This is a genomic window from Acinetobacter sp. YH12041 (assembly GCF_013419975.1).
Classification (GTDB): domain Bacteria; phylum Pseudomonadota; class Gammaproteobacteria; order Pseudomonadales; family Moraxellaceae; genus Acinetobacter.
Map to the genome: position 1 here is coordinate 115344 of NZ_VOZC01000001.1, position 115343 is coordinate 230686.

Below are 115343 nucleotides of genomic sequence, written 5' to 3' on the forward strand. Positions count from 1 at the left end.
AATCATCCTGACCCGGTTATGCATCCAGCCAGTTGCCAGCATTTGCCGCATGCCAGCATCGACAATTGGAATTCCGGTCTGGCCTTGCTGCCAGGCAGCTAGATCTTCGGGGGCATTGCGCCACTGGATCTTATTGGTATTTTGCTTAAATGGTTGGTGTTTGGAGACACGTGGAAAATCAAACAGGGTCTGTAGATAGAATTCCCGCCACAAGAGTTCATCTAACCAGGTCTGCTGACCCACATCCTCAATCTGGAAATAGCCATCCTGAAAAAGAGCTTGCATACATTGGCGAACTGAAATAACACCGATATTCAGATAAGGGGAGAGGCGGCTGGTACCATCAACTGCTGGCAGATCACGGTCGGTTTTATAATGAGCCATTTTATCCTCGATAAAATCATCGAGCAGATCCAAGGCAGTTCGATCCTCCGCAGGCCAAAGTTGGGCAGCATGCTCTACCACATAATCCGCTGAGAATTTTTCAAGATCAACATTGGGGAGCTTAGTTGATAATTGGATTGGATCTTGAGCTTCAATCTCTGGATAGCAGGCGGGTACATCCAGAATTAGCCGCTCATAGCATTTTTTCTTAAAGGCACTATAGACCTGATAGGCTTGATTAGACTGATTCCGGATACTGCCAAGGGGAAACAGGATGCGATCATGATAGAACTCGACCCTGATTTGCTGCTGTTGCTGTAATTGCTGTACTTGAGCATCACGTTCCAGTTCATTGACGCCAACTTCAATATTGGTATGCAGATTTTCAATTTTCAGGGTTTGACACAGATTCAATATTTCTGGCGCTAAATTTTCCCACAAAGGAATATTCAATATGATCAGCGGGATATTCAGTTGCTGTAGCTGCTGTTTTAAATATTTGAGCCGGCGCAGATAAAAATCAATTTTGATCCGGGCATCCTGATGCAGTTGCCATTGTTCGGGAGAGAGGACTGCTAGCGCAATGCAAGGTCCTTGCTGAGTAGCATGCCAGAGTGCGGCATGGTCATGTATACGGAGGTCTTGGCGGAACCAGATCAACTGCATGGGAATAACGTTCTGAATCGGAATCAGATTATTTTATTCATTCCACCTGAAAATTCTGTATAGAAACGTAGATATGGGCAGAATGATCAGTTAAAAAACCGCCTATGGTATAAGCGGCTCTTTCATTTAACGCTGGTGAATATTTTCTAAGGTATCCACCAAGGTACGCGTGGTCTGGTCAATTTCATAATTGACTTCATCACCTACTTTGGCATTTTTCCAGGTGGTCAGACGCAAAGTTTCGGGAATCAGATCAATCGAAATTTCACTATTGGCGCGATCGACGCGATTGATGGTCAGGCTGCAGCCGTTCAGACCAATAAACCCTTTCAGGAAAAAGTATTTGATATTGCCATCCGGGATCTGAATATCGATATGGTAGGTTTCACCCCGATGTTCCAGATTTTTAATGATTGCTGTGCCTTCGATGTGCCCATACAGATTATGCCCGCCATTTTCTGCACCGACTTTGGCAGAGCGTTCGACATTCACTTCATCACCTACTTGAAGAGATTTTAAGGTGGTGAGGGCAAGGGTTACATCGGAGATATCGAAGTGAATCTGGTTTAGCTTCTGATCAATAGTCGTTACGGTGAGGCAGACGCCGTTGATCGCAACACTGGCGCCAATAAAGACATCCTGAAAAAACTGATTTTCGTTGCTCACGATAATGGTAATGAAGCCATTGCCCTGGCGAATATCCACGACTTTTTCCAAGCCTTGTACGATACCGGTATACATAATTTAAATTTCTATCTCATCGAGTTTGGCTTCATTCTAGTCAAGAATGAAGCAGGCGGCTATCTCTATGCCGAGAACACTGTGTTGCACAAAAAAAATCCCTCAAGCCGAGCCTTGAGGGAATGAATCGTTATGCTGAGCATTATTATAGTTTAAACGAGCTCAGCTTCTTGTTCTTCTTGTTGCTGTTCAGCTTGCTGCGTTTCCAGTTCACGCACGAGTGGCAAGACTTTTTCACCGAAGTATTCCACTTCTTCAATAAAGTGCAGGAAGCCTGAAAGAACCAGATCAACACCAACTTTTTTCAGTTCGATGATACGTTCCGCAATCTGCTGAGGTGTACCGATCAGGTTGGTACGGAAGCCATCGTTATATTGCACCAGATCTTCAAAAGTAGATTTGGCCCAGTTCCCTTCACCTTCCTTACTCGCTGCGCCCGCTTCACGCGTTGCCTCACCGAAAGATTTCACCGCCTGAACATTGGCCTTGGCCACGATTTCTCGCAGTACTGCTTGCGCTTCCTCTTCGGTATCACGTGCAATCACAAACGCATTCACACCAATTTTCACAGAGTGGTTGTTCGCTTTGGCTTTTTCACGAATATCATCGATCTGTTTTTTCAGCTCTTCAGGTGTATTGCCATTGGTGAAGTACCAGTCAGACACGCGAGATGCCATATCGCGTGCTGCCCGGGAACTTCCCCCCTGGAAGATTTCAATATGCGGTTTCTGTACCGGTTTTGGACTCAAGGTATAGTCTTTGAACTGGTAGTATTTACCATCAAAACTAAAATTGTTTTGAGTCCAGACCCCTTTCAGGCTGCGAATAAATTCTTCTGAACGTGCATAACGTTCGTCATGTTCCGGCCATTCTTCACCGATTGCATCAAACTCGCCACGGAACCAGCCACTTACGACATTAATCGCAATTCTGCCATTGGTCAGATGGTCAATGGTTGCCAGCTGCTTCGCTGCCAGCGCAGGCTTCCATGGGCCCGGCAAGATCGCGGCAATCACTTTTAAACGTTCAGTTTTTGCCAGGATGCCGTGACTGAAACTCACTGATTCATGCTGGTTTTCAGCGTTATAGCCCGCAGTAAAACGGATCTGGGTCAGGGCATAATCAAAACCTGCTTTCTCAGCAGTTTGCGCCAGACGGACATTATAGTCATAGCTCCAGTCCGTACGCTGTTCGATATCGCTGACCACCAGACCGCCACTGACATTTGGAACCCAGTAAGCAAATACAATATTTTTATCTTGTGACATTATTCTTACCCTCTGAATGAAGTGGCCATTAAGCCACTTGAGTCTTTGGCACTTTCTTGCTGTGCAAACGGGATTCTGCGGCATCCAGGCTTGGCACTGCAGCTGAAGGTAAAACTTCTTCCTGTTCGATTTGCTTGTTGATGCCTAGGCTCTGGTTGGCTTGCTGAGATTTTTCTTTAATGACCTCAGCACGCTGCCCCTTTGCTGGCGCCCATTCAAGGATCGGTAGGGCACGAGCCACTGCCAGGGTAATACGGGCACGAAGTAATTCACTGTGAATGGTGTATTCAGGCATAAAGTCACGATCTGTGGCATATACCCCGATTGGTAAGGTTTGTGCCTGGAAGAAGCTGAATAATGGGCGTAATTGGTGCTCAAGAACCAGCGCATGACGGTCACTACCACCAGAAGCTGCTAAAAGAACCGGTACATCTACCAGCGCCGTTTGTTCTACGAAGTCAAAGAAATGCTTGAACAGGCCCGTAAATGAAGCGCGGTAAACAGGCGTACCAACAATCAGGGCATCTGCTGCTTCAACGGCTGCCAGATCATCCTGCACACGTTGCGGTAACTGGTTACGGTAAATTGCGCCACCTAAAAGCTGGCCAATTTCGCTGAACTTGATGAAATGTACATTGATTGGCGTCGCCTCACCCAGCTCATCCAGAATGGCTTGAACCAGTGCTTCGGTTTTAGATGGGTGATTCAGGCCGCCAGAAACAGCCACGATGTTTAAAGGTTTTTGCTCGGAAAAATGGGACATGTGAAGTACCTAAAAATGGTTAAGCTCGGAATGACCCTATTAATCCCGATTGCCGCAGTAGGTGTAAAATAACGAAATGCTGAAAAGTTATCTGATTTTTCTATATAAGCGGAAAATTTGCTTCTGAAACATAGAGAGCTGGATAAATAACTGATAACTATATTTATATTGAATAAAGATAAGCTATGCAGAATAGGAATAAATCATATATAAAAAAGTGATGAGAATTAAAGAATTATTGAAATAAGCCAAAATTTAAAAAAATTAAAGAAAAACTCCACATTATTTAAAAAATTGGTGATCTTGCATATCCATAAACTGGCTTGTGTGGTTAGAATAGGAGCTACTGTGCACAAGATCTCTCTCACGTCCTATGAATATTTTAATCGTTGATGATCATCCACTGTTTCGTCATGCTCTGATCCAAGCTGTTCGTTATAGTCTGCCACAAGCGCAGATTCATGAAACTGCAGCAGTCAATGAATTTTATGAACGTCTAGAAAATGGTCCTGAGCCTGATCTTGTCCTTCTGGATTTAAACCTGCCAGGTGCATCGGGCTTTTCTGCTCTGGTCCACGTTCGCGCCCAATATCCTTCGATTCCAATTATTGTCGTTTCTGCTCACGAAGAAGCCAGCATTATCCAGCGTGCGATTGCACATGGTGCAATGGGCTATATTCCAAAATCTGCACATCCAAGCCATATTGGTGAAGCGATTCGTGAAGTCCTCGAAGGGGAAATCTGGTTACCACCCAATCTGCCAGCCAACATGAATTTCGATCCGCGTGCTGCAGACGAAACTGCATTGGCAGAACGGATTCAGTCGCTAACACCACAACAGTTCCGCGTCCTGATGATGGTAGCTGAAGGCCTGCTGAACAAACAGATTGCTTATGAACTGGATGTCTCTGAAGCTACGATTAAAGCGCACGTAACAGCAATCTTCCGTAAGCTGGGTGTACAAAACCGTACCCAGGCGGTGCTTGCTATCAATGCCTTGAATATTGAAGAAAAGAAAATGTAAGGGATTTAACTTACAAAATAAAAAAGACCTCATCTGAGGTCTTTTTTATTGCGAATATATTGCCAGATTAAGCAATATAATCCTGTTTTTGGGTGACATCGGTACAGAACATTGGATTCAGTGCGGATTGCAGTTCATCAATCTGTTCTTGAGTGACATAGCCTTTGGAGATGAGGTATTCTGCTACGCGATCATCACGCAGACTCAGGAAAGTCGCATCATACACACCTAAGTCTACAAACAGGGCAGCAGTTTCCAGACTGTTAAAACGGTCCAGATAAACTTCATCTTCATACATCAGGAATACATGCTCGTCTGTGCTATTCGGATCGACCTGTAGGTGCTCTGCCAGTTCATGCGGGCAGGTTTTGATAAAGAGCAAGTCAGAGAGTTCATCAAACTGGGTGGTATCCAGGCAATCTTCTTCATTTTTCACTTTGCCGAGCCACGCTTTAAAGACCAGTACGGCACCACCACGCAGCAACATACTCCAGATCTGATGACGGGTTTGTACAGGTAAATCTTCAGCTTCTGCTTCCAGAGATTCAATCAGCTTGTTTTCCTGTTCAGCCAAACGTTCAAATAAACCTAAACCTTGCGGTTTGTAGGCATAAGGTTCAAAGACATCAAAATGCAGTTCATCAAAAACTTGCAGGGCTAAAGGAACCGCATGCTGATACAGGGTTTCAAGTGCCTGAATCTGGGTATCGTCGAGTTTGCTGTATTTAAACATTTGCGTCCAGTCGATGCTGGGTAATAAGGCATTAGCACCATATTGGCGATGGAATTGCTGAGTCTGTGCGGGAAGCTGAGCAATTGATTCATCGAGTTTCATTTTTATAACTCCTATCTAGCAGTGCAAATAGACCAGCTGCCAAAAGGATTTAGGCATTGTCAGATGGAAACTGATCGTTTCTTATATTGTCTATTTTTAGAGCTAAGCCTGTTGTATTAAAAATACGACCAAAGTTCTATCTGCCATAAAATAGGATTAAAAATTAATTTAAAACAGCAACTTAAATAATTGTAACTAGGTGTACACATGTATATTAATAGAATTGGTGGCTTTTGCCATAGAGAATGCTGAAATGATAATTTTGAGCAATTTATCAGCAGGAATTATGTGAAATTTGGTGCTTCTGGCACATTGGCCTGATTTTTTTGCCAGTCAGGTAAAGAAAGGTATTTGTTTGGTATAAAAAATGCCCACTTTAAATCATTAAAATGGGCATTGAGATGAAAATAAAAAGTTCTAGCTGCCCGAGATTTTCAGACCGGATAACCAGGAACGGAGTGAAGCGGGTTTCAATGGTTTCTTCAGCAGGACAATATTTAAATCCTTCAGGCGCTGTGGCAGTTCCGGATCAGAATCTGCAGTAATCAATGCTACCGGAATATCACTGCTGCGATGTTCCAGAATAAAGTCCAGACCGATCTTGTCCTGGTTTAAATGCTGATCCACCAGCCAGACCTGAATATTTTCCTGCTGGATCATTTCGGCTGCCTGTTCTGGTTCAGTGGCTTTAAAGACCTGATAGCCCCATTTGGTCAATAAGGTCGACATGCCTTCCAGAATGGTTTCATCATTGTCCAGACATAGAATCTTAAAGGCCTTGGACTTCAATGGCACAGCCTGAACAGGGGCGGCAATGACTTTCGGCGCTGCGGTCAGTGGTACTTCAATCATGAAGCAGGAACCTTTGCCCAGCTCGGAAGAAACATGAACTGGATAATCCAGTAGTCCGGTCATACGCTGCACGATGGCGAGACCAAGCCCCAGACCCTGTTCACCCCAAGGCGAAGTATGGCCACATCGCTCGAATTCCTGGAACAGCTTGATCCGCTGTTCTTCAGCAATACCGGGACCGGTATCCCAAACCCCGATCCGGATATGATTTGGCCGGTTGCTAGAACGCAGTACACCGACCACGACCTTACCTTTGGCGGTATAACGTAGGGCATTGCTGACAAAGTTCTGGATAATCCGGCGAATCCATTGTGGATCGGTGTCAATCCAGAACTGGGCATCATGCACTCGCAGTTTGATGCCACGTTGTGCCGCAATGGATTTGAATTGCAGTTCCAGATCACTTAATAAATCATGCAGTGGATAAGCCTGGCGTTTCGGCTGAATCGTACCGCCCTCCAGTCGGGCAATATCCAGCAGAGCTGAGAGCATGCTTTCTGCCCCATGCAGGGCACGATCCAGTTGCTGCAGGGTCTTGCGATCTTCTTCGCTTTGTACACTTTGCTCCAGCGCCGTACTGAACAGACGTGCAGCATGCATTGGCTGTAACAGGTCATGACTGGCGGCAGCAATAAAGCGGCTCTTGGACATATTGGCTTTATCAGCCTGTTCACGCGCCAGTTGCTGTTCAGACAGGGCATCAGCGAGCTGCTGGGTACGATCCTGAACCCGGGCTTCCAGTAATGCTTCATTTTCACGGAAGGCAGTAATATCGGCAAAGGTCGTCACGAAACCACCGCCTTCAATTGGGTTACCCCGCATCTGAATCACGCGGCCATCTTTACGGATCCGTTCAAATTCATGCGCACTGCCGACCTGCATCCAGTGAATCCGTTTACGCACATGTTCTTCGACCGAGCCCGGACCACATTCACCGCGTTCAGCGTTATAACGGATCAGGTCAGCGATTGGACAGCCGACATAAACAATATCTTTTGGATAGTCGAACAGTTTCAGGTATTGGTTGTTCCAGGCGACCAGACACATATTTTCATCAACCACACTCACCCCTTGGGTCATATGGTCGATCATGGTCATGATCAGGTTCTGGTTAAAACGCTGCCATTGTGAGGCCTGATCCAGAATATTCGCCACCTGACCGAGGGCCAGGCCATTATTGACCATCGCGGTAGTCAGCAGGGTACGTGCCGAGGCTGCACCAATGGTACCGGCCAGATACTGCTCGGTAAAACGCCACCACATGCCATTGGCACTGCTATTTTCATTCAGTTCCACACTATTTTGAGCACAGAACTGCTGGAAGGCCTGCATGGTTGGACCTTCACCGGTAATGCGCTTGGCCAGCGTAATCAGGTCACCAACTTTTAAACGGGCCACATCCTGATGCGAGTAGCTGACATCAGTAGATGGACTTTGAGAAGGAAGCGGCTTGGTTTCATAGTAGAAGAAACTTTCCGCCTGAATCTGTTCAGCCACACTTGGACGGAACATCCGGGAAACCCAGATATATAGGAATGTGTTCAGACCTAGTGCCCAGACCACACCATGCGTTAAAGGATCAAAAGATTCGAAACCGATCAGGGCTTCAGGACGTAACCAGTTCCAGCCCAAAGGACCCTGTTCCAGAAAACTCTGGCTGAACTGCTGATAGGCTTCTGGCAGGCTGCGCAAAATCGTTGGTAATAGCAGGGTATACGACCACAGTGCAAAACCGGTCAACAGACCCGCATACACGCCTTGCTTACTCCCACCACGCCAATACAGACCACCAATCAGAGCAGGGGCGAACTGTGCCACGGCACTGAAGGCCAGCAGGCCAAAAACAGAAAGCTGGTCAATATCATTAAAGAAGTTGAAGAACAAAAAACCCATCAACATCACGGCCAGAATACAGATCCGGCGGGTAAATTTGAGTACCAGTGGTAAACGCTTGTCATGCCGTGAGATCAGGTTTAAACGCCAGAGCGCTGGCATGATCAGGTCATTACTCAGCATGATCGATAGGGCGACTGAAGATACCAGCAGCATGCCGGTGGAGGCCGAGAAGCCCCCTAGGAAGGCCAATAAAGTCAGCCAGTCCTGATTATAGCTAAGCGGTAAAGACAGCACTGCGACATCTGGAATCGCTAGGTATTGAGGTGCCGCATGCAGTGCCCAGCTGGCAATCGGGATAATTGCCAGCGTGGTCAGAATCAGATAAATGGCAAACCAGCGACGTGCACCACGGATATGTTTTTCATCCCGTAATTCAACCACAGCCACATGAAACTGACGCGGTAAGCAGATAATCGCCAGTGCAGCCAGCAAAGTCTGAACCCAGAAGCTTTCCGGTACGCCAAACAGCTGTACATCATGGAAGGTAGACTGAATATCGCTACTGATCTGAGGCAGATTTTCTGGTGCTTCAAAAATAAAGAAACAGGCTACGGCCAGCAAGGCAAATAACTTGACGAAAGACTCAAAGGCGACAGCCAGCATCAGACCGCCATGCTGTTCGGTGTTGGCAATCTGCCGAGTACCGAAAATCATCGCCAGAATCGCCAGGACGCCAGTCAGGAACAGCACGCTATTAGTCGTACTGGCAATCCCGGCTGAAGGTTCCAGAATGACCGCCGCACTCAAGGCAATTGCACGCAACTGTAAGGCCAGATAGGGAATGATGGCAATGACCGCCAGAATGGTGACCAGCGAAGCCAGAGGCCCACTCTTACCATAACGTGCAGCGACGAAGTCGGCGATAGAGGAAATGGCATGATGCTGGCGTACCCGTCCCAGACGGCGCCAGATATCGTAACCAATCGCGACAAAGAGCAGAGGACCAAGATAGATCGGCAGGAAAATAATCCCTTCACGAACCGCAGCACCGGTCGCGCCATAAAATGTCCAGGAAGAACAGTAGACGCCTAAAGTTAAACTAAACAATAGCATGCGGCCACGGGTACTCAGCCGACTGGCATGTTTTTCCCCATAGAAAGCGCAAGTAAAGAGTAGAGTGATATAGAGGGCGAGCACCCCTATGATGAGCCAACTGTTCATATAGCCTGATGTGTACTGTGCATGACGCTATGATACCGCATCATGCACTCAGCAGTTTAAATTGATCATTTTTTAACGACCAAAGTCTAAATTACAAGTCATTCTAAATGTTGTTATTTTGCAACAGTGATAATTCGAATTAAAAAATAGTAAGCCCATGGTGGGGCTACAGGAGTGTAACTATGGATGAGGCACAAGTAGAAAGAATTCTACAGAATCCCAAATTCAAAGAAATGGTACGTAGAAAAAGTACGCTGAGCTGGACCTTAACCGGCATCATGCTATTTGTCTATGTCGGTTTCATGTTGCTTGTTGGCTACAACAAAGAATTTCTATTGTCTTCAATTTCTGGCGGTGTAACGACCTGGGGTGTACCTCTAGGTATCGGTATCATTATTTTGTCTTTTATATTGTGCTGGGTGTATTCCTACATTGCCAATAACAAACTTGATCAGCTGAACAGAGAAGCAATTCAGGAAGTGGAAGCGATTACAAAAGAAAAGGGGCAACACTAAGATGAAAGGGATTTCATATCAAGCGCTTGCTGCTGCAGCGCTGACCTTGCTCAGCTCGGCAATGGCATTTGCTGGACCAGATCTGGGTGCTGCGGAGCAGCAAGCGACCAACTGGCACGCGATTATCATGTTTGTGATTTTCGTTGGAGCAACCTTATTTATTACCAAATGGGCTGCCAAACAAACCACAAATACCAATGATTTCTATACTGCCGGCGGCGGGATTTCTGGTTTCCAGAACGGTCTGGCCATTGCTGGTGACTTCATGTCCGCAGCATCTTTCCTCGGTATTTCCGCGATGGTGTTCCTGTCAGGTTTTGACGGGCTGCTGTACTCACTAGGCTTCATGGTGGGCTGGCCAATCGTTTTATTCCTGGTGGCAGAACGTTTGCGTAACCTGGGTAAATTTAACCTGTCTGATGTAGTGTCGTTCCGTCTGGAAGAAAAACCGGTGCGTACTCTGGCTGCATTAAGTTCACTGGTTGTAGTTGCGTTCTACCTGATCGCACAGATGGTGGGTGCAGGTCAGTTGATCAAGTTGCTCTTCGGTCTGAACTACAATATTGCTGTGGTGATTGTTGGCCTGCTGATGATGGCTTACGTAATGTTTGGTGGCATGCTGGCGACCACTTGGGTACAGATTATTAAAGCAGTAATGCTACTGTCTGGTGCGACGTTTATGGCTTTCATGGTCATGAAAGGCGTAGGTTTTAGTTTCACCAATATGTTTGAACAATCGATTCAGGTTTTCTCTAAAGTACATGACCTGAGCCTTGCAGATGCAACCAAGATTATGGGTCCAGGTAACCTGGCTTCGAATCCGGTCGATGCGATTTCTCTTGGTCTGGCGCTGATGTTTGGTACAGCAGGTCTGCCACATATCCTGATGCGTTTCTTCACGGTAAAAGATGCTAAAGAAGCACGTAAATCAGTGGTTGTTGCGACAGGCTTTATCGGTTATTTCTACCTATTAACCTTCATTATCGGTTTCGGCGCGATTCTATATGTAGCGAATAACCCACAGTTCCTGGACATTGCGAAAATGGCAATTACAGGCAAGCTAGAGCTGGTGGGTGGTAACAACATGGCTGCGGTTCACCTGGCAGATGCTGTTGGTGGTGACCTGTTCATGGGCTTCATTTCTGCAGTAGCATTCGCAACTATTCTTGCGGTAGTTGCAGGTTTGACCCTGTCAGGTGCTTCAGCAATTTCACATGACTTGTATGCAAACGTATTCAAGAAAGGCCGTACTACCCCTGAATCTGAACTGCGCATGTCTAAAATTGCGACTCTTGGTCTTGCGATCTTTGCAATGATCCTGGGAATCCTGTTCGAGAAGCAAAACGTTGCCTTCATGGTGGGTCTGGCATTCTCGGTAGCCGCATGTGCCAACTTCCCGGTACTGGTTCTGTCTATGTTCTGGAAAGGCCTGACTACACGTGGTGCTGTCATTGGTGGCGTGGTTGGTCTGGTGACTGCGGTAGTACTGATCGTACTGTCTAAAGCCGTTTGGGTAGATACTTTCGCAATTTCAGATACACCAGTCGTTCCATTTAATGGTCCTGCATTATTTGCAATGCCACTGTCTTTCTTCTGCTGCTGGTTCTTCTCCATCACAGACCGCTCAGTGAAAGCACAGGCAGAACGCAAAGCTTTCGATGCACAGTTTGTTCGCTCACAAACAGGTATTGGAATCTCGGGTGCATCTGATCACTAAGATCTGATGTCCTAAAAAAGCCTCCTGATGGGGGCTTTTTTTATAGCGATAGAATACTTGAGCTACCCAATGAAGAAGACGTTGGGATAGTTTATCTAAAGTTCAATACGCCCATTTTTAACTGAGATTTCAATGATTTTTATACAATCCTGTTTCTATCCATTAGCCAGATCATGCTATGTTAAGCCAGCGATAACAATAATGATGTGCGATAGGACATCAAGACAAATCTCATGAAGCACTCCTTGCTACGATTCTGGACCCATTTTAAGTATCTGCCTTCTGCCTGGCTGCTATGCCTGCAGTTACTGATTCTGATTCTGTCGATGCTGAGTTATGACAGCGTTTCTTATCGCGCGGGTACATGGATGCTGGGAGTGGTGGTCTTGCTGGTGATTGCCAAGGTAATTCGTCAGACTCCGATGTTTACCATTCTGGGACTCATCTTTGTCGCAGGGGCCATCTTCTTTTCGTCATTAATTGTGTTGGGGCTGCGCTATACCTGGATCATGATCGTCGCGCATCTGTTTGAAGCCAGTGCCTACTTCAGTGCAGCGTATGGCCTGTTACGTTATATGTTTCATGACCGTTATCTGACCAAAGACGAACTATTTGCAGCGGGAGCAGTTTTCACATTGCTGGCTTGGGGCTTTGCTTTTCTCTATAGCATTTGCCAGTTATGGGTACCTTACAGCTTTTCGGACCCAGATCTAAAAGCTTATCAGCCGTGGCTGGATCTGCTCTTTCTGAGTTTTAGTGTGCAGTCTGCTACAGGATTATCTGATGTGATGCCGGTCAGCCCGGTCGCACGGATGCTTGCCATTATCCAAATGTTTGTCGGGGTAATGTATCTGGCCTTGATTGTTTCCCGTCTGATTGCCTTACAGTATATTTCCCATCTTCCTAAACAGACTCATATACAACATAAGCATAGAAAGCCTGAGGAATAGAACGTACAGAGCTGCATAGCTTGGTTACAGTAACTTAACGGCTTTATTTTCCTGAATATTTTAAAATCTTAAGGTCCAAAACGTATCTTTGATCGTAATTCTCTCGATCAGAATGTTTTTACTTATCAATAATGATTCAAGCCTCCCGGCATCCAATCTATTAAAAAAATGGGGGATCTATGCCTTCCAAACCTTCATCCTGGTTTGCCAATATCAATCCGAATGTCTTTATTAGTACAGTGGTGATTATCGCCATTTTTTTGGGACTGGTAATACTGGCACCTGATTCATTCGACCTGTTGACCAAGCAAATGAATGCGTGGATTACCACTTCATTTAGCTGGTTTTATGTCCTCTCCGTGGCGATCTTCCTGATTGTCCTGATTTATATTGCCCTGTCTGATATGGGGAAAATCAAACTCGGGCCCGACCATAGTCAGCCAAAATACAGCCAGGCATCCTGGTTTGCCATGCTGTTTACCGCAGGTATGGGAATTGGCCTGATGTTTTTCGGTGTTGCCGAACCGGTTATGCACTATGTCACACCGCCTGCTGGTGAACCGGAAACTGTACTGGCCGCGCAGCAAGCTATTCGCGTGACTTTCTTCCACTGGGGCCTGCATGCCTGGGCGATTTACACCATTGTGGGTCTGTCATTGGCCTATTTTGCGTATCGACATAATCTGCCTTTAAAAGTTCGTTCTGCTTTATATCCACTGATCGGTAACCGGATTCATGGCCCGATCGGAGACGGGGTAGATACTTTTGCCACCTTAGGGACGGTGTTCGGCGTTGCGACAACTTTAGGTTTTGGGGTGACCCAGATTAACTCCGGACTAAATTATCTGTTTGGAGTTGAGCAGACACCCAGTACCCAGGTTATTTTGATTATCGCCGTCACTGTAATGGCATCAATGTCCGTATTTTTTGGTTTGGATAAGGGCATCAAACGTCTGGCTGAACTGAACCTGCTGCTTGCCTTACTGTTACTCATCTTTGTTTTTGTTACCGGGCCAAGCATCTATCTTCTGCAGACTACTATTCAGAATTCTGGACAGTATGTTGCAAACCTGTTCAGTATGACCTTTAATCTGTATGCCTATCAGCCTAGTGGCTGGATTGGTGGCTGGACCATTATGTATTGGGCTTGGTGGATTTCCTGGTCGCCATTTGTCGGGATGTTTATTGCCCGAGTATCCGAAGGCCGCAGTATCCGCGAGTTTATTGTTGGGGTTCTACTGATTCCTACCGGATTTACCTTAATCTGGATGGGCTTTATGGGCAATGCTGCATTATTCAGTATCATGCATGAAGCCAATACTAATCTGCTTGAAGCAGTACAACGTGACTCCTCTGTAGCGCTGTTCGAGTTTTTAGGCAATCTGCCATTTAATTCAGTCACCAGTATTATTGCTACGGTATTGGTTATCCTGTTCTTTGTCACTTCAGCAGATTCAGGATCATTAGTCACGGATTATCTTACTGCTAAAACCGAGAATTCACCGACCTGGCAGCGTCTGTTCTGGACTGTGTTAATGGCTTTATTGGCCATCATTCTGTTACTGGCGGGCGGGCTGGAAGCCCTGCAGTCGGCTACGATTATGAGTGCCTTACCGTTCACATTCATTATGCTGCTAATTTGCTGGGGACTGATTAAGGCCCTGCATCTGGATGTAACGAAAATGCATGCGCTACAAGCTGCACGTATTACCCCGCGGGCCATTCAGAACCCGCGTAGCTGGCAACAGCGACTCGGTTTAATTATGCATTATCCGCATACGCATGATGAAGTACGTGATTATATTGATACGATGGTCAGCAAAGCCTTTAACAGTTTTCAGGCTGAGCTAAAACGTCGTCACATCCAGGTGAAAATCTTTAAACTGGAAGACGGGATCGAGTTACGTGTCGATCATCAGAATGAAATGAACTTTATTTATCAGGTCATTGCTACCCAGACTTTAGCACCGAGCTTTATGCCGGATGCAGATTCTCCGCAGTCTTATCAGGCAGAAGTCTTTTTAAGGGAAGGGGGGCAAAATTATGATGTGATGGAATGGACTCAGGAAGATTTAATCCAGGACATCATTGATCAATATGAACGTCATCTGCACTTTTTAAGTCTGGTCCGTTCTCCAGAATAAATATTTGATCCAATAAAAAAGGACGCTGATGCGTCCTTTTTTTATTCAGTCACTAATTCAGAAATTAGAAACGGAATTTAGCATTTAAGCCTACAGTTTGTGTATCACGAACTACAGCATTTTGAGCAAGATTTGCTTCGTAGTTTGAGTTCACATAACTAGCACCTACAGCAACTGCTGGAGTGATGAAGTAGTTTACGTTTGCGCCCCAAGCTTTGTCTGGAGAGTTAGCGTAGCTAGATTCCATATAAGATGCACCAACGCTTAATTTAGGGTTGATGTACAAAGTAGTACCTAGGTTGTAAGCAGTATCTTCACCATAAACCAAGCCGCTTTCGAAGCCAAGTGACATGTTAGTGCCGTCAATTGCGCCTACATATTTAGTACGAGCAGTGATTGCATCTTGGTCTTCATCGATTGTGCGAGACTCAAGAGCAGCTTTAGCAACGCCGTTGTTGAACATATTGAAAGCGTCATAAGAAGTTTGGTCTGCAACGCTTGTGTAACCTACAGCTACCAGGAAGTTAGGAATAGGGAGTACACCTACTTCTAATGCATAACGGTCGCCATTGTCATCATTTTGGCCACCTTTACCATCAGTAATTGTATGGCTATAAGAAGCGCTTGCATAAGCAGGAACAACTTTAGTTGGGATGTAAGCTTCACCTTTTGCACCAAAAGTATGGTGTACAGTACGATCACCAAATTCTTGTCCGTTTTCGCCGTATGTATAAGCAGCAGAAACATTAGATGCCTGGTTGATGAAAGCAGCTTCAGCTAAAGGACCTTTAGAAGCGTCTACATCTTTGAAGTAGTAAGTACCTTGAACAGCGCCAGTGAAGTCTTTGTCATTCGCAGTGTTGTCGATGTACTCTGACTGACCTTGAACTTCAAATTGATATGCTTGAGCACCGGTCATGGCTAATAATAAAGCAGTGGCTAAACCGAGTTTTTTCATGATATTTACCATTTTGTTACAAAAGATGTACAACAGAAACGTATTGTATTGTAACAATTTATTAAGTCAATCTGATTTGAAATCGCTATTTTTTTGTGCAAAATCATTGTATTGATTTTGTTTAATAGTCTTCTAATTAGAAAATTTAGTTATTTTAGAAAAAAGCTTAAATAACAATGTTGTATACAAAATAAATTGTTAGATCTAATCAGGAAAATGAATTAATAAAGGATTTTTTGATTGTTTAATTAGTTTGAATAATGGATTTTAATTCAAAAAACCAATTTACTTATCATGAAAATAATCATGTTTACTACACTGAATTTAAGAAAAGCATAAAAACTGTAATATAAAACAAATTTATGAAAGAATTGGTCGGTTTAGCGACAAAATCAGGGTTATAATGTGATGTATTTCACTGTTTTGTCTATAAATTGTGATATGTCATAAATCCTAGTAAATTAATGTGCTTTACATTGTTACCAAATTGACTGATAATAAAAAAATCAGGTTAGAGTTCATGTTTTTACATGATAATTTGACTGATTCTCCACATATTTTTGTTTTTATCGGCCCAGCTTTCCCCAAGGTTGGGCTTTTTTTTTGCCTGAATTTTTTAGAAGCATCAGTCTACGAATTAGTTCATAAAAGAAGATTAGAAAAACTAGTATAGAAAGCCGTCAAAGATGATTCTTAAGTGCACCTTAATGGTGCATTATTTCAATTTAAAAATTGCTTCGTTCTATAAAGTTGCAAAAAAAAACCTCAATTTCTATATAAAATTGAGGTTTTTTCGCCAAAATTTGCGGGTAAATCAAAAAATCTGCTGAGGAATAATTTAACTCGCCCTAATGCAGTGCATTATGCACCTAATTGTTGCACGTGTAAATAGTTCAGAAAGCGAGTTTTTTAATTTTCTTATATTTTAAATTATGAAATTTTCATTCCTATTTATATTTTAGTGATAACAGATGAAAAATCCTGAAAATATAAAGAGTTAAAACCTTTAAGAACATAAGAAAAACCTTCTGAAAATCAAAGCAATTGGGAAGAAATATTGATGATGAGTAGGCGTTTATTTGTATAATCTATCTACTATTAAATGGGGAGTCCTTGATTCATGTGAAGGACTAAAAATCAAGATGAATACTTTGCGCTCTGAGAAAATCAGCAAACATCTGTACTGGTCGATGTCGATCATTATTTTATGTTTATTGTGTATTTGTATTCCCTTAATTATTGATAGTAGTCAACATTATTTAAAATCAAAACAAACCTATCAGCAGCTTGATGCCTTACAACAGGTCACCGATCTCTCCAATAAAATCTCCCGGGAACGGGCACCTGCCAACAAAGTAATGTCTAGCTCGGTTGAGGAATTTGCCAAACATCAGCAGGAGTTAAGCGATTACCGTCAGGAAGTCGATCAACAGATGCAAATTACGGCTCAGGCACTTGATCAGGTTGGTTTTAATCACCTAAGCCAGCAACTTTTATCTGAGTTAAAGCCTAGTCTGCAATATGGGCGTAAGCAGGTCGATCTCTATACTCAAATACCTCGCCCGGAACGTACTGCACAGGAAATGGATCAGGCCATTCTCGCCATGTTTAGTGCCTGGGATAGCAGTCGTAAAATTCTGAAAGGAGTAGTGATTGCCTCTGCTACGCCATCTGCCCGTTTGGATAATTACATGAGTGAAATCCTGTTTTTATCTGATCTCAGGGATCAATCGGGTCGGGTAGCGTCAAATGTCATGGCACATGTGACATTTGGAACCCAGATTCCAGAGCAAAACATTACCCGTTCCTTGCAGGTCCAGCATCAGGTACGCTACCTCTGGGATATTATTGATACGCTACAGCCTGTTCAGGACAAAACTGATGAATTTATTCGTTTACATCAGCGGGTCGGAACTGAATTTATCCAGCAAGGTTTACCGATTGTGGAGCGACTGATTGAAGATAGCCGCCAGCAGCGTCCTTATTATTTAACTGGAACCCAGCTGACTGAAGCCATTGTAGATAAATTTACAACAGTGATTGATTTGCAGAACTATTTACTGCAATACACCAAAGATGTGGCTATTAAGGAAATGCGCCATGGTCTGAATCATTTGATCTGGACAGTGGCCTTATCTGGAATTTCCCTGATTACGGCAATTTTGACCATGATTTTTGCGCGTAAACGCATCTTTATTCCTTTAATTCGCGCACGTAAAATTTTATTTGATTTGTCCACTGGGTCTGAACGGAAGCAAGCACAATCAAAACTAAAAACAGACCGGCCTACTGAATCCTTATTTACAGCAATTCAAAAACTGCAGCATACGCTGCAAGAGCGTGAAGCATTAGAATTTCGACTGAAAAATATTGCCCATTCCGATTCCCTGACTGGACTGGCTAACCGTTTTGCGCTCGATGAATATATCCGTTTTATGGAAGTGCATCCGACCCAATTTAAGCGAACCTGCCTGATGATTATCGACATTGATCACTTCAAACAGGTCAATGATCAGTATGGGCATATTATTGGTGATCAGGTCATTCAACTGGTTGCAGAGCGCTTAAAAGCCAATATTCGAGTTTCGGATCTACTGGTTCGCTATGGCGGAGACGAATTTCTGGTCCTGATTGAAAATATCGAGATGCAGCATGCTTTCATGCTAGCGAATAAAATCCGTACTGAAGTCGCTGAGCATTCTATTCTGACCTCAGCTGATGAAGATATTCATGTATCGGTGAGTATTGGGGTGGCGATTGGTGCAGAGTCATGGATTGCTTTACTGGAACAGGCTGATGACGCGCTATTTAAGGCTAAAGCGAAAGGACGTAATGTGGTGGCTGAGGTTTAAACCACTTAACTGAATTTTTTAAGCTAAACATTCTGAAGAGTCATAATTTTATAATTTATATTGTTAAAAAATAAAGTAAATTTCATTGAAGTTTTTAAAGAATATAAAAATTTAGGGGATCTTAAAATGAGTAAAAATTGTATTTTCTGTCAAATGGTAAAAGGGGAATTGCCATGTCATTTAATCGATGAAAATGATGATTTTATGGCATTTCTTACTATATTTCCCAATACATTGGGCGCAAGCGTGGTGATTCCAAAACAGCATTATTCCAGCTATGCCTTTGAACTGAGTGACCAGGTGCTGACAAATCTGGTTTTATATACCAAGCAGGTAGCTCTAAAATTGGATCGTTATTTTGATGACGTTGGCCGAACAGCAATGGTGTTTGAGGGATTTGGCGTCGATCATGTGCATGCCAAGCTATTTCCAATGCATCAGACTAAAAATACCCATGAAAACTGGCAGCCAATTAATTCTTCGATCGATAAGTATTTTGATGCTTATGAGGGATATATTTCATCACATGATGCTCGAAGGGCGGATGATCAAACGCTGGCACAATTGGCTGAAAATATTCGCTTAATTGCATAATGAAAAATAAAAGCCCCTCTTTTAAAAAGAGGGGCACTCCCTCCTTTGAAAAAGGAGGGTTGGGGAGGATTAAATTACTTCAACAATGGCTTTAAGAATTTCCCTGTATGTGAAACTTTGACCTTTACGACATCTTCAGGAGTGCCTTCCGCGATAATCATACCGCCACCAGCACCACCTTCAGGGCCAAGGTCTACCACCCAGTCTGCAGTCTTGATCACATCCAGGTTATGTTCAATCACAACAATGGTATTCCCTTTATTGCGTAGCTCATGCAGGATGTCCAGCAGCTTGGCAATATCATGGAAATGCAGACCAGTGGTTGGCTCATCCAGGACATACAGGGTTTTACCGGTATCCCGTTTGGCCAGCTCACGTGCCAGTTTTACCCGTTGTGCTTCACCACCAGAAAGGGTCGTCGCTGACTGACCTAAACGGATATAGCTCAGACCAACCTGATGCAAGGTTTCCAGACGACGATGAATCACTGGAATCGCATCAAAGAAATGCATGGCATCTTCAACGGTCATCTGTAATACATCGGAAATATTCTTGCCTTTGTAGTTCACTTCTAGCGTTTCACGGTTATAACGCTTGCCATGACAGGCGTCACACGGCACATACATATCAGGCAGGAAGTGCATCGCCACCTTGATCATGCCATCACCTTCACAGGCCTCACAGCGTCCGCCTTTCACGTTAAACGAGAAACGGCCGGCGGTATAACCCCGCGCTTTGGCTTCCGGAGTCTGTGAAAATAGTTCACGAATTGGAGTAAACAAGCCGGTATAAGTTGCTGGGTTTGAACGTGGCGTACGTCCAATCGGGCTCTGGTCAATATCAACAACTTTATCCAGAAATTGCAGACCATCAATTGAGTCAAACTTCTCAGCAGTCAGCGTGGTTGCACCATTCAGCTGAGTCGCTGCCAGTGGCAACAGAGTCCGGTTAATCAACGTAGATTTACCAGAACCTGAAACACCGGTGACACAGGTCATGATCCCTAAAGGAATGGTCAGATCGACTTTCTTCAGGTTATGCCCGGCAGCACCCATCAATTTGATCTGTTCTTCCGGTTTTGGTGGCTGAACCCGTTTTTTCGGCACTTCAATTTTCAGTTTGCCAGACAGATATTTACCGGTCAGGGAATCTTTATTTTTAGCGAGTTCCTGATAGGTACCTTCTGCAATCACATGGCCACCATGCACACCGGCACCCGGACCAATATCAATAATATGGTCTGCAGCACGAATTGCATCTTCATCATGTTCGACCACTAAAACGGTATTACCGAGATCACGCAGACGAATCAGGGTTTGTAACAGGCGATCATTATCACGCTGATGCAGACCAATCGAAGGTTCATCCAGCACATACATCACACCCATGAGGCCAGCACCAATTTGTGAAGCCAGACGGATACGCTGTGCTTCACCACCAGACAAGGTTTCGGCAGAACGGGACAGACTCAAATAGTTCAGACCGACAGATACTAGGAAATGCAGGCGTTCACGGATTTCCTTGAAAATCTTGTCCGCAATTTCACCACGCGCACCTTCCAGATTAATGCCCTGATAATAGCTCTCGGCATCGCCAATCGACATGCGAGTAACGTCGGCAATGGTCTTGTCCAGAATTTTCACATTACGCGAGATTTCATTCAGACGTGAACCATCACAAGCATCACAGGCAGCATTAGAGAGATACTGCGCCAGATCATCACGCACATAATTGCTTTCAGTTTCGCGGTAACGGCGTTCCAGATGCGGCAAGATACCTTCAAATGGCATCACCCGGTTATGACGACGACCACGTTCATCAATATAGCTCAGGTCAATTTTTTCTTTGCCGGTACCGTAAAGGAATTTCTTCTTGGTGTTGGCATCCAGTTCATTCCAAGGCGTTTCTAGAGAAAAACCAAAATGCTCAGCTACTTTTTGCAGCATGCCATAATAATATGGACGCTGACGGTCCCAGCCACGAATCGCACCCTGGCTAATGCTGACCTCCTGATTGGGAATCAGTTTGTCTGCACTGAAATGGCTGCGGGTACCCAGACCATCACAGACCGGGCAGGCACCGAAGGGATTGTTAAATGAAAACAGGCGTGGCTCCAGTTCTGCCACAGCGCGGTCACATTCCGGACAGGAGTGTTTGGCAGAAAACACGCGATCATCATTTTCGCCTTTCATCCAAGACAGGATCGCGATATCACCACCGAGACGCAGTGCAGTTTCAAAACTTTCTGCAATCCGGTTACCAAGATCATCACGTACCTTAAAGCGGTCAACTACGACTTCAATAGTATGTTTTTTCTTTTTGTCCAACTCAGGTGGCGGATCAATTTCCATGATCTCGCCATCGACACGTGCACGCACAAAGCCTTGGCTTTGCAGTTGCTCAAATAACGCTGTGTACTCACCCTTACGTTCACGCACGACAGGCGCTAACAATAACAGCGCAGTGCCTTCTTCCAGTTCTTTAACCGCATCGACCATTTCAGTTACGGTCTGTGCCACCATGGGCAGATCGTGTTCCGGACAGTAAGGTGTACCTACGCGTGCATAGAGCAGACGTAAATAGTCATAGATTTCGGTAATGGTACCTACAGTCGAACGCGGGTTATGACTAGTCGATTTCTGTTCGATAGCAATGGCTGGGCTTAAACCCTCAATCGAATCAACTTCCGGCTTTTCCATTTGCGAAAGGAATTGACGCGCGTAGGCAGACAGAGATTCTACATAACGGCGTTGACCTTCCGCATATAACGTATCGAATGCCAGTGAGGACTTACCTGAACCAGACAGTCCCGTAATCACCACAAACTTGTCGCGTGGAATATCAAGGTTCACATTTTTCAGGTTATGGGTACGTGCACCTCGAATACGGATGTGACTTTGGCTCATGCAATGATCCTAGAAAATTCATCAAAAACCTTTATATGATACCGAATGAAAAATGTTCAAGTGCAAATAAAAGTATTTTAAACGTCAAGTTGTGTCGGATATTGGTCAAAAGATCAGTACTAAAGCAACTGGGGGAAAATGTAGATTAGATTTGCTCTTTTCCAAACATCTAATGGATGAAATTTCATGATGCATAACTCCATCGAAATTAGCTTCACTTTCCATCATTTAGGGTTTGGCTTAAAAATAAAAAAGCCCTGTATTAAACAGGACTCAGTCAATAGAAACTAAAATTAATCATCCAGACCTAGCCATTGGCGTTGTTCATAAGCACTATCCCAGAACAGCCATTCCAGACGTGCTGCATGGGTATAGGCCTGATGCATTTTTTCCAGGGTATCGGCATCGACCCGCGCTGCCACCCGATCCACAGTAGCAATTACATTGCGTACCGCTGTATGAAAATCCTCACCGGCATAGGTATCAATCCAGGCCTGATACGGATTATTCGGCGCTGCCTTATCGACAATATCCTTACCCACTTCTGCATAGATCCAGAAACATGGCAAAAGGGCAGCTAGAACCACCGGATAACTTTCTGCCCAAGCCGTTGCCTGTAAATAAGAAGTGTAATGATGGCAGGCCAGAGTCAAAGGTGTATTTTCAAATTGGGTTTTGCTGATGCCAAAATCCTGCATAAAGCCATCATGCAGGCTGCGTTCGACTACAATGGCAGTTTTAGCGGCCTCACTAAACTGGATCACGTCATCTGCTTCAAAAGCTTTGGCTGCACAGACTGCCAGTGCACGACCATAGGCCAGTAAATAATGCGCATCCTGAATTACATAATGACTAAAAGCTTCACGGCTTAATGTTCCCTGCGCCAGTTGCTGGTTAAAAGGCAGCGCCAATGTCTTTTGATAAAGTCCGAGATTACGTTGCCATACGTCTTGAGAGAAACCCATACTGAAATCCTTAGCAGTTGAAGTCAAAACATCCAGCACTATAGCAAAGATGAATCTGTTTAAAAGATCAGCAAATCTGAAAAGCAGAAAATACTTAAAAATGGTTCAGGAAGTGCTTTGGTTTATGCGGCAAAAGTTTCATAATTGGGACAACTTTTAGTCTTAGTATTTCTCTACGTTTAAAGAAATGCATTTAATGAAATTTATCTAAGGTCGATATATATGTTGAAACACTTTGGTTTCTCAATCGTATTTTCGATCGTGTGCCTTGGTTTGTCTGCTTATTGGGGATTTACCCATGGTCCGGAAGCGGGCCTGCAAACCATGTTCACAGCACTGACCATTACCGCTATTCTGGCGATTATGGAAGTGTCGTTGTCATTTGATAACGCGGTTGTCAATGCATCCGTCCTGCGCGGTTGGGATCATTTCTGGAAAATGATTTTCCTGACGGTCGGGATTCTGGTTGCAGTTTTCGGGATGCGCCTGATTTTCCCGGTGGTCATTGTGGCCGTAACTGCGGATATGGGCTTTATGGAAGTGGTGCAGCTCGCCTTAAATGCACCCAAAGAATATTCGGCCAAACTGATGGCACATCATGCCGAAATTTCTGCCTTTGGTGGTGCCTTCCTGATGCTGGTATTCCTAAACTTCTTCCTGGATGAAGAAAAAGACACCCACTGGTTCCGCATGCTGGAACGCCGTCTGGCGCATCTGGCAAACGTTCCGGCGATGTCGGTCTTTATTACCCTGATTGCTTTATTAATCATGGATTTCCAGGTTGAAGAAGCAAAACGTCTGGATGTTATTCTGGCCGGGATCTGGGGGATCGTGATTTATATCGGCGTACAGGTCCTAAGCCATATGCTAGGCGGGGAACCGGAAGTAGACGAAGAGGGTAATGCCGTTCGTCACGATGCTGAAGGTGTACCGACTGGCGTGGTGAAAGCCGGTTTTGGTGGCTTTCTGTACTTAGAAGTGCTGGACGCCTCTTTCAGTTTTGACGGTGTGATCGGTGCCTTTGCGATTACGTCTGACGTGGTAATCATCATGTTAGGCCTGGCCATCGGTGCGATGTTCGTACGTTCCATGACTATTTATCTGGTCGATAAAGGCACGCTGGATGCTTATATCTATCTGGAACATGGCGCACACTATGCGATTGGTGCTCTGGCATTTATCATGCTGGCAAGCAGTACCGGTGTACATATCCCTGAAGTGGTAACTGGTCTAATCGGTGTGGCTTTCATTATCTGGGCAGTCATTGCTTCAATCCAATATACCAAGCGTCAGTTATTAAAAGCAGGCAAATAGTCCTGTGATCGCTGAACAGAAGCGTAGCTCCGGCTACGCTTTTTTATTTTTCAGATAGCCCTCATCTTTATTTCAAATAAAATTCATGCATTCCTTTGAGCAGAATGGCCTATAATCTGCGCATCAAGATTAACTAACTCGATCGCCAGACTTTATGATGAATGCCTTAGAACGTCGCTCGACCTTTGCCCTGAGCAGTATTTTCGCACTGCGCATGCTAGGGTTGTTTATGATCATCCCTGTATTCTCTGTAGCAGGGCAGTCATATGAATATGCTACGCCGGCACTGATTGGTCTGGCGGTGGGTATTTATGGCCTGACACAGGCCATTTTACAGATTCCGTTTAGCCTGATTGCGGACCGTTATAGCCGTAAGCCACTGGTGGTTTTAGGCTTGTTACTATTCGCTCTAGGTGGTGCGATTGCTGCAATGTCTGACACCATTTATGGCGTGATCATTGGTCGTGCGATTGCCGGTGGTGGGGCAGTTTCAGCAGTGGTAATGGCCTTATTGGCTGATGTGACCCGTGAAGAAAACCGCATGAAAGCCATGGCGGTGATGGGCATGAGTATCGGCCTGTCCTTTGTGGTGGCCTTTACCATGGGGCCGTGGGTGACAGGACTGGTCGGCATTTCTGGTCTGTTCTGGGTGACTACCGTAATGGGCTTGGCTGCGATTGCGATGCTGTTGATGGTTCCTAAAGTCACTCGTCATCATAAAAATTTTCAGCAAGGTTATGTAGAGCAGCTAAAACAGGTCCTGAAAATGGGAGACCTGAACCGTCTGCATATTTCAGTATTCACCCTGCATTTGCTACTTACAGCGATGTTTATTTATGTGCCATCGCAACTGATTGAAGTTGCTGAACTGCCATTATCGAGCCATGGCTGGGTCTATCTGCCGCTGCTGGTCGTGAGCTTGTTTTTTGCCTTCCCAAGCATTGTACTGGCAGAAAAATACCGCAAGATGCGCAGCATTTTCCTGACAGCGATTGGCAGTATTATCCTGGGTCTGCTGATCATGATTTTTGGTTTTGAGTCTAAATATGTGCTGATCGGTGGATTGGGATTATTCTTTATTGCTTTTAATGTCATGGAAGCCTTACTGCCCTCCTGGCTATCCAAAGCAGCCCCGATTCAATCTAAAGCTACTGCGATGGGCGTGAATGCCAGCAGTCAGTTCCTGGGCGCGTTTTTTGGCGGGATTATCGGTGGACAATTGTTGTTACTCAACAACACTTCGCTCGGTTGGAGTATTTTATCGGCTATTGCTATAATTTGGCTGCTCATGAGTTTTGGGTTGGCTCAACCACGCTATCTTTCATCGCTCGTGCTTCGTCTGCCAGAGAGTAAACAAACAGATGAATGGACTTCTCAACTTTTGGCGATTCGTGGTATTGAAGAGGTTGTGGTCATGTCTGAACAGCAAGTCGCCTTTGTCAAGGTCGATAAACAGCAGGTTGATGATGTTTCGCGACAACAATTAACGCACTTGTTAGGTAAAGAGGTAGCCATTTAAACATAACTCTTATAAAGTAAAATATAGAAATAAATAGGAAGTGTACGTCTGATGCGTGGTGTTAATAAGGTCATTTTAGTTGGTACTTTAGGTCGAGATCCTGAGACCAAAACTTTCCCAAATGGTGGTTCTCTCACTCAATTCTCTATCGCAACCAGCGATTCATGGACTGATAAAAATACGGGCGAACGTAAAGAGCAAACCGAATGGCACCGTATTGTGCTGCATAACCGTTTAGGTGAAATTGCACAGCAATATCTGCGCAAAGGTTCTAAAGTTTATATCGAAGGTTCATTACGTACCCGTCAATGGACAGATCAAAGCGGTCAAGAACGCTACACAACGGAAATCCGTGGTGAGCAAATGCAAATGCTGGATTCTGGTCGTCCACAAGGCGAGCAGGGCGATAACGGGTTTAACCAGCCACGTTTTAATAACAATAACCAGGCTGGCGGTTATGGCAATAATTCACAAGGCGGTTATGGCTCAGCGCCTCAGCAAGGCGGTTTTAACAATAATCAGGGCAGTGGTTATGGCAACAATAACCAAAATAACCAGGGTGGTTATGCGCCGAAGTCTGCACCTGCTCCAGTAGCAGCACCTGCAGCCGATCTGGATGATGATCTTCCTTTTTAACCCGATATCAGAAAGGCAAATCATCATGAAAACCCGCCATTTGGCGGGTTTTTCATATCTAGGTTCTTCTATTTTTTCACGGACACCCACATGGTGATCACTGCCCGAAATATGACTTCTTCTGCAGTATCTTTAATTTCTACATTGACCAGATAATCGCTGCCTTCGTTCCATATAAAGTTAGGCTCGGCGGGTGTCGCAATCGCGATCAGATCAGTAGTGGCTTTTTTGACATATTCGACCTGCATACCCTTGGGAATCCAGCGATGAGTTTTCGGAACGGTTGCATCGGTCATGGTGCCGCCTGCCAGTTCAGCCATGTTACACATGGCAATCGCGTGTACAGTGCCTAAATGATTCAGCACGGCACGATGTTTCTTAATGCTCACTGCGCAATATCCAGGCTTTAAATCTTCAAACAGTGGAGAAATACTGCCGAAATAGGGTGCTTTTAGACAAAGTAATTTAGAAAAAAGATATTTACCGGCTGGCTTATTTTCTAGGCTTTTCCAGATTTTTAGGGCTTGGCTCATTTATAACTTCCTGTATATTATTTTTTAATCAGAATAATATTCTCATACAGAATATTATTCTGTATTGGCGCATCTGACAAAAACCAGACATCAGGCTGCCAGCCTGCTTTTAAAAATAGAGAGGATTTAAATATTAAAGATGCAAAACATGGAATTGCTGGAAAGGATTTTTAAGGGAAGACGGGCTTTACTCAAACGTCAGATTCTGGAATGCTCATTGACAGAATTTCTGCGTACAGGCATTGCTGCGACTACGATTGAAATGATTCGTGATCAGGCCGATACCAGTATCGGGGCGATCTATCATCATTTTAAAAACAAGGAGGGGATCATTGCAGCACTGTATATTGCAGCGCTCACAGATCAGTCAAAGCAGCGTTTGCAGGCTCTGTCACAAGTTCAGGGTATTGAACAAGGCATACAGGCGGTGATTCAGAGTTATATCGATTGGGTCGTAGCGTATCCTGATTTTGCCCGCTTTCTTTATGCCGCGCATCATACAGTTCAAAGCAGTGATTTCAAAAAGGAGTTACAGCAGTCGAATCAGCAGCGCAATCAGGAATTAAAGCAATGGCTGGCTCAGCAGGCAGATATCGGGCAATTACAAGCTGTTCCCTTAGAACTGCTTATGTCACTGATCATTGGACCCACTGAAAGTTATTGCCGGAGCTGGTTATCTGGTCGAGTTCAAACCTGCCCTAAATACTATGCGGCAGCCTTAGCAAAATCGGCCTGGCAATCTATACAGCATTTTCAAGAAAGTGAAGCCGCCAAAATCGATTAAACAAATCAGAAAGATAAAAATAAAAGGAATTATAAATCTAAAAAACCGATAGTTTTTATGAAAAGTTACGGTTTTACCTGTTGGTGGTTTTTGCGTATTCTTAACTACATCAAATGAACACACACTTTCACGAATAGATAGGAATAAACTTATGAGTTTAATCAATACTGAAGTTAAGCCATTCAATGCAACTGCTTACCACAATGGCCAATTTATTGAAGTGTCTGAGCAGGACATGAAAGGCAAATGGTCTGTAGTATTCTTCTATCCTGCTGACTTCACATTTGTTTGTCCAACAGAATTAGGCGATCTTGCTGATCAGTATGCTGAATTCCAGAAACTGGGTGTAGAAATCTACTCAGTATCTACAGACACGCATTTTACGCATAAAGCTTGGCATGACACCTCTGACGTAATTGGTAAAATCCAGTATCCAATGATTGGTGATCCAACCTGGACATTGGCGAAAAACTTTGAAGTGCTGATTGAAGCTGATGGTTTGGCGGATCGTGGTACTTTCGTGATCGATCCAGACGGTAAAATCCAGATCGTTGAAATCAACGCGGGTGGTATCGGTCGTGATGCGCAAGAACTGCTTCGTAAAGTAAAAGCGGCTCAATATGTACACGCTCACCCAGGTGAAGTATGTCCGGCAAAATGGAAAGAAGGTGAAGCGACTCTTGCTCCTTCAATCGACCTGGTCGGTAAAATCTAATTCGATAACACGTTATCGAAGTTGAAAAAACTCAGCCCTCAGCGCTGGGTTTTTTATTGTCTACCGGAATTGAAATAACAAACTTAAATGGTATAACCTCTATGACCTTCTGCCGCAGCACGCAAGCCTTCAACCAAATGTTCAATCAGTTTTTCCATGACCAGACGCTGGCCTTTGCGTGAGACATAGACCAGTTGGACAGTACCCATATTGGAACACCATTCTGGCAGGATGTGAATCAGGCGACCTACTTTCAGATCTTCTTCCACGGTTAAATAAGGCAGATCGGCAATGCCCAAGCCATCCAGTGCAGAATAATACACACCAGCCAGATCATTACTTTTGATTCGCGGTTCCAGTGGAATATCCATTTGTTCCTTGTTATTCGTGTGATATAGATGCCACTGATAATGCTGTTTTTGAGTGCCGAGAACGATAGTAGGAAAATTATTGATTTCAGTTGGATATTGTAGCTGTTGACTCTTGAGCAGTTCCGGGCTGGCGACCAGACAATGCGTAGTTTTAATCACATCCCGAACCACGATGCTGGAATCTTCATTGGCCTCAAAGTTGGTGCGGATGGCAAGGTCAATATCATCATGCAGTACATCGACGCGGCGGCTGGTGATTTCCATTTCGACCTGTACTTGCGGATAGGCTTTTAAGAATTCATTCAGTAACTGGCGAATCTGGAAACGCATCATCACTGAAGGGCAGCTGAGCTTGACCAAACCTTGCGGTTCGCTTTTCTGCTTGAGTAGGACACTATGGGCACATTCCACCTGCTGAATCAGCTTTTCACATTCCTGATAAAATTCTTGACCAAGTGGTGTCACTTTAAAATGCCGGGTTGAACGCTGAATCAGGGTAACGTTAAAACGTGCTTCCAGTTCCAGAATACGACGACTGAGTTTGGACTTGGTGATGCCAGAGGCGTCACTGGCTGCACTAAAACCACCATGCTTTACCACTAGGTAGAAATAATAATAGTCATCAAAAGAATGCACGTTTCACCTCAATCGCCCTGTGTTTATGCCATATCCATCATAGGGGAAATCTGACTTGGGCTATATATTTTCTAGCAAAATCTCATTTGATTTTTATACTAAAAAGCGACCCATGGGCCGCTTTTTTAAGTTGTAGCAGATTATTTCTGTGTTGTGTTCTGGTTATAGCTATTGATCAGGTTACGGTAATCTGGGATATGGTTGCTGAATAAAGTACCCAGACCTTCAATATCATTACGCCAGTCACGGTGCAGTTCACAAGCCATGCCAAACCAGGTCATCAACTGCGCACCCGCCTGAGACATACGATTCCATGCCGAGTCACGGGTCAGATGATTAAAGGTACCTGAAGCGTCAGTCACCACGAATACGTCAAATTCTTCTTCCAGTGCAGACAGAGCAGGAAAAGCCACACAGACTTCAGTCACGACACCAGCAATAATCAGCTGTTTCTTACCTGTAGCTTTTACTGCTTTGACAAAGTCTTCATTATCCCAGGCATTGATCTGGCCAGGACGGGCAATGTACGGTGCATCCGGGAACATGTCTTTCAATTCAGGTACTAGGGGACCATTTGGACCCTGTTCAAAACTGGTCGTCAGAATCGTTGGCAGATTGAAATATTTTGCCGCTGCAGCCAGTGCCAGCACATTGTTCTTGAATTTGTCCGGGTCAATATCACGTACCAGCGATAGCAGGCCAGTTTGATGATCGACCAGCAATACAGCTGCATTGTCCTTGTCTAAACGCACATAGGGTTTTGCCATTTTTATTTTCCTCTAATGAAATCAGGTGAGCAGATCAGCCACTGATGGCGACATGCGGTGATTGCATGTTAGAGATAAAAATAGGACAAATTAAGTCTAAGTTCCGGGACAGTTAATCTCAAAAATAGAATAATGGGAAAATTAAAATAAAATTCAGTATTTATTGGTGACAATTTTCATGATTTAAACCTACTATTGTCTTATATTTGGGATACTGCATTTCAGTAGCCTAGTATCGAGTACTGCCTGTAAAGCATACAATGGCTGCATGTTCATCCTATTGTATATAGGAGTAAAAGATGAAAAAAGTCATTGGTGTCTACCGTAATCAAAACATGCACTGGGTCGGTGACGGCTTCCCGGTGAAAAACCTGTTTTCTTATGATCGTCTGGGGCAGGCCATTAGCCCATTTCTACTGCTGGACTATGCAGCGCCGTATCATTTTGCATCGACTACTGAGCAGCATGGTGTAGGTTCGCATCCGCATCGTGGTTTTGAAACTGTAACCTTGGCTTATCAGGGTGCAGTGACCCACCAGGACTCCAGTGGCGGTGGCGGTACGATTCAGACTGGTGATGTGCAGTGGATGACCGCAGGTGCCGGGGTGGTGCATGAAGAATTTCATTCCCCAGATTTTGCTCAAAAGGGCGGTCTGTTTGAAATGGTTCAACTCTGGGTCAACTTGCCAGCCAAAGACAAAATGACTGCACCACGTTATCAGGCCATTACTGCAGCCGAGATTCCACGGATTGAAATGAATGAAGGTGCAGGACATATTCGGGTGATTGCCGGAGAATTCGGAGGTCATTATGGCCCTGCGCATACCTTTAGTCCGGTAAATGTCTGGGACGGCGAGCTAAAAGCAGAGTATGAAACTACGTTACATGTACCTCTCGGACATAATGCTTTGCTGGTTGTACTGGCGGGTGAGCTGGTGGTAAATGGCAGTCAAAAAGTCCTGGATAGCTCTATTGTCATGTTTGCGCGCGATGATGATCCTGAAATTCAGCTACAGGCCTATCAGGACACTAAATTTCTGCTCTTGACCGGTGAGCCGCTGAATGAACCTATTCAAGGCTATGGCCCATTTGTGATGAATACCAAGGAAGAAATTATTCAGGCATTTCAAGATTTTAATCAGGGTAAATTTGGTGAAATCGCGGTACAGGCCGAATAATACAGTCAGTCTTAAAACAAAGAAGCCTCTGCACAAGCAGAGGCTTTTTTTCTAATGCGCTGGAATTTCTTGTCGTTTTTACGAGTTTCTGGGATAAATTCATTTTGTTTATCTCTATGAATTTATCTCTTTCTTATGCTGCATATTATAGGGTATTTCGCAGTCTTTGTAAACCGATGATTAAAAAATCGGTTAATTAAGCCATTTGTTTTTTAAAGATTTATTTTTAAATATTTAAATATGACGAGAGTTTAAGTCACTCTATATAAAGACGTTTTTTGCTATTCAAAAAATGTAATTTATTTGTAAAGTTGCGTTAACCTAGACTTACGAAAAAAAAGTATTCTGGAAGATTTTAATAACCTATTTGCTGAAAGCATGGTTCATAATTTCTTTTAGTTTTTCAATGACGGATGATCAGATTGGATATCGCAGTAATTGGTAGTGGCATGGCTGGACTGGCTACTGCCAGAATTCTTCAGGACGCAGGACATCGCATTACTATTTTTGAAGCGCTTCAAGGTCGCGGCATGGACAGTCATAGTCTCGAATTTGAAGGAGGCCTCATTGACGCACCTTTACGTGTGATGAATCCTTATCTGTGGAAAAATACCTTAAGTCTGGCGACTCATCTGGGCATTAAAACTTACCCGGTACGTACCTATATGGCCTGTAGCTGGCTGTTTGAAGACCGGGTAGAAACCTGGCTAACCACATCACGTAGCCGGATCGGTAATATTCCGATTATCAATAACCGCAAAGGCATCCAGCAATATGGCTGGCGTCTGGTTAAAGGTTTGCTGCAACTCAAAACAGCCTTGGCAAAATTCTTTAAATCCAAAAATCAGGACATCAGCCTGGCAGAATTTATCAATCGCAATGAGATTGAAGAAGTGTTCTGGCATGGTGCGGTGATGCCGGTGCTGTATACCATCTGTACCTGTAACCCGAAAACTATTGGTGAATGGCCAGCCAAACCGCTATTGATTTTCCTGCGTCAGCTAACGGATGGTGATGCCTTGTTACGTATGCAGGGCGGTACTCCGGCTTTGGTAGACAAACTGATTGAAGGCATTCACATTGAAAGTGGTGCACCAATTGTCTCAGTGAAAGAGCAGGGCGACAAAGTACTGGTAGAAAATGCAGCGGGTCTGTCGAAAACCTTCGATCGCGTCGTGGTGGCGACACCAACCAATCATATTGATGAATTCCTGGATCATGAACAGTTTGGTCGTGATATCGAGCTGTTAAAGAAATTCAAATTTGAACAGGGTGAATTGGTCATTCACCGCGATAGCAGCGTGATGCCACCAAAGCGTAAGGATTGGGCTGTACTCAGCTATATGATGGATCGCAAGTTTACCCGTCAGCAATTTACGGTTTGGCTGAATGCGGTTGAACCGAGTCTGGTGGGTAAATCACCGGTATTCCAGACCTGGCGCCCTGTGACTGAGATTGATCCGAAAAAAGTGATTTCATCAGTGACCTTGACCCGTGCGGTGGTGGATGCTAATACCATCGCCCTCAATAAAGAATTACAGCATCGTCATCTGGAAATGAACCGTAAAGTGTTCTACTGCGGCTCATGGTCATCGGACGGTTTACCAATCTTGGAATCTGCAGTGACTTCTGCCATGAAAATTGCTGCAATTATGGGGGCACCGTTGCCATTTGAAGGACTTAAACCTAAGATCGAGGTAGCACCCCAACTCGGTTATTGATTGATGCAATGGTTTCAGGCACTTCGTCAGCGTCTTCCTCAACATAAATATGCAATTGATGCTTCGTTGCTGGGAGACCAGTCGCAGTTGCCCTGGAGCAATCTGGGTTATTGGCGGGAAGGGCAGCAGGATTATGTAGCTGCCTGTCGAACTTTGGCCGACCATTTGGCAGAAATGGTCGGTTTAAATTCAAAGGATAAATTGCTGGATCTGGGCTGTGGCCAGGGTGCCAGCCTGTTGCACTGGCAGCAACACTATCAGGTGCAATATCTGGCCGGTGTAGAACTTCAGCCTGCTTGTGTGGCGAATATTCAGCAACATTTACCTGATCTCAATGCCATCTATCCGGCTTCTTTCCTGCGTTTAAAAGACATGCATTTTTCCCAGCGCTTTGATGTGGTGCTGTGTCTGGATGCTGCCTATCATAGTTCCGTTCCCGAACTTCTAGATCAGGTACGCAGTGTTTTGAACACCAATGCACGGATTGGCTTTCATCATCTGATCTTGTCTGAAAAATGGAACAGCTTGAATGCGCTGCAAAAGCGTAAATATCAGTTTCTGCTGACATCCGCCGATGTCAATTTAAAAAACCTGATGTTGAAAAATGAGCTTTATCATTGTCTGGAAAATTTTGAATTTAAGAATATTCAGATTGAAGATCTGTCCGAAGCGGTATTTTCAGGTTTTGCTGATTATGTAAATCAGAATTTAAATTCAAAGAAATTGAAACAAAAAGGCAAAAGACTGGATCAGTTTAAAATCCAGATGACGGCAAAGCTTTGTCAGAAGTTATATCAGGATGGGATTATAAGATATGTGCAGGTGACGGCACAGGCGATCTGAGTATTCAAGGCAAAAAACAGCTATATAAAAATGCCAAACCCAGAAACATCAAAGCCTCACTAAAAAGCGAGGCTAAGAAAATGGTGCCGGCACACGGATTCGAACTGTGGACCTACTGATTACAAGTCAGTTGCTCTACCAACTGAGCTATGCCGGCGTTGTGGAGTGCATTTTACAGATTTTTCCTAAGGGCGCAAGCCAAAAAATAACCGTTCAATCTTATAACCAATTTTTTATTGCTGATCATTGAATCATCTTCACTCAGGCATCTACATTTAAATCATAAAATTGCCCACATCAGTGATATGGGCAAGGCTAAAGGTCTGATATTTAAAATCTATTACGAATGAGTTAAAAGGGAATTATCTGCTTTTGAGTATCCGATCCAGGTCTTGTGCGCATTCCTCTAAAGTAAAGGCCATATCAAACTGCATTTGAGGTTTGAGTTCTTGAGCGAGACTTCTCCACTGTTCAATTAGTTTTAGGGCTTTTTGAATCTTATGTTTGTTGACGTCTTTGGCAATGGTCGGGGTATAACCACCGCGTTTGGCATTTTTTATCTGTTTCATGTAGTTTGCGCTGTTATTCATGTCCACTCTCCGAATAGCAGTGTTTCCACTTTTTTCTAACCCAAATAAGGAAGACTCAAGCAATAACGTTTTCTATCTTTTGGTTTTTATTCTCCTTTTATCCTGTTTTGATTCCACCATAACATAGCGATGATGACAATTAAATTAAGCTATTTTTATGCCAGTTTTTGTCTCCATCATATAAATAAACTAAAAGAAGAACATAAAGTTAAGAAATTAATAAAAATGGATATATCATGGTTTTATCCAGAGAATTTATTTCAATATATCTCAACCTATATCCTTACATCTTTAAATCTATCAAAAGAAAAGGCAAGCAATACTCATCTCAAAAATAACCAGTAAAACGAATTATCCTTTTTCAATTCATCTGTCCAAGATGCTCACTTTTAGGCTTTTAGACTATAAAAAAAGCCCAATATAAAATTGGGCTAGGGTTTAAGGCTCGACTTCTAGCGGATCACCATCTTCAGGACGAAGATGACGTGTGCCATCATCCGCAGGATCTACACTTGATCCATCCTTGGTGATCGGATTGTACATTTCATCCTCTTTTTTATCGTCAGTGAACTCCTCATCTTCGAAATCCAGAGGCTCATTATCATCATCAAAATTTAGGGGCTTTTCATCATCTTTCATAGCGATCCATCATTTTTTACCAAGATAAGATCATGCTCGAATATTCCTCAGTGTCATTCAACAGCCATCCGGCATCATTTATGTAACTTGTATTGTTATTCTTTTATTTTTAACGCATCACCTCATAATTTAGGCAACAAAAAAGGCTTAAACCCTTAAGATTTAAGCCTTTTGAGACATCATGTGGCGACATGATAATGATATTTGGCGGTGAGAGAGGAAGTCGTAAATATTATTTAAGTTATTGAATGTTATTAATATAAAAATTAATAATTTTAAATATACCGACAAATATACCGACAAGTGAAAAAAGGAAAAATATCAGATCACGTATCGTAAATTTGATTCCTTAACAATCGATACGTGAAATTTGATATATCAAATAAGGTTTATAGAAGAAAAAGATATAAGTAGCTTGCTGCTTCTCTTGATATGAATTTTAGATATCGAAGAGAGCAGCATCACTAAAGACTAATGTATTTGAATAAGATGGCATTAGGAGAAATTTTATGATTGATTACAATCAATTTAAGACTCAATATGGTACTTGATCAAGCAACGATCAAGCAAATAAATGGTTATTAAGCATTATAAATCATGAAGTTGTGATTAACATCTTAATAAAAGCCAACTCTTAATCAAGCAACGGTCAAGCAATTTTAATTAGGCCCAATGAGGTATATATCTCATTGCTCTCGTACCCGCCTCTGAATCATACGGTTTTATTAGATTAGCAGTTAAAGTATCCCTAATCACCCTACTAACCATGGCGCTATTTTTTAAATCAATTCCCAGCCTATCTCGTAATGACGTATTATTCATATGCTCTCGGTTTACATACCTCAAACAGCAGTGCTGATAACAGGCTCTTATCCGATCTTCTTTATCCATTTCTGTGAATGATCGATAACCAAAGAGTACTACCCGCGTATGTTGGTCACTTAATTCAAAACTTGGTGCAGGCAATTGGTATAGCTCTGATTCAGTTATTACTTTATCGATGCCAGTACCACGCTCCTCACATATATTAATTCTCCGCATAAATGAAGCTAACGCTTCATTTCTACTTTGAGGTGGAGCATCTAAGAATCTTTCTGTTGCAACTAAAGGTACACCAGGATTAGTAATTTCCATCCTAGAATCAAAAATTTCTATCATTGGACCTGTTCCAGTTATAGAAAAATCTTGATGTATTAAAGCATTCGCTACTAATTCTCGAATTGATAAGTCAGGAAACATTGGAACTTGTTTTCTAAATGCTTTGCCTATTTCTTCATTTTCAGGCAATAGAGTTTTTATGTATTCAATTAGATTTTCGAAGCCAACGGCATATCCTTTACTTCCCTCTAATTCTCTAATAGTAATAACCCTACTATTACCTTTATAAAGAATTAAACGAACTGCTTTTCTTCCCAGATGCTGAAAATTTTTTAATTTTTTAGCAAAAAGTATTGCTCCAAGATTAGTAATATTCCACAAACCATTTGCCGATTTGACAATAAGCTTATCTGCTTCCAAAGCTTTTAGAATTGCATCTCTTCCCTCGGGAAAGGGTTGATTAGTTAATTCAAAATATTGGGGATAGTCTAAATTTTGGAGCACATCCTCATCACGACAGTTCTCAGCTGCTGCTTGTTTTTCAAATGGAGTTTTATCAAAAACTCTCCACAATGCTCGTTCACGTTCAGGAAAATCTCGTAATTTTTTCTTATATGAACCTATTCTAATAAATTCAGTTCCATCGAATTGAACTGGAGTATTAGTCGCTGCTTGAATTTCAAGGATAACAACCGGAAGATTCTCGCTTGATAAGAATTCATGGAATTGGAAAAAAATTTTTGGATTACACTTTTGTAAAAGCCAGCTTTCCAATTCTTGTTGTTTATGCAGCATTTCACTTGGTTTAAAAGTTGTGCCAATGATCTGATGATCATCATCTTTTACCCCCCAAACTACATATCCTGTTTGTTTACCAATCAGAGCAGCTGAATTTGATAAAGCAGATATATATTCTCCTATCATTTCAGGATCTTTATTACTATTTTTAAATTCAACCCAGTCAGTTTCAGCAGGAAGTCTGCATAACTCACGTAAGAGACTTTGCAATTGAGTTAATGACTGCTCTGTGGGCATTTAGTTGTTCCTATTAAATGAAAAAATAAACTTGAGTTTAGTCTACATAATTCGAATTTCAAAATTAACACTGACTTGCAAGATTAATAATTTAAGGAAGCTCTTCCTGGACAGAATAGAGATAGTTTTGATGTAGATCTCTGATCCTTTGGCTATTGCTGGTGTACCTGTATTTTAGTTATACACAGGAACTCTTATTTATAGAAAAACCATCAATGCTTAAGAAATAGGCTAATCTCTGAGAATGGTATTTTTTATGCTTTTTCAATCAAAGATAAACTTTTATGCTTTCCGCATAAAAAGACACTTTTGAATGAATAATGATCTACTACACTACAACGAAAACAGACTGCCTTTTAAGCCTCATGCAGTGCATTTCTAACGGCAGTGCAAAGTTTTGGTTCTCTGATTCTGTGAGCTTTTCAAAGTTCCATACGGTCATTCCGAAGTTGATCCTGGAGTATGGTCTCAATCTGGATGAATCTTTACGCAAGCGAAAATCAGATTATGGGGAACCAGTGTGGAGTTTGGTCATCAATTATGATCCGGCAAGGAATGATGTATTCCAATTTTGGTTGTTTACCACAGGCTATAGAGAAGCACGAAGAAGTAAGCTGACGCTAAAAGAAATACTCGCTAAAAATTCCAGCATGGTGCAAAAGCAAAAGCTCAACAGTATTTTGACTGTCAAAAAAGAGAAGCTGCTTCGCTATGGAGATTATGTGCTGGGGCAGTATATAGAGTTCGGCGATCTTAAGCCTCAATTTGCTAAGACTTATTATCACCCGGAACAATTTGGAGTGATATTTAATACCAAGACAATCCGAACAAAGACAATTGATAGTAATAAGAATTCAACTTACCGGATATTTAAACCGTTCGATAATTTTGAATTAAATCGGCTGGCCGGCATTAATAAAAATTTTGGTTTCGCTTTTCTCGAAAATAAACATACTCGCTGGAATAAAACCTCCGTAAGTCAGTTTTTATTAAATCAGTTTGGGATTAAGTTTGATGTAAATGCCAGTTATAACGACCGATTAAAAGAACTGACCAGGGTATTACGTGGAGTTCGCAAAAAGCACTTGGAATTTTTCCAGCGTTATTCTCAGAAGAAAGTCCGCTACACCTGGTATCTATCAAAAGATTTTATGGAGTCGGCTGAAAGGGAGTTAGATAAGAAGATTGATTTAATCTCTACAGGTAAGGCAGATCGATTAAAAGAAGCTACATATCGATTAAGTGCACATGGTAATTTCCATGGTACCCGGCACCAAATTGGAAAGTTACAGGCCAAGACCAGATCAAAATTAAATAGTAGGGATCCAAACCATAAGAAGCTAAATCAAATGTATTTCCCTCAAAATCTTCACTATGTACGGTTTACTGCTAAAAAGGCTCAGAATATGAAAGAGTTTGAATTGGCATGCCAGAATGCAGACAAGATTTATATAAATAAAAAGAGTCGATCGAGAACTAAAGCTACTCACTAATCTATTTCAATCTCTAATAATCTTTGGAAATTGAAATCTACCCAATATTGGGATCATTCCGAAAACGGTAATATTCCCAATATTGGGATTTTGAACGATCCCGTTTTTGGGATTTTGAATGTACCCGTTTTTGGGATGCAGAACCTATCAATGAATCTACCAAAGAATCTGTCAGTTTCTCTGAGAAGAAAAGTTCAACCTTTCAAGTGTTCATTAGAGTATTTCGAAACTGCTATTTTGACGATTCCTCTCTTTTTTAATGAGGAATATCTAAAGATGGGTAAATCCATAGGGGAATTTCACACCTATTTCATCACTGAGCAACTTTAGTAAGAAAAACAAACAAAGGTACAGGAAAAGATTTAAGGGGCTAATACGGCGAATAAGAGCGTTTTAGGGGTGCTTCTAGAAAGTATCATTTGACCTGCTTGGATACGCCGTAGTGGTAAAAGGAGATTGAAGGATGGCACTGATTACCAGATGAGGTAAAAGGCTAAAAATATAGTGTTGAGCGGTCACCCTCGCGCGCGCGCGCGTTTTGTCTAAATATACCCATTTTTTGATGACTTAGATCACCTCTTAATAACTTGAAAATTATTGGAGGGGCTATGGGAATTTATATTGAGCTTAATAATTTTGAAGTGCCCAAAAATCTTCTGTTTCTCAAAGCAGAAGTTAAGTACGGCGCACCTAATTATAAAAAGATGATTGATGAGCTAAAAAAATATCATGAAATGACTAACGAAAAGATTGCGTATCTATTACCAATCTCCGGTCCTAGTAGTGTGGCTGAATGGATGCGTAACGGTACTCCCAACTATGAAGCAGGAGAAGCATTTATTGAGCTTTGGAAAGCGCTCACTGATAAAACAAACCAAGATATCCCAAGGGTTAATAACTGGAGCATATAAGCATGCAACGACCAACAGTTCCGGCTTATAAGCCTTTAGACTGTGATGATATGGAAAGATCAATCCAGTTATGTAATGGGATTGAATACCTGATTGATGAGTTCCAAAGAGAAATTAATGGGAAAGAGCCAGGGCAATTGTTTAAGAGTAATTACAAAGAGCATTTGCTAAAGGTTGTTTCTCACCTGGAGGAGCTTCTTCATCGTCTTATCTATTTAACAGTTAAGAACAATAAGGCTTTCTATCACAACAACCTATTTTCGATCCTCGAGGAGCTAAACGTCAGCCCGAATGCATTAATCATAACGGCGCATTATCTTGACCCTGATAATGAGTTTAGACGGCTTGTAAATCGAAATGCTCTTGATTTTGAGCTGCTGAAAATTACTAAAAAAATTCAGTTTATTAAATCCGTTTTGCAGTCTTTATATGTTGGAAAGAGAGCTGGCATTCGGCTAATGAGTAAATACAAATTAATTTAATTTTGGGAGCTATTTAAGCTCCCTTTCTTTTGCCTGAACACACCCATTTTTTGAGGACACATAACCATTTAATTTTGAAGTATTGAGTAAATTACTTCGAGAAAGAAAATGGCATTAATTCCACGTTCACAAGGCCGAGCAGTATCACGGCCAACATTGCAGCAGCACACACCAATAACCGGACTCGGAAGTATTGGTAAAGCCATTGATGGTGTACTTGAGGCGCGTAAAGAGGAAAAGGACAAAACAGAAAAGGCTGATTTTGCATTACAGTCATCCAAGATTGGTGCTGATATCAGCGTTGTAGATAATGATTTACTGCTTAAAATGCAGAGTGGAGAACTGACCTACGATAATGCAGTAAAGCAAAGACAGGAAAGCCTGGAATCAATAAAGGACCAGTACAAGACAGTTGTTCCAAAACAATTCGAGCAAAGCTTTAATAATTACTTTGAACAGCATTCTTACCAGAGCGCATCCAAGTATTTGCCGATCGCGCAGAAATCAGAACAACAACAGGCAATTGTCCAGCTCAAGGACATGCGAGAAAACTACCTTAAGAATCCCAATGCTTCTGAAAAAGAGGTCTGGAATGGATTGGCTTTGTATGCACAGTCCAAAGGTTTACCGCTGGCTCATGTTCAGGATACTTTTAACGAATATAAAAATAATCGCTCCAGTAATGATGTGGCTGCATTCTATTTAGGAAATAAGTCGGACAATGAAAAGCTGACTGAACTCTCAACTCCAGAAGCTGTAATAGCAAAACATCCTAATTTGACTCAAGAACAGGCTGTCTACTGGAGTGGTCGAGCACTGACCCAGATTGACCAAAATAATCGAGCAGCTGCATTGCAGCAAAAACAATTAGACGATGATGCTAAAGATGCAGTTAGTGAACTCAAAGCAGATATTGAGACTGGCTTAATCCCTAGCGAGGCTGTTCTTAAATCACGTCTGGCACGAGTGAAGGGGACATCACACGAGGCTGAGTTTACTCAGTACACTGGCGCATTGGTGGAAGTTCAGCAGTTCATGCGCTTAGGACCAGATGAGCGTGAAGCCTATTTGAGCAAGAGACGTTCAGAGGCTCAGAATACGGCGCAGGACAATCCAAAAGACGTCAGTTGGAAATTGAATCTTCTGTCGAAGACTCATGAGAACATGCTCAATTATGAGAAAAATAACTCCACTTTGGCCTACTCGATTAAGACAGGTCAGGATCTAACGGTAGTACCTACCAATGCAATTTTAAGTGGTAACCCTGAAGCCATTGCAGCTTTGTCTAAGAATATTAAATCTATTCACGCAAATAACGTATTGAATGGCACGGTAGGATCCTTAAATCCATTCTCGACACAGCAACAATCTGAATTAAAGCAGTTCTGGGAAAAAGCCAAACCAGGTGACAAATTAAGTTTGCTTACCAGTCTTTATAAATCCAGCGCAGGCAATGCCAATGCCTCCAGAGACATGATTAATGGAATTGCCGGTGATAGTGGTGCATATCGTTTATCAGCTTCGCTCAATAACAGAGGTCTGCAAGATATTGCTGGCCAGATCGTTACTGGGCAGGATCTGATTGAAAAGGGGCTGGTCAAGGTCGATGAAAGTGGCTTAACAAAGCATACAGAAGCGTATTTAGCCGGTATTACCTCACCAGGTAAACCAGACTTTCAAATCTATTTGGATTCAATCAAAGCCAACTATGCTTATTTGGTTCAGAAATCCGAAAAGGTCACCGATTCAAAGGGAAATATTCTAAACAAGACCATTGATGAAGAGCTTTTTAATAAAGCAGCTAAGAATGTCACAGGGGGCAAGTTCACTTCAGGGGGATTCTTCGGAAGTAAATCGGTAGTGTTGCGACCCCATACTGTAGGTGAAAAATCTTTCCGTGAGCAGCTGGAGAGCTTTAACTCTCGTAATGCCCGTAACTATGGTGGATCTGACAAAGACTTCTTTTTGGATCTGCCTTTAGAGCAAGACCCTAAGAATCCATACGTCTATTACTTCAAGAATGGCACCAAATACATCATGGATGCCACTGACAAGAAAAGACAAAAACGTTTAGCTTTTACGGTTCGATGAGGTAGATATGGATTTTTTAGCAGATGACGAATTATCGTTAAATCAGGATGACCCTCGCTACAAGCCTAAAAGCCAACGTGGGGCATTAAGTGACGGCGCACTGGGTACTATTTCTGGTGTGGCTATGGGGACTATTGAGGCGGCCACTGCTCCAGATTCCCTGATCCGTGGTGATAAGAAAGCGGCTGCCTTAAGAGCACAGAACTTAGAGATTTTTAAACCTGATGATCTTGGGGGTGTGGGTGAGTTTACCTACGGCCTAACCAAAGACTTTACCCGTATTGGCTGGAACGCCGTCACTACACTAGGTACTGGTGGTGTACCTGGCTTAGCATTGAATTCTGGGCTATTCGGGTACCAGACCTTTGAAGCAGAGAAATCAGACTTACTGAATAAAGGGGCAGATATAAATACGGCCCGAACCGGTGGAGCTATTAAAGGAGTCACCGATGCTCTGGGGTTTGCTATTCCTACTCATGGGGTCGCTAAAAATGTGGTGGCAGATGCCGTAGGAACAACGATTTTATCTACAGCTGCAGGGTCAGCCGGTGACTATGTCGAAGGTTCTTATTTAGAAAACAGCGGAAATAAGAAAGTTGCTCAATATGGAGAGGCGTTAAAGGAAAATGCCTTAAGTCCTACTACCATGGCAACGAATGGAGGTATGGCTCTACTGCTAAACCTATGGGCGAATAAAGGGAAATTACGACCAGAACAAGTCAAAGATCATAGTAATGTGGATGCTATGAATGATGCTGCTCATATCCAGGCGAATATCGAGCATGCAGAAAGTGTAAACCCATTCAGTCCTACAAATCCTAAAGAAGCCAATTCGCACTTTGATGCATTGGATAGCGCTATGGAAAGTGCACTGAATGATGAGCTGGTCAGCTTAAAGGCCCCTGTAACTGGAGCACCAAAAGCACCGAAGGAAATTACCAAGCCATTAAACAATGTGATTTCAGGTACTCCAAAAGGACTTTCCAGACCAGATCCTATAAGCACAGAGAAGCATACAGCTCAGGCCATTACCAATCCTATATTAGATAAAAAGCCATGGGCAAAAGTGATAGCTCAGGAGGCTTCAAGCCGTGGCATTAATCCGGTTGATGCATTGGTCTTATCCCATATTGAAAACGGCGGGACATTCGATCCAACCATCCAGCCTAAGGACAGGAACGGGAAATTACTATCCTCTGCTACTGGCTTATTCCAGACCATTGATAGCACGTTCGCTGCTATGGGTGGAAAGAATAAATTTGATGGTAATGAGCAGATTAAGGCCGGTCTGAATTACTACGAGCACAATGCCAAGATTTTCCGTAAAAACTTTGGCCGTGATCCTAATGGTCTAGAGCTTTACTACATGCATTTCTTTGGTGAAGGCGGTGGACCAGTGTTCATGAAAGCCAAGGATAATGAACTGTTTGTCGATGTAGCTACACGCTGGAGTAAGGGAACTGACAAGAAAAGCGCCCGCCAATTAGCAGAAGAAATTACAGCAGCTCACAAGTTCAATGGCATGACTGTAGGCCAGGTAAAGGCCAAGTATCAAAAGCGCTGGGATGCTGTAGCCAAGCTGTATGAAGGCGTAGGAAGTCTTTCTGATAGCGGCTCTACAGTGGTAAGAGGAAGTGAATCTGAGTTCCCTGAATTTGAATCTGATATCGCTGCACCACCGGCCTATAAATATCAAACCGATGCTGAAGTTGAGGCAATGCCATTTGTACTGACTACTGATGAGCATAGTGTCAAATCACTCCAGGAGGAGTTTGAAGCATTGTCCTCTCCATTGACCAAAGAGGATCTGGAGTACTTAAAGGCTACGGCGCATTACCAATATTCAGAAGGCAGTGCCTATCGAGCGCCGTATGTAGAGCCGCAGATAAATCTATCTGGTCCAAGTAATAGCGCCACCCGCACATTGGATACATTGGATTCTGACCTCCAGCACGTGATGCCAGAAGAACAGCGCGTTATTTTGGCTGAGCCTGAAGCGAATACTGTCGATATTAACAGCCGTCAACCTGGACAGGATATACAGCAAGACTCAATTGCTGCAGGAGTAGATAATTGGACTCCAACCAGATCGCAGAACTACCTGAAACGAGAGCAAGCGCTGGATGATGGTCGGGTTATTCAAGAGCTGCATAACAAAGCATCCAATACAACATTCCAACGTGAAATCAATCAGGATGGCTCTATCAGTCCTGTGAAGGCTACTCGAAACGGAAGTGACCTGTTTGCTCACCCTGCGAATGGAAAAGCTAATCGCCCTGAACTAACAGCCGTCCAGCACAAGGCAGCTCAGGCACTGGAGCGCGAATTCTGGAAGCCGGGCAAATCGAAGGTCGAGGGTGCACCGGATTTAACCAAAGCCAGTAAGGGCGAGTACGGATCATTTACCGAGACTCCAGACGGGCGTGAAGCGGTTTCAATTCTGGAAGCGGATCCAGACATGGAAGTGACATTTACCCGTTTAGACGAGAATGGGAACGAGGAGATTGTGACAATGTCCTCCCGGGATCTACTGGACTATGTCAGAGAGCAAGAAGAAATCGCGAAAGATGAAATCCAAGCGGTTAAGGCATTGGCAAGCTGTGCATTAAAATTTGGGAGTGAAGCAGCATGAGAGCTGAATGTAGAGAACAAGTCGCGAAGGCATTAGGGAAAAGAAAATTAAGTGCAGCTGACAGTAACCGTATTTCTTCTCTGTATATACGTGCTCAGAACGTATTAGCGCGCACAGATCCGGACTGGCTTTTCAAAAGTCCGGCTGAACGTGCGGAAGCGATAGCTCAGAAAACTGCTACTGATCTCGCCGTCCAGATTGCCAAGAACAATCAGAATATTGCACGTGATGCCATCATCAAGGCCCAGCTACAGAACGAAATCTATAACCATCCTAAATTAAACCCGGTCCAAGCTTTAATGCGGAAGATTGCATACTTCTCGGATCAGAGTGGTATCCAGTCTATAGAGAAACAATCTCAAGCATTGCATAGCCGCTGGATGTCATTGGTTGCTGATGTGTTTACCAAGACACAAGAGCGCTTTGGTATGTCAGTGAACAAGGCAATGACTGACGACATTATCCGGGTCATGTTTGGTGGCAAGTCTGATAATCCAGAAATTACGGCGATGGCCAAGGAAGTAAGTGCAGCCCTGGAGGAAATGCGTTTAGCCTTCAACCGGGCTGGTGGGAATATTAAGAAGCTCGATAACTTTGGCTTTATGACCTCACATGATCAGAAGAAAGTAGCCCTAACAGATCAATCAGAGTGGGTGAATGATGCATTGGCTGGAGTAGATCGTAATCAGTATGTCAAAGAGACTGGTGAGTTGATGGATGAGCTGGAGCTTAAATCCATGCTTGAGGAGATTTATAAAACCATCTCAACCAACGGCGCTAACAAAGACTTACTGATACTGAATAAACAGGCCAAAGCAGGGGCATCGCCTGTAGGTGGTCGCTCCAAGATGGCGAATCGTCACCAAGAGTCTAGGGCCTTGCATTTCAAGGATGGTGACGCTTGGCTGGCGTATCAGAAGAAATATGGAACTTATGATGAAGCAGGGTTTCATGAGATTCTGAAAAACCATACTCACCGCATGAGTACAGAAGTGGCCATGATGCAGAACCTTGGGTCCAATCCTCGTCATACCTTTGAGTCATTATTGGATGAAGCCAAGATCAAACTGAAAGCAGATCCACAGAATGGCATGAAACATGGTGAGATTGATAAGCAGGCTCATCGGGCCATGTCGATGTATAACACCCTGGATGCCAATACCCGGGCGATTGATTCAACCTTAGGTAACGTTATGGGTGGACTACGTGCCTTAATGGTTGCATCTAAATTAGGTGGCACCACGCTGACAACCTTTGGCGACCATGCAAGTATGAAGAAGGTCGCTAATATGCTGGGCCTGTCCTATACCAAATCGATCCTCCCTGAATACATAAAGCAATTGAAACAGGGTGCCACACGTGATGAAGCATTGCGGTTTGGCCTTGGTATTAACGAAATGGCCGGTTCAATGACTCGTTTTGGTGATGCTGATATTGTCAGCAGTGCTACCAAGTCAGGCCGCTTTAATGCACGTATGCAGGCTTTTGCTGCAACAACTATGAAACTATCAGGACTGAACGCCGTCACTGCAGGAGCGAAACGAGCGCTTAATCTGGTGCATATGAATAAGCTTGCTGAAATGACACGTAAAACGGATTGGAAGGATCTTGGTGCAGATGATCTTAAGATCTTACAGGGGAACGGTATTACTGAACGTGACTGGCAGTTATGGCAGCAGCTGGAGCCGAGTAAGCGTGAAGATGGGACGGCGGTACTTTCGCAGAATGATTTTTTTAATGCACCAGATGATGTGATTAAGCAGTTCTTGCCATTGGACAAGCAGGATAGTGCGAACGCCATTGCTGACTTCCGCTATAAGGCTGCAATGAAGTATCAGACTCATATCTTCAATGAGGAATCCGTAGCTATCATTGAGGCCGGTGTACGTGAGCGCAGCATCATTAACTTAGGTGAAGCCGGAACTATCCAAGGGGAATTGGGCCGAACCTTATTCCAGTTCAAAGGCTTCCCATTGGCTTATATGTTCCGTATTGGTCATCGTGCCTTTGCCCAGGGAGACATTAAGAGCAGAGTGACGTTCCTAGCTTCGCTACTGGCTTATCAAACTTTAGCAGGTGCATTGATCGTCCAGACTCAGAACTTGGCCAATGGTAAGAATCCGGAGCCTGTATTCACGATAGATTTCTTTGGTAAGTCACTTCTTAAAGGTGGTGGGCTTTCTTTCCTGGGTGACATCATGTCTGCACTGTCAGATCCAACCGGTCGAAGTGCATCAGACTTTATCAGCGGCCCATTATTAGGCCAAAGCATGAAGTTGGGTATGCTGCTAACTGGTATGGGCAACAACATCATTGAGGGGAAAGAATCTACCCGGATGATGGAAGTGGCCAATACCCTGAAGAGTAATATTCCATTACAGAATCTTTGGTACAGTAAGCTGGTCGTAGATCGAATGCTGTATTCTAAAATGCAGAATATGATTGATCCTGATTATTTACCAAGAACACAGCAGCGCCTGGAGAACTTAGGTAATAGTTACTGGTGGGATTTATCTGAATAGAATTAGGAGCTTCGGCTCCTTTTTTATTGTATGGTATTTGAGCGTAAGATAAAAAAGTGAACTGAAGTGAAAAGAAAAATAGCTTTGATGGGGATTTGTTTTGCTAGTGCTATCAGCACATTTAGCCATGCAGATGATGTATATGCCACGTATGAAGTACTAACATCTAAAGAGTTGGCCAATAAGTCTATTCTCGCTTTCGAAAGTTTTACTTGTTCTGTGTGGGCCGATCTCATGGGGGATCAAAAGGCAAGTGAGGCATTTCTATTGAATGGATATGATCATGGACGCGTATATGTGCAAGGCTTATTAAATGCAAAAATCAATCAGGACGATAAACGAAGATATATCCCTGGCATTATGTACCCCGAGTTAAAGTTGACGCCTAATGTAGATTTTATGCTCGGGGCTATTTTTCAGAAGGTTAGGGATAATACGAAAGCCATAACCTATGATTTAGATGCCAAAGGATCTGATAAATATTTTTCCAAATCTAAAGAATCATATGCTCAGAATGGATGTGCCAAGATTTTATTGGATATGAAATAGAAAAGAACTTTTTGGAAATTGAATATGATTTTAGACCGCGAATTCCAACTCGAAATTATGAAAAAGATGGCTGAGGTGTACCCAGCTGCATATAACTTTTGGACTGATCTTGATTATCGAGATAAAGAAAATCAGCATAAGCTTTATTCGAATCTCTACTACTTACAATCTCATGGATTATTAGAACCAAAGAGTATTCACTACACTAATAGCCTGGACGGTATAGGAAGCTGGACCTTGGGAAATACCAGGCTAAGTCACAAAGGTATGGACTTTTTAGCTGATGACGGCGGACTCTCCGCAATTCTTGGCACAGTTACAATCAAGTTCGAAACCGAGCAACTTAGAGCCATTCTTGCTGCAAAAATTATGATTTCCGATCTTAGTCCAGAACGTAAAACCACCATGATTGATGCTGTTAAAGAACTACCTGCAGAAGGATTAAAGCATCTAACAATGAAAATTGTAGACGCTGGTTGGGATAATATGGACTCTCTTATGAGCCTTATACAGAGTGCACTACCATAATGACTTCCTGCATTTGTGGATATAGTTTAAGGGGTAATAGCTGATGACCTTATACATCACAACATCTGAGCTATTGAAGCGCTATGGAATTACTAAAGGTACTTTGATCAGCTGGCGAAATAAAAAGAATTTTCCTGAGCCAGTGATTAAGGCGCATGGACGCTCAAGCAGCCGTTACGGGATCAAAGCAGTTGATACCTGGGAAAGAAACAGTGGATTGCTTGAATCACTTGAAATACAGCCTCTGATAACACCGCATACATAATTTTAGTAGAAAAAGGAATTTCACATCATGAAGAAGATAATAGCGTTCTCTCTAATGAGTCTTATAAGCTCAGTGGCTTTGGCTACCCCAATTACACTTCAGCATTCCAAGACCAGCTATGTGAACTCAGGGATCTGTTCCGCCGTGGTGGATGTGACGATCCATGATTTTCTTGGGACCTATGACAAACTGTATTTAGACCTGGTGGCAAAGGACAAATCCGGCAGAGTGCAGGGGACTTCTGAGAATGTAATAACCTACGGCGATATACAAAACCTTCAAGGTAAAGCATTTGGAAATGTTTTTCTTGAATCTGAAACAATGTGCGGAGCAGATCGTACCTGGACAGTTCAGGTTAGGCGCGCCGTCTTACTCGTAGATGGTAAAAGAGAGGATTTATTGAAAGCTAAAAAAGTTCATATTGATGATTTTCAGCCGATGAAGTTTTCCCTGAAATGATGCTTTGATAAGTAGAGAGCAAATCACTGATACATAATTTTGATTGAGGCTGTTTTGTATAAACAGCCTGAAAATAAGAACAATTAACTTTATAAAAGATCTAACTGTCCAATCTTATATTGATACGTTCCCCATTCTCCTTCACGAGGTTCACGACTAACACCTGTTTCAGCTCGCCACAGCTCAATAAGTGCTTCACCATTTTCATAGTTAGGTACGCTACCACGTGCCCATTCAGACACAGTAGACGCCCCAGACACTGGTAAGACAAATGCAATCTTTTCGTGTGTCCAACCTAAACGACTCAGATCCAAGATCATGCGATTGAAGTCTGGACGTTTATAGCCACGGCGTTTAACGATGAACTCCTTTACCTTTTTTTTAGTTCTTAAGTTTTTGAATCTTTCGGTCAATGATTTACCTGATGCTGTAGAATCTACGCGATCACCTTGAATAAACATCATATTGTATTCCCCTGAATTTGATTAAGCGCATCATGATCTAGATTGGTGAATTGGCAGTACTTCAATTGAGCATGCATGTATGCTGTACCAGCTTCGCCGTGGCGGTTCTTTCCTACAATAGCTTCAGCAATACCCCGGTATTGAGATTCCTTGTTATAAACTTCATCCCGATATAAGAAAATAATTTGGTCAGCATCCTGTTCGATTGCACCTGATTCACGCAGATCCGACATCATAGGTCTTTTATTTGGTCGTTTCTCTAACTCACGATTGAGCTGAGATAAAAGAACGATGACGCAATCAAACTCTTTGGCCATGGCTTTTAGCTCACCGGTAAAATAAGCAATCTTTAAATCTTCCCGGGCGAACTGTTTTGTTGTCTTCATTATCTGAAGGTAATCAACAAGGACCACGCCGACAGAGCCATACTGATGTTTTACTTTACGAATAGACTCTCGGATATTGGCAATAGATGGTCGTGAGGTGTCATTGATCTGCATTGGTACCTTTTGAAGCATCACAACGGCGTTTGTATATGCTGTAAATTCCTCTTTAGGTAGCAGATGAGGGGAATTGCGTACTACTCCAATATCTGCTGGTGCAATCGCGCAACAGAGACGCATAGCGATCTGTTCTTTAGGCATTTCTCCAGACATGATTAAAGCAGGCTTTTTCTGTATGACTGCTACATTATTTGCAATGAGCTGAAGCATAGTCGTCTTACCCATTGCAGGTCGTGCAGCCACCACCATTAGGCAACCAGGTTCAACATCGCCTAGTTTTTTGTCCAGGTCATAGATACCAGTCTGGATTCCTTTAATCATCGAATTGCCAGCAATTGCAGCTTCAATCTTACGGTGTATCTCAAGAAATGTATTGGATGCAGCATCATGAATATGAAAGAGTGATTCACTTCCAGATTCAGTATTCAGATCTGCAAAAGCAGTTTGTGCATTCTGGACTAGCTCACCACGGCTCACAGTTAAGTTCCGAGCATGATTAATCACCTTCATGGCTTCAGCTTCAACTTGCCTGCATGTCGTAAGATCCTTCAATTTTTCAGCATAAGACACCAGGTTATAAAAGCTGGAAGGGGCATCACCTAAAATTTGCATGATGTATTGCTCACCACCGGCAGCTTCAGAATAGTTACGCATTTCTAACCACTGGTTAACCAATACGGCGTCATATGGTGAATTTTTAGAATCAAGATCTACTATGGCCTGAAAAATTAGTTTGTGGCGTGTAGCGTGGAAATCTTCCTCGGTCAGTAGATTTTCAACTTGGCTATACGAATTTGAAACAGTCATCAGCGCTGCAAGTACAGCTTGTTCAATTTGTAGATTATGAATAGGTGTATTCATTGAGGACCTCCTAATAGGCTCTTAGGCTTAGTCGGTAAATTAAGAAATGGTTGAGCAGTATTAGCTTGCTGTCCGGTCGGAGACTGAATGCCATATTCAGGATTCTGCTTTTTGTAGCGTTCAAACTTGTCTACGATCCAAGCCGTGAACTTATGAAGTTTTTTACTGTCAGATAGTCCGCTGTTATCAAAATAAGAGTTGAATGCACTCAGCTCGAATTCAAAGCTAGGTAGGCCAAAGATTAGGTCTATATTGTTGCCATGACCTGCCATCTTTATCTTTGTTATCAACTGATCCACATCAGGAATCCAGTCATGCTCTTGAGAGAGATTCATTGGTAGATTCCCTGATAGATTCTGCACCCCGTTTTTGGGATCATTCAACATCCCGTTTTTGGGGTTATTCAAAGCACCATTTTCGGGATCATTCCCATTTTTGGAATCATTCCGTTTTTGGGATTGTTTAATGTTCCCGTTTTTGGGTGTATTGGCATCATCTAAATTTTGGGTATGGTCCTCGCGACCCTTCACGCCGTTGAGCTTAAGAACGCGAACACGTCTGGTAGGTCCCGTGCGTTCACCTGTATCTTCAACTAGGCCCAAGTTGATTAACTCTAAAATAACTTTTTGAACTGTTTTTTTGTCCAGCACGGTATCTTTGGCCAGGCGATCTATGCTTGGCCAAGCCGTATGTTCTTCACCAGCTCGATCTGCTAACGAAAGCAGAACGAGACGTTGTGATGAATTATTTACCGGAGCAGTCCAAGCCCAGCGTGTTGCATCAATGCTCACTACGCCCTCCTTGCTGATGGTCATTTTTCAGTACCGTATTCCAAAGACGTTCAGGAGTAATGCGTACTGATTCAACATATGCAGCTGATGGAGGCAGTGTTGGCTGATTAACAGTTGGCTCTGGCTGTATTTTGATTTTTTCTGAGGAGATAGAAGGCTTATCCATTTTTAGTAGCCTCCCATTCTGCTTCATACTTTTCGCGTTCAATGTCGAATGTATTGCTATGACTTTCTGCCCAGTAGGCAGCAATATGAATTAAGCGTTCAAGAGTTGCAAAGACGGCGCCATGAGTATTTTGCTTAATGGCCTCTTTGACTACTTCCACTTCATCTTTAACTTGATAGAACATGGTCTCAAGCCAGGATGTGGTTTCATAAGCTAATGAATATGCATCGTGCAGATCACCCGCGTTGTAGTGATCATCGGGTTCTTGTTGATGTCTCTTAAGCTCAAGGCTATAGGTATCTGCCTGGCTGTTAGCAAGCTGCTGGGAAATTATGATTAGATTTTCTAGTTCAGCAAAAGCAGAGGAGTCGGCTCTATCATTTTTTTCTACAAATGCTTTAACGAAAGCCGTTGCTTTGTTGATCTGGTTAGCCAAAGTTCGAAGTTGTGTGGCAGCTTCAGATGCAAGTGAATAGGCACTGATAATATCAGCGACACTGTAAAAAGGAATTGATTGTTCTGGAAATTGAATTTGTACTTTAGCGTTCATGATGAATGCGCTCCTTGTGTTTGTTTAGGAGCTTTACCAGTCACGACCAAGTGAGGGTGGCAAAGCTGAAAAGGGTTGGTCGACAGGTACACAAGAGACCTGCACATCCGAAGATGTCCCTCTCCAGCTTCACCATAGAGATGCAGAAGCATAGAGATTTTACGCATAAAAAAAGCCCGTAGCGGACTGTATGCGCTTGTGTATTCATAGCCGACCAAAGCTAATTCGATGATTTTGCACCGAACACGATCAATATAGCCGATCATTTTTAATTTGAGAAGCCTTAAACAGAAAATATTTTGAAAATTCATGGCCGCTCCCCAAACCTTTTAGCTAGGATCTGCATACCTTTTGGCAATATGAAGAACTCAGTCTGTGTATAGCTATATGATTGGCCGGAGGGTTTTACGCCTTCTTTAAGTGAGTATTTAGTTTCACAGTAGCCGCGGTTTTCACTGTAATAAGTTGAAGCCCTGGCATTGTTTAGATACCTATCCCAATTATGTTTCCGAAGCCATTCGGCTAGTTCTTGCTGCTTTACATTCAAAATTTTACATGCTTGCTGGAACTTTACTCCATGCTCAGTATGGGTAATAGTTTCGATTGCCTTGGTTAGCACCTGGTTCTCTGACGTTAGCTGTAGATTCTGTTTTGCCTGGACTTCAATCGCTTGTAGGAGATGCTGAGGATTGCTGATATCAAATGCTGGAGTCTGCTGCTCAAGCTCGTACCAACGCTTTACAATGGCTGCGGTAAATTCAGGAGAAAGTTGCGCAACTACAGTGATTGAATCAAGCTTTCCTTGCTCTCCAGTAAACACATATTCAGTGCTTGTACGCCCGGCTGTAGGCTTTTCCACCGTTGGTGGTAAAGTAATGACACGCCGTTCAGCTAAACGTTCGATTGTTCTTTTGACAGAATCTAAGCGGATGTTAGTAATAGCTGAAATATCTGAACTAAGCATTTGTTGTGATGGCAAAAAAGAAGTGATGGAAGTATTCATAATTAAGCCTCCAACCCTTTAGAAGCCATCCATGCTTCAATATCTTCAATACGCCATGCGGTGATGCGTTCGGTTAGCTTAATTGGGGTAGGGAAGTCACCAGTGCGCACTTTGTCCCAGATAGTTGTTTCACCCATCGGGAGCAGACCCTGACGTTCAGGACGTGCTTTGATAATCCGAGTTGTTCCGTCTTTAGCGATGTACTTGCGTTCTTTACGTGCAGCCGTAGTTGCAAGTTGTGACATGCGATAAAAGCCTTTTGGCGCCGTAGTTTTTTGTTGAGTAGACATGAAAAAAACCTCTAACTATGTGCCGTACTGCAACGGCGTTAGAGGTAGTATGTTGTTGGTTCTTATATGTTAATAGATGGAAAGTTCCACTTGATCTATATTAAGTTTCACTTGATATATATTTCTATTTGGTTCTTCCAGGCTCTCTAGCATATTCAGGAGCAATATCTTCAATCCACTTTTTTAATGATATTGATTGATCTGGTAATTGAGTGTGATGCTCAGTCCGGTGTAGCTCAGCATAAACTGTGATAGCCATTTCTTTAATTTTGATTTTCTTATCTGTATCTTGATTCCATAGATAATTAGCTATAGTCCTAGCTGCTAATTGTGCGTGTTCTTTGGCGAGGCTTTTTCCTCGGGGCTTTTGAACTTGTTTTTCAATTAAAGTTTCAATCGTTTCAACTTTTCTACCTCTAAGTGTTAAAGAGCCTTCAATAATTCTAGAAAGTTGATAATGGGTTATTAGAAGATCTGTTCTAGATATTGCTTGGAAAACAGCAGGCTCTCCTTCTTTTTCAATTGTAGTATCGATTACAGGGGGAGGTGTGACAGCATTATGGTGAAAAAACCTGTTTTCCTTTAAAAGCTGAATCCAAGCAATATTAATGTTTTCTACAGAAGCAATAACATCTGCAGAAAGTGTACATTTACCGAGCTCGTGTATCAGTTCATGAGAAGGCCGTTGTTTAAAGACTTCTAAAAAAAGGTTTTTGGGATTTCCTGTAAAAGAATCCTGAATATCTAGAATATTGCTGAAAAAGATACCTAAGCTGCCATCAGCAATAATATTTTTTCTTAAAATTAATTCATTAATTAATTCTAGTTGTGCCTCAAGCAGACATCCTTCACGTAAAGCTAAATTAAGTCTTGCCGTAATAATGGCCTCTAATGTGGCATCCATATCGAAATGCAGCTGTGTATACCCCCCATGTTTATCTACATCTGCATACTCTTCCCAGGCTTCTGACATTTCTTCGCCGTAGGCTGCATAACCTTCCCAGCCTCTTACAAAAATGTAGAGTCGCAGGTCATATACCAAGGCCATATTCAATAGCTTCTTGGCATCATAGTAATCAACTTCCAAGGCACGGTTTAACTCTTTCGCTGCATCTTTCAATGTATAGAAAGGAGCTGGATTTTTAATATCTTTAATATTACTCATGGCCATTTATCCTTTTAGAAAACGCAGCAGAGCTATGCCATCTTGGTATTAGGTTTAAAGTGAATTAAATTTTCACTATCGTTGTTTGGCTTGAACTTAGACACATCCCCACCTTGACGAAGTGTGTCGAGATAATCTGCCCAGAGCTGCATCATTTCGCGTCGACGGCGTAAAAACTTGGTTCGGTTATATGCTGTGCCATTAGGGTCTTTAACCTTATGAGCGAGCTGGTGCTCTACAATATCGGTTCTATATTCGATTTCTTCATCCAGGAGTGTTCGCGCCGTTGCCCGGAATCCATGAGCTGTATGTTTCCCTTTAAAACCCAATCGTTTTAATACCTGGGTAAGGGTGTCTGTGCTCATGCATTCAGATGAAGTTTTGATACTTGGAAAAACGTATTTTGAAGTGGTCCGCAATTCTTCAAGTTCTTTGAGAATGTCATACGCTTGAATTGATAACGGTACGATGTGGTCTTGATTGGTTTTACTTGCTGCAAAGGACAGGCATCTATTTTCAAAGTCTACCGATTCCCAAAGTAGGGTTCTGACTTCCCCAGGGCGCTGGTAGATATATGCTGATAGCTTTATCGCTAACTCGGTTCTGATCCTGGTACGTGGAAAGTCTTTGGTTAAACGCCATGTTTTACGCAATAGATCTGCCAACTCCTTTTCATCCGTCACAGCGTTATGATTGCCTTTAGTTGGCTGGGGAAGAATGATATCCGGGGCAGGGTTGTACGTAATGAGCCTGCGCTTCAATGGAAGCTTCAGCACCATGTTTATAATTGATTTAACACGCCGAGCTGATTCAAGGGCACCACGTTCTACCAGAGCATCGGTTACATCACGTTCCAGCTGTTCAGTGGTCAACTCTGCAACCGGTAACTTTCCAATAAACGGCAATATATCTTTATTCAGTTTGCGAATTGTTTCGTGGTCTACCTTTCCCTCATGTCTACGGATCTCTAGCCATTCTGCAGCAAATTTACTGAAAGTATTCTCTAAGGTTTGAAGTCGCTCACGTTTCTTATTATTACGTTGCTCAGCTGGATCGATGCCATCTAACAGCATCTTCTTAAATTCATCACGTTTAGATCTTGCTTGCTCAAGGCTAACTGTTGGATAGGTGCCAATTGCTAGGGTGTTATATTTTTGAGTTACTGGCCGGCGGTAATCCATGCGCCAATATTTTGCTTCTGTTTCATCAATCAATAAATACAGTCCACCGCCGTCAGGGTGTCTTTGCTTCTTTACACCATTTACATCAAAGCTAAGATTTTTAACCTGTTTAGCAGTCAGTTTATTAGACTGTTTTGCCATCCTGATTTCTCCTGGTTGTCGGTATAAAATCAGCACTTTTGGAAAGTTTGTGGTCAAAACTTAGCTGATTTGGATTTATACCGACAAATATACCGACAAAGTTGTCGGTATACTACCGTTATTCCCCGTAGTGCATCGGGCATAAAAAAAGGCTTAACCCCTTTAGGATCAAGCCTTTTGCACTACGGTAAACTACCGTAAAAGTCGAATTTGGCGGTGAGAGAGGGATTCGAACCCTCGATACGCTATAAACGTATACACACTTTCCAGGCGTGCTCCTTCAGCCACTCGGACACCTCACCATGGCCGTGGATGATATAGAAAAAAAGCCAGTCTGCCAAGCTTGAAACAATTGATTTGCGGAAAAACTTTGAGCGCAATGCTATGATTCGCAAAAATGCTTGTTAAAAACGAAGACGATATATGCAAAGCACTGCACAGAAAGCAGCTCTCCCGGTAATTACGCTGGCTGCGCTTGGGGTTGTTTTTGGAGATATTGGAACCAGTCCATTGTATGCACTACGCCAATGTTTCCTAACGTCGCACCTTGCCATTAGTGAAGCTTCGGTGTTGGGCATTTTGTCCTTGATCTTCTGGTGCATCATGCTGACGGTGAGCTTCAAATACGTCACTATTATCATGCGTGCCGATAACAACGGTGAGGGCGGGATCATGTCCTTGCTGGCTCTCAACTTGCGAACCACACGCATTTCTGATGACAAGAAAATTTACCTGATTGCGCTCGGCTTTATTGGGGCATCGCTGTTTTTTGGTGACGGGATCATTACCCCGGCAATTTCTGTGTTATCTGCGGTTGAAGGGCTGAGTATTGCCACACCTGTGTTTAATCAATGGTTAGAGCCTTTATCGATCGGGATTATTGCGGGACTCTTTCTGGTACAACGTCATGGCACTGGAACCATGGGCAAATTTTTTGGTCCGTTGACTTTACTGTGGTTCCTGTCAATTGGTGGTTTCGGTTTGTGGAGTATTATCCAGACCCCGACAGTACTGGCCATGGTGAATCCATACTGGGCCTATCATTTTGTGGTCGATCAGCCTTTTGTAGCCTTCTTGACCATGGGCGCCGTGATTCTGACCATGACTGGTGGTGAAGCCATTTATGCGGATATGGGGCACTTTGGTCGCCTGCCGATTCGTCTGGCCTGGTTTATTATTGTGTTGCCCTGTCTGTTACTAAATTATGCTGGGCAGGGCGCGTTGTTGCTGCGCCGTCCTGAAGCACTGGAAAATCCTTTCTATATGCTGCTTCCGGAATGGAGCCTATATCCAATGATTGGTCTGGCAACGGCAGCTGCCGTGATCGCCTCACAGGCCGTCATTACCGGGGTGTTCTCTATGGTGAATCAGGCCATTCAACTGCGTTATTTGCCACGCCTGAGCGTAAAACATACCTCAGCCGAAGAGCGTGGTCAGATTTATCTGCCCTTCATTAACTGGATGCTGTTTATTTCTGTGGTGATTCTGATTTTACTCTTTGAAAATAGTGCCCGCTTAGCGAGTGCTTATGGGGTCGCAGTCACCATGACTATGCTGTGTGGTACCATTTTAATCAGCATTCTGGCTTATGGTTTCTGGCGCTGGCCAATCTGGAAAGTAGTGTTATTTGCCACACCATTCCTGATGCTGGATCTAGTTTTTGTAGCCTCAACTTCTTTAAAAATTGCCTCAGGTGGCTGGGTGCCGATCCTGCTCGGGGCGGCATTATTTACGATTCTGATGACCTGGAAAGATGGTCGTGCACTGGTCTTGAACCGTCTGGAAAAAGATGCGCTACCAATTGACCTGTTTATTAAGAGTATCTCAATTGGGGGAGGCACCAAGTTTGTGCCGGGTGAAGCGATTTTCCTGACCGGAACCCCGACCATTGTGCCGCATGCGATGTTGCACAATATCAAGCACAACAAGGTGCTACATGAGCGCAATATTCTAGTGACGGTTATTACCCGAGATATTCCTTTTGTAGGCGATGAAGAACGGATTAAACTGGAAAAACTCAGTGAGCATTTTTATCGAGTGACAATGTATTACGGGTTTAAGGATCAGCCTAATATTCCGGAAGCATTGCAGCATGCGTATGCAGAATGGGGCTTTGAATATGACCTGATGCAGATCAGTTTCTTTATCTCCCGGGAACGGATTATGCATACGGTGGGAGAGGGAATGGCACCCTGGCGGGAAAAACTGTTTGTTTCCATGCAGCGTAATACCAGTCCGGTTAGCGACTTCTACCAGATTCCGACCAACCGGGTAGTGGAGCTGGGTAGCCAGATCGAGATGTAAAAATAAAAAAACCAGAGCTAGGCTCTGGTTTTTTTAGGGGAGAGAATTTAGAAAGCTTTATAACAAATTATTGTTCTGTTGCTTCTGTCTCAACCGGCATTTCAGGGGCGGCGTTTAAAGGTGCATCTACCGCAGGATCAGCTTCAGCTTCTACTGCAATTTCAGTTTGCTCAGTCATCGCAGCTGCTTCAGGTGCAGCAGCTTGCTGTTCTTCAAGAACTGGTTGCTCTACAGCTTCACCCATAGTCATTTCCTGTTCTGTAGCAGGCGCTGCTGGTTCAGACTCAAGATTGGCTGGAGCTGGATTGGTATCCGGCATTTCTGGTTGTGCAACAGGTGCATCAGGCATGCCTGGTGTTGGCATTGGCTGATTTGGCATTGATTGTTGTGGCTGCTGGCCTGGCTGAGCGGGTGCAGACATTGGCTGGTTTACCAGACGGATCTGTCCAGAATTCACCAGGCTTTCCAGTGAGGCTTGCTGACCATTTACAGTGGTACTAATTTTAGCTTTAGACAAGCTTTCAAGTGTTTCACCCGCTTGTACAGGAGGCTCAGCGAATGCGCCGGCACTGATCACACTTGTAAATATTCCGAGACCTAATAACTTAGATAGTTTGGAATTCATAAATTAACTCCATTGCTAATAATTGTACGTAATTTGAGTAGTCAAATAGCTTTGCACACTCAAGAAGAGGTCACAATCAAAGCTACTTAAAGGTTAAAAAACCGCGCTGAAAGCTCACTAAAAAAACGACACTTTGTTACAAGATTTAAGAATATAGGGGTAGATTGTGTAATTATTAGGCAAATAAAGAGGGTAAGATATACTTCATATACATGGCTTGTTAAGCTCGCAAAACCCCCGATTTTGATCTTAAAAGCACGTGTAGCATGGCAAAGAAGCAGCGTAAGTCGAAGAATTCAGTTTTTCAGTTTTTTAATGAAAATAGCGTGAAAGTGATCCTGGCAATGGTCGCTTCCGGGAGTTTCGCGATTGCGTTTGGCCAGGAAAAAATCAGTCAGTGGATTTCTCTGCCGTCTACATCGAATTCGAGCTGTCTGGAACAGTTTTACCGGGACATCCCGCCTTACTTAATGAAAGACAGCCTGAAAAAAGACAGTTATTCACTGTGTTTTAATGGCTTTAATGTGGGTTATTCTGGGGTGTCCAAAACGCCACTTTGGGTGGCGGAGGCCTTAACACCGAAGCGTCTGAGCCAGAAAATTCCACGTGAAGACAACTTCCATGAAGAAACACGACTAAATGCTGCTCATCGTGCGACTTTGGCTGACTACCGGGGTTCAGGCTATGACCGAGGCCATATGGCGCCAAATGCGGATATGCCAAATAAAGCTGCACAGTCTGACAGTTTCTCGCTGGCCAATATGGTCCCGCAGGCACCAAAGAACAATCAGCAGGTCTGGCGCGAGCTGGAAGAAGCGACCCGAGCAATTGTGACCAAGCAGAAGCAGGACGTGTATGTGATTACTGGCCCGGTCTTTGCTGCCAAAAAGCTGAAAACTATTGGCAAAGGTGTAATTGTACCAACTGCCGTGTATAAAGCGATCTACATGCCGAAAACTGGTGCCATTGGTGCCTACTATGCACCTAATGATAATTCGCTCAAGGTTCGCATTGTCAGTGTCTGCTATCTGGAAGAGCAGCTTGGCATTAACCTGTTTCCTCAGTTAACTGAAGAACAGAAACGCAATACCTATCATCTGCCACTGACTGCAAATGCTGTGAAGGCCAACCAGAAAATTGCCTATTCCAACTGGGATGCAGAAAGCCAGTGTGCTGAAGATGTGCCGAAAGAAGATCTAGAAAAACTGCAGCGTGAGTTCAAACCGTCGGCTTCAAGTTCGGCCAGTACAAGCAATACCAGCTCATCAGTCAATAAGAGCGGGATCGATCATGATACCCAGGACACGATTGTTAAACAGCTGATTGAGGCCTTATTGCAATACATCCTGCAGCTGCTGAAATAGTGAAAAGGAGCTTGCTGTAAAAAGCAGGCTTCAGGTAGCATGCTGAAGACAGGTGAGTAAAAATAATAAAACAGAGTAGAAATTAATGTTTAAAGCATTTGAAAATGGAACCGAATCGCATGCGATTCATGATCTGACAGTTGAGAATGATCTGGACTGTGTCAGTCTGTATGGCAATCTGCAAATTACCAAAGACCAGGCTGGTCTCAAGGCAGCCAAAGTCTTGCAGGCACTGTTAAATGATATTGTGCAGCAGCTCGAAGAAATACCGGATCTGCCAGAAAAAATTGAACGCAATGATGCAGATGAAATTGAAAATCCATTTTTATAGAAATTTCTTAATCACTATTCTGGCTAGAAAAAAGCTCCTTTGATGAGGAGCTTTTTTATTTTATTCAAATTTTTAAATCTGATATGGGACATTAATCTCTGCAGTAGCAGGATAGTCCAGAAATTTTTCCTGCACCTGGGTTTCCAGGTATTCTGAGCGCCATTGTTGTGGGGTCTGAGCCGTCCACTGCTTGAAGGCACGCTGAAATGCGCTCTGCTCAGAATAGCCAAGCAGCATGCTGATTTCCTGCAGACTCAGATGAGGATCTTTCAGATATTGCATGGCCATCATGCAGCGGATTTCCTGCATACGCTGCTGATAGGTCTGGCCCTGTTTTTGCAGGTAACGTTGTAGCTGACGTACAGAAAAATTCATCTGTTTGGCGATATGTTCAATCTGGAACATATTTTTCTGCAGACCCACCAGAATCGCCTGTTGCAAGCGTTGATCAATCTGGGTGGAGTTCGGGAGTTTTTCCAGCACCGCTTCTGCCTGTTGCATCAGTAATTTCTGTAAGGTCTGATCGCCTTTCTTTAAAGGCGTAGACATTTCACTCACAGGAATCAGTACCTGGTTTCTGGCCTGACCAAAACGGACCTTGCAGCGGAAATACTGTTCATAGACCGCAATATTTTTATTGACCGGATGTTGAAAATGGACTTCATGCAGATGCAGTTGATGCTGGTCAAGAATGCTTGAGCGAATAAATTCTGTCATGAGCGCGATAGCAATCTCATCTGTGAGTTGCGTACTCACTTTAAACGGAATCTCGCTCCAGGAAATGGACAGGTAATCTCGATCCAGACTGACCTGTAAAGGACTGCCATCATAGATCAGGCGATGATAGTCATGATAACGCATAAAGGCTTCGCCCAGCGTTTCACTGGATAATGCCAGATAGCCAATAATACCCAGATGTTTGGCCTGCACCAGTTGCGCGATTTCCAGGCCGAGTGCCGGCCGCTGCAACTCCTGGTCCAGCTGGCTGAGCAGATCGCGCCAGAGAATATAATCAAAACGCTCCAGGTTCTGGATCGCAAACAATTTCTTGGGGATGTCCAGTTGTTTGAGCTGGTAATAGTCCAAAAGCAAATGTCCTAAACCACCATATACCGAACCGACATAATCTTGGGGAACGTGCATTTTTTAATTCTTTTGTTCTGTCGTTTTTTGTCAATGATATTGAAATTATCGGTCAATATCTAGCCCTTTGTTTGACCTATAGTGTAAACAAACAGGGAGGAAAAGATCATGTGGAAAGGCTTTCTAGCAGGACTGGTCGTAGCCAATGGCTTTGAATGGTTTGCGCATAAATATGTGCTGCATGGTACGCATCGAGCAGGGCAGACACGTTATAGCCCAGTGCCGGACAGCATGCGTTCACATTGGGAACATCATCGTGAAGTTCGCAAGACCAGATTTTCTGATTATGCCTATGTGGAAGGTTTGAAAAACTGGCGAATCCGCAATGAAATCGGTTCACTGGCCGTCGCAGCAAGCGTATTCGGGCTGGCTTTTTATCCCTTGTCCAAAGGTATGTTTTTGGCCACGCTGTATAGTGCAGGCAATTATTTCTATATGCATCGGCGAGCACATCTGGAGCCAGAATGGGCCAGAAAAAAAATTCCCTGGCATTATGATCACCATATGAATAGTAACCAAGACGCCAACTGGTGTGTAACCAAGCCCTGGTTTGATTATTTGATGGGAACCCGGGTGATTTCCTCAGCAGATTTACAGGAAAAAAATCCCCTTGGTATTGTCTTGCCGGAACAGATCTCTATGCGCTTAACCCACTTAACCCAGCGTTATTTCCCGGCTAAATGGGCTAAAGATCGTGATTAAATAACTTAAATTTCGAGTAATCTGCCACATAAAATGTTAACCATTTCTCACTTTGGTTAACCCTGTCGTGATTTGTCAATAAATTCTGCATATATTGTCAATATTGTGCTCAGGATTTCACCTATATTTGCGTCTGTTGATGATTGAAAGTCTTATCAACCTGCATACAGATTGAGTTATATTGTAAATGTCAAAGATACCAAGTGCTGTAGTTCTTCTTGGTTTTTATAGGGAGTCGCAAGACTCCTTTTTTTTGTCCAGAATTTAAATGATTTCTAAGAATAATGCATAAAAAAAGAGCGTGATATTCACACTCTTTTTCATTTGAATGCTGTCGTTTAAAGACGCATTTCAATACCTTGAGCAGCTAGATAAGCCTTGGCCTCAGGAATGGTATGCTGGCCAAAGTGGAAAATAGAAGCAGCAAGTACTGCATCGGCACCACCATGGATAATCCCGTCAGCCAGATGCTGCAAGTTGCCTACGCCACCTGAAGCAATCGTTGGTACAGTCACACGGTCATTGATAGCACGCATGAGCGGAATGTCATAACCTGCTTTGGTACCATCAGCATCCATAGAGGTAATTAACAGTTCACCTGCACCATAACTGGCCATTTTCTCTGCCCATTCCAGTACATCAATACCGGTCGGTTTGCGTCCGCCGTGGGTAAAGATTTCCCATTTATTCTCGCCAGTTTTTTTGGCATCAATCGCTACCACGATACATTGCGCGCCAAAACGCTGTGAGGCTTCCTGTACAAACTCAGGGTTGAAGACGGCTGCCGAGTTGATGCTGACTTTATCCGCACCTGCATTTAATAGTAGACGAATATCTTCGACTTTACGCACGCCACCGCCTACGGTAAGCGGTACGAATACAGATTCAGCCATACGCTCAACGGTACGGTAAGTGGTGTCGCGTCCATGATGTGTAGCGGTAATATCAAGGAAAGTAATTTCATCGGCACCTTGTTCATTATAACGGCGTGCCACTTCTACCGGGTCACCCGCATCACGAATATCAAGGAACTGAACACCCTTGACTACGCGACCGTTGTCGACGTCCAGACAAGGAATAATACGTTTAGCTAGCATAAATTTTTCCAATTATTACAGCCGATTATGAAACTCACCCACGCAAGCGCTACACCTTGGTAGATGGAAACGGTATTCTAGCAAAAATATGTAAGTTTTTTCGCAGGTTTTCTATGTCGGTTTATACCACTTTGACTTTAAAGGAAGTTCAGGATTTCGCAGCACCTTATGGACTTGAGGTGATTGATCTGATTCCCATTCAAGGAGGTATCCAGAATACGAACTATTTTCTGGTCTGCGAAAACCAGCAATATGTGCTGACCGTTTTTGAAGATATGGATGAACAGGCCGCTGGAGAACTGGTGCCGGTCTTGCAGCATCTGGGTCAGGCAGGTCTGGCCGTACCTGTGCCTTTATCCCATTCAGGCAAAGCCATTCATACGCTAAAAAATAAGCCAGCACAAATTGCACCACGCATGATGGGCGAGCATCCGATGCCATCTACCGTTGCGCAGGCGGAAGCGATTGCCATTGCTCAGGCCAAAATGCATGTCGCACTGAAAGATTTTAAACTTGAGCGCGCCTTTGTCCGTGACCATGCCTACTGGTATAACGTAGCACAGGAAATTAAACCGAGTCTGAACGCAGCAGATAAAGTCTTACTGGGTAAACTTCTGGGCCTGTATGAAGCTTTAACCGCAGTATATCCGGATCGTCCACGTGGCTTTATCCATTCGGATCTGTTCCGTGACAATACCCTGTTTGAGGGTGATCAGCTGAAAGGTATTCTGGACTTTTATGAACTGAATAAAGATGAATTCCTGTTTGATATTGCAATTACTTTAAATGACTTCTGTACCAATTATCCGGAAGTTACTTTAAATGAAGAAAAGGCCAATGCCTTTTTAAAAGCCTATGAAACTGTGCGTCCATTGACTGAGGATGAAAAATCATGTCTGGAGCTTTACCTGGCAATGGCTGCGGGCCGTTTCTGGATGATGCGTTTACAGGTGGCACAGAAAAATGCTGCTGAAGGCCGCACCGGTGAAGATATTCTGCAAAAAAATCCGGAAGAGATGCGTAACATGCTGATTGAACGTTTAAAATTTGTGACAGCTTAAATTAAAAATAAACAGGAACAGGCAAAATGCGCGATCAGGGACGTTTGGTAGAATGGTTTGATGACAAAGGCTATGGCTTTATTCAGCCCAATGATCCGGCCAAAGATCGCGTGTTTTTGCATATCAAAGATTTTGCCCGTCCCGGTCCACGGCCAATTGTTGGTTGTGCGCTAGATTATCTGGTGATTCTAGATGAGCAGGGACGTTATCGTGCCCAGCAGGTTATGTACCTGAAAGCATCACAAACCAAAACGGCAAAAACAAAAACTAAAACATCAGGCCGAAGCCAGCCAGAAAAACTACAGCCGATGCAGGTTGCTTCTGTGGCCTATATTCTGGTACTGGCGGGACTCAGTTTAGCCGGATTGTTGAGTGGAATGATCCTGTTACTGGTGAGCCTGATGAATGTCCTCAGTTACTGGCTGTATGCCCAGGATAAAGAAGCGGCACAATTGGGCAATCGCCGTATTCCAGAAAATACCCTGCATCTGGTGGCATTTCTAGGAGGGTGGCCGGCAGCCTGGCTGGCACAGCAAAAATTACGGCATAAAACACAAAAACAACCCTTCCGGCAAATTTATTTTTGTACTATAGCTTTTAACATCATTTTGATTATATGGCTGATTTCTCCCTTTAACAGCCTGAATATCTAGAAACAACCACAGGAGCGTAGATGAACTATTCAATTGATAAAGACTCAAATCGCACGCTAACCCTGATTCTTTATATCTTATATATCGTGGCCATTTTTAGTGGTGGCTTGCTGGCAGTGATTGCACTGATTATTAACTATGTGAAGCGCTCGGATGTACGAGGTTCGATTTTTGAAAGTCACTTTACCTGGCAAATCCGCAGTTTCTGGTGGTATCTGTTCTGGAATATTGTAGCCTTTGTGCCATTCCTATTCCTGTTCTTTACCCATGAAGATCCGGACCTGTTTGCAGGGGTTGCTTTTGGTGCATCCACTTTCTGTCTGGTTGTGGTCTTTGTTTCCTGGATCTGGATTGTCTATCGCGCGATTCGCGGCATTATGCGTCTGAATGACAATCGACCGATGTATACCAAATAAGATTAGCTATATTTATTTCTCTAGATAAAAAACTCCCCCTTTTCTAAGAGGGGGAGTTCATAAGCTTAGGAAAGATCTTCCTTCAACTCTTCTATTTTTTCTTTTCTAAAAAACTTTGGCTTCCATTCGCTGGCAATCACCCCAAGTACCACCATCAATCCGCCTAGAAGTGCCAGCGCAGGCAAACGTTCTCCCGCCATACGTCCAAATAAACTTGCCCAGATCGGTTCACCGGCATAAATAATTGCAGCTTGGGAAGGATCTACCATTTCCTGTGCCCAGTTCATCACCAGCTGAATACAGGCACTGGCAATACCGAGACCGACCAAAATACCTGCCAGATGCCAGTGGAAGCCAGGTAACTGAGATTCACCCAGTATCGGTGCCATCAGAAAACAAAATAGCGAGGCAAAAATGAGTTGTAGCACGGTGACACGCCGGGTATTCACCTTCGGAGCAAAATGACTGATAAAAATAATCTCAAGCGCAATGGCAATCGAGCCGAGCAAAGTCAGCGCCTGACCAAAATTCAGCTGGATGGCACCAAAGCCATTACCGGTTAAAAACACCAGACCGAGAAAGGCAAACAGGGCACCGACCCAGGTCATGAAATATGGTTTTTTACGGAACAGTAGCCACAGCAGTAGAGGCACTAAGGGAACATATAGCGCAGTCAAAAAGGCCGATTCACTGCTACTAATCGTTTGCAAGCCCACCGTTTGTGTTCCATAACCGATCGTAATCACAGCCCCAATGATGGCACCCGCTGCCACTTCTTTAAGCGTCATGCCTTTCAAGTGCTTCAGCGACAGCAGAGTTATGGCAATTGCCGCCGCTGCAAAGCGTAATCCGACAAAGATCACCGGACTACTGAAATTCAGGCCATATTGTACAGTGATAAAGCTGCCACCCCAGATGATGGTAATCAGGATCAGAGCAAGTTGAGGAACTTTAGTTCTCCAGATAGAGGGAGTTTGGGAAACGGATGTTGACATGGGAGAGAGGATCAAAAAAATTGAACAATAAAAAAAGAGGTCCACAGACCTCTTTTTCAGCAGATGCTATTATAGCGCTTCTTGTTCATCCAGCAATAATTGTGCTTCACGCAGATTTAAAGTGCCTTCATAGATCGCACGACCGGTAATCGCACCTAAAATGCCAGGCTGATCTTTTAGATTACGCACGTCATCCATATTGGTTACGCCACCTGAAGCAATCACAGGCAGACCTGAATATTGTGCCAGATGTACGGTTTGCTCGATGTTGACACCCTGCATCATGCCATCACGGGCAATATCGGTATAAACAATACTAGACACGCCAGCATCCGCGAAACGTTTCGCCAGATCAGTCGCTTTTACATCAGTCACATTCGCCCAGCCATCCGTTGCTACCATGCCGTTCATGGCATCGATACCCACAATAATGTGGCCTGCAAATTTTTTGCATGCTTCTTCTACAAATTCAGGATTTTGCACTGCTTTTGTACCAATAATCACAAAAGATACACCTGCTTCCAGATAATGCTCAATGGTTTCCAGTGAGCGGATCCCGCCACCAATCTGGATAGGCAATTCTGGCTGTGATTTGGCAATGGCTTCTACCACTGGCTTATGAATCGGTGTACCTGCGAAAGCACCATTTAAATCTACTAAATGCAAGCGGCGAGCGCCTTCATTTACCCAATGCTGTGCTGTTGCCACCGGATCGTCAGAAAATACGGTATCGTCTTCCATACGACCTTGTTTTAAACGGACACATTTGCCATCTTTCAGGTCAATTGCAGGGATGATCAGCATGCTTTCGCTCCTTGCTTAATCTTTAGAATGAATTTCAGTGAGTTCATCTTAGCAAATAAAGTCGAAATTTCTAACTCTTAAACGGTATGAAAAAAGAAAACCTGTCTGAAGATATGCTGGAGTGACAGGATTTTATTCTTCAATTTTTTTATTCTTTGCAATACTCCTGATGGAGTCTGATATCAAAATGATATTTCGCTAGAAAACTGATCTTCTGTTTGTTCAAATTTTTGAATGCGGGCGAATTTTCAATTTTAGTGAAGTATTGGGAACTTCCTTAGGACCCAAGCCACGGTGCAGCAATTCTTCAAAGACCAGTAAAGGTGCATAGGCATCTGCAGCTGCATATTCAATTTGTGCCTGACTGAGATGTTTTTTCGCCCAGTTCGATGTCGTAACCCGTTTTGATTTAGGAAAATTCACCTGAAATAGCAAAGCCATCGCATTTTTTAATCCAAGAGGATTTTTAATGCCGAACGCACCAAAGCACTTTGACAGTTCAATCACACTGTTCAGCTCAATGCCTCTTTTACGGAAAAGATGCGCATCATTTTTCAGGCCAAAACCAACTTTAATCTGGTCTCGATTGGCAAAAATCGGTTTCAGAAAATCCCAAATGGCAGCATTCATCTGAAACAGGTAGGCCTTTTCCAGAGTGGCCAGCTGAATCAGATGCGGACCAGTAGAAACTTCACCGACCTTGAATGTGGGTTTAGATTCAGTGTCCAGACCAAAGACTGCGATCTGCTCAAGTTCTTCGCGTAGAGCTTCACATTGCTGAATGCTGTTAATCACCACAATATTTTCAGGCGCGATATTTTGAAAAGGTGGAAAATTTGCTATTGCCTCTTTACTCGGCAGAATATCGTTAAGCTGGGTATCCATGATTAAAGCATCTTCCATTGATGAATATTCAGGTTGAATAGAGCATACCTTAGAGAAGGAAGGTTGGATGTGAATTATTTTTCAAAAATAACATTTTAAACTGTAGCCCATAAAAAAAGCCCGCATGATGCGAGCTTTTTGAATGTATTGGATTAGATATTCCAATCCACAAAGTTTTTCAGTAGTTGCAGTCCTGCAGTATGACTCTTTTCCGGATGGAACTGGGTCGCAAACAGGTTATCTTTATGCAGGGCAGTACAGAAATCAATACCGTAGTTACAGGTTGCTGCCACAATGCTTGGATCTTGCGGTTCCACATAGTAACTGTGCACGAAATAGAAACGGGCATCCTGAGCAATGTCTTTCCACATCGGATGGCTTGGATCGGCCTGATGTACCTGGTTCCAGCCCATATGCGGCACTTTTAAACCCGCCATTTCCGGGAAGTGTTTGACTTCACCGGCAAAAATGCCCAGTGCATCCGCACCGCCATTTTCTTCGGAACGTTGCATCAGGGCCTGCATACCGACACAGATGGCCAATACCGGTTTGTTAAACACGGCATTACGTACCACTTCATCAATTCCGGCTTCATGCATGCCTTGCATGCAGTCACGCATTGCACCCACACCCGGAAAAACGATTTTGTCGGCTTGGGCAATCAGTTTTGGATCATTGGTCACATCTACCGTTGCACCGACGTGTTCAAGTGCTTTGGCTGCTGAGTGTAGGTTTCCCATGCCATAGTCAAGAAGGGCAATACGGGTCATTACAAGGTACCTTTGGTTGAAGCAACAGTATTCGCAGCACGTGGATCAACTTCACATGCCATACGCAGTGCACGGGCAAATGCCTTAAATACACTTTCGATCTGGTGGTGACTGTTTTTACCTTTCAGGTTGTCAATGTGTACAGTCATCAGCGAGTGGTTGACAAAGCCCTGGAAAAACTCAGAAAACAGGTCTACATCAAAACGGCCAATCATGGCACGGGTAAATGGAATGTCCATAAACAGACCCGGACGGCCAGACAGATCCACCACGACACGGCTTAAAGATTCATCAAGCGGCGCATAGAAGTGTCCATAACGGCGTAGGCCCTTTTTATCACCCAAAGCCTGAGCGAAGGCTTGACCTAAGGTAATACCACAGTCTTCTACGGTATGATGGTCATCAATTTCCAGATCTCCATCACAATGAATATCAATATCAAACAGACCATGTCGCTTGATTTGATCAATCATATGATCTAAAAATGGAATACCAGTGTTTAAAGTGCCTTGACCAGTACCATCGAGGTTCAAACGAACTCGAATTTTGGTTTCGTTGGTATTTCTTACCACTTCACTGATACGATCTGTCATAGACACGTTCCTCAAATACGTCAAAATGATTGATGTAGAAAATATTTTCGCCGTGACGACGTCACCGCATATTAGATTGCTCAGGAGGGTTTATCAATGCCTATTACCGTACATGCTTATACTTCTCTAGAAAACGACGAAGTGCGCAGCCAGCTTGAGCGACTGTATGACACTAGCCCTGAATTTAGTGATGGGGCAGATGCCATTGAACATCTAGAGCAAAACCTTGCACAGTATACCTTACTTTATACCGCAGAATTTAACACCAAAATCATCGGCGCCATCTGGTGCACAGGACAAGGCGAAAGTCGAACCCTGGAAAACATTGTGGTGCATCCGGCCAACCGTGGACGCGGGGTTGCAGAAAGGCTGGTGAGTGAGGCATGCCGCATGGAAGAGGAAAAAGGAGTAAAAGCATTTGTACCGGGATGCGGAGCCATTCACCGCTGTCTGGCAAATCTTGAAAAAATTTAAATATAGATAAATTTCAAGCAGCCTTCGGGCTGCTTTTTTTGTAAATACCGGATTCAATTTATTTTATTAGTCAGGTATTTGCTGAAAATATGAAAATATTGCTGTATAAACATGCAAATCGATGGAAAAGTAAACATTTGATGATTTTTATACGTTATGTACTTGACGATTAAGAGCTGAAACTGTTTAATACGCGACATCGGCGTGATAGCTCAGTTGGTAGAGCAACGGATTGAAAATCCGTGTGTCCCCAGTTCGATCCTGGGTCTCGCCACCATATTCAAAACGATTTTAAAGTTTTCAATCCCTGATCCCATCAGGGATTTTTTTTTAGGCCAAAATTCAGACACTCAATCTTTTTTTTCATAATTTCGATTGACTAATGTGTCCAGATACGGCTTAATACACCGCATCGGCGTGATAGCTCAGTTGGTAGAGCAACGGATTGAAAATCCGTGTGTCCCCAGTTCGATCCTGGGTCTCGCCACCATATTCGAAAAAACCTCAAACATTGTTTGAGGTTTTTTTTTCGCCTGTGATTTTTGATTCAGCCTAAGAATTAACTTGTTTTGCCATTCATCTGAGCAAGAATGAGTTCTCTAAATAATCAAGGTAATCTAATAGATAATTAAATTAAATACAGACTTTAGCAACCGATAAAGGCATTCAGGTTGTGAAATTTGAAGTAGGGGAAAGCCCATGAATAGTCTAAAAACATCTTTATTTGGGGCTCTGTTAGGTACATTTAGCATAGCAGTGCATGCGGAAGAACAGAAACCGGTGCTTACCTTGCCTACGATGACCATTATGGCTGAACCTGAAATGAGTAATGAGACTGGCTATGTTCCATTTATTGAGAATGAAGCCAATCGTCTTGCCTTACAGCATCAGGTAATCCGGGGAACCAAAGATGCAGAAAATTTTATGGTCAATCCAAATGTGCTGGCAAACCTCGATATTAAGCCGACCCAAGCTCCAGATTTGAGTTTACTGTCACCTGCACTGCAACAGTATGTGATGACCATTGCCCAGGGCTTACAATCTGGTGATCCAACCCAAGGGCTGTATACACTGCTGGAGAATGTCGGGATCGATCGTAGCAGCAGCTTGCAACCAGGACGCGGTCTTCAACTACAGATTAATCTGGACAAGGTGAATCTGGGCTTATTAGAAAACTACAACAATCCATCTCCTGTAGCGCAATTTCCAAGATCTCCTTAAAGGATGAGCCAGTAATGCAAATCAATCCCCATATTGGGGATTTTTGCTTTTTTAAATCTAACTTCTGAATAATTCATATTTTTTAGGAGCTTTGCTCCTGATTTGCTGGTTGGCTTTATGAGGGTGTAATGGATTCGATTGACCGTTTATCAAACTTAACAATAAGAAGCTGTATTACTTGTAAGATTTAATCTGACGCTTTCCCTTTTCCAACCGAGGGGTAATAAGATGAATCTCCTAAAATCCATTCAAAGCTTGGGCCTGATGCTGACCTGTACTGCTTTTACTCTCCCTGTACTGAGTCATGCAGCTCCTGCTCATTCTGAAGCAACGGTACTTCCCACCTTAACTGTCATGGCAGAGCCTGAAATGCGTGCTGTGACGGAAATAACGCCTTATCAGGAAGGTGCCAGCCAGCGTAAGGCTTTGCAGATGCGCCTGATGAAAATTGAACGCGATATCCAGGCTTATAGTGTCGATGGTGATGTCGTTGCAAATATTGACATGGGGGCAGCAGCGCCTAATCCAGATCTGGACAGTCTGCCTACTGTGTTCCGGGAATATGTACTGGCAGTAGCGCAAGGCTTGCAGTCCTCAGATCCAAGAAACGGAATCTATGTGATTTTGCAACCTTTCGGTATTGACCGGAATGCAACCAATGTCCAGATCGTCCGGGAACAGTTTGATCCGAATCGGCTTGAGCTCAGTCTGCCTTTTGGTTCACGCTAGCACACAATCCGATGGGCCAGGCTGATCAGGTCAGTCAGTTTCGGTATAGCCAGATCACGTCATGAAGAAAGGGTGGGTTAAAAACTTATTTCCTTTCTTCAGGCTTTTTACTGGATTCATTTTTTCAGTATTGAGGAAGCACGTTCACAAATGTGAAAAGCTCTATGTCTTGAATTATGCTGGAAAAATAAGCATAGTGTAAAAAATCAACAAGATCTGGATGACAGACCTGGAGCGTGTAGATGCCCCGTGTTTTTATGATTATCGCTGGAGTGGTACTGGCAATTTTGATCTGGTTATTTTATCAAAATTCTGTAGAGCAGAAACAGCAGGCCGATTTGCAAGAATATGAAACGGTACTGGAAGAAAAAACTGGATCTATTTTGCAACAGGCACAGGATTGGTCTAAACCGATTCAGATTGATCTGGAAGATGATCGTCTGGATGGGGATTATGCCGTGATGGCCCAATTTATTCTGGGTCAGATGCGTGATCGTGCCGAGGCTCGCAATCAGTATTTACGTGACCTCAAAGCAGCGGACTGGGATCGTTTTCTGGACATTGACCGTTTAGCCAAAGATCAAGCCCAAGACTATAAAGAAACCGAAGCCATGCTGAAGCGTGTGCATGAAATTGTCGATGGTTATGAACAGACAATTCAACAGCGGGCAACCCAGCAGTTAGAGCAGGTGAAACAGCTGGACATTAAAAACCGCTATCGTCAGCAGCTGGCAGATAATCTGAAAGCCAATCAGCAGCAGGATAATGCCCATGCAATTTTTGAAATTGAAAAACAGAGTCTGGCCAAAGCAGACCAGCTATTTCTGGTGCTGAAAAACAATAAATGGGAAAAGAAAAACCAGACCTTTATGTTCTATGAAGATGCACCCTTAAAGCAATTCAATAAGCTGTATCAGGAAATAGTGCAGCTCAATCAGCAAATGACTCAAGTGGATCAGCAGGCACTTAAAGAGGCAGAGAACAAACTCTAAGTATGAGGATCTTATGATTTCTTATCTCTAAATGACATGATGTTTTTCTGTCAGAATTAGTCTTGTTGCATTGCTTACATCAAAGATGTGCCAGTTCTCATTGGTAAGAGAACCAGCTATGCTTAAGAAAAATGAATATCCAGAAGCATGTTTGCAGACGGAAAGCGAGAATAGGGAGCACAATCTTTTATGCAACAATTGAAATGTTATAAAGAATTTCCGGTCTGGATGCAGCAAGCTATCCCACAAGGGTTCAAGCAGCCACACAATACCAAAGCGGGCACTTGGGCAAAGCTGACTGTGCTCAAAGGTGAGCTGCATTTTGCCATGCTGGATCCGTCAGGTCATATACAGTCTGAACATGTATTTACGCCAGAGCAGCAACCACCGTTCATTGAGCCACAGGCATGGCATAAGATTATTTCTGCCAGTGAAGATGCAGAATGTCAGCTGCGTTTTTACTGCAAACCTGAGGATTACTTTAACAAGAAATATCAGCTAAGCCCGACCCATTCGGAAATTCTGGCGGCTATGCCGTATTTAAAGGGTGGTCGTGCGCTGGATGTCGGTTGTGGTTCAGGCCGCAATTCGTTGTATTTGAGTCAGAACAGTTTTGAAGTCGACGCCTGGGATGTGAATGAAAATAGTCTACAGACCTTAAGACAGATCATTCAGAATGAAGAAATCGGGAATATTCAGGTTCAGCAACGGGATTTAAATCTTGACCCCAGTATTCAGGGTCAATATGACTTCATTTGCTGTACAGTGGTGATGATGTTCCTGCAGGCCGATACCATTCCACCACTTATTGCACAGATGCAGCAGGCGACAGTGCCGGGCGGTTATAACCTGATTGTCTGTGCGATGGATACCGATGATATTCCGGTACAGCCAGACTTTCCGTTTAGTTTTAAGCCGGGACAGCTTAGTGCCTATTATGAAGGCTGGAATCTGGTGAAATATAATGAAAATGTCGGTGAATTACACCGAGTAGATGAGCAGGGCAACCGGATCAAGCAGCATTTTGCGACTATGCTAGCCCGAAAGGTCTAATAAGAGATTTATAGGTCTTTATATTTTTGACTTTAAATCTGAAAGAGCCAAAAAACAAAAAAAAGATGTCACTCGGACATCTTTTTTTATGGATTTAAAATATCTTAAGCAGATTTTTTAAACCAAGAGAACCACCCTTTTTTCTCGGCTTTTACAGCTGCTTCGGCAGGTGCTGCTTTTACTTCTTCAGCTTTTGCTACAGTTGCTTCTTTTACTTCAGCAGTTTTTACAGCTGCATCAGTTTTCACGGCTTCTACTTTAGAATCCGCTACTTTTTTCATATCTGCAGGTGCAGCTTTTGCAGCTTCTACTTTTTGAGCCGCTTCAGTTTTTGCTGCTTCTTTAGTTTGAGCAGCTTGTTGTTGAGTTGCTTCTACTTTAGCGACAGCCGCTTGTTTCTCAGCAGTAGCTTTGGCAGCAGAGTCTTGTGCTTTAACAGTCGCAGTCGCTACTTTTGCTTGTGCAGGCGCAGTTGCTTGTTGAGCAGTTTGAGCGGCAACAGTTTTTGCTTGTTCTTTCATTGCAGCAACAGGAGAAACTGTTGCAGAAGCCATAGCAGAAGCTGAAGTTGCAACGATTGCAGTTGCTAGAAGTGTTTTAAGCATTTTCATGCATAACCCCATAAATAAAGGAGAGAAATGTGGGGTTATGATACGCCTGTCAAATATAAGTGGCTGATGGATAAGTTTTTATTGGTTGAATATTCAACTAAATTTACAAAGGGATAACATTCTTTTAAATAAAAAACCCTGTTATTAAACAGGGTTTTTTATTTATTTCTATTTTAAAGACCCAAAGGTTTTAGCATATTTGGTGTCGTTACGCTAACTGGGCCGGTCTGATAAAGTTTTCCATCGAATTTTTGATGCTTAGACCATAAAATTTGTTTCTTATCCAAATCAACATAAGAAAGTACATAGTATTGGCCTTCTGTAGGTACTGGATCATCTGCTACAACTACACCCATTGTTAAAACTGCGAAAGCAGCTGTGCCGGCAATATTACCAATCCGTTTTCCTAAAGAAGGCTGTTGTCCTAAGACCTGGATGACCAGAACCTTAGATGTGCCTAACACAGGCTTGAGATGGTCAGTTAGGCGATCTGTAATATCAATATCTACAGGTTGATAGTTATTGCTTAACGCATAACGCCCATGGCTGGCTTTAAAACTCTTTTGAAGCAGCAGTTGGATACTTGCACCATCCAGATCAGTAATTGCAGGTTGGTTGGCTGCCAAAACAGGATAAGTGCCTAAATATTCAGGTTGCGACTCTAAAGTATTACGTTTTTTATAAGTCTGAATGGTACGCTTTTCAAAGAAACCGCAATGTGTTGGCTGGAAGGTTTTGGTCACTTGAACCGCATTCTGGTTTAACTGTTTTACCAATGATTGAGATATTGCTTCGGCAGTACGATTAGATTGATCCAGTAAAATATGACTGTCACCAAGTTCTTTACGTAGTAGGCAGGCATCTGTCAAGATAGCCACAGGTTGGGTTTTAAATTCTTTTTGAATTCTTGCAAAGTAATCAGATTGTGGTGCTTTTGGTGTGCTGGCACATCCTACCAAGCTTAGACTCAGAACTGTAAATGCTAAATATTTTTTCATAATTATTTTAAATTTATATTTAATATTCAACTTTATCATAAATAAGGCTATGTGTATTTTAAAAAACTTTGAATGAATAGTTCGCAATAAAGAAACCCCGCACTAAGCGGGGGGTCTTATAATCTCGTTGTTTAAGAATTAAACACGTTCGATAATCGTTGCAATACCTTGCCCCAAACCAATACACATCGTCGCCAGACCGATTTGAGTATCTTGCTGTTCCATGATGTTTAGGAGAGAAGTGGTAATACGCGCGCCAGAACAGCCCAACGGGTGACCTAATGCAATCGCACCACCATTCAGGTTTACGATATTCTGTTTCTCGTACAGCCCTAAGCCTTTAAGAACAGACAGACCTTGCGCAGCAAAGGCTTCGTTTAACTCAACAGTTTGAATATCTTCAATCGTCAGACCAGCACGCTTCAATGCTTTTTGTGTTGCCGGAACAGGGCCATAACCCATGATCGCAGCGTCACAACCTGCAACCGCCATAGAGCGAATCACAGCACGTGGTTTCAAACCAAGCGCTTGAGCACGTTCAGCAGACATTAACAGCATTGCAGATGCACCGTCAGACAATGCTGAAGATGTTGCAGCAGTCACTGTCCCGCCTTTAGGGTCAAATACTGGACGTAAAGCACGGAAAGTTTCGATGTTGGCATCCGGACGGATCACTTCATCGATATCGCACAGAACTTTATAACCGTCAGCATTATGACCTTCAATACCTACGATCTCGTTCTGGAACAGACCATTTTCAGTTGCAGCCCAGGCACGACGGTGAGATTCCACACCAAACGCATCCTGTTCTTCACGAGTAATGCTGTTCATGCGACCTAGCATTTCAGCAGTCAGGCCCATCATATTTGATGCTTTTGCGTAGTGCTTAGATGCAGCAGGGTTCAGGTCGATGCCGTGCATCATACCTACGTGGCCCATATGCTCTACACCACCGATGATGAAGATATCACCCTGGTTAGTCGCAATCTGTGCAGCCGCAGTGTGGATTGCCTGCATAGAAGAACCACACAGACGGTTAACCGTTTGACCTGCAACAGTCTTAGGCAGGTCAGCTAACAATGCGATGTTACGCGCAATGTTCATACCTTGTTCCAGAGTCTGGTTCACACAGCCCCAGATCACATCTTCGACTTCATTCGGGTCGAATTCGTTACGAATCATCAACGCACGGATAAGTTCAGCTGACATGCTGTCGGCACGTACATTGCGGAACATACCGTTTTTCGATTTGCCCATGGCAGTACGTACGCCATCAACAATCACAACGTCACGTGGATTTAAAGTAGCCATTCACGTCACTCCTTAACCGTAGAATTTTTTGTTGTTAGCAGCCATGTCGCGCAATGATTGCGGCGCTTCATAAGCCTTACCTAAGTGCGCGTATTTGTCGCAAAGTGCAACATACTCAGCTACACCAGTTTGGTCGATATAACGGCATGGACCACCACGGAATGGAGGGAAGCCTACACCCATGATCATCGCCATATCTGCTTCAGCCGGAGTTGCAACAATGTTGTCTTCCAGGCAACGAACAGTTTCGTTACAGAAAGCCAGCATCATACGGTCAATGATCTCTTGAGGATCAAATTCACGTTTTTCAGCAGTTGCAACAGATGCCACAAGTTCGTATGCGGTTGGATCAACCACTTTGGCTTTTTTGCCTTTACGGTCAAGTTCGTATTTGTAGAAACCAACGTCATTCTTTTGACCCAGACGGTTGTTTTCGTACATCACCTGGATCGAACCTTTGAAATCAGGTTTCATACGATCCGGGAAGCCTTCAGCCATCACTTCTGCACCGTGAACGCCAGTATCGATACCAACCACGTCCATCAGGTAAGCAGGACCCATAGGCCAGCCGAATTTTTCCATCACTTTATCGATTTGCTGGAAGTCAGCACCATCTTTCAGTAACAGGTCAAATGCACCGAAGTAAGGGAACAGTACGCGGTTTACCAGGAAGCCCGGGCAGTCATTCACTACGATTGGTGTTTTACCCATTTTCTGAGCAAGAACAACAGTCGTTGCAATCGCTTCAGCAGAAGTCTTCTCACCACGAATCACTTCTACCAGTGGCATCATGTGTACCGGGTTAAAGAAGTGCATACCGACGAAGTTTTCAGGACGTTCCAGATTTTCAGCCAGACGCGTGATTGAAATCGTAGACGTGTTCGACGCAATAATCGTGTTTTCACGTACTTTAGATTCAGTTTCTTTCAGTACGATGCCTTTCACTTTCGGGTTTTCAGTTACTGCTTCGATCACGATGTCGACTTCTTTAAACTCGTCATAGCTTAAAGTAGGACGGATGCGAGCAAGGGTTTCACCCATTTGCGCCGGCTTCATCTTCTTGCGTTCAACCTGCTTGGTCAGCAGTTTGTTTGCTTCAGACATACCCAGTGCAAGTTGCTGGTTACCGATGTCTTTCATGATGATTGGAGTGCCTTTGCTTGCCGCCTGGTAAGCAATACCACCACCCATGATCCCTGCGCCTAGAACGGCAGCCTGGTTCACTGGATGTGCACCTTGTTCATATTTCTTAGAAGTTTTCTTCACAACCTGGTCGTTCAGGAACAGACCGATTAACGCACCTGCTTGTGGAGTTACCGCAGCTTTCGCAAAGCCTTGAGCTTCAACTTTTAACGCTTCATCGCGGTGTAAGCTTGCACCTGCCTGAAGAGAATCAAGCAATAGTTTTGGCGCTGGGTATTGAGCAGGGTTTGCTTTTGCAAGAACCGCACCTTTCGCCGTATTGAACGCCATCATTTGCTCAAGCATGTTCAGCTTGATTGGATCCAGTTTTTCCTGGCGTTTTGTTTGCCAGTCTAAACGACCGTGAATTGCCTGTTTCAACAGGTCAATCGCAGCATCTTTCAGTTTGTCTGCAGCCACAACCGCATCAACAGCACCATCTTTCAGTGCAGCAGCCGGTTTTTTCGGAGTAGCCATGGCCATCCATTCAACTGCATTGTCGATACCGATCAGACGGCTTAAACGAACCGTACCACCGAAACCAGGGAAGATACCAAGTTTGATTTCAGGCAGGCCGACTTGCGCCTGTTCTGACATCACACGGTAGTCACAGACTAAGCACATCTCGAAACCGCCACCTAGTGCCATACCGTTAATCGCGGCAACTTTAGGAATGTCCAGGTCTTCGAAGCTGTTAAAAATTTCATGAACTGGTAGTGCCCAGTCAACAATTGCCTGTTCGCCTTGAGCAAAGTTATCGCCGAATTCAGTAATGTCAGCACCTACAATAAATGTAGACTTGCCTGAAGTCACGATTAAACCCTGAATGTCAGCAGCGGAAACTGCGTCGATCGCAGCCTTGAAATCTTCAATCGTTGCACGGTTGAATTTGTTAACCGACTCACCTTGTAAGTCAAAGCGGAATTCTGCAATTCCGTCCTCAAGCATTTGGACGGTAATGGCATTGCCAGCGTGGATCATGCCCTGATCTCCTTTATTTTGGAGGACTTCTAAGTTGATGTTGTGAAGCAAGCGCGCATTTCCCGCGCACTTTTTTACTTCGCTAATCTTACGATAACTATATCCAAAAAGAACAACACAAGTTGTATCAAGCCGTGACGCAAGGGTCATCAATTTTCATCGCTCAATCAAGGCGTTGTCATGTCCGGAATACAGTGAACCGTTATCGCAGTGTAATGAAGTTATTGTTTCAATTTCACTTTTTTATTGCTGTCGCGCTGTTTTTATAACGTAAATTGACCAGATAGGGAATGTTTGCTGTGTGGTGTTTTGGTCAAAATAGTCAATTGAGATTCAAATTATTCGATACGGATGTAAGAAAATGTATGCAACGCTGTGTTCTACAAGCGGGTAGGGAGAGCAAAAGCAGCTTTGTTATAATGCGGCCCAGATGTGACTTTTTTATTTTTCCCCGTTCTTTTTTAGGGCTAGGATTTTTTGGGTATTGATATGCTTAAGTGGATTATTTTGGCCATCTTTGTCATCTCAGCGTTATATATTCAGCGACGTGGCACAGTTCGGCATTCTTTTTATCGCCAGTTTTTTGACCATTCGACCCTGTTTGCACCGATCAATTTTCTGATGTACGCCTTTTCAAGCGTACCGAATCAGCCTTATATCGATACGCAGCATTTTAAAGACCTAAAAGTGCTGGATGAAAACTGGGAAATGATTCGTGACGAAGCACAGGCACTCTATCAAAAAGGCGGGATCAAGGCTTCGAGCAAATATGATGACCTGGGGTTTAACTCATTTTTTAAGACTGGCTGGAAACGCTTCTATTTAAAATGGTATGACTCGGCGCATCCCTCTGCAGCAGAACTCTGCCCAAAAACTACCGCCTTGCTCAAAACTTTGCCTACCATTAAAGCGGCCATGTTTACCGAGCTGGCACCCGATAGCCGTTTGGTCCGTCATCGTGACCCTTATGCCGGTTCATTGCGTTATCACTTGGGCTTAATGACCCCGAATGATGACCGCTGCTTTATCGATGTCGATGGTCAGCGTTATTCCTGGCGCGACGGCGAGAGCGTGGTATTTGATGAAACCTATATTCATTATGCCGAAAACAAGACTGACCAGAACCGGATCATTTTCTTTGCTGATGTCGAGCGACCTTTAAAAACCCGCTGGATGGAACGCTTCAATCACTGGTTTGGTAAAAAAGTGATGACAGCAGCCAGTTCACCGAATGAGGTTGGGGATCAGACTGGTGGCTTAAACAAAGTCTTTGGTTATGTCTATCAACTCCGGGTAAAAGCCAAAGCTTTAAAAGCACAGAACCGCCAGCTGTACTATTTCCTGAAATGGTTCCTGATGCTGGGTATTTTCTTCCTGATCTTTATTCGTCCTTATCTGTTTGCCTAAGCTGCAACATAAAAAATAAAGCGCCCACATGGGCGTTTTTTATTACTTGCAGAGATTCACCACATCATTCTGATTTTGTGTAAGATAAAACAAAATAGGGGGAAGATGATGCGTGTATTTCGTTCCAAAAAAGATTGGTGGTTGCTGGCATTTTTAATCTGTATGAGTGGTTTGTTATTGCAATTACTACTGACCATGCAGGCCAAAGGGACGATGGCTCAATATCCGGTGCATACCGCAGTCTATATACTCACAATCCTCTTGGTGTGGTGGCCGGTTTGGAGTACCCGTTATATCGTGCAGGATGGGCAGTTGACCATTAAAAGCCTATGGCTGAGCTGGCAAATTCCGCTTAATTCAATTCAGAATATCCAGCCTACAGATCACTCAGAAATTGCACCTGCTTTGTCTTTCAAGCGTTTAAAAATTAGCTATACGTTGGCAGATCAACAAAAATATGTCCTGATTTCACCTAAAGACCCGGATGCATTGATTCAGGCGATTCAAGCACATCAAACAGTTTAATTGGAATCGGAGGCTTGAGGCCGAACTAGCAGTTGTCCATTAATACAGTCCAGATGGAGTTGTAGCTGTTCTGGATGGTTTAAAAAATAAATCGCTAAGACTGGTTCCAGTTCAGTCCGTATTTTCCGGCCCAGATGACGGGCGCCATAACGGATGTCATGACCCTGATAAAAATGGGCCTTGGCTGCATCAGTGAGGTGAATCTGTCGTTTCTGATGTTGCAGACGTTGATTTAATTTATCCAGCTCAATCTCAACCAGTCGTGGCAGGGCATCATTTTGGACAGCCTGATAGTGCAAGGTACGGTCAATCCGGTTTAAAAATTCAGGATCGAACTTGCGCTGCATGACTTTTTCAATAATCTGCTGGGTCGGTACTTTTTTCAGACATAGTTGCTGCATTTTTTGCGGCAGATAGCTGAGCTTTTCCAGATATTGTTGCGCGGCTTGTGCACCGACATTACTGGTCATAAAAATCATGCAATTACGAAAATCGATGGTTTTGGTACCAGCAGTCAACGTCAGTCGACCGGTATCCAGGACATTCATCAGGCCACGAATGACTTCAGTACTGGCTTTTTCCAGTTCATCGAACAGCATGATGCCGGGACGGGTATGGCTTCCGGCAATAGCGGTTTCATCAAACAGGCTATGGCCTTCTTTAGAGCCCACATAACCCGGAGGCGCGCCAGTCAGGGCAGCTGCATAATGTTCCTGCGCCAAAGTATTCATATCAATCCGGCAGAAAGCATCAGGACGGCCATAAATTGCTTCGGCAATCAGACGCACGGTCTCGGTTTTGCCGACACCGGTCGGGCCAAGCATTAAGGTAACCGAAAGCGGACGTTCAGGACTGGAAAAGTCAGCCTTGACCACATGCAGCATTTTTTCAATTTCATTTAAGGCCGCATCCTGACCGATGATCCGTTCCCGTAGCAACTGCATCACAGCCTGAGGTTCAAAATGAAAACGCGGTTTCCCAATTAAACGGTCACGCTCAGACTGGCTATGGCTAGAGGTGGCAGGTTGCACAACATGAATACCGGATTGGGAACTTGTCATCTTGGATCATCTCGAGATTGAACCTGTCGAGCATAGCAAAGTTAGTTCAGGCGACTTATAGCTTTTAGCAATCAGACCATATTGGGTTGCTTATAAATACGGCGGTCTGGGCATAACCTGTTTCACTTTCGATGACAGTTCGGGTGAATTTTGTGTCATCGCTTGAAAATGACACATTAAACATCACATATATCTGCATATTGCAGGTAAAAAATAGGTTTTAGGTGAACGAGAACGCACGCCCTCATATTGAAAAAATCTTGGCCAATATGACCACCTTACCCGGGGTCTACCGGATGTATGGCAAAGATGGCGAACTCTTATATGTGGGAAAAGCCAAAAATCTGAAAAATCGGGTGTCCAGTTATTTTGTCAAAACCCTTGATCATCCCAAGACTCAAGCTTTGGTGGCACGGATTTACGACATTCAAACCTTGGTGGTGCGTTCAGAAACTGAAGCTTTATTGCTAGAGCAAAACCTGATCAAGCTGCATCGTCCACCGTATAACATCATGCTGCGTGATGACAAATCCTATGTCTATATTTTTGTCTCTGCAGACAAGCCCTATCCGCGGATTGCCAGCGGTCGTGGCAAGGGCAAACATCAGGTCGGCAAGTTCTTTGGACCTTATCCGAGTGCTTACAATGCCCGCGATACTTTGGTTATTCTGCAAAAATTATTCAATGTACGTTCTTGTGAGAATGGTTTCTTTGCCAATCGTACTCGACCTTGTTTGCAATATCAGATCAAGCGCTGTTCCGGCCCTTGTGTGGGTCTGATTTCACCTGAGGATTATCAGGAAGATGTCAATAATTCGATTCGCTTCCTGCAAGGCGATACCAAAGAGTTGAATCAGGAACTGATTGCCAAGATGGAAGCAGCCGCAGAAAATCTGGAATTTGAAAAGGCGGTATTTTATCGTGACCGGATGGCATTACTGCGTGATGTACAGGCCCAGCAGGCGATTTATAAAGTCAAAGGTGAGGCAGATATTCTGGCGATTGCCTACCAGGCAGGCGTAACTTGTGTGCAGATCATGCATGTGCGTAATGGCAAGATGCTCGGCGGTAAAGGCTATTTTCCGGATATGCTGAGTGACGATCTGGGACAAATGCTCTCGGATTTTATTGCCAACTTCTACTTCCAGGTTGCCGATGAAATTCCTTCTGAACTGATCGTAAATATTGAAATGCCAGATCGGAAGGAGCTGGAAGCCGCACTTTCTCAACATTTTGACAAGAAAATTCAGATCAAATCCAAAGTTCGGGAAACCCGTGCCGAATGGCTGGAACTTGCACAGATGAATGTACAGCATGCCATTCAGGGCAAGCTGGCCAATCACTTTGAACTGAATGAACGTTTCCATCAGTTAGAAGAAGTTGTGGGACGACCGGTAGATCGGATTGAGTGTTTCGATATCTCACATACCATGGGTGAAGATACGGTTGCTTCTTGCGTAGTCTTTGATAGTGGAGGTGCGCGCAAACGTGATTATCGCCAGTTTTCTATCAATGATATTCAGGCGGGTGATGACTATGCCGCGATGCGTCAGGCCTTAACCCGTCGTTATAAAAAAGCCATGCTGCCAGATCTGCTGCTGATTGACGGTGGTAAAGGGCAATTGCATATGGCGATGGAAGTCATGCAGGAACTTGGACTGGATGCCTTTATGGTCGGTGTGTCTAAAGGCGAAGGACGTAAGCCGGGTCTGGAAACCCTGCATTTTACCGATGGCGGTAAGATCCAGCTTCCAGAAGATCATAAGGCCCTGCATCTGATCCAGCAGGTACGTGACGAAGCCCACCGTTTTGCCATTACCCGACATCGGGCCAAACGCGATAAAAAACGGGGTTCATCGGTACTGGAGGTAATTCCGGGACTGGGGCCGAAGCGCCGTCGTGATTTATTAACCCATTTTGGCGGGATTCAGGGTGTGCTTAAAGCTTCAGAAAAAGACCTGCAACTGGTACCAGGTCTGGGTTCCGTGATGGCCCGGATGATTTATAAAGTTCTGCATGAGTAATTGTTTTACATCAATTACAAGTGCAAAAATGCACATTGACCTTCGAGTCAAAGGTCATTTCTATTCATAGATTTTTCCAGCAATATATCGGTTCATCAGACAAAGTTGAAGGATCGATATGTCTTTGCAAACACTGTACGCACAAATTGCGCAGCAAGAATGGATTGAAATGCCGCCAGGCTGGGGACAAGGAAGAACCATCTACGGTGGACTTGCAGCTGCAGTCATGATGCAAAAAGCCGTGGTAATAATCAATGATCCTACTAAACGTCTGCTGAGTACCAGTGTGACTTTTGTTGGCCCGGTACAGGAAGGCAAAGCACGCCTAACTGCGGAAATTCTGCGTGAAGGCAAATCGGTCACTACCATCGAAGTGCGTCTATGGCAGGATGAGGCTGTTCAGAGCATTCTGATTGCCAGTTTCGGCGTAGCGCGCGATTCTAGCATTCAGGTACATCAGGAAATCCAGGCTCCGGATTATGCTCCTCCTGAAACCCTGTTCCAGATTCCTGCACAGTTCAAGCTTCCAAAGTGTTTTGATCATTTTGAACTCAGATGGGCGGATTTGAATCTGCCGTGCAGTTCAAGTGTACGTCCTGATTTTGAAGGCTGGTGCCGCTTCCATCCAGATCAACATTCTGACCGTGAATTTCAGTTAGCTGACCTGATGGCCATTTTTGACATCTGGCCACCTGGGGTGTTACCGATGTTTCAAACACTGGCCCCAGCGAGCAGCCTGACCTGGACTGTAACCTATGTGCATCCAGTGCAGCATCAGCTACATGATTGGTTTAAATATAAAGTGATTACCGACCATGCGGCTGACGGTTATTCAACAGAACATGCCTATCTGTGGGATGCAGAAAATCGGCTGATTGCGATGGCCAGACAGACAGTGACGGTGTTTGCCTAGTGACACTTCAAGTCAATTCGTATAAAGTGAAGCGTATTAATGATGGATTAAACCTCGAAAAAAGTGTGCATTTTCATCGTACATGAGGGGAACAATTGGCGGTGTCTATGACTACAGGTCGTATCCTGAATATTCCAAATATCTTGACCTTGGCTCGTATTATCCTGATTCCGGTTTTTTTATTGGTCGCATATTGGCCACCGGCAATGGGATTTAATGAAACCAGTCCTGATGTGACGCGGCATATTATCTTAACGACAATTTTTGTAGTGGCTGCAGTCACTGACTGGTTTGATGGTTATCTGGCGCGTACTCTGAATCAGACGTCTGCTTTTGGTCGTTTTTTGGATCCAGTTGCAGACAAGTTGATGGTCGCTGCTGCGCTTATTGTCTTAGTGCAATGGCAACCTTCGATCTCGATGGCTTTTGCAGCGATTGTGATTATTTCACGGGAAATTACAGTTTCAGCTTTACGTGAATGGATGGCTGAACTCGGTGCGCGTACCAGTGTGGCGGTGTCGACAGTGGGTAAATACAAAACCGCGTTCCAGATGATCGCAATTACGGTTTTCCTGCTGAACTGGCCACCGCTAGAAATGCTGGCTTATGCTTTGCTATATACAGCTGTGGTACTGACCTTATGGTCAATGTTTATTTATCTAAAAGCAGCCTGGCCATATCTGAAACAGCCTTAATCAATAAAAGCTCCTTAAAGGGGCTTTTTTTTATAGCTGAAATAGGAAATATAAAAATAGCAGGCAAAAAAATACCCAGCCTTTGGGGGAAGAACTGGGATGAAATCGGGGGTATTTCTCAGTTATTATTATAGTTATTCAAAGATATCTCATCTTCTTGCTGGTCATTATAGGGAGCACCTTCCACAAAATCATGTGGTTTCTTGTAGCTGAATGTTGTGTTTTGTGAGAGCAATGTATACAGAATTTACAATTGATTATTTTGATACAAATCTGATTGCTTTTCAGTAAGATAATGGCTGCTTAAATTTAAAAAACACGGTAGGAAAATGACAGGTTTTGAGCCTGTTTTTTAGGTCAATAATTTTCGATTTCATGAAAGTTAAAATAGTTTTTAGAGTGCTTTTAAGAGAAATAGAGTATCTGAAATAGAGTATCTATAGAAAAAGAATATCCGAGGAGTCTCTTGTCAGGTATTTAACTCATGATCTGATGAAGAAGTAATTTTCAAATTAAAAAGGGAATTCTTTTTATAGGTTACTTTTTTATAGCATTCGAAGTGATACCTTTCGCTTAATTTACGTAAGAGAAAAGCTTGAGCTTAGATAAAAAAATTTCCATGTAAGGAGTTTTTTTATTCTATGAACTTATAGCTGCTTGTCTTGTGTAAAAAACAAAAAGAGTAGGGCTTTAAACTAAAAGGGGAATCTTTCATAGATTTCCTTTTTGACAAGTAAAATTATGCGCTTGTCTTGCTTAGTTAAAACGCAGTTTAGCTCTTGCAGTATTCATAAAAAAAAGAGCCTTGTCAGGCTCCTTTTTGACATTTGAAACTACGCGCTTCGCTTGTCTTGAGTAATTTTTAGAGCAGTACATAAAAAAGAATCTCCCATAACGGAGATTCTTTTTAAAGCCTACGCGCAGCATAGCTGCTTATCTTGCGGCGTGGCGGAGCAGTGCTTTTGATATAAGAAAAGCCCCGTTTATGGAGCTTTTCAAATGTTGACCTACGCGCACCTTCGGTGCTTGTCTTGAAGAAAAATAAGGCAGCGCCTTATTTTTCTTCAGGCTTTAGACCTTCAGCTTTTTCCAATGATTCATCATTGTTAAAGAACTTCTCGCGTTGCTCTTCAAGGAACTTTTTCGCATCCGGTTCAAACACGTTTAAACGCTTTTCATTGATCAGCGTGGTCTGGTGTTTCAGCCATTCTTGCCAAGCCTGTTTAGATATCGTATCAAACAGTTCCTGACCCTTTGCACCCGGGAATGGTGCAAAGTCTAAACCTTCCATTTCTTGTTGATACTTACGGCAAAAAACTTGTCGAGACATATCAATACTCCAATTTAAAGCGAAAGCAATTAAGCGTAAAGTTTCTCTAGGCGAGCATGCGCACGTTCGATCGCAGCTTCAACCTGTGCAGGTGCAGTACCACCGATGTGATTACGTGCATTCACAGATGCTTCTAAGGTCAGGGCTTTTTCGAATACATCTGCCTGAATCAGATCAGAGAACTGTTGCAGTTGCTCAAGTGTCAGTTCAGACAGGTCTTTACCTTCCTGTACACCCAGAGCTACCGCTTTACCCACAATTTCGTGTGCATCACGGAATGCTACGCCATTTTTTACCAGATAATCTGCCAGGTCAGTGGCCGTTGAGAAGCCACGAAGTGCTGCTTCACGCATAATTTCGATGTTTGGTACAAGCGCAGGAATCATATCCGCAAATGCCATTAATGAACCACGGACGGTATCGATCGCATCAAATAATGGTTCTTTGTCTTCCTGGTTATCTTTGTTGTAAGCAAGCGGTTGACCTTTCATTAGGGTCAACAAGCTCATCAGATCACCATATACACGGCCAGTTTTACCACGGATCAGTTCAGGTACATCCGGGTTTTTCTTCTGCGGCATAATAGATGAACCAGTACAGAAACGGTCTGGAATATTTACGAACTTGAACTGAGCCGATGTCCATAGGATCATTTCTTCAGACATACGTGACAGGTGCATCATAATTAAAGATGCCGCAGCATTGAATTCAATACCGAAATCACGGTCAGAAACAGCATCAAGTGAGTTTTCAGCAACAGCTTCAAAACCTAGAAGCTCAGCGGTATAAGCACGGTCAATCGGGTAAGTCGTACCTGCCAGAGCAGCAGAACCGAGTGGCATACGGTTAACACGTTTACGGCAATCAATCAGACGCTCAGAGTCACGTACCAGCATTTCAAACCAAGCCATTAAGTGATGACCAAAAGTCACTGGCTGTGCAGTTTGCAGATGGGTAAAACCTGGCATGATGGTATTGGTGTTTTTAGCTGCCAGACCCAGGATGCCTTTTTGCAATTTTTTCAGTAATTCCAGGATGGCATCAATTTCATCACGGACATACAGACGGATATCTGTGGCAACCTGGTCATTACGGCTACGGCCCGTATGCAATTTTTTACCGGTGATGCCGATACGCTGAGTCAGGCGCGACTCAATGTTCATATGCACATCTTCAAGGTCAATGCGCCATTCGAAGTTACCTGCTTCAATATCTGCTTTAATGGCAGTCAGACCTTCGATAATGTCATCACGTTCCTGTTCGGTCAGTACGCCAACTTTTGCCAGCATGGTTGCATGTGCAATCGAGCCTGCAATGTCTTGTTTATAAAAACGTTGGTCAAATTGAACAGATGCTGTAAATTCAGCAACAAAAGCATCAGTCGCTTCAGAGAAACGACCGCCCCACATACCCGAAGTCTGGGCTTGTGATGGATTTGAGGAATTAGAAGATGTGGTCATGTCGGCTCAATCAGATTAAAAGCAGTAGAACGAAAAAGAGTATAACAAATTCAAAGCCCGTTGCCGAAGTCCAAGTCGATCAATCTTTTACATCTCCGACTAGATCAGCGCAAAGCTCCTATTTTTTTAGCCAGATCGGCAAGCTGCACTATTTGCTGGAAATGTTTATTGGCGGCAATGTGCTGGCCATGGTCTTAGCCTTGGCAAAAGCACAGTCCTGGCAGGCACTCAATCTGGCAGATCTGCTTCAATATATGCTGTATATCAACTGGATACTGTTATGTTTTGCAGCGCTAGTCGAGCTTTTTCATCAGCACTTTCAACGTATGGGGATTAAGCTGGCATTAATCTGCGGATTTCTGCTATTACAGGCGATTGTTTTGGTGACTACGACCAGTCTGAATGTGCTGACTTATTTTGGCAGTAATTTGAATTTTCAAGGATTGAGTCTGGCAGTCGCACTGGATCAGGTCGGTCTACATCTGAGTTTTGGTATCCTGTTAGGCATGTTCTGTTTTCGCTATCTGTATTTGCGTGAACAATGGGCACAGCAGCAGCACAGTGAATTAAATGCACGGATTCAGGCCATGCAAGCCAGGATTCATCCGCATTTTCTATTTAATAGTTTGAATAGCGTGATCAGCCTGATCAGTATTGACCCGGACAAAGCCGAACAAATGTTGCTGAATTTGTCCCGTTTATTTCGGGCCAGTTTTCAGGAATTGAAACTGGTCAAGTTGCAGGAAGAAATTGAACTCTGCCAGCGCTATCTGGAGATTGAACAGATTCGTCTGGGAGAGCGTTTACAGGTCGAATGGAAATTAGAAAACAAAGACTTATACTCACAAGTCCAAATTCCATTATTGACTTTACAACCCCTAGTGGAAAATAGTATTTTCCATGGAGTTGAAAAAATTTTGACAAAGAGTACCATAAGCATATTGATTGAAATCTTGCAAAATCAAATTAATATCATCATAACAAACCCCTATACGCAGGATAATAAAACATTAAAAAAGGGACATGGTATTGCAATTGAAAATGTCAGACAGCGTCTGGAAGCTTATTACGGACCTACGATGACGTTTCAAACTTTCGCCGGTGGAGGGGTGTTTACCACGGTTGTGCAATATCGCTATAAATAAAAAGAAATCAAGGAAATCACAGTTAACTTATAATCAAATGAATAATGTTGACTGGATTAAGGAGGAGAAATGGACGTCCTGATTTGTGACGATGAGCCTTTGGCTGTCGAGCGACTATCACGTTTAGTCTCTCAACTGGGGCATGATGTGGTTGCAACAGCTACGCATGGTCGTCAAGCAATTGATCTGGCTCACCAGCATGAACCTGATGTCATCTTATTAGATATTCAAATGCCTGAAATGGATGGTTTGACCTGTGCGCAGCATTTGCGTCAGCTCGACCCGATGCCGGCTATTGTCTTTTGTACGGCCTATGACCAACACGCGCTGGATGCATTCAAGTCTAATGCAGACGGCTACCTGCTTAAACCGGTGATGCAACAGGAATTGGCACAGGTTTTAGAGCATCTAATTAAACTTACCCAAGCTCAAATGAGCCAACTAAAACAAAAAGAAAATATGGAAGAAATCAATATCAGCCGCCATCAAATTGCGGCAAAGACCTATCGCGGGGTCGAATTGGTGCCAGTTGAAAATATCTATTATTTTCTGGCGGATCAAAAATATGTGACCGTACGCCATAAAAACGGCAGTGTCCTGATTGATGAAACCCTGAAGGAGTTGGAACAGGAGTTTGGACATCAGTTCATCAGGATTCACCGTAATGCACTGGTTTCGGTTCACTATCTGGAAGGCTTGGAAGTGGTGAGTTCCGGCCAGTATCAGGTGCGTTGTCGTGAACTGGAAGAGCGTCTGGCGGTCAGCCGGCGTCATTTGCCATTCTTGCGGGAACGGATTCAGAAACTCTAAACGGATCAATGAGTTCGTCTGGACCAGTATTGAAACTTGTATAAATTCGCTTGCATTTTCAAGTGAGCAGGTTAAGTTTAGACTATTGTTCTCATTGACTGTTTATTGAAATTTATGAAGACCCTAAAAATTGCTACTCGACAAAGTCCACTTGCGCTCTGGCAGGCGGAACATATCCGTGCACGCTTACAGGACCTGCATGCTGGACTTCAGGTCGAGTTAGTCACTTTTGTTACACAGGGTGATAAAATTCTTGATACGCCATTGGCTAAAATTGGCGGTAAGGGCTTATTTGTAAAAGAATTAGAAGCAGCCTTACTAGATGGTCGTGCTGATCTGGCAGTCCATTCAATGAAAGATGTGCCAATGGCTTTGCCTGAAGGCTTATCTTTGGCAGTCATCTGTGAACGTGAAGATCCACTGGATGCTTTTGTCTCAAATACTTATGCCAGTTTTGACGAATTGCCTCAAGGTGCCAAAGTTGGAACTTCCAGCTTGCGCCGTAAAACCCAGATTTTAAAACAGCGTCCGGACCTTGAGATTATCGATTTACGCGGTAATGTTGGTACACGCTTATCCAAACTGGATGCAGGTCAGTATGATGCAATCATCCTGGCCAGTGCCGGTTTAAAACGCTTGGGCCTTGCAGATCGTATTCGTCATAGTATTGTGCCTGAAGTAAGTTTACCCGCAGTAGGACAGGGTGCACTGGGCCTGGAATGCCGGAGTGGAGATCAAGCGGTATTAGATTTAATCCAGCCTCTGTTACATGTAGAAACTGATGCCTGTGTCCGTGCCGAACGTGCCTTTAATGCCTATCTGGAAGGTGGCTGTCAGGTGCCAATCGCAGGCTATGCCACTTTAAATGAAGGTGTCATTTCGATTGAAGGCCGGGTCGGTAGCGTAGATGGCGCAACTTTGCTACGCGCACAGCAAAGTGGAACCATGGCAGATGCAGAGCAATTGGGCGTGCAGCTGGCCAAAGATCTACTAGATCAGGGTGCAGGCGAGTTACTGAAAGCCCTTTATTCAAAATAATGTTGTTCATTAATACCCGTCCGAGTGATCGTGCTGCAAATTTAACGCAAGCCCTACAGACAGCGCAGATTCCGGTGATAGAGTTGCCCTTGCTAGAACTGGTACAGCAGCCTTATACGGATGAGCTAGCCAGTTTATTTAGGCAGCTACCCCAAGCAAAACTGATTGTCGTCGTGAGTCCGACCGCTGCCCAAATTGGCATGCAATATTTGCAGCAGGCAGGCCTATCATTGCATGATCTTGGAAGTGTCCAGTGGGTCGCTGTGGGTAAAGCTACCGAGCGGGCTTTAGCAAGCTACGGTATCCAGAGTTATGTGCCTGATGTGGAGACTTCGGAAGGGATGCTGCAATTGCCTGTGCTACAGCAATTAGCTACCGGATCAACTGTCGCCTTTTGGCGAGGTGAAGGTGGGCGTCAATTTATGATGCAGCATTTAAAGGATCAGCAAATTCATATATTGAATTTCATTTTATATGATCGTCAGTGTCCGCCAGTGACTTCCGAGATATTAGTTAAACATTTGACGAGCCTTGAAGCTAATCCCCGTTATGCAGTCTTGGTCAGCAGTGAAGCGAGCTGGCTTAACTGGCTAGCCTTGATGCAGCCGTATCCGCATCTCATTAATCGGGCATTGTATTTGGTTTTGGGGCCGCGTTTGGCTGCCATGCTTGGGGAATATCAACAGCAACATCAGGCTGGTTTTCAATTCGCTCAGTTAGAGGACTTAAGCGGATCGACGATTTTGCAGCAGCTACTTATGTACTAGGAAACGCATGAAAAAATTATTTATTGTTTTTTTCATCTTGAGCTTAGCGTGGATTGCCAAGCTGAGCTATGACCTGTTTGGCTTAAATTCAGCACAGACTGAATTGACCCAGAATTTGAAGCAACTGCAACAGCAGAATGCCAATCTGAATGATCAGATGGTGGCCTTAAAACGTCAAGTTGCTACGGGCCAAGCGTTAAGCCCTGAAACACCGAACAAGGGGACAGTTCAGGATACTCCTAGGGCTGATTTGCAGGATGATCTGCCTTTGGTCGAGCAATATCTGGATCTGGTTGAGTTTGCCTTGCAGCAGCAACAATATGCAATGGCTATGGAAAAGTTGAATCAATTATCCAATCAGCTTGAACATCTAGAACTGGCACCTGCTCTTCTGGGTAGCCTGAATCAGGCGATTGACAAGGATCGGGAAGTCCTTAAGCAGTTCATCAACAATCGTTTAGTACAACAGAATAAATTAAAAGAATTGCTGCAACAGATTGATATTGAGATGGAAAAGGAAATCCAGGTGCAGCATCAGCACCGCGCTACAGCCCAAAGCTCATTCTGGCAGCGCTGGATTCAGATTGAATCAGTCGAGAAACCGAGTGCAGTCTTAATGCAGCGTAATCTGGTCTTAAAAGAAGCTCAGCTGCGTTTACTGATTGCAGAAAATAGTGTGCAGCAAGGACAGCAGGTAGCTTTCCAGCAAGCCCTGAAAAGTGTGATCGAGGTATTGGCTCAACTTCCGGATGCGCAAAGCAAACAATGGATTCAGCGACTGGAGCAAATTAAGATAGCACCTCAGACGCCTACTCCTCAGCTCAATACGCGTACCCTGATCGGTTAATTGCTTATGAAACAGATTTTACTTGCTTATTTACTGGTTGGTTTGCTGGGCTTAGCGATCTTGAGCGTACTGAGCTATGGTTATGGTGCGGGCTATGTCTATCTGTATTGGCGCGGACTACAAATCCAGACCACTTTCTGGTTCCTGGTGGGCTTGCTTATCGTAATCAGCTTTCTGATGCATATGCTGTGGTATGCGACCAAGCGTTATCTCAGCTTTAAACAGCGTAAACAGGAAACGGTATTCAGCTTTGCCCGCTTGCATCCTTATGAGCAGTTAGCCGTAGTTTGGTTATTAAATGCTGCACAAGATCAACGGGATTTTATCCAGCAGTCTTTTAATCAGTCGGGATTGCTCAAGTATATTATTGATGCCCGATTATCCTGGGGACAGCAACAATATAGCGAAGCATTAAGTAGTTTAAATCAGTCCAATCCCATGGCATTTGAACTGGCAGAATTACAGCGGATTGAAATCTATTTATCGCAGCAGGATGGTCAGCAGGCATTAACTCACCTAGAATTTTTAAATCAGCATGAGTTATCTCCCTGGTTAAGACGGGTCAAAACCGCTTATGAGCAGCGTTTAAATGCTTTATGGGGGCAATTCGCCTTACAGTTTCCCTGGTTATATTTACGTTCAACCAAATATGGACATTTAGACCAAGAAGTAAAAAAAATATGGCTGCAGCAATTATTAATAGCTTATGACCAAGCTACTGAAGATGATTTGGGATATTTAAAACAACGTTATCTGGATTTAAAACAGGACATATTTAATCGTGACTATGAAGTCAAGCTATTATGGTTGAAACTATTATTTAGAATGCCGGAAATGAGCGTTGAGCATGAAAGCCTTGCTAAACACTTACTGGAACTCCAATTTAATCAGGATGTATTCTATTTATGGTTCCAGCAGCAGTTATTAAAGCAGTTTCCAGATTATGCAGATATTGAGCAGCAGATCTCAGTTTGGGATGCAAAATATACTGCACTGCCAATATTAAGTTTTGCCAAATGGCATATTCTACAGGCGACTGGCCGGGTAGAAGAAGCTCAGCAATTGCTGGATCTCTATCCAGATGACATCCGCATGAGCTATTTGAGAATTAAATCTGTATTGCAGGGAAGAGATGATTTAATACAGCAGTTAAATGCCGTATTTGAATCGAATGTTAATTTTATCGAAATCAGAATTTGAGGAAATAATGTCAGAATTACAACAATATCCGGTGATTTATTCGCAAACTGTTGCATGGGGAGACATGGATGCGTTTGGGCATGTTAATAATGCGATGTATTACCGTTATATAGAAAGTGCCCGTTTGGCTTATTTGGGTAAATTAAATATTTTTGATGAAGATATTTTAACAGTAGTGGCTTCAAATCAATGCCGTTATTTAAAACCTGTGGTTTATCCAGATCAATTAAAAGTGGCGGCACGAATTGATGAAATTCGGAATAGTGCAGTCAGAATGCATTATTTATTATGGAGTGAACAGCAGCAAAGTATCGTAGCTACTTCCGAAGCAGTAATTGTATGTTTAAATAAAAATATGCAGAAAACTGAAATACCTGAACATATTCGAGAAAAAATAAAATCGCTAGAATTAACTGTACAACATGAAATTTAATATTGAGTTTCATCTCTAATTTAATGATTAATTTTGTAATGACCCTTAAGTTTATTGTTATACATTTAAAATTTTATATTGAATATTACACTTAATATAAATATGATGGGTTCGTTATTTATTAAAAGAAATAATGCTATTTATTGGAGAACATGATGCCAGACATTACAAATTTATCAGTTGAAGAGTTAAAACGTTTACAAGCAGAAGCTGAGTCTTTAATTGCTTTGAAAAAAGATCAGGAAATTGAAGATGCTTATCATCAGGTATTGGATATTGCCGACAAAGTAGGCTTAACGATTGAACAGCTTCTTGAGTTTGGTGCTTCTAAACGTAAAAAAACTGCACGTAAGTCTGTAGAGCCACGTTATCGCAGTAAAAGCAATCCGGAAGACACCTGGACTGGTCGCGGTAAACAGCCACGCTGGTTAGTTGCTGAATTAGAGAAAGGCGCAAAACTGGAAGATTTCGTGATCTAATCCTTCTGCCGCATTATTCATCATCAGGCTGTTATGCATACGGCCTGTGATTGATCAGCCAAGCACATCCTGCTTGGTTTTTTTATGCCTATGAATTGGCGTCAGAGAAAAAGTGTGCATAATGTGATTATAAAATGACAAAACTATAAATTTAGGGGTTTCGATTGGATAGGTTGGTCGTGGCGGGATGAGCAATAAGCCGAAAACATTAAAATGGTTGATATTTGCAATTCTAGCCTTTTTTGTCTTTATAATTCTGCAAGTTCCTGCAGCTTGGTTAATTTCAAAATTTTATAAAAATAATCAGGTCTTACATAATGTAAGCGGGAATATCTGGCAGGGAAGTGCGGACTGGAAAAAAGGTAATCTTCGGGGAAGTCTGAACTGGCAGGTTCGTCCTTTGGACCTGTTGTTGCTGAGATTAGGTGCAAATATTGATCTGCATAGCGGTAATACCCAGTTTTCGGGTGTGATGGGCTATGGTTTGAATAAAACTTTAACCGTCAAAAACCTTGAGGGACAGCTTGCACCTGAAACTTTAAAGAAGATTGCCGACTGGCAATGGCCTACCAACCCGATTCAGTTTAAAGAACTCGATTTTAAATATAAAAAAGAGCAAGGCTTTAGTCATGTAGACGGTCAGATGCAATGGAGTGGTGGTGAACTGATTTACACGTTTGCCCAGCGTCAGGAGCGTATGAATGTACCGGTTCTAAGTGGTCAGTTATCCGATGAGAATGGGCAGCTGCTGCTGGACGTACGTGATAATCGTGATCAACGTATGTTGAATATTAAACTGGATCCAAGCCTGATGCTGGATATTCAGCTGACACAGCGCTTTTTACTCAATGCTCCTTCTTATACCGGTAAAGCTGGACTGGATACTTATGTGATTAGTACCCGTCAGCCTTTGATGGGGGGCTTCAACTGATGGCAAGCCCACTCGATTATTTTAAAAATATTGATCTGAAACAGACGGAGCGTGTTGCTCCAATTTTATTATTCCTGCTGATTCTGTATTTATGCTGGAAATTGGCCGCCTTATTCTGGCTTCTGGTGGCTCCGCCACAAGCGATGCAGATTGATCAGGTAGAACTGGGGTCACAACAGACTCAAGTGCCAAATATTAGTGCCTTTTCACTATTTCAGGAAACTACTTACGCAGCGAACACTGCTGAAACTGCCAATATTGTCTTGCAGGGGGTTGTGGTGGCGAGCCCAAGCTATAACTCTTCAGCAGTCTTGAAAATTAATGACCAGTCTGACCGTTATCGGGTCGGAGAGGTATTGGGGAATAGCGGTTTTACGCTGGCTGAAGTGTATTGGGACCGGGTGATTTTGCGTAAATCAAGCGGTGCGACCCAAGAAATCCTGTTTAAAGGGTTGGAAAATGGTTTAAACCAGCCAATCGTGCCGGATACCTCAGCATCTTCAAATCCGATGCCTCCGATGCATACGGAAAGTGGTATGCCTGAGCAACCTTCACCGCAGAGTGAAATCAATCGGGCTATCCAGCAGATGCAGGAAAATAAGGACCAGTACTTACAGAATATGGGGGTAAGTGCAGCAGAGGGTGGTTATGAAGTCACTTCACGGACACCGGCTGCACTGCGTAATCGCTTGGGATTAAGACCGGGAGACCGGATTTTGTCTTTGAATGGTCAGACCCTGTCACAGGGACAAACCGAAGCACAATTACTGGAACAGGCTCGACGTGAAGGTCAGGTCAAACTAGAAATAAAACGTGGTGATCAGGTGATGACCATACAACAGGATTTGAAGTGATGTGTCATCACGCATAGGGTTAGGAAACACAAAAGTTTATGGCTTTATTTAATAATAATCGATCAGCATGGGCATTCTGTGTGGCCGCACCATTGGTTGCTATGGTCAGTACGGCAAGTTATGCGCAAACCTGGAAAATCAATCTCCGGGATGCAGACTTAACCGCCTTCATTAATGAAGTGGCGGATATTACCGGTAAAAATTTTGCGGTAGATCCTCGGGTTCGAGGTAATGTCACGGTCATTTCCAACAAGCCACTGAATAAAAACGAAGTTTATGACCTGTTTTTAGGGGTCTTGAATGTCAATGGTGTAGTGGCCATTCCTTCAGGAAATACCATCAAGCTGGTTCCAGACAGCAATGTCAAAAGCTCCGGGATTCCCTATGATGCACGTCATCGTGCGACTGGTGACCAGATTGTCACTCGCGTGATCTGGCTGGAAAATACCAATCCGAATGACCTGATTCCAGCCCTGCGTCCGTTGATGCCACAGTTTGCCCATTTGGCTGCCGTTCCAGGTACCAATGCACTGATTGTGTCGGACCGGGCGACCAATATCTATCAGCTGGAAACCATCATCCGTAATCTGGATGGCACGGGCCAGAATGATATTGAAGCCATTAGCCTGCAATCCAGTCAGGCCGAAGAAATGATCGAGCTGATTGATTCAATGGCAGCGACAGGTGCAGCTAAAGATCTGCGTGGTTCACGGATACGGGTCATGGCAGATGTGCGTACCAACCGTATTCTGATTAAAGGGGATCCAGCGACACGCAAGCGCATTCGTCAGATTATTGAAACACTGGATGTGCCTGCAGCAGACCGTCTGGGGGGCTTAAAAGTCTTCCGTTTGAAATATGCCAGTGCCAAGAATCTTTCGGAAATTTTGCAGGGGTTAGTGACAGGGCAGGCAGTCAATACTGGTTTGGATAATTCTTCTTCCAGCTCGTCTTCTTATAATTCGACTAATAACCTGAATAACAACAGTACTACTAACTCAAACAGCTCAACCGCATCCAACATTCAGTTAAATACAGGCATGAAAACCGAGCAGGGCGGGATTAGCAGCTTTAATGCCAATGGCGTCAGTATTATTGCGGATGCCACGCAGAATTCTCTGGTGGTTAAAGCAGACCCGCAACTGATGCGTGAAATTGAATCTGCGATTGATCAGTTGGATGTGCGCCGTCAACAGGTTCTGATTGAAGCTGCAATTATTGAAGTAGAAGGGACAGATGCGGACCAGCTGGGTGTGCAATGGGCTTTGGGGGATATCAGCAGCGGAATTGGCTTAATTAACTTCGATAAGTTTGGTACTAGTCTGAGAAATATTGCGGCGGGCTATCTCGCAGGTGGTGGCTTAGGTGCTGCAAGTACTGTGGGTGCGGGTAGTTCCATTGTGATTGGAGATTTTCAGGAAGGCAGTGATGGTTCACGTCGCCTGTATGGTGCGATGATTCAGGCATTGAAAGAAACCACCAAGTCTAACCTGTTATCTACGCCGTCGATTGTAACCATGGATAATGAAGAAGCCTATATTGTCGTAGGTGAGAATGTGCCCTTTGTGACCGGTTCGGTTTCGACCAGTGGCTCAGGCGTGGCTAATCCTTATACCACCATTGAGCGTAAAGATGTCGGGGTCACTTTGAAAGTCGTACCACACATTGGTGAAGATGGTACGGTACGTCTGGAAGTTGAACAGGAAGTCTCTGCTGTCAATCGAGATCGTGGACAAGCACAGGATTTGGTGACCAGCAAGCGTGCAATTAAAACTTCGATTCTGGCTGAACATGGGCAAACCATCGTACTCGGTGGCTTAATCTCGGATAATACTACGTATGGACGTCAAGCTGTTCCAGGTCTGGGAGCGATTCCAGGCATAGGACGCTTATTCCGCGCTGAAGGTAAATCTAATCAAAAACGTAACTTGTTAATATTCATTCATCCAACAATTGTAGGTGATAAAAACGAAGTACGTAAACTAGCCCAACAACGTTATGGTCAACTCTATAGCCTGCAATTGGCACTCGATTCAGACGGTAATTTTGCCAAGCTGCCGGAAAGTGTTGAAGATGTGTATCAGCAGCGTATTCCAGTTTCCAAGACACCACTGACGAATTCGACCTACCAGAATGTCCCAAGTGCCCCAGCACCAACGCCGTCAGCTACAGCAGTAGCTACACCGGTAGCAATTGAGCCGGGGATTCAGCGACAAGTGGTACAGCAGCCAGTCCAGCAGGTTGAAAAAAGTAGAAATACCGTTACAACAACCACACTTAGACCCAAAAGCTAGACCATTCGCATTTGCATACAGCATGTTATGATAATGTCAAAGAAAATAGAGAAGTAGATTTCATGACTTGGAAAATACAGGCAATTACCGATGACTTGACCGGACAGGAAATAGCAATCGACCGTGACATGCTGGTAGGGCGTCATCAGGCGGCTGATATTGTGCTGCAGGCTGCGGAAATCTCGCGTAAGCATGCTGCTTTTCTGCTGAAAAACGATGCACTATGGGTACAGGATCTAGGCTCATCTAATGGCACTTTCGTGAATGACTTGCGTATTGAGCAGGAAACGCGATTAAAACAAGACGATGTAGTCCAGTTTGCCAGCTTGAAATTTCTGGTTCTTGAACCTGTAGCGCCTGTTGAAGTGGCGCCAGAAGTTGAAGAAACAGCAGAGCAAGTGGTTGAAGAAATCGAAACGGTTGAGAAAACTCCTGCCCAGCAGATGAATGAGCAGGGCATTCCAGAATTGAAAGAGCGTGATGCTTCAGTCAACTTGACTCGTGATGGTATGCCGACCAATGTCGGTATTCCAAAACCTGCGCCTATTGCTGAAGGGGTAGACCTGAGCTCGGTTAAGCCAGAACCCGCACCGATTCCGGTGGAACAGCCTGTTTCTCGTGTAGAGCAGGAAAAAGAAGCACAGAAAAATGCATCTATTGGACTGATTTCACTAATCGTTCTGATTATTTTGGCGATTATCGCCTGGGTGTTGTTTAAATAAGCCCATGATTGGTTACAATCGAGGCATGCATCACGCATGCCTTTTTTATGGCTGCAAATAAAGAAAATGAGGGGCAGGATGTCAATTGCACAACTGGAACAACGTAAGCTGATTTTATTCGATCTGGATGGTACCTTGGTGGATTCAGCCCATGATCTGTATCGAGCCATGAATATGAGCCTGAATGTCTTGCAGCTACCCCTGGTGACTGAGGAGCAGGTACGGGTGTGGATCGGTAAAGGAACGTCCAAGTTCTGTGAAAGCGTACTCCAGCATTTGGTGGGAGAAGTATTACCCGCCCAGCATCAGGAATTACTTGCGACGTTCCTGGAAATTTATAATGCCGATCCTTGTGTAGATACCAAGCCATTTGACGGAATTATCGAGTTTCTGGAATGGGGTAAGGCTAACGATAAAAAACTGATCTGTGTGACCAATAAACCAGAAGAACCGGCACGCAGTATTCTGGATATTCTGGAAATGGCGCAATACTTTGATGACACGATTGGTGGTGATCGCTTTACCGAGCGTAAGCCAGATCCGCGTCAGTTGTTGCATTGTGTAGAACATTATGGCGTGACCAAAGAGCAGATACTGATGATTGGTGATTCGGTCAATGACATTGAAGCTGCACGCCGTGCGGGTATAGATTGTATTGTAGTCAGCTATGGCTATAATCATGGTGAAAATATAGCAGACTGTGATCCTCAAGAAATTGTCGATGATCTACGTGAGTTGCTTGCTTAAATAGGGTACGAAGGAAATAAGATGAATAGTTGTAAGGTTTTTCGATGGCGTCGCTCAGTCCAATTCCATTTCCATACTGAGTAACCCTAATTTAAAGAGAAAAACCGAATGACAACTTCAGCTCAATTCCAGCAACTTGCATCTCAAGGCTACAACCTGATTCCTGTATACCGCCAGCGCCTGGCTGATACTGATACTCCTTTATCTATCTTTGCCCGTCTAAAACAGCACCAACAGGCTTATCTGTTCGAATCTGTGGAAGGGGGAGAAAACTGGGCGCGCTATTCAATTATCGGCCTGGGTGAATCGACTGTATTCTCCTGTAATGCGGGTGAACTGACTGTTCAGCATCCAGATGGCTCTATTGAAAAACAGCACTGTGCCGATCCATTCCAGTATATCCGTGACTTTCAGGCACAGTTTAAAGTACCGACCCAGGCAGAACTTCCAGCCTTACCAAGCTTTACCGGTGGTCTTGTCGGTTACTTTGGTTATGACTCAGTACGTTATATCGAACCTAAGCTAAAAAATGTGCCTGAAGCTGATCCGGTAGGCTTGCCAGATATCTGGATGATGCTGTCCAAAACCGTCATCGTATTCGATAATCTGAAAGATACCCTGTTCCTGATTGTCCATGCCGATGCAGCGGATCAGGCAGCTTATGAGAAAGCGCAGCAGCAGCTGGATGAGCTGGAAAATATTCTGGCAACACCAGTGAGCCTGAAAGCAGAAAAACATACAGCACCGCACTTTGAGTCTTTAACTGGACATGACAACTTTATTGCCTCTATTGAAAAGGTAAAAGAGTACATTCGTGCCGGAGATGTGATGCAGGTCGTGCCGGGTCATCGTATGGTTTCTGATTTCGATGGTGAGCCTTTACAGGTCTATCGCGCATTACGTCATCTTAATCCATCACCTTACCTGTTCCTCGTGCAAGGGCAGACCCTAGAAGACAATACGCCGTTCCATATTGTCGGCTCTTCACCTGAAATTCTGTCACGTCTGGAAAATGGCATTGCGACTGTTCGTCCACTGGCGGGTACGCGTCCACGTGGCAAGACCAAGGAAGAAGATCTGGCACTGGAAAAAGATTTACTGTCTGATGAAAAAGAAATTGCCGAGCACTTAATGCTGATTGACTTAGGCCGAAATGATGTCGGTCGAGTATCCAAAATCGGTAAAGTGCAAGTCACTGATCAAATGGTGATCGAACGTTACTCGCATGTGATGCACATTGTGTCGAATGTACAAGGTGAAGTGCGGGATGATGTGGATGCGCTGGATGTTTTTAAGGCAACTTTCCCGGCTGGAACACTTTCTGGTGCGCCAAAAATTCGTGCCATGGAAATTATTGACGAAGTTGAGCCAGTAAAACGCGGAATTTTTGGCGGCGCTGTTGGTTATTTAGGCTGGCATGGTGAAATGGACATGTCGATTGCCATTCGTACCTGCGTGATTCGTGAAAATAAGGTCTATGTTCAGGCTGGAGCAGGGCTGGTTGCGGACTCAAATCCTGAGTCAGAATGGAATGAAACCCAAATAAAAGCTCGTGCAGTGATCAAAGCGGTTGAATTATCATCAAACGGATTGATTTTGTGAGTTTTTGGCGTTTTTTTTGAAAAAAACACTTGCATGGATTCTGAGTTTTGCTAAACTGCACACCGTTCCGATACGAAACGTACGAAACACTAAGAAACGCCGGCATAGCTCAGTTGGTAGAGCAACTGACTTGTAATCAGTAGGTCCACAGTTCGAATCCGTGTGCCGGCACCATCTTAGAGAGTTTGGAGTGCGAAGTAAAGAACGACACTGATGTAAGTGTAAAAATGGTGAGGTTCCCGAGCGGTCAAAGGGGGCGGACTGTAACTCCGCTACGAAAGTTTCGAAGGTTCGAATCCTTCCCTCACCACCAATTTTAAGACTTCAAAGTGGTAAGTACCAACATCGTGCGGGAGTAGCTCAGTTGGTAGAGCGGCAGCCTTCCAAGCTGCATGTCGCGAGTTCGATCCTCGTCTCCCGCTCCATTGTTTGAAGTGCTAATATTTGCTCTTATAGCTCAGTGGTAGAGCACTCCCTTGGTAAGGGAGAGGTCTCGAGTTCAAATCTCGATAAGAGCTCCAGATTACAGTTTGGCAACGTGGTTGCAAAAATATTTCAAAAGCAGGCTATTTAGTCTGCTTTTCAAGTATTTGGTGTTTGGTTTTTTTTAAACGATATGTCGGAGCTGGGTTTTACTCAGAATTGTGTTCGACGTAAACGAGGAAGATTAACATGGCTAAGGCTAAGTTTGAACGTAATAAGCCACACGTTAACGTGGGCACAATCGGTCACGTTGACCATGGTAAAACAACTTTAACAGCTGCGATTGCAACTGTATGTGCTAAAAAATTCGGTGGTGAAGCGAAAGACTACGCTGCAATCGACTCTGCACCAGAAGAAAAAGCACGTGGTATTACAATTAATACTTCACACGTAGAATACGATTCTCCAACTCGTCACTACGCTCACGTAGACTGCCCGGGCCACGCCGATTATGTTAAAAACATGATTACTGGTGCTGCTCAGATGGACGGCGCGATCCTTGTATGTGCTGCGACTGACGGTCCAATGCCACAAACTCGTGAACACATCCTGCTTTCTCGTCAGGTAGGTGTACCTTACATCGTTGTATTCTTGAACAAATGCGACCTTGTAGACGACGAAGAGCTTCTTGAACTGGTTGAAATGGAAGTTCGTGAACTTCTTTCTACTTACGACTTCCCAGGTGATGACACTCCTGTAATCCGTGGTTCAGCACTTGCTGCACTTAACGGTGAAGCTGGTCAATACGGTGAAGATGCAGTTGTAGCTCTTGTTGAAGCGCTTGACTCTTACATTCCAGAACCAGAACGTGCAATCGACCAAGCATTCCTGATGCCAATCGAAGACGTATTCTCAATTTCTGGTCGTGGTACAGTAGTAACTGGCCGTGTAGAAACTGGTGTCATCAAAGTTGGTGAAGAAGTTGAAATCGTGGGTATCAAAGATACAGTTAAAACTACTGTAACTGGCGTTGAAATGTTCCGTAAACTTCTTGACGAAGGCCGTGCTGGTGAGAACTGTGGTATCTTGCTTCGTGGTACTAAACGTGAAGACGTACAACGTGGTCAAGTACTTGCTAAACCAGGTTCTATCAAACCGCACACTAAATTCGATGCAGAAGTATACGTACTTTCTAAAGACGAAGGTGGTCGTCACACTCCATTCCTGAATGGTTACCGTCCACAGTTCTACTTCCGTACAACTGACGTAACTGGCGCGATTTCTTTGAAAGAAGGCGTTGAAATGGTTATGCCTGGTGACAACGTAGAAATGTCAGTAGAACTAATTCACCCAATCGCAATGGACCCAGGTCTACGTTTTGCGATCCGTGAGGGTGGTCGTACAGTTGGTGCTGGTGTAGTTGCTAAAGTAACTGCATAATCATAGAATAGAAAATAAGCTGGAGTTTCGGCTCCAGTTTATCTACAGGCCAGTAGTTCAATTGGTAGAGCGTCGGTCTCCAAAACCGAATGTTGGGGGTTCGAGTCCCTCCTGGCCTGCCAAGTTTTTTTCAAAAGACGCTTGATGTCGGCAAAACTGGTCATATAATAAGTCGCGAAACCTACGACGAGTACAAAAATGTCGAATGATAAATCACGCGACGCATTAAGCGAAGCGGCAATTCCTCAAAGAAATAATCCTGCTGTAGATGTAAGTTCTGGTTCTCCATTAGACATTGTTCTATGGGTTATCGCCTTGATTTTATTGGTCGGTGCTATGATGGTAAACCAATATTTACCTGCATACTGGGCGCCTGCGAATGATATTTGGGTGCGCGTTGGGGTAATTTTGGCTTGTATCGTTGTGGCATTCGGTTTATTATACGCCACCCATCAAGGCAAAGGCTTTGTTCGTCTTCTTAAGGATGCACGAATCGAGTTACGTCGAGTGACCTGGCCTACCAAACAAGAGACTGTGACCACATCTTGGCAAGTCCTTGCTGTTGTAGTGATTGCAGCCATTGTTCTATGGTGCTTTGACTATGTTTTAGGCTGGTTAATGAAGTTTATTATCGGGTAAGAGAGCTATGAAACGTTGGTACATTATTCATGCCTATTCAGGTTATGAAAAACAAGTGATGCGTTCGCTTAATGATCGAATCCAGCGTAGCGCTGTTGCCGATAGCTTTGGTGAAGTCCTTGTTCCTACCGAAGAAGTGGTAGAAATGAAGGATGGCAAGAAGCGTAAATCAGAGCGTAAGTTCTTTCCTGGCTATGTATTAGTCGAAATGGAAATGAACGATGACACTTGGCACATCGTGAAAGAGTGTCCAAAAGTGCTTGGTTTTATTGGTGGTACGGCTGAAAAACCGGCTCCAATTACGCAAAAAGAAGCTGATGCAATCCTTGCACGTGTACGCAATACTGGTGAAGCACCGCGTCCTAAGACCATGTTTGAACCAGGCGAAGAATTACTCGTAATTGACGGTCCATTCACTGACTTTAAAGGTGTGGTGGAAGAAGTGCTTTACGACAAGTCACGCTTAACGCTGACGATTAACGTATTTAACCGACCAACTCAGGTTGAACTGGAATTTCGCCAAGTCGAAAAAACAGTTTAATTTGTTCGGGTTGAAAACGCCTGATTTGCGTGCAAATCAGGCATTGTTGTTGTAACGGTATCGTTACTTGAAATCATTGGGGAGCCTAGCGGCGTTTGCACCCAGAGGTAATTTGAAATGGCTAAGAAGATTGACGGCTATATCAAGCTGCAAGTTCCAGCTGGTAAAGCGAATCCATCTCCACCGATTGGTCCTGCACTAGGTCAACGTGGTGTTAACATCATGGCATTCTGTAAAGAATTCAATGCTGCTACACAAAAAGTTGAAGCTGGTCTACCAATTCCAGTCGTGATCACTGTGTACAACGACAAGTCGTTCACATTCATCATGAAAACTCCACCTGCTGCTGTTCTTCTTAAGAAAGCTGCTGGTATCCAAAAGGGTTCTTCTGTACCTAACAAAACTAAAGTTGGTAAGTTGACTCGTGCTCAATTGGAAGAAATCGCGACTACTAAAGAACCAGACTTAACTGGTGCTGATTTAGACGCGCGTGTACGTACCATCGCTGGTTCTGCACGTTCTATGGGCTTGGAAGTGGAGCTATAAGACATGGCAAAGTTAACTAAACGTCAAAAAGCCATTGCTGCTGCTGTAGAAGCACAGAAAGTTTACACTTTAGAAGAAGCTGTAGAAGTTCTTACTAGCCTTCCAGCTGCGAAATTCAAAGAATCTTTGGACATCGCTGTAAACCTGGGTGTTGACCCTCGTAAATCTGATCAGGTTGTTCGTGGCGCGACTACTCTTCCTGCAGGTACTGGTAAAACTGTACGCGTAGCTGTATTTGCTCAAGGCGCTGCTGCTGAAGCTGCGAAAGAAGCTGGTGCAGACGTTGTTGGTTTCGATGATCTTGCTGAAAGCATCCAAGGCGGAAACCTTGACTTCGACGTAGTGATTGCTGCTCCTGATGCAATGCGCGTTGTTGGTAAACTGGGTACGATTCTTGGTCCACGTGGCTTAATGCCAAACCCTAAAGTAGGTACTGTAACTCCTGACGTAGCAACTGCAGTTAAAAATGCAAAAGCTGGTCAAGCGCGTTACCGTGTAGACAAAGCAGGTATTATCCACGCTGCGATCGGTCAAGTAGGTTTCTCTGCTGAAGCTGTTCGTCAAAACGTTGAAGCTCTTGTAGCTGACCTTAAGAAAGCAAAACCTGCTACTTCTAAAGGTGTTTACATTCAAAAGATCACTCTAAGCTCTACTATGGGTCCTGGTCTGATCGTTGATGTAGCAAACGTTTCTAAATAAGTTATAAACTTATACAGAATTTTAAAGCCCTGAGTAAGTTTTAAAGCACTGCTTTAAAACTTACGCAAGAAGAAACCGGTTTCGGACTACTTGCGAACTTAGGCAGACTTTGAATTGATAAATGTAAATTTATCAGCGTCAAAGACCTCAGGCGAGGGGAGTTTTATGCTTTCCTCTTAATACTCCAGCCTGCGTAGACGCGGTGGTGTGATTTGTTCATCCTCCGCGTGTGATTTCAGAGATGAATTCACGAATTGGGAGTGTGCTTGTGATCAGGCACATAAATCACCGTTAGGAGGTTTTACAATGGCTCTTCTTATTGAAGGCAAAAAACAGATCGTAGCTGAAGTAAGTGAAATTGCTTCTACTGCATTTGCCGCTGTTGTTGCTGACTACCAAGGTTTAACAGTTGAGCAATTAACTGCTCTTCGTGTTGAAGCTCGTAAACTAGGTGTTAAAACACGTATCGTGCGTAACACTCTGGCTAAACGCGCTCTTCAAGATACTCAATTCAATATCTTGAACGACAGCCTTGTTGGCCCAACAATCTTAGCTTTCTCGACTTCTGAAGACGACATGGGTGCAGCTGCACGCTTGTTCGAAGAATTCGCAAAAACTAACAAAGCATTCGAACTTAAAGCTGCTGCATTTGATGGCAAAGTTTACGAAGGTGCTGAAGTTAGCGTAATCGCGAACCTTCCGAACCAAGAAAAAGCGCTTACTATGCTTGCAAACGTTCTTCAAGCTCCTATTTCGAAATTGGGTCGCCTTATTACTGCGCTCAAAGAGAAAAACGAGTCAGAAGCTGCATAAGCTTAAATTTATTTCCACACCATTCAATTTCCATTTGGAGTTATTCTCATGGCTTTAACTAACGAAGAAATCCTAAACGCAGTTGCAGAAAAAACTGTTCTTGAACTTGTTGAACTAATCTCTGCTTTCGAAGAGAAATTCAACGTATCTGCTGCTGCTGTTGCTGTTGCTGCTGCTCCTGGCGCTGCTGCTGCTGCTGAAGAACAATCAGAATTCAACGTTGAGTTGACTTCTTTCGGTGGTAACAAAGTTGCTGTAATTAAAGCAGTTCGTGAAGCTACTGGTCTTGGCTTGAAAGAAGCTAAAGACATGGTTGAAGGCGCACCTACAGTTCTTAAAGAAGGCGTTTCTAAAGAAGAAGGCGAAGAGCTTAAGAAAAAACTTGAAGAAGCTGGTGCTACAGTTACTCTTAAGTAATTTCTTAAAGGAGCCGGTTTTTTTATAATCGGCTCCAAAAATTGGCTGATGGCTCTTGGGTCATCAGCCTTTTTGCGTTACAATAATCGGCTCGATTTTTGTTTGCATGATATAAAATTCATACAAATTAAAAATAAACATAATGAACAAACGCTTACCAATATTTTTCATTAAAAAAATATTGTTAAGCGTTTTAATACCACTAAAAATTGCAGCATTTGTAAAGAGTGGTGGCCATATCGGCCAGCGTAATTCCTTCTGAGCCCGTTCTGCAGGCGGGCTTGGTTTACACTTTCCGAGGACTCCAGATGGCATACTCATATACCGAAAAGAAACGGATCCGTAAGAATTTTGGTAAATTGCCTAGCGTCATGGATGCTCCGTACCTGCTCGCGATTCAAGTCGACTCGTACAGAACATTCTTACAAGATGGCAAATCACCAAAAAACCGCGAAGATATCGGTCTCCAAGCCGCATTTCGTTCAGTTTTTCCTATTGAAAGTTATTCTGGCAATGCTGCTTTAGAATTTGTTGAGTATAGTCTTGGTAAGCCTGAGTTTGATGTACGCGAATGTATCCTTCGTGGCTCAACTTATGCAGCACCAATGCGCGTAAAAATTCGTTTGATCCTGAAAGATCGCGAAACTAAATCAATCAAAGACGTACGTGAACAAGAAGTCTACATGGGCGAAATGCCGCTTATGACAGACAACGGTACTTTCGTCATTAACGGTACCGAGCGTGTAATCGTATCGCAATTGCACCGTTCACCGGGCGTATTCTTTGACCACGATAAAGGCAAAACTCACTCAAGCGGTAAAGTCCTTTATTCAGCTCGTATCATTCCTTACCGTGGTTCATGGTTAGACTTTGAATTCGATGCCAAAGACTTGGTCTACGTACGTATTGACCGTCGTCGTAAATTGCTTGCGACTGTGGTGCTTCGTGCGCTGGGTTATGCCAACGAACAAATTCTCGACATGTTCTACGAGAAAGTACCTGTGTATCTGGACATGGGTAGCTACCAGATTGACCTTGTTCCAGAGCGCCTGCGCGGCGAAATGGCACAGTTCGACATTGCTGACAAAGACGGCAAAGTCATTGTTGAACAAGGTAAACGTATTAACGCACGTCATGTACGTCAAATGGAAGCATCTGGTCTTGAGAAGCTTTCTGTTCCTGATGAATACCTGTACGAACGTATCACTGCTGAAGACATCCCACTGAAAGATGGTGATGTGATTGCAGCCAATACTGTTCTAAGCCATGAAATTATGGTGAAAATTGCAGAAGGCGGCGTGAAACAGTTCAACATCCTGTTCACTAACGATATCGACCGTGGTCCATTCATTGCGGATACATTACGTGCTGATACCACAGTAAGCCGTGATGAAGCACTTGTAGAAATCTACAAAGTCATGCGTCCAGGTGAGCCACCAACAAAAGAAGCTGCTGAGAACCTGTTCAACAACCTGTTCTTCTCTTCTGAGCGTTATGATCTGTCTCCAGTCGGCCGTATGAAGTTCAACCGTCGTTTGGGTCGTCCTTACGAAGTGGGTACTGATCAGAAGTCACGCGAAGTTGAAGGCATTCTCTCGAATGAAGATATCACTGATGTATTAAAAACATTAGTAGAAATCCGTAACGGTAAAGGTGAAGTCGACGATATCGACCACTTGGGTAACCGTCGTGTTCGTTCTGTGGGTGAAATGACTGAGAACCAATTCCGTGTAGGTCTGGTTCGTGTAGAACGTGCTGTTAAAGAACGTTTGTCTCAAGCTGAAACTGATAATCTGTCTCCGCAAGACCTGATCAATGCGAAGCCAGTGGCTGCTGCAATCAAAGAATTCTTTGGTTCAAGCCAGTTGTCTCAGTTCATGGACCAAAACAACCCGTTATCTGAAATTACCCACAAGCGTCGTGTATCAGCACTTGGGCCTGGTGGTTTGACTCGTGAACGTGCGGGCTTCGAAGTACGTGACGTACATCAAACTCACTATGGTCGTGTATGTCCAATTGAGACTCCTGAGGGTCCAAACATTGGTTTGATCAACTCTCTGTCTGTTTACGCCAAATGTAACAACTTCGGTTTCCTGGAAACTCCATACCGTAAAGTGGTTGATGGCCGCGTAACTGATGACGTTGAATACCTGTCTGCGATTGAAGAAGTAGGTACTGTGATTGCACAGGCCGACTCTGCAGTAGATAAAGACGGCAACCTGTCTGAAGAATTCGTTTCTGTACGTCACCAAGGTGAATTCGTACGTATGCCTCCTGAAAAAGTGACGCATATGGACGTATCTGCTCAACAGGTTGTATCTGTAGCAGCATCACTGATTCCGTTCCTTGAGCACGATGACGCCAACCGTGCATTGATGGGTTCGAACATGCAACGTCAGGCTGTTCCTACGTTAATCGCTGACAAACCACTGGTTGGTACCGGTATGGAAGCGAACGTAGCACATGACTCTGGTGTATGTGTAATCGCGAAACGTGGTGGTCGTATTGAATTTGTTGACGCTTCGCGTGTCGTGATTCGTGTCAACGAAGACGAAATGGTTGCAGGCGAAGCAGGTGTAGATATCTATAACCTGATCAAATACACACGTTCTAACCAGAACACTTGTATCAACCAGAAAGTTCTTGTGAGCCTGGGCGATAAAGTAGGTCGTGGCGACGTTCTGGCTGACGGTCCATCAACTGATGGTGGTGAGCTAGCATTGGGTCAAAACATGCGCGTAGCATTCATGACCTGGAACGGTTACAACTACGAAGACTCGATCTTGTTATCTGAGCGTGTTCTTCAAGAAGACCGTTTAACGTCTATTCACATCCAGGAACTTTCATGTGTTGCACGTGATACCAAACTGGGTGCTGAAGAAATTACTGCCGATATCCCGAACGTGGGTGAAGCAGCGCTTTCTAAACTGGACGAGTCAGGTATCGTTTACATCGGTGCTGAAGTGACCGCGGGTGACATCCTGGTAGGTAAAGTAACGCCTAAAGGTGAAACTCAGTTAACTCCTGAAGAAAAACTGCTTCGTGCAATCTTCGGTGAAAAAGCGGCTGACGTAAAAGACTCTTCTTTACGTGTTCCATCGGGTACTAAAGGTACTGTGATCGACGTTCAAGTGTTTACACGTGACGGTCTTGAGAAAGACGAACGTGCTCAGGCAATTGAAAAAGCTCAGCTTGATGCTTACCGTAAAGACTTGAAAGAAGAATACAAAATCTTCGAAGAAGCAGCACGCGAACGTATTGTCCGTCTGTTGAAAGGTCAGGAATCTAACGGTGGCGGTACTACTAAACGCGGTGACAAACTGTCTGAAGAATTGTTATCTGGTTTAGAGCTGGTTGATCTGCTTGATATCCAACCAAGTGATGAAGCAATTGCTGAACGTTTAACTCAAATTCAAGTGTTCTTAAAAGAGAAGAGCCTTGAAATTGATGAGAAATTTGCTGAGAAAAAACGCAAACTTTCTACAGGTGACGAACTGACAACTGGCGTATTGAAAGTTGTTAAGGTTTACCTGGCCGTTAAACGTCGTATCCAGCCTGGTGATAAGATGGCGGGTCGTCACGGTAACAAGGGTGTAGTTTCTAACATCCTGCCTGTTGAAGACATGCCGCACGATGCCAATGGTGTACCAGTAGATATCGTACTGAACCCGCTCGGTGTACCATCACGTATGAACGTCGGTCAGATTCTGGAAACTCACTTGGGTATGGCTGCTAAAGGTCTTGGCGATCAAATCGATAAGATGCTGAAAGAACAGCGTACAGTTCTTGAACTGCGTGATTTCCTAGACAAGATTTATAATAAGGTTGGCGGTCAGCAAGAAGATCTTGACAGCCTGACTGATGAAGAAATCTTGAAACTGTCTGGTAACTTGCGTAAAGGTGTTCCTCTGGCAACTCCAGTATTTGATGGTGCTGAAGAAGGTCAGATCAAAGAATTACTTGAGCTTGCTGGCTTGTCACGTACGGGTCAAACTGTATTGTATGATGGCCGTACTGGTGAACGTTTCGACCGTCCTGTAACTGTAGGTTACATGTACATGCTGAAACTGAACCACTTGGTTGACGACAAGATGCATGCGCGTTCTACTGGTTCTTACTCTCTAGTAACGCAACAGCCGCTTGGTGGTAAAGCACAATTCGGTGGTCAGCGTTTCGGTGAGATGGAAGTCTGGGCACTGGAAGCATACGGTGCAGCATATACGCTTCAAGAAATGCTTACTGTGAAGTCGGATGACGTTGAAGGCCGTACCCGTATCTATAAGAACATTGTAGATGGTAACCATTATATGGACCCAGGTATGCCTGAATCGTTCAACGTATTGACCAAAGAGATCCGTTCTTTAGGTATCAACATTGAACTGAAAAATGGTGACTAAGAAATCTCCCCCGACCCCTCTTTAAGAAAGAGGGGAGAAAGTCCCCCTTTATAAAGGGGGATTTAGGGGGATTCTTGAGATTCCCGAATTTCAGTAAAAAACAATATTTGTGACCCAGTCGGGAAGTGAAAATCTCCTCGACACACGGAGAAAAAAATTGAAAGACTTGCTCGATATCATGCGCAAAAAGACGGATTCCGACGGTCATGCTCCAGTAGAGTTTGATCGTATCCGTATTGGTCTTGCGTCACCAGAAATGATTAAGTCGTGGTCTCATGGTGAAGTTAAAAAGCCAGAAACCATTAACTACCGTACGTTCAAACCAGAACGTGACGGTTTATTCTGTGCCAAAATCTTTGGTCCAGTAAAAGATTACGAATGCTTGTGTGGTAAATACAAGCGTATGAAATACAAAGGCGTCATTTGTGAAAAATGTGGCGTTGAAGTAACAACTGCGAAAGTTCGTCGTGAGCGTATGGGTCACATCGAACTGGCTTCTCCAGTTGCACACATCTGGTTCCTGAAATCATTGCCTAGCCGTATCGGTCTTTTATTAGACATGACGCTACGTGATATCGAACGCGTATTGTATTTCGAATCTTACGTTGTAACTGACCCAGGTATGACTCCATTTGAGAAATACCAACTTCTTAACGATGAAGAATACTTCAATGCGTTAGAAGAACACGGTGATGAATTCACTGCGAAAATGGGTGCAGAAGCGGTTCAAGACTTGCTTAAAGATATCGATCTTGAAGCTGAAATTGCGCGTCTTCGTGAAGAAATCCCTAACACAACTTCAGAAACTAAGCTTAAAAAAGCCTCTAAACGTCTGAAATTGATGGAAGCATTCAACGATTCGAACAACAAGCCAGAATGGATGGTGATGAACGTACTTCCTGTACTTCCACCAGATCTTCGTCCGCTTGTACCACTTGAAGGTGGTCGTTTCGCGACTTCTGACCTGAACGACCTTTACCGTCGTGTGATCAACCGTAACAACCGTTTGAAACGTCTTCTTGACCTTGCGGCTCCAGATATCATCGTACGTAACGAAAAACGTATGTTGCAAGAATCTGTAGATGCATTGCTGGATAACGGTCGTCGTGGTCGTGCAATTACAGGTTCGAACAAACGTCCGCTTAAATCTTTGGCAGATATGATCAAAGGTAAACAAGGTCGTTTCCGTCAGAACTTGTTGGGTAAACGTGTCGATTACTCTGGTCGTTCGGTAATTACCGTAGGTCCAAGCCTGCGTTTACACCAATGTGGTCTTCCTAAGAAAATGGCGCTTGAACTGTTCAAGCCATTCATCTTTGCGAAGCTGCAAGCATCTGGTCAAGCAACAACCATTAAAGCTGCGAAGAAAATGGTTGAACGTGAAACTCCAGAAGTTTGGGATGTTCTTGCCTCTGTGATTCGTCAGCATCCAGTAATGTTGAACCGTGCGCCGACCCTTCACCGTCTAGGTCTTCAAGCATTTGAACCTATTCTGATTGAAGGTAAAGCGATCCGTCTTCACCCACTCGTATGTGCTGCGTTCAACGCCGACTTCGACGGTGACCAAATGGCGGTACACGTACCATTAACACTTGAAGCTCAGTTAGAAGCTCGTGCGTTAATGATGTCGACTAACAACATTCTGTCTCCAGCGAACGGTGAGCCAATCATCGTACCGTCTCAGGACGTTGTCTTGGGTCTTTACTACATCACTCGTGATGCAGTAAATGCCAAAGGTGAAGGCATGGTGTTCGCGGATACTGACGAAGTGAACCGTGCGCTTGCGACTGGTCAGGTAGATATGCACGCTCGCGTGAAAGCACGTGTACACCAAACCGTGATCAACGAAAACGGCGAACGTGAACAGCAAACGATTATCGTAGATACAACTCCTGGTCGCTGTCTGCTTTGGGAAGTTGTGCCTGAAGGTATGGACTTCCAGCAAATTAACGTTGAGATGACTAAAAAGAACATCTCTAAGTTAATCAACTCTTGCTACCGTAAACTGGGTCTGAAAGACACTGTTATCTTCGCTGACCAATTGATGTACCTTGGCTTCCGTCAAGCGACTCGTTCTGGTGTTTCTGTAGGTATGGAAGACATGGTCATTCCACCACAAAAACAAGCGATTATCGGGAAAGCCGAAGCTGAAGTTCGTGAAATTGAACAACAGTTCGAACAAGGTTTCGTAACTGCCGGCGAACGTTATAACAAAGTGGTCGATATCTGGGC

Annotated in this window: 105 protein-coding genes, 9 tRNA genes and 1 pseudogene (2 of these 115 cut by a window edge); 72 read left to right on the forward strand and 43 right to left on the reverse strand. The window is 43.7% G+C overall.

What is annotated here, in order from left to right; genetic code table 11:
• From FTU00_RS00560 to msuE, 4 genes are all read right to left on the reverse strand, one after another.
• On the reverse strand, positions 1-1050 hold the 5' portion of the coding sequence (locus tag FTU00_RS00560; RefSeq protein ID WP_180178878.1) for a deoxyribodipyrimidine photo-lyase. It extends 360 nt beyond the left edge of the window; the window shows 1050 of its 1410 coding nt (coding positions 1-1050); the start codon lies at positions 1048-1050; the stop codon falls past the left edge of the window.
• Between the two features lie 126 nt (positions 1051-1176).
• Positions 1177-1791, reverse strand: coding sequence for a riboflavin synthase subunit alpha (locus FTU00_RS00565; RefSeq protein ID WP_125279183.1), 615 nt, complete (start codon positions 1789-1791; stop codon positions 1177-1179).
• A 152-nt stretch (positions 1792-1943) separates the two neighbouring features.
• On the reverse strand, positions 1944-3059 hold the full coding sequence (sfnG, locus tag FTU00_RS00570) for a dimethylsulfone monooxygenase SfnG (protein ID WP_180013801.1): 1116 nt from the start codon (positions 3057-3059) through the stop codon (positions 1944-1946).
• A 28-nt stretch (positions 3060-3087) separates the two neighbouring features.
• Positions 3088-3822, reverse strand: coding sequence for an FMN reductase (gene msuE, locus FTU00_RS00575; protein WP_180178879.1), 735 nt, complete (start codon positions 3820-3822; stop codon positions 3088-3090).
• A 373-nt stretch (positions 3823-4195) separates the two neighbouring features.
• On the opposite strand from msuE, the gene FTU00_RS00580 reads away from it, so the two are divergent.
• Entirely contained in the window at positions 4196-4846 is a 651-nt protein-coding gene (locus FTU00_RS00580; RefSeq protein ID WP_004781530.1) for a response regulator transcription factor, read from the forward strand.
• 67 nt (positions 4847-4913) lie between these two features.
• On the opposite strand, the gene FTU00_RS00585 is transcribed toward FTU00_RS00580, so the two are convergent.
• Positions 4914-5681 carry a hypothetical protein gene (locus FTU00_RS00585; RefSeq protein WP_166139501.1) on the reverse strand — a complete coding sequence of 256 codons (768 nt, stop codon included), beginning with the start codon at positions 5679-5681 and terminating at the stop codon, positions 4914-4916.
• A 417-nt stretch (positions 5682-6098) separates the two neighbouring features.
• A complete protein-coding gene (locus FTU00_RS00590; protein WP_180025259.1) occupies positions 6099-9590 on the reverse strand; it encodes a PAS domain-containing hybrid sensor histidine kinase/response regulator in 3492 nt (1163 codons plus the stop codon).
• A 182-nt stretch (positions 9591-9772) separates the two neighbouring features.
• Here FTU00_RS00590 and FTU00_RS00595 point away from each other — a divergent pair, with 182 nt between their 5' ends.
• The 4 genes from FTU00_RS00595 (at position 9773) to FTU00_RS00610 (ending at position 14916) form a co-directional block, all read left to right on the forward strand.
• Complete coding sequence (locus FTU00_RS00595; protein WP_004781535.1) at positions 9773-10105, forward strand: DUF485 domain-containing protein; 333 nt, start codon at positions 9773-9775, stop codon at positions 10103-10105.
• A 1-nt stretch (position 10106) separates the two neighbouring features.
• Entirely contained in the window at positions 10107-11822 is a 1716-nt protein-coding gene (locus tag FTU00_RS00600) for a cation acetate symporter (RefSeq protein ID WP_180104662.1), read from the forward strand.
• A gap of 233 nt (positions 11823-12055) precedes the next feature.
• Positions 12056-12772, forward strand: coding sequence for an ion channel (locus FTU00_RS00605; protein ID WP_159123809.1), 717 nt, complete (start codon positions 12056-12058; stop codon positions 12770-12772).
• 179 nt (positions 12773-12951) lie between these two features.
• On the forward strand, positions 12952-14916 hold the full coding sequence (locus FTU00_RS00610; RefSeq protein WP_180017244.1) for a choline BCCT transporter BetT: 1965 nt from the start codon (positions 12952-12954) through the stop codon (positions 14914-14916).
• A gap of 64 nt (positions 14917-14980) precedes the next feature.
• On the opposite strand, the gene omp33-36 is transcribed toward FTU00_RS00610, so the two are convergent.
• Positions 14981-15874: a porin Omp33-36 gene (omp33-36, locus tag FTU00_RS00615; RefSeq protein ID WP_180178880.1), complete on the reverse strand. Its 894-nt coding sequence runs from the start codon at positions 15872-15874 to the stop codon at positions 14981-14983.
• Positions 15875-17016: 1142 nt separating this feature from the next.
• On the opposite strand from omp33-36, the gene FTU00_RS00620 reads away from it, so the two are divergent.
• Both FTU00_RS00620 and FTU00_RS00625 read left to right on the forward strand, forming a co-directional pair.
• Complete coding sequence (locus FTU00_RS00620) at positions 17017-18726, forward strand: GGDEF domain-containing protein (protein ID WP_180178881.1); 1710 nt, start codon at positions 17017-17019, stop codon at positions 18724-18726.
• A 126-nt stretch (positions 18727-18852) separates the two neighbouring features.
• Entirely contained in the window at positions 18853-19320 is a 468-nt protein-coding gene (locus FTU00_RS00625) for an HIT family protein (RefSeq protein WP_180178882.1), read from the forward strand.
• Positions 19321-19394: 74 nt separating this feature from the next.
• Here the strand turns inward: FTU00_RS00625 and uvrA are convergent, their stop codons facing one another.
• Both uvrA and tenA read right to left on the reverse strand, forming a co-directional pair.
• Positions 19395-22226 carry an excinuclease ABC subunit UvrA gene (uvrA, locus tag FTU00_RS00630; protein ID WP_180178883.1) on the reverse strand — a complete coding sequence of 944 codons (2832 nt, stop codon included), beginning with the start codon at positions 22224-22226 and terminating at the stop codon, positions 19395-19397.
• Between the two features lie 293 nt (positions 22227-22519).
• Positions 22520-23191 (reverse strand): thiaminase II, encoded by a 672-nt coding sequence (gene tenA / locus FTU00_RS00635; protein ID WP_180178884.1) that lies wholly within the window; start codon positions 23189-23191, stop codon positions 22520-22522.
• A gap of 222 nt (positions 23192-23413) precedes the next feature.
• On the opposite strand from tenA, the gene FTU00_RS00640 reads away from it, so the two are divergent.
• The 3 genes from FTU00_RS00640 to ssb all read left to right on the forward strand — a co-directional run bounded on the left by FTU00_RS00640 (position 23414) and on the right by ssb (position 26660).
• A complete protein-coding gene (locus FTU00_RS00640; protein WP_004781554.1) occupies positions 23414-24505 on the forward strand; it encodes a DUF475 domain-containing protein in 1092 nt (363 codons plus the stop codon).
• A gap of 154 nt (positions 24506-24659) precedes the next feature.
• Positions 24660-26024 carry an MFS transporter gene (locus FTU00_RS00645; RefSeq protein ID WP_180178885.1) on the forward strand — a complete coding sequence of 455 codons (1365 nt, stop codon included), beginning with the start codon at positions 24660-24662 and terminating at the stop codon, positions 26022-26024.
• A 51-nt stretch (positions 26025-26075) separates the two neighbouring features.
• Complete coding sequence (gene ssb, locus FTU00_RS00650) at positions 26076-26660, forward strand: single-stranded DNA-binding protein (RefSeq protein WP_180178886.1); 585 nt, start codon at positions 26076-26078, stop codon at positions 26658-26660.
• 68 nt (positions 26661-26728) lie between these two features.
• Here the strand turns inward: ssb and FTU00_RS00655 are convergent, their stop codons facing one another.
• Positions 26729-27193, reverse strand: a complete 465-nt coding sequence (locus FTU00_RS00655) for a hotdog fold domain-containing protein (RefSeq protein WP_180178887.1) — start codon at positions 27191-27193, stop codon at positions 26729-26731.
• Between the two features lie 139 nt (positions 27194-27332).
• On the opposite strand from FTU00_RS00655, the gene FTU00_RS00660 reads away from it, so the two are divergent.
• Both FTU00_RS00660 and ahpC read left to right on the forward strand, forming a co-directional pair.
• Positions 27333-27977, forward strand: a complete 645-nt coding sequence (locus tag FTU00_RS00660) for a TetR/AcrR family transcriptional regulator (protein ID WP_180178888.1) — start codon at positions 27333-27335, stop codon at positions 27975-27977.
• Between the two features lie 151 nt (positions 27978-28128).
• Positions 28129-28692, forward strand: coding sequence for an alkyl hydroperoxide reductase subunit C (gene ahpC, locus FTU00_RS00665; RefSeq protein ID WP_005232609.1), 564 nt, complete (start codon positions 28129-28131; stop codon positions 28690-28692).
• A gap of 83 nt (positions 28693-28775) precedes the next feature.
• Here the strand turns inward: ahpC and FTU00_RS00670 are convergent, their stop codons facing one another.
• Positions 28776-29699, reverse strand: coding sequence for a LysR substrate-binding domain-containing protein (locus tag FTU00_RS00670; protein WP_180034253.1), 924 nt, complete (start codon positions 29697-29699; stop codon positions 28776-28778).
• Between the two features lie 140 nt (positions 29700-29839).
• Positions 29840-30466: an isochorismate family cysteine hydrolase YcaC gene (gene ycaC, locus FTU00_RS00675; RefSeq protein WP_180002495.1), complete on the reverse strand. Its 627-nt coding sequence runs from the start codon at positions 30464-30466 to the stop codon at positions 29840-29842.
• A gap of 299 nt (positions 30467-30765) precedes the next feature.
• Here ycaC and FTU00_RS00680 point away from each other — a divergent pair, with 299 nt between their 5' ends.
• From FTU00_RS00680 to FTU00_RS00690, 3 genes are all read left to right on the forward strand, one after another.
• Positions 30766-31644: a pirin family protein gene (locus FTU00_RS00680; protein ID WP_180002496.1), complete on the forward strand. Its 879-nt coding sequence runs from the start codon at positions 30766-30768 to the stop codon at positions 31642-31644.
• Between the two features lie 413 nt (positions 31645-32057).
• Positions 32058-33365, forward strand: coding sequence for an FAD-dependent oxidoreductase (locus FTU00_RS00685; RefSeq protein ID WP_125279600.1), 1308 nt, complete (start codon positions 32058-32060; stop codon positions 33363-33365).
• Positions 33366-33368: 3 nt separating this feature from the next.
• Positions 33369-34208 (forward strand): cyclopropane-fatty-acyl-phospholipid synthase family protein, encoded by an 840-nt coding sequence (locus FTU00_RS00690; protein WP_180178889.1) that lies wholly within the window; start codon positions 33369-33371, stop codon positions 34206-34208.
• Positions 34209-34289: 81 nt separating this feature from the next.
• Here FTU00_RS00690 and FTU00_RS00695 read toward each other — a convergent pair.
• From FTU00_RS00695 to FTU00_RS00710, 4 genes are all read right to left on the reverse strand, one after another.
• A tRNA-Thr gene (locus FTU00_RS00695) sits at positions 34290-34365 on the reverse strand.
• 205 nt (positions 34366-34570) lie between these two features.
• Positions 34571-34798, reverse strand: a complete 228-nt coding sequence (locus FTU00_RS00700) for a hypothetical protein (protein WP_004781576.1) — start codon at positions 34796-34798, stop codon at positions 34571-34573.
• A 438-nt stretch (positions 34799-35236) separates the two neighbouring features.
• Positions 35237-35437: a hypothetical protein gene (locus FTU00_RS00705; protein WP_004781578.1), complete on the reverse strand. Its 201-nt coding sequence runs from the start codon at positions 35435-35437 to the stop codon at positions 35237-35239.
• 663 nt (positions 35438-36100) lie between these two features.
• The gene (locus tag FTU00_RS00710; protein WP_180178890.1) at positions 36101-37570 is read right to left on the reverse strand and encodes an ATP-binding protein; all 1470 of its coding nucleotides are present in this window, start codon (positions 37568-37570) and stop codon (positions 36101-36103) included.
• A gap of 365 nt (positions 37571-37935) precedes the next feature.
• Here FTU00_RS00710 and FTU00_RS00715 point away from each other — a divergent pair, with 365 nt between their 5' ends.
• The 10 genes from FTU00_RS00715 to FTU00_RS00760 all read left to right on the forward strand — a co-directional run bounded on the left by FTU00_RS00715 (position 37936) and on the right by FTU00_RS00760 (position 49502).
• Positions 37936-39063 (forward strand): hypothetical protein, encoded by a 1128-nt coding sequence (locus tag FTU00_RS00715; protein ID WP_180178999.1) that lies wholly within the window; start codon positions 37936-37938, stop codon positions 39061-39063.
• A 608-nt stretch (positions 39064-39671) separates the two neighbouring features.
• Positions 39672-39974 carry a hypothetical protein gene (locus tag FTU00_RS00720; protein ID WP_180178891.1) on the forward strand — a complete coding sequence of 101 codons (303 nt, stop codon included), beginning with the start codon at positions 39672-39674 and terminating at the stop codon, positions 39972-39974.
• Between the two features lie 2 nt (positions 39975-39976).
• Positions 39977-40456, forward strand: coding sequence for a hypothetical protein (locus tag FTU00_RS00725; RefSeq protein ID WP_180178892.1), 480 nt, complete (start codon positions 39977-39979; stop codon positions 40454-40456).
• A gap of 108 nt (positions 40457-40564) precedes the next feature.
• Positions 40565-42547 (forward strand): hypothetical protein, encoded by a 1983-nt coding sequence (locus FTU00_RS00730; protein ID WP_180178893.1) that lies wholly within the window; start codon positions 40565-40567, stop codon positions 42545-42547.
• 7 nt (positions 42548-42554) lie between these two features.
• Entirely contained in the window at positions 42555-45179 is a 2625-nt protein-coding gene (locus FTU00_RS00735; RefSeq protein ID WP_180178894.1) for a hypothetical protein, read from the forward strand.
• The gene (locus FTU00_RS00740; RefSeq protein ID WP_180178895.1) at positions 45176-47701 is read left to right on the forward strand and encodes a hypothetical protein; all 2526 of its coding nucleotides are present in this window, start codon (positions 45176-45178) and stop codon (positions 47699-47701) included. The genes FTU00_RS00735 and FTU00_RS00740 overlap by 4 nt, the downstream gene beginning before the upstream one ends.
• Before the next feature lie 66 nt (positions 47702-47767).
• Complete coding sequence (locus FTU00_RS00745; protein ID WP_180178896.1) at positions 47768-48250, forward strand: hypothetical protein; 483 nt, start codon at positions 47768-47770, stop codon at positions 48248-48250.
• A 24-nt stretch (positions 48251-48274) separates the two neighbouring features.
• Positions 48275-48778, forward strand: coding sequence for a hypothetical protein (locus FTU00_RS00750; protein WP_180178897.1), 504 nt, complete (start codon positions 48275-48277; stop codon positions 48776-48778).
• Between the two features lie 43 nt (positions 48779-48821).
• The gene (locus tag FTU00_RS00755; RefSeq protein ID WP_180178898.1) at positions 48822-49043 is read left to right on the forward strand and encodes a hypothetical protein; all 222 of its coding nucleotides are present in this window, start codon (positions 48822-48824) and stop codon (positions 49041-49043) included.
• A gap of 27 nt (positions 49044-49070) precedes the next feature.
• Positions 49071-49502 (forward strand): hypothetical protein, encoded by a 432-nt coding sequence (locus tag FTU00_RS00760; RefSeq protein ID WP_180178899.1) that lies wholly within the window; start codon positions 49071-49073, stop codon positions 49500-49502.
• An 89-nt stretch (positions 49503-49591) separates the two neighbouring features.
• On the opposite strand, the gene FTU00_RS00765 is transcribed toward FTU00_RS00760, so the two are convergent.
• From FTU00_RS00765 to FTU00_RS00810, 11 genes and pseudogenes are all read right to left on the reverse strand, one after another.
• On the reverse strand, positions 49592-49966 hold the full coding sequence (locus FTU00_RS00765) for a hypothetical protein (protein ID WP_180178900.1): 375 nt from the start codon (positions 49964-49966) through the stop codon (positions 49592-49594).
• Positions 49963-51330 (reverse strand): replicative DNA helicase, encoded by a 1368-nt coding sequence (locus FTU00_RS00770; RefSeq protein WP_180178901.1) that lies wholly within the window; start codon positions 51328-51330, stop codon positions 49963-49965. The genes FTU00_RS00765 and FTU00_RS00770 overlap by 4 nt, the downstream gene beginning before the upstream one ends.
• The gene (locus tag FTU00_RS00775; protein ID WP_180178902.1) at positions 51327-52121 is read right to left on the reverse strand and encodes a helix-turn-helix domain-containing protein; all 795 of its coding nucleotides are present in this window, start codon (positions 52119-52121) and stop codon (positions 51327-51329) included. The genes FTU00_RS00770 and FTU00_RS00775 overlap by 4 nt, the downstream gene beginning before the upstream one ends.
• Positions 52111-52287, reverse strand: a complete 177-nt coding sequence (locus FTU00_RS00780) for a hypothetical protein (protein ID WP_180178903.1) — start codon at positions 52285-52287, stop codon at positions 52111-52113. Before FTU00_RS00780 ends, FTU00_RS00775 begins: the two co-directional genes overlap by 11 nt.
• The gene (locus tag FTU00_RS00785) at positions 52280-52837 is read right to left on the reverse strand and encodes a hypothetical protein (RefSeq protein WP_180178904.1); all 558 of its coding nucleotides are present in this window, start codon (positions 52835-52837) and stop codon (positions 52280-52282) included. The genes FTU00_RS00780 and FTU00_RS00785 overlap by 8 nt, the downstream gene beginning before the upstream one ends.
• Positions 52834-53148: pseudogene (locus tag FTU00_RS15645) on the reverse strand (hypothetical protein). Before FTU00_RS15645 ends, FTU00_RS00785 begins: the two are co-directional and overlap by 4 nt.
• Positions 53145-53840 (reverse strand): phage antirepressor KilAC domain-containing protein, encoded by a 696-nt coding sequence (locus FTU00_RS00790; protein ID WP_180025205.1) that lies wholly within the window; start codon positions 53838-53840, stop codon positions 53145-53147. Before FTU00_RS00790 ends, FTU00_RS15645 begins: the two are co-directional and overlap by 4 nt.
• A gap of 2 nt (positions 53841-53842) precedes the next feature.
• Positions 53843-54130: an AlpA family transcriptional regulator gene (locus FTU00_RS00795; protein ID WP_125278581.1), complete on the reverse strand. Its 288-nt coding sequence runs from the start codon at positions 54128-54130 to the stop codon at positions 53843-53845.
• 124 nt (positions 54131-54254) lie between these two features.
• Positions 54255-55295, reverse strand: a complete 1041-nt coding sequence (locus tag FTU00_RS00800; RefSeq protein WP_180159197.1) for a hypothetical protein — start codon at positions 55293-55295, stop codon at positions 54255-54257.
• 32 nt (positions 55296-55327) lie between these two features.
• Positions 55328-56617, reverse strand: coding sequence for an integrase arm-type DNA-binding domain-containing protein (locus FTU00_RS00805; RefSeq protein WP_180178905.1), 1290 nt, complete (start codon positions 56615-56617; stop codon positions 55328-55330).
• A gap of 211 nt (positions 56618-56828) precedes the next feature.
• Positions 56829-56919 (reverse strand) — tRNA-Ser (locus FTU00_RS00810).
• 121 nt (positions 56920-57040) lie between these two features.
• On the opposite strand from FTU00_RS00810, the gene FTU00_RS00815 reads away from it, so the two are divergent.
• Complete coding sequence (locus tag FTU00_RS00815) at positions 57041-58921, forward strand: potassium transporter Kup (RefSeq protein WP_034170213.1); 1881 nt, start codon at positions 57041-57043, stop codon at positions 58919-58921.
• A 67-nt stretch (positions 58922-58988) separates the two neighbouring features.
• Here the strand turns inward: FTU00_RS00815 and FTU00_RS00820 are convergent, their stop codons facing one another.
• Complete coding sequence (locus FTU00_RS00820; protein ID WP_180178906.1) at positions 58989-59546, reverse strand: hypothetical protein; 558 nt, start codon at positions 59544-59546, stop codon at positions 58989-58991.
• Positions 59547-59812: 266 nt separating this feature from the next.
• On the opposite strand from FTU00_RS00820, the gene FTU00_RS00825 reads away from it, so the two are divergent.
• Both FTU00_RS00825 and FTU00_RS00830 read left to right on the forward strand, forming a co-directional pair.
• Positions 59813-60910 carry a DNA/RNA non-specific endonuclease gene (locus tag FTU00_RS00825; protein ID WP_180178907.1) on the forward strand — a complete coding sequence of 366 codons (1098 nt, stop codon included), beginning with the start codon at positions 59813-59815 and terminating at the stop codon, positions 60908-60910.
• An 85-nt stretch (positions 60911-60995) separates the two neighbouring features.
• Positions 60996-61241 carry a hypothetical protein gene (locus tag FTU00_RS00830; RefSeq protein ID WP_180178908.1) on the forward strand — a complete coding sequence of 82 codons (246 nt, stop codon included), beginning with the start codon at positions 60996-60998 and terminating at the stop codon, positions 61239-61241.
• Between the two features lie 72 nt (positions 61242-61313).
• On the opposite strand, the gene FTU00_RS00835 is transcribed toward FTU00_RS00830, so the two are convergent.
• The gene (locus FTU00_RS00835; RefSeq protein ID WP_034170209.1) at positions 61314-62384 is read right to left on the reverse strand and encodes an AraC family transcriptional regulator; all 1071 of its coding nucleotides are present in this window, start codon (positions 62382-62384) and stop codon (positions 61314-61316) included.
• Between the two features lie 108 nt (positions 62385-62492).
• Between FTU00_RS00835 and FTU00_RS00840 the strand changes: the two genes are divergently transcribed.
• Positions 62493-63086 (forward strand): hypothetical protein, encoded by a 594-nt coding sequence (locus FTU00_RS00840; RefSeq protein WP_179991945.1) that lies wholly within the window; start codon positions 62493-62495, stop codon positions 63084-63086.
• A 338-nt stretch (positions 63087-63424) separates the two neighbouring features.
• On the opposite strand, the gene hisF is transcribed toward FTU00_RS00840, so the two are convergent.
• Positions 63425-64183 (reverse strand): imidazole glycerol phosphate synthase subunit HisF, encoded by a 759-nt coding sequence (gene hisF / locus FTU00_RS00845; protein ID WP_180178909.1) that lies wholly within the window; start codon positions 64181-64183, stop codon positions 63425-63427.
• 113 nt (positions 64184-64296) lie between these two features.
• On the opposite strand from hisF, the gene FTU00_RS00850 reads away from it, so the two are divergent.
• Genes FTU00_RS00850 through FTU00_RS00860 form a run of 3 tightly spaced genes read left to right on the forward strand, consistent with a single transcriptional unit; the run spans position 64297 to position 66313 of the window.
• Complete coding sequence (locus FTU00_RS00850; protein ID WP_034170208.1) at positions 64297-65244, forward strand: homoserine kinase; 948 nt, start codon at positions 64297-64299, stop codon at positions 65242-65244.
• 26 nt (positions 65245-65270) lie between these two features.
• Positions 65271-65897, forward strand: coding sequence for a DUF1294 domain-containing protein (locus FTU00_RS00855; protein ID WP_034170207.1), 627 nt, complete (start codon positions 65271-65273; stop codon positions 65895-65897).
• A gap of 20 nt (positions 65898-65917) precedes the next feature.
• Complete coding sequence (locus FTU00_RS00860) at positions 65918-66313, forward strand: hypothetical protein (protein WP_004781593.1); 396 nt, start codon at positions 65918-65920, stop codon at positions 66311-66313.
• 65 nt (positions 66314-66378) lie between these two features.
• Here FTU00_RS00860 and FTU00_RS00865 read toward each other — a convergent pair whose 3' ends face one another.
• The 5 genes from FTU00_RS00865 to hisB all read right to left on the reverse strand — a co-directional run bounded on the left by FTU00_RS00865 (position 66379) and on the right by hisB (position 70360).
• Positions 66379-67308 (reverse strand): DMT family transporter, encoded by a 930-nt coding sequence (locus FTU00_RS00865; RefSeq protein ID WP_180178910.1) that lies wholly within the window; start codon positions 67306-67308, stop codon positions 66379-66381.
• 69 nt (positions 67309-67377) lie between these two features.
• On the reverse strand, positions 67378-68112 hold the full coding sequence (gene hisA / locus FTU00_RS00870; RefSeq protein WP_005232592.1) for a 1-(5-phosphoribosyl)-5-[(5-phosphoribosylamino)methylideneamino]imidazole-4-carboxamide isomerase: 735 nt from the start codon (positions 68110-68112) through the stop codon (positions 67378-67380).
• A gap of 222 nt (positions 68113-68334) precedes the next feature.
• Positions 68335-68997, reverse strand: a complete 663-nt coding sequence (locus tag FTU00_RS00875; RefSeq protein ID WP_180034195.1) for a 3'-5' exonuclease — start codon at positions 68995-68997, stop codon at positions 68335-68337.
• 152 nt (positions 68998-69149) lie between these two features.
• Positions 69150-69767 (reverse strand): imidazole glycerol phosphate synthase subunit HisH, encoded by a 618-nt coding sequence (hisH, locus tag FTU00_RS00880; protein WP_004781601.1) that lies wholly within the window; start codon positions 69765-69767, stop codon positions 69150-69152.
• Entirely contained in the window at positions 69767-70360 is a 594-nt protein-coding gene (gene hisB / locus FTU00_RS00885) for an imidazoleglycerol-phosphate dehydratase HisB (RefSeq protein WP_005232589.1), read from the reverse strand. Before hisB ends, hisH begins: the two co-directional genes overlap by 1 nt.
• Positions 70361-70456: 96 nt before the next feature.
• On the opposite strand from hisB, the gene FTU00_RS00890 reads away from it, so the two are divergent.
• The 7 genes from FTU00_RS00890 (at position 70457) to tehB (ending at position 74829) form a co-directional block, all read left to right on the forward strand.
• A complete protein-coding gene (locus FTU00_RS00890; protein WP_004781604.1) occupies positions 70457-70834 on the forward strand; it encodes a GNAT family N-acetyltransferase in 378 nt (125 codons plus the stop codon).
• Positions 70835-71035: 201 nt separating this feature from the next.
• Positions 71036-71111, forward strand: a tRNA-Phe gene (locus tag FTU00_RS00895).
• A gap of 137 nt (positions 71112-71248) precedes the next feature.
• Positions 71249-71324, forward strand: a tRNA-Phe gene (locus FTU00_RS00900).
• Positions 71325-71533: 209 nt separating this feature from the next.
• Positions 71534-72055 (forward strand): hypothetical protein, encoded by a 522-nt coding sequence (locus FTU00_RS00905; protein WP_180159202.1) that lies wholly within the window; start codon positions 71534-71536, stop codon positions 72053-72055.
• A 228-nt stretch (positions 72056-72283) separates the two neighbouring features.
• Positions 72284-72784, forward strand: coding sequence for a hypothetical protein (locus FTU00_RS00910; protein ID WP_166136836.1), 501 nt, complete (start codon positions 72284-72286; stop codon positions 72782-72784).
• 242 nt (positions 72785-73026) lie between these two features.
• Complete coding sequence (locus FTU00_RS00915; RefSeq protein WP_159123719.1) at positions 73027-73776, forward strand: hypothetical protein; 750 nt, start codon at positions 73027-73029, stop codon at positions 73774-73776.
• A 189-nt stretch (positions 73777-73965) separates the two neighbouring features.
• Positions 73966-74829, forward strand: coding sequence for an SAM-dependent methyltransferase TehB (gene tehB, locus FTU00_RS00920; RefSeq protein ID WP_179991950.1), 864 nt, complete (start codon positions 73966-73968; stop codon positions 74827-74829).
• A gap of 104 nt (positions 74830-74933) precedes the next feature.
• On the opposite strand, the gene FTU00_RS00925 is transcribed toward tehB, so the two are convergent.
• The 4 genes from FTU00_RS00925 to fadB form a co-directional block, all read right to left on the reverse strand.
• Positions 74934-75440, reverse strand: coding sequence for a hypothetical protein (locus FTU00_RS00925; RefSeq protein WP_159123721.1), 507 nt, complete (start codon positions 75438-75440; stop codon positions 74934-74936).
• Positions 75441-75613: 173 nt separating this feature from the next.
• Positions 75614-76438 (reverse strand): hypothetical protein, encoded by an 825-nt coding sequence (locus tag FTU00_RS00930; protein WP_166136827.1) that lies wholly within the window; start codon positions 76436-76438, stop codon positions 75614-75616.
• A gap of 138 nt (positions 76439-76576) precedes the next feature.
• On the reverse strand, positions 76577-77749 hold the full coding sequence (gene fadA / locus FTU00_RS00935; RefSeq protein WP_180031038.1) for an acetyl-CoA C-acyltransferase FadA: 1173 nt from the start codon (positions 77747-77749) through the stop codon (positions 76577-76579).
• Positions 77750-77761: 12 nt separating this feature from the next.
• A complete protein-coding gene (gene fadB / locus FTU00_RS00940) occupies positions 77762-79912 on the reverse strand; it encodes a fatty acid oxidation complex subunit alpha FadB (RefSeq protein ID WP_159123725.1) in 2151 nt (716 codons plus the stop codon).
• Between the two features lie 489 nt (positions 79913-80401).
• Here fadB and lpxO point away from each other — a divergent pair, with 489 nt between their 5' ends.
• Positions 80402-81319, forward strand: coding sequence for a lipid A hydroxylase LpxO (lpxO, locus tag FTU00_RS00945; RefSeq protein ID WP_159123726.1), 918 nt, complete (start codon positions 80402-80404; stop codon positions 81317-81319).
• 108 nt (positions 81320-81427) lie between these two features.
• Positions 81428-81844 (forward strand): PH domain-containing protein, encoded by a 417-nt coding sequence (locus tag FTU00_RS00950; protein ID WP_180179000.1) that lies wholly within the window; start codon positions 81428-81430, stop codon positions 81842-81844.
• Here the strand turns inward: FTU00_RS00950 and FTU00_RS00955 are convergent.
• Positions 81841-82905 (reverse strand): AAA family ATPase, encoded by a 1065-nt coding sequence (locus tag FTU00_RS00955; protein WP_180178911.1) that lies wholly within the window; start codon positions 82903-82905, stop codon positions 81841-81843. The two genes, FTU00_RS00950 and FTU00_RS00955, sit on opposite strands and share 4 nt — an antisense overlap.
• Positions 82906-83129: 224 nt before the next feature.
• On the opposite strand from FTU00_RS00955, the gene uvrC reads away from it, so the two are divergent.
• The 3 genes from uvrC (at position 83130) to pgsA (ending at position 86537) form a co-directional block, all read left to right on the forward strand.
• A complete protein-coding gene (gene uvrC / locus FTU00_RS00960) occupies positions 83130-84929 on the forward strand; it encodes an excinuclease ABC subunit UvrC (RefSeq protein WP_180025219.1) in 1800 nt (599 codons plus the stop codon).
• A gap of 118 nt (positions 84930-85047) precedes the next feature.
• A complete protein-coding gene (locus tag FTU00_RS00965; RefSeq protein WP_180052768.1) occupies positions 85048-85842 on the forward strand; it encodes a thioesterase family protein in 795 nt (264 codons plus the stop codon).
• Between the two features lie 107 nt (positions 85843-85949).
• Complete coding sequence (gene pgsA / locus FTU00_RS00970) at positions 85950-86537, forward strand: CDP-diacylglycerol--glycerol-3-phosphate 3-phosphatidyltransferase (protein WP_004781631.1); 588 nt, start codon at positions 85950-85952, stop codon at positions 86535-86537.
• A gap of 1054 nt (positions 86538-87591) precedes the next feature.
• Here pgsA and FTU00_RS00975 read toward each other — a convergent pair.
• Positions 87592-87867: an oxidative damage protection protein gene (locus FTU00_RS00975; protein ID WP_004781637.1), complete on the reverse strand. Its 276-nt coding sequence runs from the start codon at positions 87865-87867 to the stop codon at positions 87592-87594.
• A 29-nt stretch (positions 87868-87896) separates the two neighbouring features.
• Positions 87897-89327: an argininosuccinate lyase gene (argH, locus tag FTU00_RS00980; protein WP_051065353.1), complete on the reverse strand. Its 1431-nt coding sequence runs from the start codon at positions 89325-89327 to the stop codon at positions 87897-87899.
• Here argH and FTU00_RS00985 point away from each other — a divergent pair.
• The 26 genes from FTU00_RS00985 to rplL all read left to right on the forward strand — a co-directional run bounded on the left by FTU00_RS00985 (position 89318) and on the right by rplL (position 108714).
• Positions 89318-90472 (forward strand): sensor histidine kinase, encoded by a 1155-nt coding sequence (locus FTU00_RS00985; RefSeq protein WP_180178912.1) that lies wholly within the window; start codon positions 89318-89320, stop codon positions 90470-90472. The two genes, argH and FTU00_RS00985, sit on opposite strands and share 10 nt — an antisense overlap.
• 69 nt (positions 90473-90541) lie before the next feature.
• Positions 90542-91282, forward strand: coding sequence for a LytTR family DNA-binding domain-containing protein (locus FTU00_RS00990; protein WP_005232557.1), 741 nt, complete (start codon positions 90542-90544; stop codon positions 91280-91282).
• Positions 91283-91396: 114 nt separating this feature from the next.
• Positions 91397-92320, forward strand: coding sequence for a hydroxymethylbilane synthase (gene hemC, locus FTU00_RS00995; RefSeq protein WP_159123732.1), 924 nt, complete (start codon positions 91397-91399; stop codon positions 92318-92320).
• Positions 92320-93087 (forward strand): uroporphyrinogen-III synthase, encoded by a 768-nt coding sequence (locus tag FTU00_RS01000; RefSeq protein ID WP_166136799.1) that lies wholly within the window; start codon positions 92320-92322, stop codon positions 93085-93087. The genes hemC and FTU00_RS01000 overlap by 1 nt, the downstream gene beginning before the upstream one ends.
• 7 nt (positions 93088-93094) lie before the next feature.
• Positions 93095-93934: a hypothetical protein gene (locus FTU00_RS01005; RefSeq protein WP_004781647.1), complete on the forward strand. Its 840-nt coding sequence runs from the start codon at positions 93095-93097 to the stop codon at positions 93932-93934.
• A 6-nt stretch (positions 93935-93940) separates the two neighbouring features.
• Positions 93941-95134 (forward strand): heme biosynthesis protein HemY, encoded by a 1194-nt coding sequence (locus FTU00_RS01010; protein ID WP_180178913.1) that lies wholly within the window; start codon positions 93941-93943, stop codon positions 95132-95134.
• Between the two features lie 7 nt (positions 95135-95141).
• The gene (locus FTU00_RS01015) at positions 95142-95567 is read left to right on the forward strand and encodes a thioesterase family protein (RefSeq protein ID WP_004781650.1); all 426 of its coding nucleotides are present in this window, start codon (positions 95142-95144) and stop codon (positions 95565-95567) included.
• 152 nt (positions 95568-95719) lie between these two features.
• Positions 95720-96046 carry an H-NS family nucleoid-associated regulatory protein gene (locus FTU00_RS01020; RefSeq protein ID WP_079281036.1) on the forward strand — a complete coding sequence of 109 codons (327 nt, stop codon included), beginning with the start codon at positions 95720-95722 and terminating at the stop codon, positions 96044-96046.
• A gap of 187 nt (positions 96047-96233) precedes the next feature.
• Complete coding sequence (gspN, locus tag FTU00_RS01025) at positions 96234-96977, forward strand: type II secretion system protein N (protein ID WP_180178914.1); 744 nt, start codon at positions 96234-96236, stop codon at positions 96975-96977.
• Positions 96977-97831 carry a type II secretion system protein N gene (locus tag FTU00_RS01030; protein ID WP_180012044.1) on the forward strand — a complete coding sequence of 285 codons (855 nt, stop codon included), beginning with the start codon at positions 96977-96979 and terminating at the stop codon, positions 97829-97831. The genes gspN and FTU00_RS01030 overlap by 1 nt, the downstream gene beginning before the upstream one ends.
• 38 nt (positions 97832-97869) lie before the next feature.
• Positions 97870-100125, forward strand: a complete 2256-nt coding sequence (gspD, locus tag FTU00_RS01035; RefSeq protein ID WP_180178915.1) for a type II secretion system secretin GspD — start codon at positions 97870-97872, stop codon at positions 100123-100125.
• A gap of 62 nt (positions 100126-100187) precedes the next feature.
• Complete coding sequence (locus FTU00_RS01040; protein WP_034171564.1) at positions 100188-100847, forward strand: FHA domain-containing protein; 660 nt, start codon at positions 100188-100190, stop codon at positions 100845-100847.
• Positions 100848-100925: 78 nt separating this feature from the next.
• Positions 100926-101594, forward strand: coding sequence for a phosphoglycolate phosphatase (gene gph / locus FTU00_RS01045; RefSeq protein WP_180178916.1), 669 nt, complete (start codon positions 100926-100928; stop codon positions 101592-101594).
• A 108-nt stretch (positions 101595-101702) separates the two neighbouring features.
• Positions 101703-103196 carry an anthranilate synthase component I gene (gene trpE / locus FTU00_RS01050; protein ID WP_159123742.1) on the forward strand — a complete coding sequence of 498 codons (1494 nt, stop codon included), beginning with the start codon at positions 101703-101705 and terminating at the stop codon, positions 103194-103196.
• A 98-nt stretch (positions 103197-103294) separates the two neighbouring features.
• A tRNA-Thr gene (locus FTU00_RS01055) sits at positions 103295-103370 on the forward strand.
• Positions 103371-103425: 55 nt separating this feature from the next.
• Positions 103426-103509, forward strand: a tRNA-Tyr gene (locus FTU00_RS01060).
• Between the two features lie 36 nt (positions 103510-103545).
• Positions 103546-103621: transfer RNA gene (locus tag FTU00_RS01065), tRNA-Gly, on the forward strand.
• Between the two features lie 21 nt (positions 103622-103642).
• Positions 103643-103717, forward strand: a tRNA-Thr gene (locus tag FTU00_RS01070).
• A 151-nt stretch (positions 103718-103868) separates the two neighbouring features.
• Positions 103869-105059, forward strand: a complete 1191-nt coding sequence (tuf, locus tag FTU00_RS01075) for an elongation factor Tu (protein ID WP_179991967.1) — start codon at positions 103869-103871, stop codon at positions 105057-105059.
• A gap of 46 nt (positions 105060-105105) precedes the next feature.
• Positions 105106-105181, forward strand: a tRNA-Trp gene (locus FTU00_RS01080).
• 76 nt (positions 105182-105257) lie between these two features.
• Positions 105258-105698 (forward strand): preprotein translocase subunit SecE, encoded by a 441-nt coding sequence (gene secE / locus FTU00_RS01085; protein WP_179991968.1) that lies wholly within the window; start codon positions 105258-105260, stop codon positions 105696-105698.
• 7 nt (positions 105699-105705) lie between these two features.
• Complete coding sequence (gene nusG, locus FTU00_RS01090; protein WP_005232530.1) at positions 105706-106239, forward strand: transcription termination/antitermination protein NusG; 534 nt, start codon at positions 105706-105708, stop codon at positions 106237-106239.
• Between the two features lie 117 nt (positions 106240-106356).
• Entirely contained in the window at positions 106357-106785 is a 429-nt protein-coding gene (rplK, locus tag FTU00_RS01095) for a 50S ribosomal protein L11 (protein WP_004781668.1), read from the forward strand.
• A gap of 3 nt (positions 106786-106788) precedes the next feature.
• Positions 106789-107484, forward strand: a complete 696-nt coding sequence (gene rplA, locus FTU00_RS01100) for a 50S ribosomal protein L1 (protein ID WP_004781669.1) — start codon at positions 106789-106791, stop codon at positions 107482-107484.
• A gap of 306 nt (positions 107485-107790) precedes the next feature.
• Positions 107791-108297: a 50S ribosomal protein L10 gene (gene rplJ, locus FTU00_RS01105; protein WP_004781671.1), complete on the forward strand. Its 507-nt coding sequence runs from the start codon at positions 107791-107793 to the stop codon at positions 108295-108297.
• A 48-nt stretch (positions 108298-108345) separates the two neighbouring features.
• Complete coding sequence (gene rplL / locus FTU00_RS01110) at positions 108346-108714, forward strand: 50S ribosomal protein L7/L12 (protein WP_159123444.1); 369 nt, start codon at positions 108346-108348, stop codon at positions 108712-108714.
• A gap of 63 nt (positions 108715-108777) precedes the next feature.
• Here rplL and FTU00_RS01115 read toward each other — a convergent pair whose 3' ends face one another.
• The gene (locus tag FTU00_RS01115; RefSeq protein WP_034170979.1) at positions 108778-109029 is read right to left on the reverse strand and encodes a hypothetical protein; all 252 of its coding nucleotides are present in this window, start codon (positions 109027-109029) and stop codon (positions 108778-108780) included.
• Between FTU00_RS01115 and rpoB the strand changes: the two genes are divergently transcribed.
• Both rpoB and rpoC read left to right on the forward strand, forming a co-directional pair.
• Positions 109023-113111: a DNA-directed RNA polymerase subunit beta gene (rpoB, locus tag FTU00_RS01120; RefSeq protein ID WP_180178917.1), complete on the forward strand. Its 4089-nt coding sequence runs from the start codon at positions 109023-109025 to the stop codon at positions 113109-113111. The two genes, FTU00_RS01115 and rpoB, sit on opposite strands and share 7 nt — an antisense overlap.
• Before the next feature lie 157 nt (positions 113112-113268).
• Positions 113269-115343, forward strand: partial view of a DNA-directed RNA polymerase subunit beta' gene (gene rpoC / locus FTU00_RS01125; RefSeq protein ID WP_180178918.1) — the beginning only. 2125 nt of this gene lie beyond the right edge of the window; only the first 2075 of its 4200 coding nucleotides appear in the window; its start codon is at positions 113269-113271; the stop codon falls past the right edge of the window.

Bases quoted from the DNA above. Each gene is read 5' to 3' on its own strand.
- FTU00_RS00565 (WP_125279183.1), bottom strand. From the start codon at position 1,791: ATGTATACCGGTATCGTACAAGGCTTGGAAAAAGTCGTGGATATTCGC.
- sfnG (WP_180013801.1), bottom strand. From the start codon at position 3,059: ATGTCACAAGATAAAAATATTGTATTTGCTTACTGGGTTCCAAATGTC.
- msuE (WP_180178879.1), bottom strand. From the start codon at position 3,822: ATGTCCCATTTTTCCGAGCAAAAACCTTTAAACATCGTGGCTGTTTCT.
- FTU00_RS00580 (WP_004781530.1), top strand. From the start codon at position 4,196: ATGAATATTTTAATCGTTGATGATCATCCACTGTTTCGTCATGCTCTG.
- FTU00_RS00585 (WP_166139501.1), bottom strand. From the start codon at position 5,681: ATGAAACTCGATGAATCAATTGCTCAGCTTCCCGCACAGACTCAGCAA.
- FTU00_RS00590 (WP_180025259.1), bottom strand. From the start codon at position 9,590: ATGAACAGTTGGCTCATCATAGGGGTGCTCGCCCTCTATATCACTCTA.
- FTU00_RS00595 (WP_004781535.1), top strand. From the start codon at position 9,773: ATGGATGAGGCACAAGTAGAAAGAATTCTACAGAATCCCAAATTCAAA.
- FTU00_RS00600 (WP_180104662.1), top strand. From the start codon at position 10,107: ATGAAAGGGATTTCATATCAAGCGCTTGCTGCTGCAGCGCTGACCTTG.
- FTU00_RS00605 (WP_159123809.1), top strand. From the start codon at position 12,056: ATGAAGCACTCCTTGCTACGATTCTGGACCCATTTTAAGTATCTGCCT.
- FTU00_RS00610 (WP_180017244.1), top strand. From the start codon at position 12,952: ATGCCTTCCAAACCTTCATCCTGGTTTGCCAATATCAATCCGAATGTC.
- omp33-36 (WP_180178880.1), bottom strand. From the start codon at position 15,874: ATGAAAAAACTCGGTTTAGCCACTGCTTTATTATTAGCCATGACCGGT.
- FTU00_RS00620 (WP_180178881.1), top strand. From the start codon at position 17,017: ATGAATACTTTGCGCTCTGAGAAAATCAGCAAACATCTGTACTGGTCG.
- FTU00_RS00625 (WP_180178882.1), top strand. From the start codon at position 18,853: ATGAGTAAAAATTGTATTTTCTGTCAAATGGTAAAAGGGGAATTGCCA.
- uvrA (WP_180178883.1), bottom strand. From the start codon at position 22,226: ATGAGCCAAAGTCACATCCGTATTCGAGGTGCACGTACCCATAACCTG.
- tenA (WP_180178884.1), bottom strand. From the start codon at position 23,191: ATGGGTTTCTCTCAAGACGTATGGCAACGTAATCTCGGACTTTATCAA.
- FTU00_RS00640 (WP_004781554.1), top strand. From the start codon at position 23,414: ATGTTGAAACACTTTGGTTTCTCAATCGTATTTTCGATCGTGTGCCTT.
- FTU00_RS00645 (WP_180178885.1), top strand. From the start codon at position 24,660: ATGATGAATGCCTTAGAACGTCGCTCGACCTTTGCCCTGAGCAGTATT.
- ssb (WP_180178886.1), top strand. From the start codon at position 26,076: ATGCGTGGTGTTAATAAGGTCATTTTAGTTGGTACTTTAGGTCGAGAT.
- FTU00_RS00655 (WP_180178887.1), bottom strand. From the start codon at position 27,193: ATGAGCCAAGCCCTAAAAATCTGGAAAAGCCTAGAAAATAAGCCAGCC.
- FTU00_RS00660 (WP_180178888.1), top strand. From the start codon at position 27,333: ATGCAAAACATGGAATTGCTGGAAAGGATTTTTAAGGGAAGACGGGCT.
- ahpC (WP_005232609.1), top strand. From the start codon at position 28,129: ATGAGTTTAATCAATACTGAAGTTAAGCCATTCAATGCAACTGCTTAC.
- ycaC (WP_180002495.1), bottom strand. From the start codon at position 30,466: ATGGCAAAACCCTATGTGCGTTTAGACAAGGACAATGCAGCTGTATTG.
- FTU00_RS00680 (WP_180002496.1), top strand. From the start codon at position 30,766: ATGAAAAAAGTCATTGGTGTCTACCGTAATCAAAACATGCACTGGGTC.
- FTU00_RS00685 (WP_125279600.1), top strand. From the start codon at position 32,058: ATGATCAGATTGGATATCGCAGTAATTGGTAGTGGCATGGCTGGACTG.
- FTU00_RS00690 (WP_180178889.1), top strand. From the start codon at position 33,369: ATGCAATGGTTTCAGGCACTTCGTCAGCGTCTTCCTCAACATAAATAT.
- FTU00_RS00700 (WP_004781576.1), bottom strand. From the start codon at position 34,798: ATGAATAACAGCGCAAACTACATGAAACAGATAAAAAATGCCAAACGC.
- FTU00_RS00705 (WP_004781578.1), bottom strand. From the start codon at position 35,437: ATGAAAGATGATGAAAAGCCCCTAAATTTTGATGATGATAATGAGCCT.
- FTU00_RS00710 (WP_180178890.1), bottom strand. From the start codon at position 37,570: ATGCCCACAGAGCAGTCATTAACTCAATTGCAAAGTCTCTTACGTGAG.
- FTU00_RS00715 (WP_180178999.1), top strand. From the start codon at position 37,936: ATGCAGTGCATTTCTAACGGCAGTGCAAAGTTTTGGTTCTCTGATTCT.
- FTU00_RS00720 (WP_180178891.1), top strand. From the start codon at position 39,672: ATGGGAATTTATATTGAGCTTAATAATTTTGAAGTGCCCAAAAATCTT.
- FTU00_RS00725 (WP_180178892.1), top strand. From the start codon at position 39,977: ATGCAACGACCAACAGTTCCGGCTTATAAGCCTTTAGACTGTGATGAT.
- FTU00_RS00730 (WP_180178893.1), top strand. From the start codon at position 40,565: ATGGCATTAATTCCACGTTCACAAGGCCGAGCAGTATCACGGCCAACA.
- FTU00_RS00735 (WP_180178894.1), top strand. From the start codon at position 42,555: ATGGATTTTTTAGCAGATGACGAATTATCGTTAAATCAGGATGACCCT.
- FTU00_RS00740 (WP_180178895.1), top strand. From the start codon at position 45,176: ATGAGAGCTGAATGTAGAGAACAAGTCGCGAAGGCATTAGGGAAAAGA.
- FTU00_RS00750 (WP_180178897.1), top strand. From the start codon at position 48,275: ATGATTTTAGACCGCGAATTCCAACTCGAAATTATGAAAAAGATGGCT.
- FTU00_RS00755 (WP_180178898.1), top strand. From the start codon at position 48,822: ATGACCTTATACATCACAACATCTGAGCTATTGAAGCGCTATGGAATT.
- FTU00_RS00760 (WP_180178899.1), top strand. From the start codon at position 49,071: ATGAAGAAGATAATAGCGTTCTCTCTAATGAGTCTTATAAGCTCAGTG.
- FTU00_RS00765 (WP_180178900.1), bottom strand. From the start codon at position 49,966: ATGATGTTTATTCAAGGTGATCGCGTAGATTCTACAGCATCAGGTAAA.
- FTU00_RS00770 (WP_180178901.1), bottom strand. From the start codon at position 51,330: ATGAATACACCTATTCATAATCTACAAATTGAACAAGCTGTACTTGCA.
- FTU00_RS00780 (WP_180178903.1), bottom strand. From the start codon at position 52,287: ATGGATAAGCCTTCTATCTCCTCAGAAAAAATCAAAATACAGCCAGAG.
- FTU00_RS00785 (WP_180178904.1), bottom strand. From the start codon at position 52,837: ATGAACGCTAAAGTACAAATTCAATTTCCAGAACAATCAATTCCTTTT.
- FTU00_RS00790 (WP_180025205.1), bottom strand. From the start codon at position 53,840: ATGAATACTTCCATCACTTCTTTTTTGCCATCACAACAAATGCTTAGT.
- FTU00_RS00795 (WP_125278581.1), bottom strand. From the start codon at position 54,130: ATGTCTACTCAACAAAAAACTACGGCGCCAAAAGGCTTTTATCGCATG.
- FTU00_RS00800 (WP_180159197.1), bottom strand. From the start codon at position 55,295: ATGAGTAATATTAAAGATATTAAAAATCCAGCTCCTTTCTATACATTG.
- FTU00_RS00805 (WP_180178905.1), bottom strand. From the start codon at position 56,617: ATGGCAAAACAGTCTAATAAACTGACTGCTAAACAGGTTAAAAATCTT.
- FTU00_RS00815 (WP_034170213.1), top strand. From the start codon at position 57,041: ATGCAAAGCACTGCACAGAAAGCAGCTCTCCCGGTAATTACGCTGGCT.
- FTU00_RS00820 (WP_180178906.1), bottom strand. From the start codon at position 59,546: ATGAATTCCAAACTATCTAAGTTATTAGGTCTCGGAATATTTACAAGT.
- FTU00_RS00825 (WP_180178907.1), top strand. From the start codon at position 59,813: ATGGCAAAGAAGCAGCGTAAGTCGAAGAATTCAGTTTTTCAGTTTTTT.
- FTU00_RS00830 (WP_180178908.1), top strand. From the start codon at position 60,996: ATGTTTAAAGCATTTGAAAATGGAACCGAATCGCATGCGATTCATGAT.
- FTU00_RS00835 (WP_034170209.1), bottom strand. From the start codon at position 62,384: ATGCACGTTCCCCAAGATTATGTCGGTTCGGTATATGGTGGTTTAGGA.
- FTU00_RS00840 (WP_179991945.1), top strand. From the start codon at position 62,493: ATGTGGAAAGGCTTTCTAGCAGGACTGGTCGTAGCCAATGGCTTTGAA.
- hisF (WP_180178909.1), bottom strand. From the start codon at position 64,183: ATGCTAGCTAAACGTATTATTCCTTGTCTGGACGTCGACAACGGTCGC.
- FTU00_RS00850 (WP_034170208.1), top strand. From the start codon at position 64,297: ATGTCGGTTTATACCACTTTGACTTTAAAGGAAGTTCAGGATTTCGCA.
- FTU00_RS00855 (WP_034170207.1), top strand. From the start codon at position 65,271: ATGCGCGATCAGGGACGTTTGGTAGAATGGTTTGATGACAAAGGCTAT.
- FTU00_RS00860 (WP_004781593.1), top strand. From the start codon at position 65,918: ATGAACTATTCAATTGATAAAGACTCAAATCGCACGCTAACCCTGATT.
- FTU00_RS00865 (WP_180178910.1), bottom strand. From the start codon at position 67,308: ATGTCAACATCCGTTTCCCAAACTCCCTCTATCTGGAGAACTAAAGTT.
- hisA (WP_005232592.1), bottom strand. From the start codon at position 68,112: ATGCTGATCATCCCTGCAATTGACCTGAAAGATGGCAAATGTGTCCGT.
- FTU00_RS00875 (WP_180034195.1), bottom strand. From the start codon at position 68,997: ATGGATACCCAGCTTAACGATATTCTGCCGAGTAAAGAGGCAATAGCA.
- hisH (WP_004781601.1), bottom strand. From the start codon at position 69,767: ATGACCCGTATTGCCCTTCTTGACTATGGCATGGGAAACCTACACTCA.
- hisB (WP_005232589.1), bottom strand. From the start codon at position 70,360: ATGACAGATCGTATCAGTGAAGTGGTAAGAAATACCAACGAAACCAAA.
- FTU00_RS00890 (WP_004781604.1), top strand. From the start codon at position 70,457: ATGCCTATTACCGTACATGCTTATACTTCTCTAGAAAACGACGAAGTG.
- FTU00_RS00905 (WP_180159202.1), top strand. From the start codon at position 71,534: ATGAATAGTCTAAAAACATCTTTATTTGGGGCTCTGTTAGGTACATTT.
- FTU00_RS00910 (WP_166136836.1), top strand. From the start codon at position 72,284: ATGAATCTCCTAAAATCCATTCAAAGCTTGGGCCTGATGCTGACCTGT.
- FTU00_RS00915 (WP_159123719.1), top strand. From the start codon at position 73,027: ATGCCCCGTGTTTTTATGATTATCGCTGGAGTGGTACTGGCAATTTTG.
- tehB (WP_179991950.1), top strand. From the start codon at position 73,966: ATGCAACAATTGAAATGTTATAAAGAATTTCCGGTCTGGATGCAGCAA.
- FTU00_RS00925 (WP_159123721.1), bottom strand. From the start codon at position 75,440: ATGAAAATGCTTAAAACACTTCTAGCAACTGCAATCGTTGCAACTTCA.
- FTU00_RS00930 (WP_166136827.1), bottom strand. From the start codon at position 76,438: ATGAAAAAATATTTAGCATTTACAGTTCTGAGTCTAAGCTTGGTAGGA.
- fadA (WP_180031038.1), bottom strand. From the start codon at position 77,749: ATGGCTACTTTAAATCCACGTGACGTTGTGATTGTTGATGGCGTACGT.
- fadB (WP_159123725.1), bottom strand. From the start codon at position 79,912: ATGATCCACGCTGGCAATGCCATTACCGTCCAAATGCTTGAGGACGGA.
- lpxO (WP_159123726.1), top strand. From the start codon at position 80,402: ATGCTTAAGTGGATTATTTTGGCCATCTTTGTCATCTCAGCGTTATAT.
- FTU00_RS00950 (WP_180179000.1), top strand. From the start codon at position 81,428: ATGCGTGTATTTCGTTCCAAAAAAGATTGGTGGTTGCTGGCATTTTTA.
- FTU00_RS00955 (WP_180178911.1), bottom strand. From the start codon at position 82,905: ATGACAAGTTCCCAATCCGGTATTCATGTTGTGCAACCTGCCACCTCT.
- FTU00_RS00965 (WP_180052768.1), top strand. From the start codon at position 85,048: ATGTCTTTGCAAACACTGTACGCACAAATTGCGCAGCAAGAATGGATT.
- pgsA (WP_004781631.1), top strand. From the start codon at position 85,950: ATGACTACAGGTCGTATCCTGAATATTCCAAATATCTTGACCTTGGCT.
- FTU00_RS00975 (WP_004781637.1), bottom strand. From the start codon at position 87,867: ATGTCTCGACAAGTTTTTTGCCGTAAGTATCAACAAGAAATGGAAGGT.
- FTU00_RS00985 (WP_180178912.1), top strand. From the start codon at position 89,318: ATGTGGTCATGTCGGCTCAATCAGATTAAAAGCAGTAGAACGAAAAAG.
- argH (WP_051065353.1), bottom strand. From the start codon at position 89,327: ATGACCACATCTTCTAATTCCTCAAATCCATCACAAGCCCAGACTTCG.
- FTU00_RS00990 (WP_005232557.1), top strand. From the start codon at position 90,542: ATGGACGTCCTGATTTGTGACGATGAGCCTTTGGCTGTCGAGCGACTA.
- hemC (WP_159123732.1), top strand. From the start codon at position 91,397: ATGAAGACCCTAAAAATTGCTACTCGACAAAGTCCACTTGCGCTCTGG.
- FTU00_RS01000 (WP_166136799.1), top strand. From the start codon at position 92,320: ATGTTGTTCATTAATACCCGTCCGAGTGATCGTGCTGCAAATTTAACG.
- FTU00_RS01005 (WP_004781647.1), top strand. From the start codon at position 93,095: ATGAAAAAATTATTTATTGTTTTTTTCATCTTGAGCTTAGCGTGGATT.
- FTU00_RS01010 (WP_180178913.1), top strand. From the start codon at position 93,941: ATGAAACAGATTTTACTTGCTTATTTACTGGTTGGTTTGCTGGGCTTA.
- FTU00_RS01015 (WP_004781650.1), top strand. From the start codon at position 95,142: ATGTCAGAATTACAACAATATCCGGTGATTTATTCGCAAACTGTTGCA.
- FTU00_RS01020 (WP_079281036.1), top strand. From the start codon at position 95,720: ATGATGCCAGACATTACAAATTTATCAGTTGAAGAGTTAAAACGTTTA.
- gspN (WP_180178914.1), top strand. From the start codon at position 96,234: ATGAGCAATAAGCCGAAAACATTAAAATGGTTGATATTTGCAATTCTA.
- FTU00_RS01030 (WP_180012044.1), top strand. From the start codon at position 96,977: ATGGCAAGCCCACTCGATTATTTTAAAAATATTGATCTGAAACAGACG.
- gspD (WP_180178915.1), top strand. From the start codon at position 97,870: ATGGCTTTATTTAATAATAATCGATCAGCATGGGCATTCTGTGTGGCC.
- FTU00_RS01040 (WP_034171564.1), top strand. From the start codon at position 100,188: ATGACTTGGAAAATACAGGCAATTACCGATGACTTGACCGGACAGGAA.
- gph (WP_180178916.1), top strand. From the start codon at position 100,926: ATGTCAATTGCACAACTGGAACAACGTAAGCTGATTTTATTCGATCTG.
- trpE (WP_159123742.1), top strand. From the start codon at position 101,703: ATGACAACTTCAGCTCAATTCCAGCAACTTGCATCTCAAGGCTACAAC.
- tuf (WP_179991967.1), top strand. From the start codon at position 103,869: ATGGCTAAGGCTAAGTTTGAACGTAATAAGCCACACGTTAACGTGGGC.
- secE (WP_179991968.1), top strand. From the start codon at position 105,258: ATGTCGAATGATAAATCACGCGACGCATTAAGCGAAGCGGCAATTCCT.
- nusG (WP_005232530.1), top strand. From the start codon at position 105,706: ATGAAACGTTGGTACATTATTCATGCCTATTCAGGTTATGAAAAACAA.
- rplK (WP_004781668.1), top strand. From the start codon at position 106,357: ATGGCTAAGAAGATTGACGGCTATATCAAGCTGCAAGTTCCAGCTGGT.
- rplA (WP_004781669.1), top strand. From the start codon at position 106,789: ATGGCAAAGTTAACTAAACGTCAAAAAGCCATTGCTGCTGCTGTAGAA.
- rplJ (WP_004781671.1), top strand. From the start codon at position 107,791: ATGGCTCTTCTTATTGAAGGCAAAAAACAGATCGTAGCTGAAGTAAGT.
- rplL (WP_159123444.1), top strand. From the start codon at position 108,346: ATGGCTTTAACTAACGAAGAAATCCTAAACGCAGTTGCAGAAAAAACT.
- rpoB (WP_180178917.1), top strand. From the start codon at position 109,023: ATGGCATACTCATATACCGAAAAGAAACGGATCCGTAAGAATTTTGGT.
- FTU00_RS01115 (WP_034170979.1), bottom strand. From the start codon at position 109,029: ATGCCATCTGGAGTCCTCGGAAAGTGTAAACCAAGCCCGCCTGCAGAA.